The organism is Prochlorococcus marinus XMU1408, from assembly GCF_003208055.1.
GTDB classification, from domain to species: Bacteria; Cyanobacteriota; Cyanobacteriia; order PCC-6307; family Cyanobiaceae; genus Prochlorococcus_B; species Prochlorococcus_B marinus_A.
Genome location: NZ_QJUE01000001.1, coordinates 113,874 through 228,149 on the forward strand (window position 1 = coordinate 113,874; position 114,276 = coordinate 228,149).

Consider the following 114,276-nt stretch of genomic DNA (forward strand, 5'->3'; position numbering starts at 1 on the left):
GAGTATTTATTGGTAATGGTGGTTTATCTATAAGAAATCGTGACGTTATGATTGAGATTTGTAAAAATGAAGATTCAGTAGAAAATGAAAATGAAGATATCTATTTTAGTCGCTTCATATCAAAATATTCAAAAAATATTGTTCCATTTGAAATCGCAAAACGCTTTTCTTGTGAATGTTCTTATTTTGAAAGCATTGGTTGTCATGCAAGCTATTTTTATTTAAACAAAGATGAGCAAGCAGAAATTTATGAAAGACATATAAAACATGTTTTGGCACTAATTGATTTACCTATTGATGTTTTGATCTCACTGTAAACGTAAATCAAAAGTCTTGATAATAATTTTTTGGCTTGAGAAATACATTTTTATTTTTAATAATTAAAATTTCGAAGATAATTAATTTTTTTACTATTGTGTGGCTATTTATATAGATAAGTCCTTTCACTTCTTAAGTACTAATTGCCTATATATATATTAATAATTTTTTTATTTCAAGTATTTTTCTGATGAATTTTAGTCTTTTGCTCTTGTATTAATTTTGACTTCGCAATTTTTGTAAATTAGATAGAATTTTTTTATACGTTTTTAAATCAATGTTTCAAAAGATTTTCAGCTTTTTGTCTTTCATAGCTTTTTCATTGATGAGCTTTCTTCCGATTGCTGTGAATGCTGATGATAAACCTCCTGTAGATGTGCAAGAACTTTTTACAAGCACAAAGCCAATTTATGGCGAGTCCTTTAGTTACCCGGAAGGTAAAGGGGAAATGCGTCTTTATAAAGTTGATGTTCAACCAGGAGGAGTGGTTCCTCTTCATTTCCATGAGGCACCATTAACTAGTTATATTGAGCAAGGTGAATTAACCTTGAAGACTAAGAGAGGTAAAAGCACAACTTTTAGGCAGGGAGATTCTTTTGTCTTAGCAGCTGACACGCCTCCTCATACAATGTCCAATAATGGAAAAGTACAAGCAGTTATGTGGGTAACTGTTGCAGCAGCTGAAGGAGTTCCTACTCTCACTAATGTTGAATGACAATTACTTCAAGTTGATAGATCTTTCTATTGGAACCATAAGGGCTGACTTAGGTCAGTCCTTTTTTATGTTTTGGAGACGATTGAGAATTTCTTTTGAGAGAATTCCTGAGAATTGTCTTTAAAATTGTCCTTATATTTTTTTAAAAATAATTATCCTTAGAATTTGTACCTAAACGAAATTTTGAAGATTATTGAGACTCTAAGACCCATCGCGGCGCAATTAAAAAGGAGCCCTTCCAGGCTCCATGGATCAATTGGGTAATAAGGCTGATCTGACCCCATCTCCGTTAAAAGATCAAGCAGCAACAGGGGCTGTTTGACGGGAGAAACTAACGATGTTGTTAGCAGTTATGGTTTTGCTCTGACCGAGCAGGCTTCAGTCACTCGCCTGATACCCCGTCGAAGCCATTGCAGCCCCATTTTATGGAGCTGAGCGGAATCGAACCGCTGTCCGAGATACTGGTGTGAATCACCTAGTCCATTAGAAAATAGACATATATATTCTGACAGATCTTTGGGAATTAATCGATTAAGGTTTAATCATGCTTTCGATTGATTTTTAATAACTTTAAAATAATGAAATGTGTAGCTTCTATTTCTCAAGGTCTTGAAAAAGAGGGCGCTAAAGAGTTGATAGAATTTGGAGCATTTGAAGCTAAAGCCTCAAGGCGGCACATATTATTTGAAGCTGATATGGCTTGTTTATATAGATTACATTTAAGGGCTAGATTATCTTTTAGATTTTTAAGAGAAATTTGTAGATTTCCTTGTCATGGCCCTGGTGAACTGTATGACGGCATTCAAACTGCAATTGATTGGGAAACTTGGCTTTTACCCAAAAAAAGTTTTCGAGTGAGCGTCACTGGAATTGGAGAAGGTTTATCACATAGTCATTACACTGCCTTGCAAGTGAAAAATGCCATTATTGATTTTCAGAGAGAACGTTGGGGTTTTCGTTCAAACATTGATTTGAATAATCCAGATATGTGCTTTCATTTGCATCTGGCAAAGAATCAAGCAGTTTTGAGTGTTGATGGAAGTAATACTAGTCTTCATAAAAGAGGATATAGGCCTGCTGTTGGAATCGCTCCTATTAAAGAATCCTTAGCTGCAGGGTTAATGCGAATGACAGGATGGGATGGTAATCAAAATTTGGTAGATCCATTATGTGGTTCTGGAACATTTTTAATTGAAGCAGTTAGTACTTTATTTGGAATATCACCTGGTATAAATAGGAAATTTTTATTTCAAAATTGGCCAGATTTTGATATTAATTTGTGGAATAGTGAATTAAAAAGTGCACAGAAAGTTACTACTCTTGATAAACAATTACCAAAAGTAATTGGATGTGAATTTGACCAAAGTATTGCTACTTCTGCTATGGAGAATGTTAGGAAATCAGGCTTGGAAAATTATATAGAAATAATTAACTGCCCTTTTCAAGAATTACAATTACCACCTGGAATAGGATTTTTAGTTTGTAATCCTCCTTATGGGAAAAGAATAGGAGATGAAAATTTCTTACCTACACTTTATAAAGAATTAGGTGATTATTGTAAAACACAAGCCTCTGGTTGGGATCTTTGGCTTCTTAACGGTAATCCAAAATTAAGTCAATATTTAGGCATGAAAGCTAGTCGTCGTTTTCAGGTAAATAATGGTTCAATTGATTGTAGATGGATAAATTACAAAATTAACTAAATTAATTTTTCCCTAAAACAGCTTTTGTAGTCTTTGATATTCCCTCTAAAGTTTCAGGAAGATAAGGCCCTTTTGCCAGATATCCCCCAATTCTCAAACTCATTCCAGCTAAGACAAGATTGATAACAACCAAAATTAAAATAGTAGATTTCGTATCTAGTTCAAGCAAGTCGTGAATCCAAAATCCAAGAATTAATTCAGATCCAAGTAAAGAAAATAACATCAGGACTCCCCCAGTAGCCAGGAAAATCCCACCACTGATTAAGCGGCGTTTTTCTCTGTCCATTTCTTGTAGCGCAATGCGCACATGAAGATCCATTACTGAACTTGCAAGTGCTGTCACTCTTGCGGCAGCTCCTAATCCTTTCTTTCGTTCTGAATTGGACATTAATTTCTTTTGCCTCCACTAAGAAGTATCCCAAATAAAACTCCAATTCCAGCAGCAATGCCAATCGCGAAAAGGGGCCTTTTTCTGATTGGTCTCTCAATGCGAGGTCTTAAAGTGCTATTTAACTCGTCTAGAAGGTCTTCAAGCTGTTTTTCAAGAGGCTCTAGAGATTCTGCTAGATCTCTTGTTTTGTCCGATGCAGAATGAAAAATTTCTTCTAATTGTTCTTTAACTCCAAAATCGTTATTACCTGAATGTAAGGATATGACATTTATTAATTCGTCAAGACTACCCTTTGTGGCTTCTAATGTCTGTCTAGCTAAATCTGGCCAACGTTCTTGAATCTTTGGCAATAAATTATCAAATTGTTCATTGAACCATTGCTCTGACGATTTTTCAGCAATAGCTTCTTCAGTTTCAACTGAATTTGAGGATTGAGAGGATGAGGAATTCACTGATTCCATAAACCAAAAGGTTTATTCAAGAATAGAGAGATATTGTCCTAATCGAAACCCCTTAATAGTATTCAATTTTGAAAATTCACTTCTAAAGAAAGCTTGTTTCTACGTTTTAAATGTTTTAGGTCCAAAATTTCATGAAAAATTTTCGTCGTCTTTGCTTACAAATATTGCTATTCGAATACTTATAGTGCTAAACGTCTCTGGTATCTTCTAAACAACCCATGGGCGTCGGAATTTCATCAATGGTTTTTGCTTCTAATACAATCCCTACAGATTTTGGCCTAGTATTAGCTTCAATAGCAGGTGCAGGAAGCCTTCTCTTAATTGCTTTAAGGTTTGTACCTGAGGCTAAAAGCTAAAAGATTTGTCGATAAGTAATCTGTATTTAGGAGACTTGTCTCCTGAAAGATTTTTATGGAAATTTCTTCTCAATTTTAGTTATTGATTTTTAGTTGAAAACTACTGATAAAAAAAATCATCACAGGTGGGTTTTATTAAGACATATTGGAGCACCTGATGATTTAAGAGGTATTCATTTTGATTTACTTATAGAAGATAAAGAATATTGCCGAACTTGGCGCTTAAATGAGATACCCATAATGGATGGACCATATGTTCAAGCTGTCTATATTGCTCCTCATAACCTGGATTGGCTTTTTATTACAGAAAAGGCTGTTTCTGGGAATAGAGGAGTTGCAACTAGAGTTAAAAAAGGAATTTTTTTTAACTCTCTCCCCAATATTGAAAATAATTTTATAAATTTATCTCTTCAATGGGAAAATGAGCCAGGGGATTTATTAATAGATAAAAATGGTTGCAGAATCCTCAGGAAAAACAGTAAATATTGTTTGTGATATAGAAAGACTTGAGTTTCTCTAATATTTCGCTAACGTCATTCATATCGTGAATACATTCTGTTGGTTCATATCAACCATGTAGATTTGTCTCATTTCAAGTCCTTTGGTGGATCGATGTCGATTCCACTTGAAGAGGGCTTTACTGTCGTAACAGGTCCTAATGGTTCAGGTAAAAGCAATATTCTTGATGGTGTTTTGTTTTGTTTAGGCCTTGCAAATAGTCGAGGAATGCGAGCAGATAGATTGCCTGATTTGGTTAATAGTGGAGTATTGAAAGCTGGAAAATCTTCGGAAACCAAAGTAACTGTAAAATTCGATCTCACTGATTGGCAGCCTGATGAAGCAGAAGAAGGAATAGACCCTACAGAACAAGGACCTTGGATTAAGCCTGGGCAAAAAGAATGGACAGTCTCAAGAAGATTAAAGGTTATGCCAGGTGGCTCATATGCTTCCACTTACAGCGCAGATGGTGAGATTTGTAATTTACAGCAATTACAAACACAATTAAGACGTCTCAGAATTGACCCTGAGGGTAGCAATGTTGTTATGCAGGGAGATGTTACTCGAATAGTTTCCATGAGTAATAAAGATCGTAGAGGCCTAATAGATGAGCTTGCTGGTGTTGCATTATTTGATACTCGTATAGATCAAACCCGTTCAAAGTTAGATGATGTCTATGAACGGCAAGAACGTTGTCGGATTGTTGAACAAGAATTGAATCTTTCCAAACAGCGTTTGCAAAAAGATTGTGAGAAAGCCAGTTTATATAAAGATCTAAAAAATCAATTATTGATTGGAAGAGAGCAAGAATTAGTTTTATCTTATGAAGAGGCAAAAAAGGTTTTGAGAAAATTAGATTTAGAGCATCAAGATTTGATCAAAAAAGAAAAAGTAGGTTCAGAAAATTTAGTCAATAAAGAAAATGAATTAAAAAAATCTATAGATAAATTGAATATTTTACAGAAAAACGTCAAAGAACTAGGTGAAGATCAATTGATTGCAGTCCAATCTAAAATAGCAGGAATTGAATCTCAGCATAGAGAGTTAGAAAGGCAGGGACTTAATCATAAAAATGAAGGTGACAAATTAAAAGAATATAGAAATAATCTTCTACAGAAAAAAAAAGATTTCCAAACTGAATTACAAAATAAATTTAATCAAATTAATCCTAAAGATGTTGATGAAGCTGAGTTGAATTGTAAAGAAGCTGAGGCTTGGGTTGAATCTTCTAGAAGAAAACTTTCAGATATAGCAGGCCGTTCTGGTGCTTGGATGGAAAAGCATCAGAAGGCTAGGCATTATAAAAATGAAATCCAATCAAAATTAGATCCAAAAAGAATAGAAAAACAAAATCTTGAAGAAAAATTATTACAATTAAATGTTATTTTAAAAGAATTAGATAGTGATCAAAAATCTGATGAATGTGCTAATCAAAAAGTACACTTAGAAATTAATAATTTGAATAAAGAATGGGAAAATATATTGGATTTAATTGCAATTAAAAAACAAGAGTTTATAGAATTATCTTCAGAAAAAAGTATAAAAGAGCGAACTAGGTTTAGATTAGAGAAAGAGCAAGGAAAGCTTCAAAATGATATTGCTCGTTTAGAAAGTAGGAAGGAAATTATATATGAAAGTAGAGGGACAAGTGCATTAACTTTATTATTAGAATCTGGATTAGATGGTATACATGGCCCTGTTGCTAACTTAGGCGAGGTTGAAGATCGTTATAGGATTGCGCTTGAAGTAGCTGCTGGCGCTCGGCTTGGCCAAGTTGTTGTTGATGATGATCGAATTGCTGGAAAGTCAATCGATCTTTTAAAAAGGAAACGAGCTGGAAGATTGACTTTTTTACCTCTTAACAAGATTTTAAAAAATTCTCAAAATAAATCTGAAGTATTTCTTAGATCTCTTGGTAGTGATCTTAATACTAATACCGGACTAATAGGAAAGGCAATTGATTTGATTAAATTTGATCCTATATATAAACATGTATTCAGATATGTATTTGGAGAGACGCTTGTATTTAGTGACTTATCATCAGCTCGTGATCAAATTGGTATTAAAAGAGCTGTTACTTTAGAAGGTGAATTGTTGGAAAAGAGTGGAGCAATTACTGGTGGTAGTTTAAATAATAGATCTTTAGGTTTGAGTTTTGGGAGAGTAAAAGATAATGATGATTCTGATCTATTGAAGAATAGATTATTAGAAGTAAGTGAGACTCTTGTAAATTGTCAAAATCAAGAGAAAAAACTAACTAATGATCTAGAAAAATTTAGAAATGAACTAAGTAAATTAGAGCAAAAAAAAGCAGCGCTCGACGCTGAAAGAGAAACTTCTAAAAGGTCAAATTCCCCTTTATTAGAACGCCAAAGTTATCGTCAAAAAAGAATTGAAGAACTTCTTAAGACAAAAAAAGAAAAAATTTCTCAATTAGAATTGATTAATGCGAATATCAAACCTTTAGAGGTAGATTTATTAAAAATTGAAAAGGAAGAAAAAACTATAGATAAATCAAGTGATTCATCTGTTTGGAACAAATTGCAAAAGGAACTAGAAGATGCTGATAAAAACCTTATAGATTTTAGAAATAAGAGAGATGAGATTTTAAATAAGCAATCACAAAATAAGCTTGCAATTGATCGTTTAACTGATCAAGAAAATTCTTTAATCATCGAAGAGAATCGCTTAAAGGATTCAATAGAGACTCTTGCTTCTGCTCATATTAATTGGCGTGAGCAAACCAAGCAACTGAATTCAACTCGGCAAGATTTGATTAATGAGCAGAAGAAACTAGAAACTCGATTTGGGGAACAACGGCGAGAAAGAGATTCTGTAGAAGCTGATGTAAATACAAAACGTTTAAATTTGCAAGAACTTCAATGGAGTCTTCAACGTTTAAGAGAAGATCAAAAAAATATGAAGGAAGAGATACGTATAGAAACGAATCGTTGTACTGAATTAGAAAAGAAGCTTCCTAATCCTTTACCATTGATTTCAGATGAAATAAGAGAAAAAGGTCTTGAGGTTTTACTTTCTGATTTGGAGGCTTTGCAGAAGAAAATGGAAGAATTGGAACCAGTCAATATGCTTGCATTAGAAGAATTAGCAAAGTTAGAAGACAGGCTTAATGAACTTGAAAGTAGGCTACAGGTTCTAACTGATGAAAGATCTGAACTTTTGCTTCGTATTGAGACTGTTTCAACTTTGCGTCAGGAGGCCTTTATGGAGGCTTTTCATGCAGTAGATGAACATTTTCGCGAAATTTTTGCAAGTCTGTCTGAAGGAGATGGACATTTACAACTTGAAAATCCTGATGAACCTTTAGAGGGAGGATTGACTTTGGTGGCTCATCCAAAAGGTAAGCCTGTCAGAAGGCTGGCAGCCATGTCAGGTGGAGAAAAATCCTTAACTGCCTTGAGTTTTCTCTTTGCATTGCAACGTTTTAGACCTTCCCCTTTTTATGCTCTTGACGAAGTAGACAGTTTTTTAGACGGGGTCAATGTTGAAAGGTTAGCGGCTTTAATTGCTCGACAAGCAGAACATGCACAATTTCTTGTTGTAAGTCATAGAAGACCTATGATTGGAGCGTCAATGAGGACTATTGGGGTTACCCAAGCAAGGGGGAATCATACTCAAGTTGTTGGGTTGCCAATCGCAGCTTGATTGAATTTACTAAGATGATTCAATATGGTTCTACAAATCTAATTTCTGCATATTTGAGTTGACCAACACTCAAGCCCCACAAGAATCAACATCCGCTGTCCCAAGTGACAGATTATGGCTTCGTTCTGAGTTAATGGGGACTCAGGTTATTACTCGTGATACTGGACGAAGATTGGGTCTAGTAGGGGAAGTTGTTGTTGATATTGATCGGAGAGAAGTTGTTGCTTTGGGACTTAGAGATAATCCGTTAACACGTTTTTTACCTGGACTGCCAAGATGGCTTCCTCTTGATCAGATTCGTCAAGTGGGTGATGTGATTTTGGTTGATACATTAGATTCTTTAAGCGAAAACTTTGTTCCAGAAAGATTTAATAAAGTTATCAATTGCCAGGTCATTACTGAATCAGGAGATCAGTTAGGAAGAGTTCTTGGCTTTTCTTTTGATATTGAAACTGGTGAATTATTGACTTTGGTCATGGGAGCATTAGGTGTTCCTTTGTTAGGTGAAGGGGTTTTAAGTACTTGGGAGATGCCAGTAGATGAAATTGTCAGTAGCGGTCCGGATCGAATAATTGTTTATGAGGGGGCTGAAGAAAAATTAAAACAGCTAAGTAGTGGTTTTCTTGAAAAGCTTGGGGTAGGTAACTCTGGATGGGAGGAGAGTGAAAGAGATAGGTATAGAGTTAATCTTGTTCCAGTTGAAAATCAATTGTCTTCTGGTGAGAGTAGCAATGAGGAACAGCTACTTTTAGAACAAGCACAAGAGGAAATTTTTCAAGAAGATGAGATGGAATACGTAGAATTACAGGAATCAGAAGAACAACAATATAATCAAGAACTAAGATACCTAGATGAACCAGATGAATCTTCAATTTATTCAGAAATTGAAGAAAGCCAATCAAATTATGATAAGTCGAAATTAATAAATAGGTCTGATAATTATGAGCCTAGAATTTCCACTCGAAATAGTAAAAATAGATCTCAAATTTCAAGAGATGAAGAACCTTTAGATATTGAACCTTTGGAAAAACCACCTATTGAAAAAATTGAAGATTCTACCTTTAAAGATAAAGAACTTTTAGATATTGAAGATCCATGGTGATCAATTCAAAAGGTTTTTTTCCTTCAAAAGATTAATAATTTGCTGACAAAATTTCTTTTTTGCTCCTTTGTTTCCTCTGAGCATTTGAAGATCTTTTTTTTGACCAGATAGCCTAGAAGGAGCATTAAGCCAATCCATAGCTTCTTTAGCTATTTGGTTAGGAGTTATATGACCAATCCTTTCAGGTACAATCATTCTTTTAGCAGATATATTTGGCCAAGCCATGAAGCCTCTATTCCTCATTTTGATCAAGCTAATTAATAAGCCTAAGCACCATTTTAAAATTGGTAATCTAGCAATTAAACCTATCAATCCATCCCATGCTTCCATAACTAATAGGTGTTGAGTAGGTACAACAACTATCATAGGAATACTTAATGCCCCCAGCTCAGCAGTATTGGCACCTACTGTTGTTATTGCTAAATCACATTGAATAAGATCATTATAAGCAGGATGTTTTTCTTGTATTAAAATAACTGTAGATTTTTCTGTTATTAGTATTCCTCTTTTTTCTTTATTATTAGATTTAAGAATTGATTTAATTCCTGAATTATATTGTTTTGAGATTGGATTTTTTCTGCTAGCAAAGTATTTTAGCTCATCTATATTTGTAGTAGGTGCAAGAGGCACTATGAACCTACAATTAGGCATTGATTCTGATATTTTATCAGCCACATCAAGAAAGAAAGGTATACCAATTTTCAGTTTGGAGCTTTTGGAGCCTGGCATGAGTGCAATCCACTTTCCAGGGGGTAGGGGATCATCAATTTTTGCAGCTTCACTCAAGTCAGCTGTTAAATCTCCTATTACTGAACAACGGTTTTGAATTCGCTTTGGTACTCTTTGAAGAATATTGTCTGACATCGCTAAAATACGATCATTCCAAAAAGGCCATCTTGCAATCCATTCTGCATAAGTCATATGTAAATATCCCAATCTTGCTGAGAGTAAGACGCTCCAAAATTGATCTCCTCCTAAAAAAATTACTAACCCTTTAGTTGGCCATAAACCAAATCTATTTGGTCTAAAAATCAGTTCCCAGAAATTTTTTGCTTTTATAATCTTTTCAAATTGCAACCATTTTTGGGCTGCAAGATTTTCATGACCATTTGCATTGGGGCAAGGAACTAATACTAAGTTTAGGGATATTGCAGAGCTCTGAGATGGAGGTCTCATCTCTATTTGTTTATGAAGCTCTCTTGCAAGTGGCTTCACCCATGTAGCTAATTCACCTGGTCCATTAGATACAAAGATAATTGCTAAAGGATTTTTACTCATTTATGGATGAGCATCATTTTTGAAAAATGCGGATGGCGAGACTTGAACTCGCAAGGCCGAAGCCACATGTTCCTTAGACATGCGCGTATACCAATTCCGCCACATCCGCAAATTTACTTAGTTAAACACTAAGTAATCATGATCATAATGCTTAACCTATTAAGCTTCTACCTATTTGGTTTCAGTCTTGGGCACTAATACTGATACGATCCGCCTGAGGACCTGATAATTTTGAATGCCCATAGGCAAACTGCTGATAGCTAATCGTGGCGAAATAGCTTTAAGAATTCTCCGAAGCTGTCGAGAGATGGGGATTGCTACGGTTGCTGTTTACAGCACTGTTGATAAAAATGCTCTACATGTTCAATTAGCTGATGAAGCTGTTTGTGTTGGAGATTCGCCGAGTAGTAAAAGTTATTTAAATATTCCGAATATATTAGCTGCAGCAACTTCACGAGGAGTTGATGCTATTCACCCTGGATATGGTTTTTTAGCCGAGAATGATCGATTTGCAGAGATTTGTGGAGATCACGGCCTAATTTTTGTTGGTCCTTCTCCTCATGCAATTCGTTCAATGGGTGATAAGTCGACCGCTAAATCGACTATGCAAAAGGTTGGAGTTCCTACAGTTCCTGGAAGTGAGGGTTTGCTAGAAAGTGTCTCAGATGCATCCAAGCTTGCTTCGGAAATGGGTTATCCGGTAATGATTAAAGCAACGGCAGGAGGAGGTGGAAGAGGTATGCGCTTGGTTGGCCATGCTAATGAATTAGAGAACCTTTTTAAAGCTGCTCAAGGAGAAGCAGAAGCTGCATTTGGTAATCCAGGCCTATATATGGAGAAATTTATTGATCGCCCAAGGCATGTAGAGGTTCAGATTCTTGCTGATCGATTTGGAAATGTTGTTCACCTTGGAGAGAGAGATTGCTCAATTCAAAGGCGACATCAGAAATTATTAGAGGAATCACCAAGTCCAGCTTTAGATGACCATTTAAGAATAAGGATGGGAGAGGCAGCAGTTGCAGCAGCAAAAAGCATCAATTACGAAGGGGCTGGAACAGTTGAGTTTCTATTTGATAGGCAAGGTAATTTTTATTTTATGGAGATGAATACTCGAATACAAGTTGAACATCCTGTGACTGAGTTAGTTACAGGAATGGATCTTATATCTGAGCAATTACGTATCGCTGGAGGAGAAAAATTACAATTCAGCCAGGAAGAGATTAAGCTTGAAGGACATGCTATTGAATGTAGAATTAACGCAGAAGATCCTAATCATAATTTTAGACCTTCTCCAGGAAAAATTACTGGTTGGTTACCTCCTGGTGGACCAGGGGTAAGGGTAGATAGCCATGTTTATACAGGTTACGATATACCTCCTTTTTATGATTCTTTAATAGGAAAACTAATTGTTTGGGGAAGGGATCGAGAAGCAGCACTAAAACGAATGGAAAGAGCCTTAAACGAATGCGCTGTCACAGGAATTACTACTACTATTGATTTTCATTTACAGTTATTGAAAAGAAAAGAATTTATAAATGGAGATGTTCATACAAAGTTTGTTGAACAAGAAATGTTGTAGATCATTAGTTTTTAAGTTCGCAACATGATTTGAGTTAACAAACCTTGTTGACTAAAAAATAATTCGCGAAAAAGACTTAAGAGCCCTACCCAAATTATTGGAGTTACATCTACTCCTCCAATTGGCGCAACAATTTTTCGTGTTGCCACTAGAACAGGTTCTGTTGGTATAAAAATAATTGGCCATAAGCCAGTTCTTAAATCGATTTTTGGATACCAAGTCAAAATAATTCTTAGAAGGAATACAAGGATAAGAGCGCCAATAAAAAAACTAAATAAAAAATGTAGTGTTGGCAGGCTTTTAATTAATAGAGGCATCACAAAGCTCAAAGGATTATTGAATAGATGGTATAAATCATCTCTGATTTCGTAAGATTATATTGGTGTCGCATTGGAATTAGCTGAAATGGCTTTTCATTTATTAAATTTGTTTCTTACTGCTGGAGTTTCTGGTGAAGCTGCCACAAATTCCGCTGTTGGAATGATAGGAAGTTTTCTTGCCGCTGGAGCTTTAATAGTCGCACCTGCTGCGGCTGCATTGATTTGGGTTAGTCAAAAAGATGCATTGCGATAGGGGGCGCTAGTAATTACCTAAATTTGTCATAGACTGATTGAATACAGGTTGGATTACAACCTAAAAATCTTTATTTCAGAGGGCAAATTTGGTCAATGCCAGTCTAAATTGGGCAAGCATTGTAGGCATAGTTCTTGCTGTTTGCGGGGCTGGCTTATATTTTCTTAGGTCTTTCAAACCAGCGCTGGCAAGAGATTACGATGTATTCTTTGCCGCTATTGGATTGCTATGTGGCGGAATTCTCTTTTTTCAGGGATGGCGTTTAGATCCAATTCTTCAGTTTGGACAGTTTTTACTTGCGGGAACAACTGTGTTTTTTGCTTATGAAAGTGTTCGACTAAGAGGTATTGCAACAGATCAAGCACGCAGATCTTCATATTTTGACGAAGAGCCTGAGTTACCAAGATCTTCGCGAGGAGGCCTATCAGATTCAGGGCTTGATAGGGCTTATGATCGATTCGATGAATCTCAACCTATCAATAGGCGTTTTTCAGGTAGAGATGACTATGAGGAAGAATATTCAGATGATGAAAATTATCGAAGAAGACCATCAAGAGCTGCAATCCCAGAGCAGGCTGTAAGTAGAAGGCCTAGAAATATAAGCTCTTCAGGTATAAATACACGAGGATCTGAAAGAGAAAGAGAAAGAGAAAGAGATGGAGATAGAAATAGAAGAATGGAAAGATTTAATAACTCAAAATTTTCTTCTGATAGAACCTCAAACTTTGGCGACAGGAGAACTAGTCGTCAAGAAACTAGAAGAGGGAGCCGTCCTTTAGCAAGTGGACAAACATCAAGTCGTAGAAGAAATGAGTCTTCTAACCCTTCTCAAGTATCATCTTCAAGATTAAATAATGAAAATCTAAATAGATCTTCCTCAGGGCCTACTAGTAGACCCTCTAAAAATAAAAATAATATTGAAGATGCAGCCTTCTCCAGTTCCGAAAAAGGAGTTAGTAGGGCTAATAGAAGGCCTTCAAAAGACTCCGTTCCTAATAATGCTAATAAAAGACCATCTGGAAGTTCTTATTCACCCTCATCTCGTAAGGCTAGACCTAGAGACAATAGTTCAAGGTTTGATGATTGATCTAATTTTCATCATTTAGTAATTAGTCCAGCCCATTCCAAAAAGGATATCTTGCTCAGAGCTTCTATAAGTAAAACTGAGACAAGACCAATCATTGCAAATCTTCCATTTATCCTCTCTGCATATCCACTCCAACCAAACTCAGGAATGTCATTTGTGGTTGCAGTTGTACTAGGAATTTTAATTTCTGAATCAGTATTTGCTTGTTCTTTTAACTGATCATCAAGGTTTTTGTCAGTATTTGAGTTCATAAAAATAAGTTAGTTTTCATTAAACGTGTAACTTGAAGCGGGCAACAATCGCCAGCCTTTGTTTTCTGTAATTTCCAGCACAGTTTCATGATAGTTCTTAAGTGTTGGCCTGTGACCAACGCTAATGCAAGCCATCTCACGTTGGTTAAGAAGTTCATAAAGATGTTTTTCTGTATTTACATCTAATGCGCTTGTTGCTTCATCTAAAACAACATATTTAGGTGAATTTAGCAAAAGTCTTGCGAAAGCTAACCTTTGTTGCTCTCCAAGAGATAATAGTCTTTGCCAATCTTGTTTGATATCTAGATCAGGATATCTTTGGATAATTTGAGGTAACTTAACTTCTTCTAAAACGGCCTTTAAATGATCATCACTGAATCTATTTTTATCTAATGGATAACAAAGCTGTTCTCTCAAAGAGCCAAGAGTCATATATGGCTTTTGTGGGATAAAAAGTAAATCACCATTTGAGGGTGTTTCTATCTCACCAGATTGTATTGCCCATAGGCCACTGATAGCCCTAAGTAGAGAAGTTTTCCCGCAACCAGAAGGTCCTACCACGAGAAGACTTTGACCAGTTTCAACACTTAGATTTAAATCATTAATTAGGAAATTATCTTTTCCCGGAGTTTTAATACTGACATTTTTAAGAATAATTGAATCTCTAGTCTTAATTTCTACGTTAAAATCATCATATTGATTATCTTTTACATCATTCATATTGGATTGAAAACCTTCAAGTCTGCCTATGGATGCGGAAAATCTTGCTAATTTTTCAATTTTATAGATTATGAAAAATAAAGATCCTTCAAGAAGACTATAATTCAATCTTGCTTGTGCAAATTCCCCATAGTCCATTTGGCCACTAAGAATTGGAGCAGCAAGAATTATAAATGGGATAAAAACACTCCCATATATTCCTGAACGTTGTAAAACCCTAAGAAATGCTTCCCAAATTATTAGTAAGTTGAAATTTTCTACAACAGAATTTAATCTTCTAAAAACTTCATTTTCTTCTTGATTTTCACCAGAATAGAAAGCGATAGATTCTGCATTATTTCTTACATGAACTAGCCCATATCTAAAGTCAGCTTCAAATCTTAGTTGATCATAATTTATTGTAAAAAGCTTTTTACTAGCAAATATAAGTAATGCTGAAACAATTGATGCATATAAAATTAGAGCTATAGTTAATTCTTTGCTGATACTCAATAAAATAAAAATATTTAAGGAAAATACCAAAAGAGAATCAAAAACATTGATTGATAAATCAATTATTTGTTCAGTAAAATCTCTAGCATCTTCTGTAATCCTTTGATCAGGATTATCGATATTTGTTTCGGATTCTTCATTTGGATTTAAAATATAATATGTACGATCTTCTAAGTAATCATTTATGAGATTCTTTGATAGCCATTCTCTCCATAAAAGCTGAAGTTTAGCTGTAAAATAAAATTGAAAACTTCTTATAGGCAATGCTGCAAAAAAACAAATTCCTAAAATCCATAAATTCTTATAACTTGTATTTTCATCTTTTTGTATTAAACCATTAGTGATATCTCTTACAAGAAAACTAATCCCAGCATTAATACCATTAACAGATACCAGCATTAAAATTATTAGACCTAGGAATAACCACGGTATCCATCTTCTTTGTCTCAATTGACCTCTTATTGTGATAAATGAAAAAAGACCTAAGGCAAATAAGCTCGAAATGATTATTCCCGAAGGACCATCCCAAATGACCTTTAAGGAATTTTGAACTCCTCCTAAAAACTGGTTTGTTATCTCTGGAGCTAAATTGGTTAACAGGCTCATTAAACCTGTAAGTAAAAATAGAACTGTTCCGCCAACACAAAATAATAAAGCTATTAACAAATAGAGAAATAGCCAGCCATTGTTCTTTGTATAAGGTAGAAAATATGGCTGAGTAAGCTTTCTTAATTTAATAAGTTGGCTTACTAATCCTTTTTGAGCTTTAGAAATCGATGAGGTCATTTAATTGGATTATTTCAAAATCAATAAAACTTGATTAGCAATAAGGCTAGCGTATTTTTTAGAGTTAAATTTGACACTGTTTGAGAGGAAAACTCATCAAAGTGATTTATTTATATATCTTAGCTAAAACCCAAATATGTTTTTATTACCAAAGGTATTGGAAGTGAAAAAATAAGCTGCATATTAAATGAATGAACTGCAGGAATAGTTTGATCTAATATCCAAATAACTAAAAAAGGGGCATTCAGAATTATTTGCCATTGCCATTTATAAGTTAAAATTGACCATATTTTTTTTAAAATAGATTGCTGCTTATCACTAAGATTTGACCAAAAATCTTGTAAATCTGTACTTACTTTATTAATAATGCCGTTTTTATCTGCAGCTGTTTGAGAATCCATTGAACTTAACTAATTACCTATCTTATAGCGCAAAACTGGGGTGAGATGAGTCAGACACTAAGCCAGTAAGGCAATCGTGCTGATTGATTAGGAATCAATAATAAAAAGTAAATAATCAACCTGGAGGCCAATTTAATTTTCTTCCTCCGATTATGTGAATATGTAGGTGAAATACCGTTTGACCAGCTTCTTCTCCTGTATTGATAACAGTTCTCCAACTTTCAAGACCAGCAGCATTCGCAATTTTTGTTCCTTTAAGTAGTAAGTGACCAAGTAATTCTTGATCTTCTTCTGTTATTTGTTGCAGACTTTGGATAGGTTTTCTGGGAATTAATAAAATATGGGTAGGTGCTTGGGGAGTTATGTCTTTAAAAGCTAAGCATTTTTCATCGCTAAAAACCTCATCACAAGGTAATTCACCACTAATAATTTTATCGAAAATTGTTGTCATTTAATTTGGAGAGAGATAAAGAATTGAATAGGGTTTGATTTTTGTAGTTTTAATTAAAAAGAATTTTTAATTTGTTGCTTTTATGACATCGCTTTGATTGAAATTATTTTCATTTAATTGTTTTTTGAGTTCATTTTCATCAGTGACTCTATCAACAAAGCAGACACCATTTAGGTGATCTATTTCGTGCTGAATACATCGTGCCATTAGACCATCAGCATTCATTTTTTTGGGTCTCCCCATTTCATCTCGATAACTTAATTTGATTGATGAGGGCCTTAAAACATTTAAATATACTCCAGGAATACTTAGACAGCCTTCTTCATAAGTATCTATGGTTGCACTAGATGAAATTATTTCAGGATTTATAAAAACATTTGGAGGAGCATTGGGATCTTCAAAGTTTAAATCAATAACCAAAAGCCTTTTATGTATGCCTACTTGCGGCGCAGCTAAACCAATTCCTTTGGCTGAATACATAGTTATAAGCATATCTTTAACTAACTTTCGAATTGAGTCATCAACTTTGACGATACGATTCGCAGGGGTTCTTAAAGCTTCGTTGCCAAGCTGAAATACCTTCAAAGGGGGGTTTGTGACAGGTTCTTTAGAAACTGATATTGAAGGCTTCTTTTTTTCTGCATTTTTTGCAAGTTGAGCAAAACTGCCAGCCAAAGGAGTCTCAAAACAACAACTTTTATACTGTACTTTGTTTTAAGTTAAGTGAGTGAATTAATCATTGACTCTCAACATCAAGGATGAATCAAAAAATGACAATCTTGGATGCTGAAAAAGTTTATGGCGAAGCTCCAATAGTTAAAGAGCCTCGGATAATAGGAGATTGGGTTTTATGGTTAGAACAAAGACCAAACGAAAAGGGAAGAACTACTGCTTTAATTAGACCTTGGAGAGAAAAAGATTCATTACCTCAAGAGTTAACACCTTATCCGATAGATTTAAGGACAAAAATTCATGGTTATGGTGGAGCCCCATTAACGGTTGCTTTAAATGATTCAGTTCTGATATTAACTTGGATTGATAATTACGATAATTGCTTGTGGATGAGAACTTGGCTTTGCGAAAAATACGATGAGAAATCTTCTTCTTCTTTTAAATTAATACCAAAAATAGAATCAATTTGTCTTTCGAAAAAGGACACATCTTTTCTAGCAGGTGGTGTAATTGACTTAGAAAAAAATATTTGGATTGGATTGCTGGAAGAGAAAGGAGAAGATTATATAGTTTCTTTTTCTCTAGAAAAAACTTATCAAAATCCAAAAAAACTATATTCTTCTAAAGGTTTTTTAGGTTATCTTGCACTGAATTCGAAAGATCGAAAATTGGCATGGATTGAATGGCAAAAAACTTCAATGCCCTGGGATTCAAATGAATTAAAACTAGCTAGATTACAAGAAGATGGGAATTTTATAAAAATAATAACTATTAATAGTGAATATTTGAAATTTAAGGGACAAATATCATTTTTTAATCCTGTGTGGTCGGATAAAGGTGAACTCTACGTAGCTGAAGACACCACGGGATGGTGGAATATCACGCAAATTAAAACTGACACAAATAATACAGCTATTACTATTAATCAAAAAAAATGGACTATTCGAGCTGAAATCGCTTTTCCTCAATGGGTTCTCGGTATGTCGAGTTTTTCATGTGCGGGGGATGATGTTGTTGTCTCTTTTGCTCAGGAAGGAATTTGGACTTTAGCTTTATTTCAAAAAAATAGTTCAATAGTAATTATTGATCAGCCTTTTAATGAGTTTTCAGGACTTCATTCACATCAGAATCGACTAGTTGCAATTGCAAGTAGTCCATTAATTGGTGAAGGGATTTTTGAAATAGATTTATTGGATTACAGCTGGGATCATACTCCTGCCTCTTCATTGAGCTTGGATCCAAAGCAAATAAGTATTGGTGAATCTTTTTGGTTTAGCGGAGCGAATGAAGAAGATGTCCATGCTTGGTATTATCCACCTCTTAATAGCCCAACAAAACCACCTCCATTATTGGTTAAAAGTCATAGCGGACCAACAGGTATGGCTAATTGTGGACTGGATCTGGAGGTGCAATTTTGGACTTCTAGGGGTTGGGCGGTTGTCGATGTTAATTATGGAGGCTCTTCAGGTTTTGGTAGGGAATATAGAGATCGCTTAAAAGGGAATTGGGGTGTCATTGACGTCTTTGATTGTACTAAGGCTGCTCAGGTTTTAATTACTTCTGGAAAGGCAAATAAGGATTGCATAGCAATTATCGGGAGCAGTGCATCGGGATTTACAGCTTTAGGTTGCTTGTCATCCACTAATATTTTCAAAATAGCAGCATGTAAATATCCCGTAACTGATCTTTTAAGTATGGCTAATTCGACACATAGATTTGAAGAATTTTATTTGGATTACTTAATAGGTCATATCGAATCTGATTATGAAAAATATATTAAAAGATCTCCTTGTCAAAATGTTAATAATATCAATGTTCCATTAATATTATTTCATGGATTAAAAGATAAAATTATATCATTTGATCAATCTATTTTAATCAAAGAAGAATTATCAAAAAAAGAAATTCCTGTTGAAATTAATTTATTTAAGAAGGAAGGTCATGGATTTAAAGATGGCAGAATCAAGGTTCAAGTCTTGAAAAAAACTGAAGCTTTTTTTAGAAATAATCTTAATATTTAAGAATTCTTTTTTAAAAAAGAAATTATTGATTGTAATTCTTCAGTTAAGTAGTCAATTTCTGATGTAGTAGAAATAAAACTTAAGCTAGCTCTCGCTGTGCTCTTTATCCCATAGAAGCGATGAAGTGGTTGACAGCAATGATGACCGCTCCTTATACAAATATTACTATTGTCGAGTAATTCAGCAATATCATTAGAGTGAATTTCTTTGAAATAAAATGTGGCTAATGGCCCTCTCTCAGGCTGATTTAATGGACTAGGACCAAGAATTTTTACATCATCAATTTGTTCTAATTTTTCAAAAAGATATCTAGTTAATTCTTTCTCGTAATTATGAATTTCATTTAGTCCTATTGATTGTAAATAATTAAGGGCTTTTCCCATACCTATAGCTTCTCCTATTGCGGGTGTACCTGCTTCAAATTTGTGAGGTAAGTCTGCCCATGTACTTTCATTCTTGAAAACTTCATTAATCATTTCTCCTCCACCTAGGAAAGGTGGTATTTTCTCTAATATTTCTTCTCTGCCCCATAAAAAACCTATACCGGTTGGACCACAAAGTTTATGGGAAGATCCAGCAAGAAAATCAACACCAAGTTTTTTAATATCTACAGGCTTGTGAGCAAGACTTTGGCAAGCATCTAAAAGCACTAAGCTCCCTTTTTGATGCGCAAGATGAGATATCTCTTCAATAGGATTGCAGCAACCTAGAGTATTACTTACATGTACAAGGCTTACTAGTTTAGTTTTATTACTCAATTTCTTTTTAAAATCATCAATATCTAATTCCCCATTCTCATCAATATTGATATAAATGAGCTTGCACTTTTTTTGTTTGGATATTATTTGCCAAGGAACTATATTGCTGTGATGCTCCATTAAACTGATTAATATTTCATCGTTTTCCTGAAGTTCATAATTACCCCATGAATAAGCCACAAGGTTGATAGCTTCTGTTGCATTTCTAGTGAAAATAATTTCTTTTGCATTATTACTGTTAATAAACCTTGCTGTTAACTTTCTAGCATTTTCAAACTCTTCAGTAGCAATTGCACTAAGTTGATGAGCACCCCTGTGAACATTAGCATTTTGATAGCTATAATATTTTTTTAAAGTATCTATTACTTCTTGTGGCTTTTGGCTAGTAGCAGCATGATCAAGATATATTAAATTCTTACGATCTCCATTTATTAGTGGGAAATCTTTTCTACTTTTTTCAGCAATATGATCTATTAAATGTTTCACTTTTTTATTAACTTTTCAAAAAAATTCCATTTTTTAGCACTTTTAGGAAAGTGGGAAATAATTTCATCATAATATCCTTTTAATAATAAAGAATTAGCATGTTCATTATCAATCCCTCTACTAAGTAAATAAAATAATTCTTCATCTTGAAGTTGACTTACAGTTGCTCCATGAGTGCACCTAACATCATCAGCAACTATTTCAAGCTCTGGTTTTGTATCAATTTTTGCGCGTTTAGAAAGTAGTAAATTTCTACTTAGCTGAGCAGCTTCTGTTTTTTGCGCTTTTTGAGGAACTTCTATCGAACCATTGAAGATGCAGTGGGAATTTTCAGAAGCGACAGCTTTTTGTAATTGATCAAGTCTTCCGTTTGGGCCGTCAAATCTAATTAGTGAGTGTGTAGCTATTTGCTCTTTTGATTTAGTTACTTGTAGTCCTTTAATGATTGTTGAAGCTTCACCTTCTCGTTGAATTATTCTTGGTTCGAATCGGGCGTAATCCCAACCATGGTATAAAGAATGGAGAGAATATATACTTTTTTCTGATTGTTCTACTGCTAAAGTGCAAATTGAGCAGGATTCTTTTCCTTCACCCATAGAAATCAACCCATGGGTTAACTCTACGTTAGATTCAATTTTTATTTCGGTTAAATGATTTTGTGCGGAGTTATTATTACCTAAGAAAACTTGTAAGAGATCTAATTTTGCACCTCTCTCTAAAAGTAAAAATACTCTAGTAGAGATAGATTTTTCTTCAATAGATGGTACTACTAGTTCTAACGATCCATTAAAATGATTTTTAACTTTTAAAGCTAAAATATTTGAGCTTGATGCTTGATTAAGAGATACTGAAATATCATTTTTTATATTATTGGATTTAACTATTTTTCCTACATTCTTTTCAATTTCTATATCTGTAAGTGTTTCAATACCATTAGGCAAATTAATATCATTAACTTTATTTTCAATAGAATTAATTACAATTCTTTCTCTATCTTTTTCCTTATCGGGCAAGATGGATTGATCTTTTGATGAGATATCTTTGTGATTATTAATGAGTGGTAAGGATAAAAAACTATTTAATCTCTTGAAGTTGGATAAACGCCATGCTTCATCCTTGTTAGACGGCATACCTTTTTCTAAAAGTTTTCCTCGACCTATGGTTTGTTCTTTTTTTAAATAACCTTGAGTAGGCGGAAGAGAATTAAGCCATTCTCGGCAAATAGCCGATGATTTCATTTTGCCATCTCCCTATTCTTGATATTTTTATCAATGAAGTCATATCCAGACTTTTCAAGATCAATTGCAAGCTCTTTATTGCCAGTTTTTATTATTTTTCCTTCAGCCATAATGTGTACAAAGTCAGGAGTAATTTCATTCAAGAGTCTTTGATAATGCGTGATTAAAATTGTTGCCGAATTTGGTCGCGATAGTCTATTGATCCCAGACGCAACAATTCTTAGAGCATCAATATCAAGCCCTGAGTCAGTTTCATCCAGTATTGATATTGATGGCTCCAGAAGTGCCATTTGCAGAATCTCGTTACGTTTTTTTTCTCCTCCAGAAAAACCTTCATTTACGCTTCTTTCTAGAAAGGCTGGATCCATTTCTACTATTTTCAATCTTTCTTTAACTAGATCTTCGAATTCAAAAGTATCTAATTCACTTTTAAGTAATTCTTTTCTTCTAGAATTAGTGGCAACCCTTAAGAACTCTAAATTACTAACTCCAGGAATTTCTACCGGATATTGAAAACCAAGAAAAATCCCAATTCTTGCTCTTTCTTCAGGAGCTAACTCTAGAATATTCATTCCTTTAAACTGGATGGAGCCTGATAGAACTTTGTAAGATGGATGGCCAGCTATAACTTTTGAAAGTGTACTTTTTCCACTTCCATTGCGACCCATTATTGCGTGAATTTCCCCTTCTTTTACTAATAGATTTACACCATTAAGAATATGTTGATCCTCAACACTGGCATGAAGATCTTCAATAGATAATATTGTTTCTGAAGTTGATAAAATCACTAAATTAGAGGGAAAGTTGTAGTGGGGGAAAGGTATGGTTTGTGTTGTTTTTATCCAACTGAACCCTCCAATTTTAAAGCTAGAAGTTTATCTGCTTCAGATGCAAACTCCATAGGTAATTCATTAAAAACATCACTGCAAAATCCACTAATTAACATTGAAACAGATTCTTCAAAGTCAATTCCTCTGCTTTGCAAGTAAAAAAGTTGATCCTCTGAAATCCTACAAGTACTAGCTTCATGTTCAATATTTGATTGAGGTTGTTGAGATTGAATATATGGATATGTATTCGCACTGGCTTTGTCACCGATCAACATTGAGTCACATTGACTGTAATTTCTTGATCCTTCAGCAGTTGGACTTATGGAGACAAGACCACGATAGCTATTTTTAGATTTTCCAGCACTAATACCTTTACTGACGATTTTTGATTTTGTATTCTTGCCTATGTGGATCATTTTTGTCCCAGTATCTGCTTTTTGAAAATTATTAGTTAGTGCAATTGAATAAAACTCACCAATTGAATTATCTCCTTGAAGTACACAACTTGGATATTTCCAAGTAATCGCAGATCCTGTTTCGACTTGAGACCAACTAATTTTGCTTCTTTTCCCTCTACATTCTCCTCTTTTGGTCACGAAGTTATATATTCCGCCGACGCCTTCTTCATTACCTGCATACCAATTTTGAACTGTTGAATATTTAATAGATGCATGATCAAGTGCCACAAGTTCAACGACAGCTGCATGTAGAGTGTTTGTATCAAACATCGGCGCTGTACAACCCTCTAAATAACTGACTGATGATGATTCTTCTGCAATAATTAAAGTTCGTTCAAATTGGCCGGTGTCACCAGAGTTTATTCGAAAATAAGATGATAATTCCATTGGGCATTCAACACCTTTAGGTATATATACAAATGAGCCATCACTAAAAACAGCTGAGTTCAGAGCTGCAAAAAAATTATCATTTATGGGAACAACTGTTCCCATAAATTTTTCAATTAAGCCTGGATATTCACTAATTGCCTCAGTTATAGAACAGAATATTACTCCATGCTCAGCGAGTTTTTCTTTATAGGTAGTTGCTATAGAAACACTGTCAAAAACCGCATCTACAGCTACATTTGTCAGCCTTTTTTGCTCACTTAGTGGTATGCCAAGCTTATCAAAAGTTTCTAGTAATTTAGGATCAACTTCATCTAAACTTTTCTTTTTTATATCTTGTTTAGGGGCTGCATAATAAACTAAATCTTGATAATCAACTTTGGAATAAGTTAAACCAGACCAATCAGGCTCCTTCATCTTTAACCATTGTTCATAGGCTCTTAAACGAAATTTCAATAAAAATTCAGGTTCATTCTTTTTTGCAGAAATCAACCTGATAACATCTTCATTTAATCCTTTTGGTATCTTCTCTGTTTCTATTTCAGTTATAAAACCATATTTATAAGGTTGGGAAACAATTTCTTCGACAGTATTAGTTTTGGTCATTTTATTTTGATTAAATCAAGTCGTAGGAGTGATTTTTATTTATGAAAAGTTTGGCTTTTAAGATCCAGATAAATTCCAATTATGACATTAGGTGATCATCATACGATCAGAGTGTTTGGATAGTTGGATCTCAGACTTCATTCTAAGTCAAATCAAAGGGTAAAACTCAGTGTTACGAAAGTAGTTTTAATCTTTTATTACCTTAAACCACGAAGCTTAGAAACGTTTAAGCTGGTAATTGTGCTTGAAGAAAATTTTTAAGATATTTTCATTATTTCAGTAATTAAAAAAGTATTCAAATAACTGCCTAGATCCATACTATAACTGATTCATTAATATTCTTATAATGTTTTCAGGTCAAAGAAATCAATGTCAAATGTTTTAAAAGATAAATATTCTTTTAAACTTTACTGGTAAGAGATGCTCCCACTCAAAGATGATGGAATCAACTTTTGTAGATAATTCTGATAATGGACCTTTAAGTAAAGAGGCTGTTAATTTGATTGCTTCTACAAGCCTTTCGGTTAGTGAAAAGCATCATCTCAGGATGCTGGCTCATTGCTTGCAATGTTTTAAATCAATGAGAATTGAAAATGAGGAAGGTTTGATACCTGGTAAGGAGTCTTGGCTGGAATGGTGTTTGAAAAACCCGAAAATGTTTAATGATGATGAGTTTGTGCAAGTTTTATTTGAGCAATTTTCTGGAGCAGCTGTCCAATTGGAAAGGCTTGCAAATCGCTTAAAGGTTGCTCCATTGGATTTGACATTGAACAATTTAATTGATGCGTATGAGGAATCAGATTGCTCTAAGCCATAGACGAAAAACATTGATCTGAAGAAGATGATCCCAAAGAAAAAAGTCTTGAAATTTGGATCTATTTTTTTTAATTGGCTTTGAATTAATTGGTTTGTTGGAAATCTTTTGATAGGAGATGAACTCTTATATTTTAGTTATTGCAATGGTTTTTATCTTTAGATACCATTTTTCGTTCTCGTCTTGGAGTCAGTAGATGCTGACCACATCAACGAGATGCGCACATTTCATCACATACTTATCGCACTGATCCCAAACAAAAAATGGAGGTTTATGGGCGTGACTATTGATCAAGAATCCCTGTCACGTTTAACACTTCGTCAGCTTCGTCTTAAAGCGAGTAAATTAGGTATTCCTCTTTACAGTAGAAAATCAAAGGCTGAACTGGTTAAAGGAGTTTTTCTTTACGAAGAAAAAAAGGAACTAGAAAAGCAATTGTTAAACGTTAAAGGTGAATCATCAAACGAAATTTCATATTCAAATTCTTCGCAAACTAAAGTTGTTTTTCTCCCTCGTGATCCAGAGTGGGCATATGTATTTTGGGAGATATCAGATGAAGATCGTTCGAATGCTCAAAATGTTGGCGCTAATAGGCTTTGTTTACGTTTAGCTGATGTTACTCATAAAGATGATGGAGAAGCTAATCCAGGAACTCTTCAAGAAGTCGTTGTTGATAGTCACAGTACTGAGTGGTACTTACCTATCCCACTAGGTGGTAGAGACTACAAGGTTGAACTTGGCTATAGAATTGGTCATAAATGGATGTCACTTGCATTTTCATCCTCAGCCAAAGTCCCTTCACTACATCCAAGTGATCAAATTCTTGATCAATTTGTTCCATTTAGTTTGGAAGCCCCAGTTACCACCTCTGAGCCTCAAACGGATAGCTTTACTTCAGATAAGCCAGATAGTGGTTTGCATGAACGTTTATATCAATCAGCAACTACAAAATTTAAGACTAGACGTGTAGGTTCAGAAGAATTTCAAGAGGGAGCTCCAATAGACCAAAGCTTAAATAATCAATCTGGAAGTGGAATTTGGGCTAGTGGATTGAATGAATCAGGGATAGGAGGGGCTCCTAAACCACGTTCGTTTTGGTTAGTTGCTGATGCTGAATTAATTGTGTATGGGGCAACTGATCCCTCAGCTAAATTATTTATCGAAAATGAAGAAGTTCCTTTGGCCAATGATGGAACTTTTAGATTGCAAGTTCCATTTAGAGATGGTATTCAAAACTATTCAATTCAAGCGATTGATAAAGATGGCGTAGATTCAAGAAACATAACAATGAAATTTGAACGAGTTACTCCTGTTGATAATACTAATCCAAATTTAAAAGCAGAATCAGAATGGTTTTGAATCTTTTATCACTTAATTGATGATTCGCTTCATTGTTGCTTTTACTCCTTTAGTAGGGGCCTTAGCTTTCCCTTTATTAATTCCTACTACGATTCAGCGTCTAGGATTGGGTCCTGGTGTTCTAAGTGCGTTGGTTTTAAGTACTCTTTGGTTTATAGCTATGCTTCGTACTTCGGAAATGCCACACTGAATTTATTAGTGTTGTCATTTTGATGCTCGTTTCATTTTTTAAGATCATTCACTAAGCTTTTACCAAAGTGTATTCAACAGAATTTAGCCAACTTACAGTTAAGTTAGACCAACCTTTTATTGATCAGAAGCCGGGTACCTCTGGATTAAGAAAAAGTACCGTGAAGTTCGAAGAGCCTCATTATCTTGAGAGTTTTATTGAATCAATACTGAGTTCACTGCCTGGGGTTCATGGAGGTGTTTTGGTTGTAGGTGGTGATGGTAGATATGGTAATAAAAGAGCGATTGATGTCATTCTTCGAATGGCAGCTGCACACGGAATTCAAAAAGTTATCACAACTGTAGATGGGATTTTGTCGACTCCTGCTGCTTCTAATTTAATTCGAATTAATAAAGCAATCGGTGGTATTATTTTATCTGCCAGTCATAATCCAGGTGGACTTCAAGGTGATTTCGGCGTAAAGCTAAATGGTTCGAATGGGGGTCCGGCTCCTGAGTCTTTAACTGATGAAATTTATAATTACTCTAGGAATCTTAAGGAATATAAGATTATAAAATGTCAATCTAATATTCCTTATTCAGCTGGAAAGTATGAATTGGCTTCAATGATTGTTGAGATCGTCGATGGAATTGAAGATTACTTAGATTTAATGCAAAAAATATTTGATTTTGATTTAATTGGTTCATACATCAATAATGACTTTCCGATTGTATTTGATGCATTAAATGCTGTGACAGGTCCTTATGCAAAACGTCTTTTTATTGATCATTTAGGAGCCCCCACTGAAACAGTGAGGAATGGCATACCTTTGGAAGATTTTGGAGGTCTTCACCCTGATCCAAATTTGACTTATGCAAAAGATCTTGCTGATTTACTTTTAAAAGGAAATTTATTTTCTTTTGGAGCAGCATGTGATGGAGATGGAGATAGAAATATGATTTTAGGACGTGGTTGTTTTGTCAATCCTAGTGATAGCCTTGCAATTTTAGCTGCCAATTATGATTGTGTGCCAGGTTATTCCAATGGTTTATCTGGTGTTGCTCGTTCTATGCCTACGAGTTCAGCGGTAGATGTCGTAGCAAAACATTTAGGGATCAATTGCTTTGAAACCCCTACTGGGTGGAAATTTTTTGGTAATCTTTTGGATGCAAATAAAATTACTCTTTGTGGTGAGGAGAGCTTTGGAACTGGAAGTGATCATGTAAGAGAGAAAGATGGACTATGGGCTGTTCTTTTTTGGTTGCAGATACTTGCTACAAAGAAAAAGTCTGTTTCGGAGATAATGAAAAATCATTGGCTATTTTATGGTCGTCATTATTACTCTCGTCATGATTATGAATCTATTCCTTCTGAAGTAGCAAATTCTCTTTATGTAAGATTAAGTAATTTGCTTCCCACTTTGAAAAATCAATCTTTTGCAGGAAGCAAAATTCAAAATGCTGATGACTTTAGCTATACAGATCCTGTTGATGGTTCTAATACTCTTAATCAGGGCTTGAGAATTTTATTAGATGATGGAAGTCGCGCTTTAGTAAGACTTTCTGGAACGGGTACGAAGGGGGCTACTTTAAGAGTCTACTTTGAAAGATTCGTCAAGAGTAATGGTGATATTCATCAAAATCCTCAGTTAGCATTGGATCCTTTGATTAAAGGTATTGATTCTTTAGCTGAGATTTCCAAACGTACAGGTATGTCAATCCCGTCAGTTATTACATAGATCTAAAATTTACTAATTGGAAATCATCAAAACAACTTTATTAGTTGTTGTTTGCTTTTAAACTTAAAAATATCTTGGTTAGTTTATTTTGGCTAACGATCTGTTTGCTTTTAATGGTGAACAGCTAACTCATAAAAATGCTCCTTTAGCTGATCGCTTACGGCCTCAAACACTTGAAGATTTTGTTGGTCAAGATCATATTTTGGCTGAAGGACGTTTGTTGAGACGATCAATTGTTGCAGATCAAGTAGGCAACTTATTGCTTTATGGTCCACCAGGAGTAGGTAAGACTACTTTGGCTAGAATTATCGCATACAACACACTTTCTCACTTCAGTGTGGTAAACGCCGCTTTGGCGGGGATCAAGGATTTGAGGTCTGAGATTGATTCCGCAAGAGATAGGTTAAATAAATTCAGTAAACGTTCGATTTTATTTATTGATGAGGTCCATAGATTTAATACTGCTCAACAAGATGCATTATTACCTTGGGTTGAAAATGGAACTTTGACTTTGATTGGTGCAACTACGGAAAATCCTTACTTTGAAGTGAATAAAGCTTTGGTAAGTAGATCTAGATTATTTCGTTTACATAGTCTGAATTCAAATGCATTGCACAAATTACTTCAAAAAGCATTGAAGAATAAAGAAAGAGGTTATGGGTTGAAAGTTATCAATATGTCTAGTGAAGCTGAAGATCATTTAGTTGATGTATCTAATGGAGATGCTCGTGTTTTGCTCAATGCGCTAGAACTCGCTGTTGAAAGCACTGCTGCAAAAACGGATGGTTCAATAAATATTGACCTCAAAATTGCAGAGGATTCGATTCAAGAACGCGCGATCTTATATGACAAAGAGGGCGATGCTCATTTTGATACTATTAGCGCTTTTATTAAGTCAATACGCGGTTCTGATCCCGATGCTGCTTTGTTTTGGCTTGCACGAATGTTGGAAGCTGGTGAAAATCCTAGATTTATATTTAGGCGTATGCTTATTGCCGCGGGGGAAGATATTGGCCTGGCTGATCCCAATGCAATTGTTATCGTTGAATCATGCGCAGCGGCTTTTGATCGAATAGGTTTACCAGAGGGGATTTTTCCTCTTGCCCAAGCAACTTTATATCTGGCGTCAACGGAGAAAAGTAATAGTTTGATGGGGGTTTTTAAGGCAGTACAGAAAATTAGAGATTCTCAACAACAAAATGTTCCAATTCATCTCAAAGATTCAAATCGCGACAAAGAAGCTTTTGGAGATGGCATTGGCTACCGCTATCCTCATTCATTTTCAAGAAATTGGGTTCCACAACAATATTTACCTGATAGTTTGCTAAACGAGATTTTTTGGGAGCCAACTAAAAATGGATGGGAGGGAGAGAGACGCTCTCTTTTGAACGAAAGAAGATCTGAACAGTTAGCCTCAATAGTTGAGGTTGAGCAACAAAATCCTTTAACTATTTCATCTCGAGGAATTGATCAGGATTTGGAAAAATGGTTATTTCGTCAGGAATTGAAAGAGGAAGAAAGATTGAAAAACTTGATGACTAAATTATGGTCGGACATTAATTGGAAAAAAAATCATAGGGTTTTAGTCTTAACACCTAGCTCTTTGCTCTGGTCTTTAAAGCCTTTAAGAGAGACATTGGAAGGAGGTGTTGTTCTAGCTGCTACAGAAGATAATTATCCTAGGTTGCTGGAGGAATTAGAAGTTTTGGATCCCATGAGCCGACCTATTTTAATTGATTCAAAAGTTGAATCAATTAAAGAATTAGACGTTAATCTTAAATTTGAGGTGATAGGGGGAAGACTCCCTTGGAAAGCTTTTTCAGAAAAAAATTTTTCTAAATTGTGGCCAATTATTACTGAAAAAAGTGTAGTAAATGCAGAATTAAGTTTGATTATAACTAATCCATGTTCTGGCCCTGCATTTTCATTAAAGGAAAGCCTAGAAGTTGATAGCAATAATGAGAATACTGATTTTTCACTATTGAATACTTTAATTACTAAAGAAGAAAAGTGGTTAAATAATCAAGAAAGAAAAAATAAATTTATGCTACAACTTGAAACATTAGGTTGGAATATTATATGTGAAGAATGGACTGAATTTATAACTTTAAAAGTTGATACATTAATTATTAGAAGATGGCTTGATCCAGGAAGTGATTACCGAGCAATCATTCTAAAAAATTGTCAAGAAGACTCATTAATTTACTTGAAAAATTTATTTCACAAACTTGAAGGAAAGATTATTAGACAGAAGCTTTTGCATACAAAAATTTCTGCTAAAAATAATAATTAATGAATGCAAAGTATTGGATTATTTATTTTTAAATCTGTGTTTAATGCAATTGTAAAAATCCATTTTTTGTAGCTTTGGTTGTAAACTTTTAGATGATGTCCAAGTTTTTTATGAGAAACAAATGATGAGTTATTTGTCCAAATCCATTGACTTATATTGGTAGATATTTTTGCACTTTGCCATTTAATCGCTGCTTCTTTTACTACCCATCTTCGCAGTACTTGTTCATTTGTTTCGCTGGGATTTAAGTTTTCTAATTCGTAGTTTTCAGATTTCGTGAAAAACCGTCTTGATAGTTTTTGGGCTTTAATTTTTCTATCCCTTCTTTCTAGATCTACTCCAATTTTACCTGCAGACCAACCTATTAATAAAGCATCAGAACAGTGACTTATGCTGATATGCCCCCACCCTTCAGCTAATAAAGGAGGCTTTCCTGGATCAGCTTTTAGAGGTATTTCAAGAGGATCTAATCCTGAAATTTCTGACATGACATTCCTAACGCAGCCCCTTGAGAAGTGATAAATCCATCCTCTGTTAGTCGTTAACTGGTTCACCCATTTTTTTTCATCGCTGCTTATTGGTAAAAGTTCTGATGGCATCAAAAAAAGCCAGAGACCTAGTACGCTTTTATTGTTTATTTGAGTTGCAATCATGACTCTTTGTATAGGTGATTCTGCACCAGACTTCACTATCCCAAATCAAGATGGTGTTGATACAAGTCTCTCATCTTTCAAAGGGACTAGAGTCGTAATCTATTTTTACCCCAAAGATAATACTCCTGGTTGTACTAAGGAAGCTTGTAGCTTTAGAGATTCTTGGGATATTTTCAAATCCAACAATATTCAAGTTTTGGGGATTAGTAAGGATCCATCAAAGTCACATGTCAAATTTATTGATAAATATAAATTACCTTTTACACTTCTCACCGATAGAGAGCCTTGTCCTGTCGCGACTTTATATGAAAGTTATGGGTTGAAGAAATTTATGGGCAGAGAGTATTATGGCATGATGAGACATACATTTGTGATAGATAAAGATGGAAAAATTGAATTAATATACTTAAAAGTAAAATCAGATAAGATGGCTGATCAGATTATAATCGATCTTAAATTGAATTAAATTTTTGGCGTAAATCTATCATTCCATCAAGTACAAGATTTGGAGAGTAATTTATTTGAATATTTTTATTTTTAATTTCATTTAAGATCAATGGCGCATCACCTCCACAAAGCCAAATTGGAGATTTACTTTCTTCATAAACTTGTAAGACTATTCCTAACAAAGAATTTATTGCTCCTCTAATCATCGAATTTTTAGTATCATATTGAAATGTATTTTTTGGAATTTTTTTGATTATTGGAGTCTCTAAATTCAAGGCACCATTTCCCATCGATGCTAATTGAAGCCTTAATCCAGGAATTAGTTGTCCTCCAACAAATTCACCTTTTTTTGTTATTTTTGTGACGCTTAAGATTGTACCTGCATCCATAACAATTAAGTCTTGGTCTTTGGAGTTTGAAGATGATTGCTTATTAAAAGCACTCCATGAAGCAAGAGCTCTATCAATGCCTAAATTAGATGGAAGATTAATTAGTGGAACAACATTTAAATTTATTTTTTTTGAAGAACATAATTTGATATTTTCTGGGATTGGGCCAACTGATGCCCAAGAGAATTGAGAATAATCTTTATTGTCAAATTCGACTGGATTGGGTGAGGTATGAAAATATTTCCAATGTTCTTTAATCTTGCTTGCCCAATGCCACCTTGTATTTCCAATCATTAAGTAATTTTCTTCTGAGTTCACGAGTTCAATCCTGATTACTATGTGTTGAGATGAATCCCACACTCTTCACTAAGTCCTCCAAATCTTGTTGATCTACCTTTATTATTACTATTTTCTGCTTCGCTTGAATGCCAATCACCTACGGTAGAAAAACCTTTTTCAAATAATGGATGTTGGGGTAAATTATTGTTTTCCATGTAATAGAAAATATCTTTTTTAGTCCATTTCAACAGTGGTCGAAGAGTTAAACGATTTCTTATGTAATCAATATGTGACATAGATTGTCTATTTTTAGTTTGACCTTTTCTTACTCCGCTAGCCCAGCAATCAACTTTTAGGTTGGTCAAAATTTTTTCAAGAGGTTCAACCTTACGCATCTGATGATATTTTTCAAGATCTTTTTGTACCCCTGTTTCCCAAAGACGACCATACAAGGCCTCCATTCTGGCTGGGGATATAGGACTTTGGGCAACTACTAAATCTAATTCAAATAGTTTTGTTAACTCTTCTGCATAGGTATAAGTTTCTTTTGGTAGATAGCCAGTATCAATCCAAATGACTTTTGGCTTGTTGATTGATTTCAAGAGCACTGTCATATGAAGTAAGACAGCTGATTGGATTCCAAAACTAGTTGTTAAAACAAATTTTTCATCAAATTGCTCATAACCCCATTGCAGTTGATCTTGAGCAGAAAGCTTTTCCAAATCTTTGCTCGTCTCGTCAATTGATTTCACTAGAAAAGGTTGAGTAAAGTTGTTGGCTTCTCTCAAATCATAGTTGTAGTTGTCTTGGGATTCTTTCTGCATATTTGAGTATTAAATGCCGAATCGGTAAAAGTTTGTTTAGGGTCTTTGAAATCATCTTAGATCTCGTCCCTATGGACTTGAACAATTTGAAATCTGACCCAATAGTTGTTGTAGGTGGTGGCTTTGGAGGACTTTCTACTGTCCAAGCTTTATTAGCTCACTCTGTTGGAACCCCAATCATCTTGATTGATCAAAGTCCTAGATTCCTGTTTAAGCCATTTCTGTATGAATTGTTAAGTGGTGAACTTCAATTATGGGAGGTAGCACCTTTCTATTCAGCTCTATCTACAGAACTAGGATTTATTTTTTTACAAGAATGTGTAGCTGAGGTTGATGAATTTGAACGAAAGTTAATTACTTCCTCCGGAATTGAATTGAGATACTCTCAACTGGTCATTAGCACAGGATTGACAACTGATTTTTCAGTTGTAGAAGACTTGGAAGAATATGCTTATGGTTTTTCTAATTTAAATGACTTTCAAAGAATTAAACAGTTGATAACTTCAATAAATAATTCTTCTACATGCTTAGATCCATTAGTGATTGCTGGAGCAGGCCCAACTGGTGTTGAGCTTGCATGCAAAGTTGCTGATTTAGTTAATAATCGAGTAGAAATATATTTAGTTGATAAAGGGAGCAAAATTTTATCAAAATCTAAATCTTTTAATCGAGAAAAAGCAATAGATGAAATGGCTAGGAGAAATGTAAAGATATACTTAGACCATCATATTAAGTCTGTAAATGAAAGTTATATAGAAATTTCAACTGAAAAAAATAAGTCATTAAAAGTTAATTATTCTGGCTTGATATGGACCGCAGGATTAAAGCCTTTTCCATCAAAATTATTAGATCCTTGGTTGAATGAAAATAAAAAGATCATAGTAAATAAATTCTTGCAAATGAATGAATTTCAAAATATTTTTTTTCTAGGAGATATTACATTTAATGAGCATGATCCCTTTCCTTCCTCGGCTCAAGTGGCAATGCAGCAGGGTTTTTTAACAGCTCAAAATATTATTTCTCTTAGAAAAAGAAAAAAACTTAAATCATTTGAATTTGAAGATCTTGGAGAGATGTTAAGCCTTGGCATTGGTAATGCATCTATCACAGGCTATGGAATCACTTTGGCAGGACCTCTTGCTTTTGAAATCAGACGTTTAGCGTATTTAATTAGAATACCTGGTTTTTCTCTATCTTTGAAATCCACAGGATCATGGCTATTTAGTAAAAAAATAATTAATCGTTTATTTTCTCATTATCATTAGTTCCTTTTACAGTAGTCTTTAAATTAATACTTGGACAGAGTCTGTTGAACAGGGTATTAATTAAAGAATATGAATGAGATATTAACTGTTTTAGAGAATCCTAAAGCTGTCATAACTTTGGCAGTATTGATTATTGCAGTTTTTTTATTTGTAAGTAGTGCTCTAGCTCCTGAATTAACAGGACTTTTGAGTGTTGCATTGTTGATGGCCACAGGAGTTTTGTCTCCTCAAAAAGCATTGGCTGGCTTTGGTAGCCCTGCTTTAATTACACTGATGGGTTTATTTGCTGTTTCTGCAGCACTTTTTAAAAGTGGTGCCCTTGATCGTTTAAGAGAGTTAATTGCTTCTGAAAGTATTCGTACCCCTCGGAGATTGATAGCTTTACTTGGATTAGTTGTTGCTCCCGTCTCAGGCGTGGTCCCTAATACTCCTGTTGTGGCTTCTCTTTTACCAGTAATCGAGGCTTGGTGTATTAAACGAAAATTATCCCCATCGCGTGTGTTACTACCACTATCGTTCGCGACAGTTTTGGGTGGAACCTTAACTCTTTTGGGGAGTTCAGTAAATTTGTTGGTAAGCGATATTAGTGATCAACTTGGCTACGGCTCTTTTGATTTGTTTACTTTTACGGCAATAGGAGTCCCTATATGGCTATTTGGGACAGCGTATATGTTGTTAGCCCCTCAATCTCTATTGCCTGATCGAGGGAGAATTAGCTCAGAATATGGAGGGAGTTCGGATCAGACTGTCTATTTTACTGAGGTCACAATCCCTTCTGATTCAGAACTTGTAGGACATTCATTGAGAAATAGTCGCTTACAGAGACGATTTGATGTGGATGTTTTAGAAATACAACGAGAGAATGAGAGACTTTTACCCCCTTTGGCTGATCGGATAATTCAATCAAGTGATCGCTTGTTGATAAGGATTACTCGTGCAGATCTTTTGCGTTTAAAACAAGAACATACTGTTCAGTTAAATAAAAACTTAAATATTGAGAAAAATTTTTTTCTGCCCAATATTGATGCAGGGCAAAAAACAGTAGAGGTTCTTTTACCAGCTGGCTCAACGTTGGCTGGCGCGAGTTTGCGTGAATTGCGATTTAGACAAAGACACAATGCGACTGTTTTAGCCTTAAGACGAGGGCAGCAAACTGTTCAAGAAAGGCTGGGACAAGCAATTCTAAGAGAGGGAGACGTATTACTACTTCAAGCTCCTAGAGATTCAATTAGAGGATTACAGGACAGCAATGACTTACTTGTTTTGGATCAATTTGAGAATGATCTGCCAACTGTTACTAGAAAACCAATAGCAATTGGTATCGCTATCGCTATGTTGATTATACCTTCAATCACCGACTTGCCTTTAGTCGCTTCTGTTCTAATGGCTGTAATCGGGATGGTGTGGGGTGGATGTTTGAGGCCCGCAGAGGTTCAAAGATCAATTCGACTTGATGTCATTCTTTTACTTGGATCCCTTTCTAGTTTTAGTGTCGCAATGCAAAACACTGGTCTCGCTGATGCTTTTGCTAATGCTTTAATTTTTATATTGCAAGACTTACCTACTTACACTTCTTTATTAGTAATTTTTCTTTCAACCACAATATTTACTCAATTTGTCAGTAATGCTGCCTCAGTAGCTCTTTTGGCCCCCATAGCTGTTCAATTGGCGCCTAGCATGGGGCTACCCCCATTGGCTTTATTGATAACAGTCCTTTTTGGCGCTAGTCAATCTTTTCTCACCCCTATGGGTTATCAGACAAACTTAATGGTATTTGGCCCTGGGCGTTATCAGTTTTTAGACGTCACGAGATACGGAGCTGGGTTGACAATTTTGATGACGTTTCTAGTTCCTGGGTTAATTTTACTAAAGTATAGTATCTCTTAAAAATGTGGAATATGATTATTAATTTAGGCAAGATTTTAGGGAATCCATATGATTTTGATTGTTTAAACTTTGATGAAATTATATTTTTCAATTTTCAAAGAAAGTGAGTATTAGGAAAGACTCTTACAGAAGGCTTACGGTTCCACAATTCACTGTGGCGACTGGTTTACTAGTGGTTACTTTTGGAACATTATTGTTAGCTACACCTTTTTGCTCTAATGAAAATGTAGGTTTATGGGAGGCATTATTTACTGCAACTTCTGCTGTGACAGTAACTGGGTTATCAATTATTGATGTAGGAATAGATTTAACATTTTTTGGGCAAATTATTTTAGCGATTATGTTATTGATAGGCGGTCTAGGCCTAATGGCAATCACTACATTTTTGCAGGGATTTATTGTTAGTGGAACAGAATTAAAAACACGTCTGGATAGAGGAAAAACTCTGGATGAGTTTGGAGTTGGTGGTGTAGGTAAAACTTTTCAGGGGATAGCTATAACAGCAACTATATTAATAAGTTTGGGTGCAATTACTTTATACTTTTTTGGCTTTAATAATATAACTAATTCAAGTGAAAGGATATGGGCGGCAATATTTCATAGTATTTCAGCTTATAATAACGCTGGTTTTAGTTTATGGACAAATAGCTTACAAGATTATAGAAACAATCTGGTGGTAAATATTGTCTTGATCATTTTAATAATATTGGGTGGTTTTGGATGGAGAGTGACAAATGATATCTGGATAAATCGTAGGTCTTTAAAATTAAGAAATCTAAGTCTTCATACACGCTTAGTTATTAGATCCTCTTTCATATTAGTTTCACTTGGCTTATTCGGATTAATTTTTACTGAATCATTAGCTCGGGGTAGCTTCTTTTCGTTAATTAATTTTGATGATCGTATATTAACTGCACTATTTACATCTGTTAGTGCGCGAACTGCAGGATTTACTAATTTACCTATTTCAATTGAGAGTGTTTCAGATTCTGGTCTTCTTTTGATGATGTTTCTGATGTTTATAGGAGCAAGCCCTGGTGGTACAGGAGGAGGAATAAAGACCACAACTATTGCTGCGTTAATGGCGGCTACCAGAGCAACACTACGTGGCCAAAATGAAATTATTATTCGTAATCGTCAGATATCTGACAAAGTAGTTCTTAAAGCTGTTGGAATAACAGTTGGTTCATTATTATTTGTATTAATTATGGCCCTATTATTAAGTTTGAGTAATGGATTTAATAGTGGAGTGAATTTTTCATTTTTAGAAATGCTTTTTACGTGTATTTCTGCCTTCGCAACGGTAGGGTTTGATCTTGGTGTGACATCTGAGTTAGGTCACTTTGGCCAATTAATACTTATTATTGGCATGTTTGTTGGCAGATTAGGCATCCTTTTATTCTTGAGCGCGTTATGGCAAGCTCTTTATAAAAGCAAGCTTCAACATCGGAATCGAGTTGGCTACCCGAGGGAAGATCTCTATGTTTAAGGAGGACAAATCATGAGTGATTGGTGGCAATGGTCTCCAAAAAAAGGAGATCAGAAACTAGGTTTTGCTGTAGTAGGAATAGGTCGTTTTGGGAGTGCAGTATGCAGAGAGTTATTGAGAAATGGTGCAGATGTTTTGGCTGTTGATGCATCAGAGAAGGCAATTGAAGAATTACGTCAATTAGAGCCAACAATTGAAGCGAGAGTAGTGGACTCTACTGATGAAGAATCTATGAAAGAAGCGGGTGTCCTTGAAATGGGGACTGTAGTAGTAGGTATTAGTGAGCCAATTGAGGCAAGTATTACGACAACACTTATTGCAAAAGATACGGATGGAAGTTTGGTGAAGCAGGTTATTGCACGAGCAACAAGTGATCTGCACGAAAAAATGCTAAAACGAGTTGGTGCTGATCGAGTTGTTTTCCCCTCAAGAATGCAAGGGGAAAGATTAGGTTTGGAATTGGTAAGACCGAATTTGATTGAAAGATTAGAACTCGATGATAAAACTGGCATTGATGAGATCAAAGTACCTGAGGCCTTTATTGGACGTTCTCTAAGAGATTTGAATCTTAGAAAGAATTATTTTGTTAATGTTTTAGCCGCTGGTCCAGCTCAACTACTAACGGTCAATCCTCCTGCTAAATATATTTTAGAAAAAGATCATGTTCTTGTAGTTATGGGTTCAATGGAAGATCTGCAAAAGCTTCCTCAAACTTAACCTATGCGTGTTTTGGGTTTGATGAGTGGTACTAGTGCAGATGGAATAGATGCAGTTTTAGTTGAGTTTAAAGGTGATCCTTCAAAGCCAAAATGGAAAATTTTGAATACAGGTTCTTATGAATATCCATCATCAACTAGAGACAAAATTATAAAAGTTGGTCAAGGATTAAAAATTAGCAGTAAAGATTGGCTTGAGTTGGCTGAGGAAATTACTGAATTAAATGCTTTTGCTGCAAAAGCTTGTGACCCTAATTCAACTGCAGAGGTTGTTGGATGTCATGGTCAAACAGTATTTCATAGAAGTGTAAAAAACTCTCAAAGAGGAGGAACTCTTCAAATCCTTTTAGGACCATTGCTTTCAAAAATTTTAGATAAAATTGTTATTTATGATTTTAGATCAAACGATATCGCCTCGGGTGGTCATGGTGCTCCTTTGGTAGCGATAGTGGATGAGGCTTTAGTTGGAAGATTATTTGGTTGGAGAGGAATTCTTAATCTTGGAGGAATTGCGAATCTCACCATTATTCCACCAAAAACTGGAATTGATAAAACCTCGAAGTGTTTAGGATGGGATTGTGGACCGGCTAACTCTCTAATGGATTTAGCTATTCAAGAAAGTACTAATTCATCTTCTCAATTTGATCAGAATGGGTTATTAGCATCACTTGGGACACCTAAATTAAATATCATTGAAAAATGGTTAAAGGAACCTTTTTTTCATTTAGAACCTCCTCGTTCTACTGGAAGAGAGCAATTTGGTTTTCAAGATTTACAAATAAGAAAAAAGGAAGTGGGTAATATCTCAAAAGAAGATCTACTATCAACACTCGCTACGTTCACTACTTCAATAATTGCTCAAGATTTGGATAATCTTTATAGGACAAAAAAAATACGTTTAATTGAACTTTTGATTGCTGGCGGTGGTACTAGGAATTTATTTTTAATGAAACAATTACAGAAACAATGTTGTGGTATTTATGTTCGTCACATTAATGAAATTGGAATTCCATTTCAATATAGAGAAGCTTTGGCTTTTGCAACTTTATCTTGGTGGAATTTATTAGGCAAAAGATTTAATCCTAAATACATTACAGGAGCAGATAAATCTATGCTTTTTGGAGTAAGAATTGATCCTTAATATTATTTGAGTGAATTATTAATTTCTTTTAAACTTTAATCTTTTAGGAACACCCTTTAATCTTTGTGTTTTTTGCTTTTCTAACGCATTGATAAAACTTTGAGTTGAAACTTTTTTATTTTCTATTTCACTAGATTCTGAATTCCCTCTGATTTCGTGACGCTTAACTCCTTCCTGTATTAAAACTTTCGCCATATTGCTCACAGTTCTAGATTCTTGTTTTGCTAACTCTGATAATTGATCACATAAATCTTCAGGCAGCACAACTTGAATACGTGGCGACTTTTGTTTCCCGTTAGATGAATTTTGACGAGTAGCCATGCGTACAAAGAACTACCAGATACTTAATAGTGTACACTTATACGCAAGGATACTATCCTTGTGTATGATACTTGCCATTCTGGCCTGTTTTGCCTTATCAACCTGTACCTGAATTTTTTGATTAAAAGGAGTATTTCATGTCTAATCCATCTCTTCCACAAACATCTAAACCTCTTTCTTCTGATGTTGTTAATACAAGAGCTGTAAAACGACCAAGAAGGAAGAATCGTCGTAATGGTTCGAATGGAGATGTTTTAATTTCTGCTGTTGTGAGTTCTTATTTATTGACTCATTTACATCATGTTTTACAAAGAGCAGAGTATGGCGCGAGTAAAGAAGGAAGATCCTCTCACGCGGCAAACTTTGCGCAATTACGTAAAGTACTTTGTATGGATGCTAGAAGCATGAAAGATGCTTCTGCTTTAGGTTTAAAAGAAAGTGATTTAGATCAGTGCAATGAATCTCCTAGTTTCCAGACAAAAGCTGCTTAATTGAATATTCTTTAATTAGTTAGTGATTCTCTCATGAGCGGCAATGCTGCAGAGCTTTATAAGCTTATAAAGGCAGATCCTGAAAAGAAACAAGATCTTTTTCGTCAAGCTCTTCAAAATCCCAAGGGAGCGATGCAAGCAATATGTAAATTTGGAAATGAAATGAATTTGCCAGTTACGTCAGAAGAGGTGAAAGAATATTTGTCTAACATTGATGATTCAGAAACTAAACAATGGCTTTTAAAAGCTAGAGGTGGTTTGTGATTAGTTTTTTATTGAACCATTGATTTCTAATGAATTTTGACCATTTTCTTGTACGCCTCTCCTGTCATATCCACCTCCTCCTGCCATTGTCCAAAAAAACCAATAACTAGGAATTGCAAGAGCGGCTGCGAGAACTAAAGCGGTAATTTGTTCGAGTCTTAACATGGCCTTACCTAAGTAATGTAATTTAAATCAGTTGGCATCTATTAAAGCTAATGATTGATGGTAATTCACACGAGGTTTTGCTCTAGTGTTGCGACTTGAGAAAATTAGTAAGATTTATCCCACTGGGGAAGTTTTAAAAAATATCAGTTGGGAAATAAAAAATGGTGAGAGAATTGGGCTCGTTGGAGTTAATGGAGCGGGAAAATCCACACAATTAAAAATTATTGCTGGATTGGAAGAGGCAACTGATGGATCTTTGATTACTGAAGGAGATCCATCTATTGCATATTTAAAACAGGAATTTGATGTTGATATTGCAAGAACTGTTAGAGAAGAGTTGTTTGAGGCATTTCAAGAAGCATCTGATTTGCTTCATAAGCAAAAGTTAATTCAAGAAAAAATGGAATCTGAATTAGCTTCTCAAGATTCAGATTATTTGAATTCACTTATTAAAGAATTAAGTGTTATTCAAAGTAAATTTGAATCGATAAATGGTTATGATTTAGAGTCTAAAATTGAAAAACTTTTACCAAATATTGGTTTTAATCAAAAAGATGCAGGAAGGTTAGTAGGTGACTTTTCTGGTGGTTGGCAGATGAGAATAGCTTTAGGAAAAATTCTCCTGCAAAGTCCTGATTTATTGTTATTAGATGAACCAACTAATCATTTAGATTTAGAGACTATCGAATGGCTAGAGAACTATTTACTTAATCAGAAAGTAGCAATGGTAATTGTTAGTCATGATAGATCTTTTCTAGATAAAGTCTGTACAAAAATTGTTAATACAGAGCGAGGTCAATCTAAAAGTTATTTAGGAAATTATACATCATATATTCAACAGAGAGATTTTGAAGTAGAATCAACAAGAGCTGCATATGAAAAACAGCAAAAGGATATTCAAGTTCAAAAGGCATATATAGAAAGATTTAGAGCGAGCGCTACAAGAAGTACACAAGCTAAAAGTAGAGAAAAGTTATTAGATAAAGTTGATAAAATATCAGCACCTGAGAGTAGCTTAAAAGGACCTTTATTTAAATTTATGGATGCACCTCGCTCTGGTAAGGAAGTATTAAATATTAATGATTTAACTCATAGTTATGAAGATAATATTTTATTTTTAGGAGCTGATTTAGAGGTTGAACCTGGTGAAAGAATAGCTTTTTTGGGAGAAAATGGTTCTGGTAAATCTACTTTACTTAGATTAATTATGGGTTTAGAAGAGGCGGACGAAGGATCTATCGAATTAGGTAAATATAATGTTTTCCCTAGCTATTTTGAACAAAATCAGGCGGAAGCATTAGAGTTAGAAAAAACAGTAATTGAGACAATTAATGAATGTGTTCCAAGTTGGACGCAAACTCAGGTAAGGTCTTTATTAGGTAGCTTTGGATTAATCAATGATTCTGTTTTTAAGGAGGTTAGTCAAATAAGTGGAGGAGAAAAAGCAAGACTTGCTTTAGCTTTAATGATTATTAAACCATCAAATTTGTTAATACTTGATGAACCTACTAATCATTTGGATATACCTTCAAAGCAAATGTTAGAAAAGGCCTTATCTGATTATAATGGCACTGCATTAATAGTTTCTCATGATAGATATTTTATTTCAAAAGTTGCCAATAAGATAGTTGAAATACGTGATGGTCAGTTAATAAAGTACAGAGGTGATTACAAATATTATAAAGAGAAAAAAATAGAAGAAAAAAGAGAAAAAGAAAAAGAATTAAAATTAGCAGATCTTGAAAGAAAAAGGTTAGCTAATAGAGAAAAACAAAGAAAAAGAAAAAAACTTCGAAAAAAATAATATTTATAAGAAATTATCTTTTTAATTTATAATTCAAGCTCATAGATATCAATAGGTTTAATAATTTTAAAATACTCAGCATTTTCCCTAACTATTTTAATCCTTAGAGTTGATTTCAAATCATTCTGGTTAATTTTTTCTACCACATCCGCTGGAGTCTTGATTTTCTCATTATTAATTGAAATTATTAGATCATTAATTTTTAATCCACCTTTTTCAGCAGGTCCATTGGGTGTCACATATTTAATAATTGCCCCATTTTCTCTTTGGGAAAGAAAATTACTTTTTTGTTTGATATTACTTGAAAGTGTTACACCTATCATTGGATGGTTAGCCCTGCCAGTTGTGATTAAATCTTTTGCGATTTTCCTGGCTCTATTGATTGGTATTGCAAAACCTAATCCTGCCCCTGGCCCTGTACGAACAAGAGTATTAATTCCAATTACTTCCCCAAAAGAATTTAATAGTGGACCTCCAGAATTACCTGGATTAATTGCAGCATCAGTTTGGATTAAATCGATCCTTTTGTCTGATATGCCTAATTGGGCGACATCTCTATTTAGATTACTAATTATTCCAAGCGTAACGGTATTTTCAAGTCCAAAAGGATTCCCCACTGCAATGGCCCAATCACCAACTTTTAGTTGATCTGAATCACCTAGTGGAGCTGTTGGCCATGGACCTTTTTCTTTAAGCTGAATTACTGCAAGATCAGTTAAAGAATCTTGTCCAACCACCTTTCCTATCACTCTTCGTCCGTCTGATAAACCTACTATGAGTTGATCAGTGTTTTCTATGACATGTGCATTTGTTAAGACAAGACCTTTCTTAGAAAAAATCACTCCACTTCCTTGGCCTCTTTCAATTCTTGATCTTGGAATTTGGAGTCCTTTTAGACCAAAGAATCGTTCAAAATATGGATCATTCAAGATACCTGGAGGGAATACTCCTTCTCGTGAAGATATAACTTTTCGCTCGGTTTCAATTGTGACAACAGCATTTCCACTAATAGTAAGTGCTTTTGATACAAAAGATTGTTGTTTTAAATTTTGTGCTGCTGCTAGCGAAGCTTCACCAGACTTAACCGAAGGATTAAATTGGAAGTTAAAAGCAAAAAATACAAATAAAACAAGAATTTTAAGATATTTTTTTTGGTGAATTGTTGTAGCCCTTATTAAAAGGCTTGTTATATCTAATCTATTCATGTTCCTCTAAAAGGGATTAGCTTAGATTCTGATAATTACTTTAGCCAATTTCAAAATGGAAAGATCCATTATTTGATTACCGTAGATTTTTACTAAAGAACTTTCTCATCGAAGTTTATTTCCTTTAGAATCTTGATCTGAATTATTCTATTATTGAAAATGAAATCACAGCGACTTCAAAACTTCATTTGATTAAGCCATTTCGTTATTTGATTTCTCATTTTACAAATGTTGAGCAATTTCTTACCTTTTTTATATGGTCTTTCAGTTTTTGTGTTGTTGATTTTGGCTGCAAGAATAATGCTGAATGGTTTTTTTACAGGTCAACCTTCAAAGACTAAAAATGCATTTTCAAACGAAAGAAGTGACGATCGAACAGGTTTAGTTACTATTCATCCTGAGATATTAAACAAAGATGGTGACATTACTGATGAAGATTTGCTCACAGTTCGTTTTTCAAAGGACACTGATCACCCACAATCATATGAAAAGCCTTCTGAATAATTTTCATTAGATTTTTTGGTTTGACATCAAATAGTTCTCAAAGAGATTTTAATTATGGAACAAAGAACCCGCATAGTAGCTGCAGTTTTGAAAAATATGAAGTTACCTCCACGGTTTCGTCTCAGATTATTAAAGGAAGATCCAGTGAGGCTTGAACTCAGCCTCACTCCAGCTTATGGGAAAGATCCAATTCAAGTTGGGCTAGTGGAATCTCTTGATTTAGTTGCCAGAAGAGATAGAGAAGGAAGAATTCCTAGAGATTTACAAGGCACATGGGATTGGACAGTACGACATGGGGAAGTTAGTACAGGTGGTTGGAATCCTTATTTAAAAGAAGCTCTTCAAACAATGTTCGAAACAGGATTACCAGCAATTATTTATGAGGAATTAACTGGAGAAGATTATCATCCAGTTGACGGAGCAAAACATGTTCGCTAGCTTTTTTGAGTTTTTAAAAATCAATTAATTTAAATAATAGAGATTATGAGTTTTCTCATCTAGAGCTTTTCTTTAGTATTATTAGATTGATTTAAATTTACAAATGAAAGATAACTTCGAACCTCGTTATGGATTTGTCAATTTTGCTGAAATATGGAATGGTAGGTTAGCCATGATGGGAATATTAATAGGTTTAACTACTGAGCTTTTAACTGGTCAGGGGATTTTAACTCAGATGGGAATCGGTTAAAAATTAGTTTTTAGTTTTAAATAGTTTGACTAATCTTCAAACCCCTAACCAAGTTTTACCTACATATAGTGTTAATGATTTAAATGAATCTATAGGCTTATTATTATCAAGAGGATTTGCGCCCAAATTTATACTTAAAGCGACTGTTTTGAAAGCGCAAATAAAAAAAGGTCATTTGTGGCTAACTTTTTCTGATGGAAAATCAAGTATTGATGGAGTTGCATGGTCATCAACACTAAAGTCTCTAAAATTTTTACCAAAGGAAGATGATGGAGTTGTTATTTTAGGTAAATTAAATTTTTGGGAGGCTCAAGCAAGAATATCAGTACAAGTTTTTGATATTCGAGCAAGTATTTCAACTGTTCTTAAGAAGTTCGAAATAGTTAAATCAAAACTTTTTCAAGAAGGTTTGATAGATGATTCATTAAGAAAAAAATTACCAAAATACCCTAGTTCAATTGGAATTCTTACAAGTGTTCCAAGCTCTGCTTTGGCTGACATGCTTAGAACAGCTAAAGAAAGATGGCCTTTGACGAAACTGCATATAATTCCTATTCCAGTTCAGGGTAATAATGAAAATGAAGTGAAGTTTATCTTAAAAAAATTGAAATTAAATAAGTTAGAACTAAAAGCGATAGTTTTAGCTAGAGGGGGAGGAAGCAGAGAAGACTTGATGTTGTTCGATAGTGAAACGATTGCAAGAGAAATAGCAACATACCCTATTCCTGTGATCACAGGAATAGGGCATGAAGATGATCTAACAGTGTGCGATCTTGTTGCAGATTACAGATCTTCTACCCCAACGGCTGCGATTGTTGATCTATTACCTTCAAGAGATGTAGAAAAAATTAATTTTTTGCAAAATAAAAAAATGCTCAAGGATTATTTCAAATTGTTTTTTCAAAATAAAAAAAGTTTTCTAATAACTAAAAAATCTTTTCTTCAATTATACTCACCTCGGCAATTAATAAAATCTAAAAGAATTAAAATAAAGCATATTTATCAGCTCTTGGACGTACTTTCCCCAAAAAGATTATTAAATAGAGGCTTTGCTTTAATTACCGATGGAGAAGGTAATTCAATTTATAGTGTAAAATGTGTTAAGAAAAAAGATAAGTTTTTAGTTCAATTATCTGATGGTAAAATTTCTGCAGAAGTTGATAATATTAATTATGATAAAGTATAAATTTATTAAATAAGAATTAATATTCTATGATATTAGTAGACGATTTTTCTTCAGATGATCTATCAAGGCCTAATAAAGATATTAATATGAAAAATCTAGAAATTTTGCAAAAGAATATTAAAAAATTAAGCTATGAAGAAGCTATATCGGAATTGGAAAATATTTTAATAAATGTGCAAGATGAAAATATTTCATTGGATAAAATTAAAAATAATTATATAAAAGGACATATGCTATTAAAACATTGTGAAGAACTTCTTCAAATTGTTGAACAAGAAATTAATGAAATTGATCCTAAATTTTTAGATATAGATTAACTTTATAAATCCATATCTTCGTATTTTATATCAATTGTTGCAGTACTAGCAGGAATATTTTCCAGATTATCTTTGTTTTTTCTTATGCTTGTTCCACAGATTGGACAAATACTTTCACTATTTAGGAAACTTGAGCCACAAGCTTCACAAGTTTGTAATTTTGATTGTATATTTTTCCAAGCAATCCATCCGGCTCCTCCTAAAAGTAATGGTATTAATGTAATTATTAAGAATATTCCACCTGCTAGATCAATAATAAGTTTTCCAGCTGGTGTAGGTAAAATCACAAGTAAAATAAATACCATCCAAATTAATGAAGATGGTTTATTCATGAGGATTTAAGATATTTACTTATTTATTGTAATTTAAATTTTGATGAATGTTTCATAAATGTTTAAACGTATCGATTGCGACGCATGCTTGCAATTACCACGCTCCAACATTGACCAAAATAAATAATTACTCCAACCATCCAAACCCAAAGAGTTAATACTAGGACTCCTCCAATGAATCCATAAGCTTGAAATCTTGATCCCAAAGAAAGGATACTTCTGCTAACTGCCAAATTGAGAATAGTTAGTAAAGTTCCTATCATAAAAGCTCCCGGAATTAGAGGCTTTAAAGGCACTCTTCTACTTGGTAGCAAACCTTGTAAAAGTAATGCCATAGTGGAAAAACCTATTAAAGGAAGCATGAATTGACCTACTTGAAGTACGGGTATTTTTGACATGGCATGTTCAATCCAAGGTGATGTGTTTGCTAATTCTTCCAAAACTACGCCAGGGATCATACGAATATTTGCACTGATTTGATCTATTACCATTAAAAAACCAACTAAGAGAACGACAAAAAAAGCTTCTATTCGATTTCTTATAAATCGAAATGCTTGAATTTTGAGCGGATCAGGTTTTGATTTAATTGGTAGAACGTCTTCCCATAATCTATCTGCTCCTCTTTGTAGTGTTAGATAAGCATTGCCAGCAGTGATCATCAAGAACATTGCGCCAAGAACTCCAGCTCCGAATCCTTGATTAACTAATTTTACTAGAGTTGAATCGACTAAACCCACCACTGATGGTGGTAACACTTGCGCAGCAAGAGAAATTATTTGTTGATCTAAACCTTGCTGCTTTCCTAAAAACCACGATGCAACTGATAAAGAGATAAGTAGTATTGGGAAAAAAGATTGAAGAGTGTAGTAGGCAAATGCTGCGCTCAAATCAACACAATCACATTTAGACCATCTTTCATAAGCTTTCCAGAGGCTGCTAAAAAACCATCTTGCTTTTTGACTCCAGTTCAAGCCCACTTTGGTTTGAGAGTATTTACTATTACGCTACCTCGTATTGAGAGGATTTCTTGAAGTTGAATCGGTAGATTTAAAATCAGAGTTTTTTAATGAAGCCAAATTTATGTTCTTTCACAAACCAAGATAGATAATTAATTCTCTTTAATTAGTGCATTAGCCCAAGGAAGCATCTTTTTTAATTGATCTTCAGAAGATGCTGTAAGTAATGGGAAATTTACTGAGGTTAGATCTGTACCAGTGAGAATATCTTTTGGATTAGTTTCTAGCCAGTTGATTAGACAATTTAATTCTTCAAGTATTAACCAAGCGGCTGCAATATCCCAAATTTTTGGCGTTGCTTCAAGAGCAGCAATTGTTTGACCTATTGCAACACTAGTCATATTTAGACTGGAGACCCCAAGTAATCTGATTTTTCCTGGGAAAGACTGTTCTGGCTTCATTTGTAAAACTTTAATTGATCTGCTACACAGAGAAATGCAGTCACTATTTTTCTTCAAGCGAGATTCAGGTTTCAGTGGTTTATTGTTGAGCCAAACGCCTTTCCCTCGAATGGCAAGAATTCTTTTTTTGAGTGCTGGTATGTCAAGGAAAGCTGTTTCCGGTTGTCCATTTGTGAAACGTGCTATGGATATTGCCCAGTAGGGAATACCCGCTGCGAAATTTGTTGTTCCATCAAGCGGGTCTACTACCCAATATGCACTTGAGCTAGGAATTGACTTTTTTCCTTCTTCACTCAGAACACCTTCTCCTCTAGCAATTTTTGCTAAACCTTCAACTATTGTTTTATCGCTCCATCTATCGCATTCGGTAATTAATGTTCCATCTGGTTTTATATCAGAATTAATTTGACCAAAATCTTGAAGTTGACGTCTTCCAACTTCATCAATTAAATGATGAATTGAAATCAACTGAGCGTTGTTAAGTGGTTTAGATATTTGGTTTGGATTCATTGTTGTTAGGTTAAAAGCCTATATCTGACATAAAGGAATCAAGTTTGATTCCTGGAGATTTGAAGGAATTTCATTTTGTGGATGCTGTTGATTGACTTTGATATCACAAGGCTTGATGTTTTCTAATCCAGTTTGTCTACTTAAGTCGGCTAATAAGCTGTTATAGCTAGTGACAGAAATAATATAACGAACCTCTGAATCAGTTAAATCTCTTTGGTTGTTGACAACTTCTCTTTGGGTCGTAATACCTGATTTGTATCTAAGCTGAGCAAGCCTTAGAGACTCTCTTGCAGATAAAACTTCTATATATGAAGCAGAAATATTTAATTTAGCTGATTCTAGTTTGAAGAAGACTTCTTCAACTTCTTTTCTAATTTGGGCTCTTTTTAAGGCAAAATTCAGCTTTGCTTCTTTGGATTTACTTTTATTATAATTATATAAAGATCTTGAACTACCTCCATCAAAGATAAACCATGTTGCATTAAGTCCAATAGTATTAGAAAAACTAGAAGATGTATTGCTAGTATTTGGTGAAATCTTGTTTAACTCCCCTTTAGCAAATGAAGAGGTGGCTGTATTTACTATACTGATTTTTGGTTTTCCAGCAGCAAGGGCAGCATTAGCATTGTTCTCATTAATTGATATATCTAGTAGGATATTATCAAGTTCTTCTCGTGCATTATAAGCCGCAATAATACTATCCTCTAATGATAAATCCCATATACCTATAACTTTAGTTTTTGAACCAATTAACGGAGTTACATCTTCTGGAAAATTAAGTATTTCAGCAAGAGATCTTTGACCAATTTTTTGATCTCCTAATTTAATATTTAACAACTGTTGATCTCTGGCTAATTGTGTTTTTGCTTCAAGAACTTCTAATTTCGTACCAATACCTGATTCAAATCTAATTTCTGCATCCCGTAACCCGAGAGCTGATGATTCAAGAGATTTATTAGCTACTTCTATTTCTTCATTAGCTTTTTGCAAATTAAAGTAGCGCTTTTTTGCTTCTAATTTTAAATCTCTTAAAACTATTGAGTAAGTATGCTTTGCTTTTTCCAAACTATCTCTAGCTGCAGTTATTTCTGGTACTCTTGCAGGATTAATTAAATCCCATTTGATTTGAGCACTTATAGAAGAGCTCCATTGTTTACTAGAAGTATCTTGTATTAAACTTGATTCATTGTAATTATTTGATTCAAAATATTGAGGAATACCGTTAGCGGTAAGGTTCAAAGTTGGGTACCATAAAGATAATGAATTTCTTAAGATTGATTTTGCTTGGTCAATTTTTTCTAAGTAAACCTTAATTGTTCTGTTGTTATTTATAAGTATGTTTTCTAATTGATCAATATTAACGTTTTGAAAAGTTTTTACCAAAACATCTCTTGGTCTAGTTGGTAGAGAAAGATTATTAGGTGCACTTAATTCATATAAAATACCTTGTTTATTTTGACTTCGATTTTTATTTGATTCATCTATTACTCTTGTTTTAGAATTTATTGTTTGCGAACTTGTGGCCCATAGAGGATTTAGTCCAGATATGAACAATCCTGCAACAATCAGGAACTTTCTCTTCACTCTCCCCATAGTTATAAGAAAAAATTGAGATGGATTTGGTAAGGCAATTATGCTTTACCAAGTGCTTTATTCACGATGTCTTGTGCATCATGAACGATTCTTATGGATACATTAAGTGAAGAGCATAGATCTTGAAGAGTCATGTCATCAAGAAAAATTTTTTCTCCTTGTCTAAGCATGACTGATGGGAGAAGTAACTCATCTCCTAATTCTTTATCTTTGAGTCCTTGTATCAGGTCTTGACCAGTTAGTAATCCAGTAACTATTTGTTCTTGGCCCCAATATGGACTTGGAATCCCATAAAGATGAAGTTGTAGATTATCTATTTTATTTAATCGTTTTTTAGGCTTTAGTAATTCATTCTCAACAAGTTTGCCTACGACCCAGCTGCATGTTCTTTTTTGATGGATTTTTTTTGGGAGATTTGTTGTAGCTTCATCCATTGCTTTAAGAAAACTGCGAATACTTCCCACTCCGTTTTCTTTTTGAGGAAAATCTTCATAGGAATTTAAAGTTGGTAAAGGTTGTTTCGCCAGTAAATACCATTCATCAGACAACCAAGCAAACCTGGATCCAGTTGATTCATAAAAAATTTTCTGCATTGACTCAACTTGATTGATGACTTTTTTTGCACACTTAGCATCAACGGGCCTGAGGCCATCATTACTGGGTCGAAATCTTGTTAATCCAACTGGCACAACTGCTGCTGAAAGGACAGCTGGAAAATCTCCTTGGGCAAAATTAAAAAGATCATTGAGAGTTCTTTCTAGGGCGAGACCATCATTTATTTCAGGACAAACAACAATTTGAGCATGAATTTGTATTCTCTTTTCGGAGAACCAAGCTAACTGTTGTAAAAGCTCAATAGCATTAGGATTTTTTAGTAATTGCGCCCTTAAAGAAGGGTCCGTTGCATGAACTGATACAAATAGGGGGGTGAGTCTTTGCTGATCAATTCTCAACCATTCCTCTTCAGAAAGGTTAGTAAGTGTTAGGTAAGAACCATATAAAAAACTTAGTCTGAAATCATCATCTTTTAGATAAAGGCTTTTCCTTTTGCCAGAGGGCTGTTGGTCAATAAAACAAAATGGACAATTATTATTACATTGCTTTAATCCATCAAATAAAGCTTCGGTAAAAGCAAGACCTAATTCATCATCTTGATCTTTTTCGATTTCAATCTCATGTGTCTTTCCTTTCTCATCTAATATCTTAAGTTGAAGGTTGTCTTCAGCAATCAGAAATTTATAATCAATAAGATCTCTCGGTTTAACACCGTTAATACTAATTAATTGATCACCAACTTCAAATCCAAGTTCATCGCCTATTGAACCTGCTTCAATGGATTCAACAATAGCTGGTTTTATTTTTTTTTCATTTATTTTTTTTGAGCCCATTTCTTCTCAGGAACTAAGAACATGTGTTTATATCTTTTTCGTTTGGGTTGAGAAAATTAAATTGAACTTGAATAATCTATTATTATTTTTTAAATATAGTAAATTTTCAACAAAAAGCATTTTAGAAGCTTTTTGACTCGTCTCTTTATCGAATGATGATTAAACTGAATCGATAAAAGCATTGCAATCATTGCAATGAACAAATGCTTAAGAATTTTTTTTTAAACTTTATTATTTGTATTCTCATGACATTTTGGTTTGGTATCGACTTGAATGTAAATTCATAGAAGGTTGAGCTGAAAACCAACTCAGTTTTATTAATTCTGATTTACCCAAACAATCCCAACAAGCCCATAACTAAAGAATCGTCCTATCTATCAAAGCCAAGGACATTGCAATTTTGGTCTAGCACAATGGTTGTCCTGCCGGTTTTTGTTCAGGCTCCATGGGTGCATGTGTTTCCTTTTTCAGCGTTTTTATTTAGTTTTATAATATTTTTTCTTGGTTTTTATTTACAAAATTTTAGTACCTACAAATGGACTTCTGTGGGGTCTCTATTGGTTGGCGTGAGTTGGAGTTGGTTAGGAGGATGTCTTTTCTGGGGATGGCTTAGGGCTCATCCTGTTTGGCATTTGCCTGTTGAGTCCATAGCTTTGCCAATAGCGGCAAGTCTTTTAAATACTAAATGGAAAATTGGATCAAGTTTTTATTTAGCATCTTTATTAGGAACTGCTTTTACTGACTTGATGATTGTTTTAACAGGAGTCATGAAGGCATGGCCTGAAATTGTTGAAGCGCCCTTCTCAGAAGCCTCCAAAATGTTGAGTTTGACGGCGGAACAGTTATTGTCACCATTTTCTCTCATATCAATTTCTATTGCTGCACTTTTAATTATTTGGATTGCGAATTGGATGAATCAAAAATCAAAAATCGAACCTTCTTTTTGCGATGCCTGGCTTGTGTCTAGTGCAGCTTTGACAACTACCTTATGGGTTGATGGTTTATTTTTTGCCACCACATTGCTTGAACCCCAATTAAGTGGGTTGATCTGAAAACAAATATTTATGGATTTAAATACTGGATTTCTTAAAAATGATTTTTACTCAAGCAATTGGGATGTGGTTGTTATTGGAGCAGGGGCAGCGGGTTTGATGACCTCTCTTGAACTACCATCAAAATTGAAAATATTACTGTTAAATCGAAATACAAGTAAGCGTTCTTCCAGTAGATGGGCTCAAGGTGGAATGGCTGCTGTTACTCGAGTCGAAGATAGCGAAGATATTCATGCTTTGGATACGATTAAAGCTGGTGCAGGTCTTTGTGATCCTGAAGCAGTTCAGATGTTTGTTGAGAGTGCTCCGAGATTAGTAGATAGACTTTTAAAACTGGGAATGGAGTTTGATAGAACCTCTGGAAAATTATCTACAACTCTTGAGGCTGCTCATACGCATAGAAGAGTACTTCACGTAAAAGATAGAACTGGAAAAGCATTGGTTGATGTTCTTAATGAGCAAGTTGATCGAAGAGATAATGTTCTTCATCAAAGAGGGATAAGAGTGACTCAGATATGGGTTGAAGGAGGTAGATGTCTTGGGGTGCAGGTTTTGGATGGACCAGCTTTGCGTTGGATAAATGCTAAGGCAGTTGTTTTAGCTACTGGTGGAGGAGGTCATTTGTTTGCAAACACAACAAATCCAATCCAAGCTGCTGGTGAGGGGATCGCTTTAGCATGGAGAGCTGGAGCGGTAATAGAAGATCTTGAATTTTTTCAGTTTCATCCAACTGCACTGAAATTGAATGGTGCGCCTTCTTTTTTAATTTCTGAAGCTTTAAGGGGAGAGGGTGCTGTTTTAGTGGATTCCCTAGGAGAAAGTCCGGTAGCCCAACTTGAAGGGAAAGACCTTGCATCTCGTGATCAAGTAAGCAGGGCATTATTTAAAGCAATGCAGAAGCAGAAAGTTGATCATGTAGGTCTTGATGTCAAATCTATTGGTGTTGAGAATGTAGAAGCACGTTTTCCATCAATTTTTCAAAGGTGTAGAGAGCTTGGCTTAGACCCTTTAAAAGAAGTAATCCCAGTTGCACCATCTGCCCATTATTGGATGGGTGGTGTCTATACAAACTTAAAAGCACAAACAAATATCACAGGACTTTTTGCCATAGGGGAAGTGGCATGTACTGGACTTCATGGTGCAAATAGACTCGCAAGCAATTCATTAATGGAATGCTTGGTTTTTGCTAATCAAATGAGAGATATTGAATTAAATAACTTTCAAACTTCTGATTTATCAGTAAAAAATTCAAGTTTTAAAAAGGTGAATCTTCGCTTTTCAAAGAAACAAGGAACACAGTATTTAATAAAAGAAATCGAAAAACTTCGCCAATTGTGCTGGCGTGAGGCTGGAGTTGATCGATCGCAAAGAGGTATGAGTGCTGCGCTTGCAAAAGTTAAACGAGATTATGAAAACCTCTTAAACGAGCCATTATTAAATTTAGTATTTTCTCAGTCAAAAAATGCAATTAATCAATTTGATGAAATTGCCAGGAGAGATCTTAATTTGCTACTTGATTTAACTAATAGGCAAATGGCGAGTGCTCTTATGTTAGAGGCTTGTTTATTTCGCGAAGAGAGTAGAGGAGGTCACTTTAGAGATGACTTTCCAAATTCAGTACCTTTTTGGCAGTGTCATACACGACAAGTAAAAGGGATGCACATCCACACTCGTCCTGTAAGTGATATGTTTTTCGAGTTTAAAAATCGTTAGTGTTTTTGTAATTACTTAGTTCTGCTAATTCTTTTAGACTCTTAACTCCTGAATCAATTGAACCATTAATTTCCCAAGAGGGGAATCCTGTTATACCTTTAGCTTCACAAAGCTCTCTTTTATTGTTAAATCCATCTTTTGCACATTCTACTAAATTTAATTTTTTAGAAGCTTCTTTCCCGAACATTTCTTTTTGATCATGACAATGTGGACACCAATAAGCGTTATACATTACTGCTCCTTCTTTTGTTAAATGTTCAGCGAGTTTTATTTTTTCAGGTGAACTTATAGCTATTACAGCAGGTGGCATCCCTTGAACATTGTTTGCAACTTCCTTGGTAGATGGATCAACTGATGATGACCAAATTAGGCCTGCCAAAAGGACTGCTACTGACATGATAAAACCTCTAAAAAACAATACTCCATAATCTTCCCAACCACCTCCAAATATATTTAATAATAGAATTGAAAGTGATATAAGACAAGAAAGAAGACAGAAAAAACAGAAAGCTTTTATTTTAAATATCATTACTGATATTAAAATTAAGCTAAAAATAAAATTCGATGTAGCTATGTAAAAAGATCCCCACCATGTAACTTTTGATATATTGCTTTTTTGGTTTTTGAGAATAGGTATTAATGGGAATACTGCCATTAATAATATTAATAAATAACTGATTAAACCTATTAATGATAATGGAATCGAAAAATCGTTTATGTGAAAGAAAGTACCCCAAGGACTATTTAAAACTTTATCGCAGCCTCCTAATCCACCTGGGCAATTTAAATTTCCTATTAATCCCCATTTATTCAATGTTATTGATCCTGTATCAATAACTCCAACTGTTGATAATATAGCTATTGTTACTCTCGCCCATTTAGAACCCATATCTAGGCGTCGACGACTTTTTAGTCTTGAAGATCCCATGCAAGAGAATTCTGAATAATTGAATTTATTTTTTATTCTAATGAAGAATTTATTTAATGTATGAATTATCTAAATCAATTTCAATGTTCTTTATAATTTTGAACCATTTAATTATTTTATTTGGTATTAAATATAAATTGCTTAAATAAATTTTCTACTATTAAGAGTGATTTATTTGTTCAGATTAATTTAATAGCTTTCAAGGCTTTTTGAATCACGATTGCTGCAGCAAGACCTGCGCCAACAAAAACTAAGTAAAAAAGAATTCCCATTTGATTTAAATTTCTCAATTAATAATAGAACATCATTGCGTTATCTTAGGAATTTATTAATCTTGAATGTATTCTTTACCGGACGTCAGGCATTGTTCTGCTCGTTGCAATTCACGTCCAATGTAAATGGCATGATCTAAGCAACTGATAGGGAATGGACCATGACCCTCTGAAATTTGAATTCCTACTTGCTTGGCACTTTTCCCTCTGTAAATATTACTTGGTTGATTCCTATTTTTTGTTTTGCAACTAATTGGCTCTCCTGATTCTGGATCTATAGCTCGACCTTTTTGATCAATATTGTTTAAATAATGTTCAAGTATTAACTCATTCGTAAGAGGTTCGATTTTAATTAAGAAATAACCTTTTGGATCAAGATCTATTTGTCTCTTAGATAATTTATCATCTAAAAGCTTTATTGAGGGAATCAAGTCTTTTTGAAGATCTATATTTTTCATTTCTTTAATTTACAAATTAAAAAGAAGATACACAAGCTTCTTATTTTTTTTTATTCAATTTTTAGATATTCCTTCATAAAAATTTATCCTGAAATAAAGCTTTTTAAGATTAAAAAAATAACTAAGTTCACAAAAATAAAAGATAAATAAACAATACCTGGATTTTTCAGGCCTGCTGGTGCTGTCAGCTCATATCCAAACAGAGTAATAACACCTTGAGTCCCTTTATCTTTATAGTTAAAAATCCCTTGCGCAAAGAAAGGTTTGTCTTCATTAGAATTGGCATCATCTTCCTTGGCGGTAGCCGATTTATCTGTCTCCTGAGAATCAAGTAAATTGTTGTCTGTCATTTAAATTAAGTCTTTAATTTTTCTGAAGTTACTATGTATTTGATAGTTTTGGCTCTTCAAACTTAAAAGGTACTTCATTGTTTGTAGCGTTTATTTGATCAAGCATTAACTTATTTGCTTTTGGTAGCCATTCTCTTATTAATGAATCCATTGCTAAGTTGTACCATCTATGAAGACTTGCATTGGGTTTAGCAATAAAACCTCTTCGTTTTTTGTGACTCCCCCCAGCGCCAGGATCAAAATATCTTATTTTATTTGCTATTGCCCACTCAATCGGGGAGTAATAACAAGTCTCAAAATGTAAATTATCTATATTTTTTTCTGAACCCCAATATCTTCCCCAAAGCATATTCTCGTTTTTTACACATAATGACATTCCAATAGTTTTGTCACTTCCTTCTTCTTTTGCTTCAAATAAAATAATATTTTCTTTGATTTCTGTTGATGTAAGTTCAGTGAAAAATGATTCAGTGAGGTATTTACTTCCCCATACTCCCCATCTTGAACAATGAAGTTTATAATAATAATGCATTTTTTTTAAATTAATTACATTTATTTGAGACCCACTAAGAGGTTGAACCTTTACTCCATATTTTTTTATACTTGCTCTCTCTCTTTTAATATTTCTACGTTGATTGGAATTAAAATTTTTTAAAAAATCAGAAAAATTGTTTTCTTCATTCAATCTCAATAAACTTTGTTGGTTTATCCATTTAGCGCAATCTAGAGATTCAGCTACTTTCATCCATTTAGGATCTACATATAAAAAATTACAACTTAGAATACCATTTTGTTTAGCAAAACTATCAATTTCAGAGAATAATATTTGTGTGAGCTCAATTTCATTAACTCCTTCAGCAAAAAGAAAGCGATAACCCTCTATTGGACTTAATGGACTCATGCCTATTAGTTTTGGATAATATTGAAGTCCCATATCTTGAGCTAGTTGAACAAAGGCATTATCAAAAATGAATTCTCCATAACTATGAGATTTAAGATAGAGAGGTGCACATGCAATTACATCATTTTCACTCCAAGCAGAGAGAAATAATGGTTGCCATCCATATTTTGTATTTACACTTTCTGATCTTTCTAATGCATTTAACCAATCCCACTTATAAAAAGGAGTTGAATTTTCTTTTAAGAAATTATCCCAAATAATTTTAGGAATTTCTTGGATTGATGCATGCCATTTGATTTTTATATTTTTCATTTATTTTATACTAAATCTATATTTTGGATAAATTATTTCTAAAATATCTGATAAGTAATTCATTATTACCGAGCTTTCTACTTTCTTTTAGAATCCAATTATTTTTTTTATTCATTATCGTATTTAAGTTTCTTAATTCAGATGAAACCCAGCAGTAATCTCCTCCTAGCAGATTAGGCGTAATGGTAATTTGTAATTCATCTATTAGATCCTCTAAAAGAAAATTTGAAATAAGATTTGCGCCTCCTAGTAATACAATTTTCGCAATACCTTTTTGATATAAAACATCAAGAGAATCACGCCACGTGAATTTTAAATTTATTTTTTTATCGAATCCATTATGAAGCAGACTCTCATTTTTCTTTTCTTGCTTTTGGATCAACCATCTTTGAAGAGGTTGTTTAAAAAAAGGCCAAGTGGCTGGAAAGTCTATTTGATTGCTGGCTATAAGAGCAATTGGCTGTGCATTTTTTCCTTCTAATGTTCTTTGTTTTAATAAGTTTTTATTTTTAATGACACAAATAGATTGATGATCTCTCAGCGTTTGTCCTCCCATTAAAATTCCATCTGACCAAGCAAGTGATTCTTCTAAAACCAAACGATCACCAGACTGACCTAGTTGTGTTTTTCCTCCTTCTGGATAAGCGATACGTCCATCAATACTAGAAGCTAAAACTAATCTAACCCATTTTTTTTTCAATTATCTCAGCAAGCCGACCTTATTCTTTGAGTCTTTAGTATCGATTTTTGATTCGGGTACGCTTGCATATACTTCAGCTGCATTGTTTGGACTCTCCTGTAGTTTTATCTTATATAAATTTGCCCCAATTGCATTAATTGGATTAGTTAACTTATCTGAAATATGTAATGCAATATTTTCAGCTGTAGGTACACAATTTGTAAAATAAGGAATATCTTTATTTAAAAAAGTATGATCAAAAGGCTCTACAACTAAATCATTAATTAAACTATTTAAGGCAGATAAATCACATATCATTCCTGTCCTAGGGTTTATTTTTCCTTTGACAGTTATATCTATTAAATAATTATGACCATGTCCATTAGGTCGCGCACATTTTCCAAATATTTTTTCATTTTCGGTTTGTGGTAGGTCTTCTCTGGCTAGGCGATGAGCAGCTGAAAAGTGTGTTTGAACTGTTAAATAAGCATCCATAGCATTTCCTTGATAGTCAGCCCAGAGTTTTGGGTTTTCGTAAAGTCGAAGAGATTTTAGGGGTAAGTGAGATTTAAGGCGCTTCCATATAATACGCACTAAACTTTCGGTTGTGGGAAGGCAACCTTCAGGTTTAGATAGGTCAAACTCTGGCCATGTGTCATTCAAAAAACGAAAGTCAAGCTGACTTGTTACTTCGTTTTTTATGGCATGTTTTACATCTGAAAGGTTTAAGACCATGCCATATTTATTCAGTTCTCCTTCCATGGTTACGATTAACTCGTAATTATGACCGTGGCCAGGAGCTATTGAGCATGGGCCAAACAAAGCTGAATTATCATCATCAGATAATTCAGGAAGCCTATACAGGTGACTTGCGCTGAAGCAGGCTCGCCTTGTAATTACACAGCTTCTCCCCTCTCCGTGAGGGAAATTAGATGTGATTGCTTCCATAATTTTTTCACATCAAAACACATCTTAATAACTTTTAGCTACTTCTGTCTTTATGGCCGTCCAATCAAGCCCTCAAACTCTTAAAGAAAAGTTAGGTGGTCGAAATATTTTTTTGATAGGAATGATGGGTTCTGGCAAAAGTCAAACGGGACCAGTTCTCGCGAAAATAATAAATTATGCTTTTGTTGATACTGATGATGTTATAGAAAAAGCTTCTAAACAATCTATTTCATCTATTTTTGAAAAAGATGGTGAAAAAGTCTTTAGGGATGTTGAAAAACAAGTTTTAAAAGAAATTAGCCAACATCATTCTCTTGTAATTGCTACTGGAGGTGGTTTAGTTTCACTGCCTGAAAACTGGGGAATTCTTCATCAAGGAATCGTTATTTGGATAGATCTTGATTTAAAACGTTCAATTAAACGATTAGAAAGTGATAATAAGAAACGCCCTTTACTAATTGGGGATGACTTGGCTAATAATTTTAATCAGATTTATGAAAGTAGAAAACCTATGTATTTAGAATCAGATTTGAGAATAGAAGTTGAGGATCAATCTCCATATGAAGTAGCAACTATGATTGCTGAACGTTTACCAAGTATCCTTATTGATCCGGAGACTCAAGCCGAACGGCATACCACTGAATTGTAAAACCTGTTTTGATTTCTAGGTCGCAGGCTGTATCAAGTAAATGTTGTGCAGCTTCTTCTATTGAAGACTTACATGCAAGATCTAGTGGTAATGAATCAAATTTATTTAACCAAGTTTGAAGCCATAAAAGAGTTTGGTCTTTAGTCAGGAATTGTTCACTTTCTCCAGGGACCAAAACAACATAATTATCCATTTCTCTAATTAGCGGATCAGACATGAGACAGAAATTTTTCTTATTTTTGGTTTCTATTTTAATTATTTTTACTTACACAGGTTCTGTACTTGCTGAAACTATTATTGAAACAAATAATTTTCAACCATCTAAGCTTTCTGAACGCAAATCAAATTGGCCTGATTGGCGCTTACCTTTTTCCATTAAACGTCCAGGATTGAAAGATGATTTGATTTACCCTGATTGGTTTGAAGGGGTATGGGATGTCACTAGCGTGATAGAAGGTGGTAAGAATAATAATAAGAATCAGGAACCTATTATTCACTCAGCTAAATTTATTCACAATACCTCTGGTAATTTAATTGCCGACCGTGAATACAACACTAATTCTTATGCTTTGAGCTCAAAGACTGGTGGTTTTTTATCAGTAAAGAATGATCCTAAATCTCCTAATCGTCAGGTTGCTAAATTAACTGAAGATAGGTATTTAGAGACAAAAATCATAGGAAGATTGCAAGAAAAAATAAATAATAATATTTTTATAACTGATGAATTAATCTTACAAATTTTGCATACACCAGAATTCAGCAGGGTTAGTCAGGTCGAAACATTAACTGAGTTTAAAAAATGTAGATCTAATCAAAATAATGAAATAAATCTGAGCGATTTTAATATTTGTGGCGAACAATTTCAGGCAATTTATAATCAACCTGGTCAAAATGTCATTTCTTTGCCAATTAAAACAGAGAAATCTAAATTATTACTTAGAAAGACTAATGATGGTTAGTTATTTCTAATTGATCTTCAATTAAGTCTCTCCATTTAAAAAGATTTTGAAGACTTGGATCATTTAAATATAAAGAACAACCTTTCCCAGCAAGCTTTTCTCCAGATGAACTTGGAAATTTGAGTAGTGATAAGTGTGATGCTACAGAAATATCAGCAATAGAAAGCTTGCCTCCAAAAAGAAAACTTTCTTGAACAATTAAATTTGATAGGTATTCAAGATTTGATTTTAGAGATTCTTTCTCTTTCTGGTTTATTAATCTAGAAATCTGACTAGCAAAATTTGTAGGTATATTAAAAAGAACTTTTTGCATAGAATCCGAAATTTCGTTGGCGAATAAAGAGGGAATCAATCTTGGATTCTTAGAAAGCTCCTCCAAAAAGACAATTTTTATAGATTTTGCCAAAGTTGTATCTGCCCAATTCTCAATTATTTGTGCCTGAGAAGCTTCCTTTGGACCCTCTGGTATTAATTTTGGTTCTATTTCAATTTTCTCTAAGTGTCGTATTATTAAACTTGAGTCATGGATTGTTGTTTCCTTATCAAAAAGTACGGGTAATTTTCTTTGTCCTGTTTTTTGAAAGATATCTATTTGCCCTATGGCTGGAGTTATCTCAACGGTTCGATATTCAAGCTTTTTTGCAGCCAAAGCCATTCTTACTTTCAAGCAATAAGGTGAGTGCCTAAATTGATGAAGTTCCAACATTTTATGTTCCTTCAAATGGTTAGCAGAGTAGCTATTAATTCAGTCTTTTGGTGGTGAAAAATGGGTGAGTTTTTTTCTAATGTTTCTAGATATCCCAAATATCTCATCACAATAGTTTTGGGGGTTTTCACTTCTGCCATTTCTCCATTAATTAAAAGAGGTAGTAATCCGATCACAGCGATTGCTCTAGTTGGGGCGTTGTTAAGTGGACTTCTGACAATAATTTTCTTATTAAAGGCTATGGCTTTCCCTGTCTCAATTACTTAGTTATGGCTAATTCCAGAAGGGTTGAAAAATTAGCAGCTTTACTAAAAAGAGAAGTTAGTGAACTTTTAGTTCATGGTGTTAGAGATGAAAGAATTCATCAAGCTATGATCACAATTACTGGTGTTGAAGTCTCAGGGGACTTGCAACATGCAAGAATTTTTATAAGTCTTTTTGGTGAAGAGAAAAAAAAAGCTGAAGTACTAGTTGGTTTAGAGGAAGCAAAAGGATTTATTCGTGCTGAGCTTTCTCGAAGGCTACAAATGAGACGATCCCCTGAGCTTGTGTTCAAGATTGATAAAGGTATGACCAAAGGTCCTGCAGTTTTAGACCTTCTAAATTCATTAGAACTTGAACGTAAAAGTAAAGATATAAGTAAAGACTTATAGATTGTCAAAATTATTGATGAATAAATCTGATCTTAGAAGACAAGTTGCTGAATTATTTATAGTTCGAGCAAGTGGATTTAATCTTGATTCACAACGTTTATATCCTAACTTAGAGGCATCTAATTCAAATCTAAAGAGACTTTTAGAAGAGGGTGTTGGTGGAGTTATTTTTTTCGGAGGAACTGTAAAAGAATTAGAAGTTCGTTGCAATGTCTTAAAGAAATGGTCTGGCAAACCTCTTCTCTTATGTGCTGATATTGAGGAAGGTGTTGGTCAAAGATTTTATGGAGGAACAAAGTTCATTCCTCCAATGGGTATCGCTCAGATTTATAAAAAAGATCATAATTTAGCAATTTCTTTTGCTGAGAAAATCGGTTATTTTACTGGTAAAGAAGCAAAAAATATTGGTTTAAATTGGCTGTTAGCTCCAGTCTGTGATATCAATAACAATTCAAATAACCCGGTTATAAATCTAAGAGCTTGGGGAGAAGAACCTGAAACAGTAAAAAGTTTAACTTGTGCTTTTCAGAGGGGTGTCTCTAGAGCAAAAATGCTGACTTGTGCGAAACATTTTCCTGGGCACGGAAATTCTGAAGTTGACTCTCACTTGGATTTGCCAGAAATACAGAATGACTTATCTAAATTAGAGAAATTTGAATTGATTCCATTTAAATCTTTAATCAACCAAGGAGTAAATAGTGTCATGATCGGACATTTATTTTTTCCAAAGATTGATCCTATTTACCCTGCAACACTTTCAAAAAGACTGATTACTGATTTGTTACGTATCAAATTTAAATACGATGGTTTAGTCGTCAGCGATGCGTTAGTTATGAATGCAATATCTAACAAATATAGTAGTGATAAGGCTGCAGTCTTGGCATTTGATGCAGGAATTGATTTGATTATGATGCCAAAAGATATTGATGAGGCAATTGATTCTCTTACCGATGCTTTTTATTCAGGAAAAATTTCTATAGAAAGGTTACATATATCTAGGGAAAGAAGAAAAAAACAACTTGATTTAATTAGTAATAAAAAGGATTTTAAAAAAGAAGAATTTAGGAATGACGATATAAAGAATAAATTTTTGTTAGATGTTTCTAGATTTAGTGATTCTATAATAAAAAAATCAATTTTCATCAGAGAAGAAAGTACTATTAAAGCTGAGGTGAATCATATTAATCTTATACAAATTGATAATTTTGATCAAGTATCAAATAAATTTTTTCCTGCATTAGATTTACCTAAGGCAGTAGGTTTTAAAAATTTAATTATACATCCCTTTGGTATCAGTCCATGGACAAAAACTAATAAAAAATTGTTAGAATTGAGGCAACTTGGTAATAGTAAAATTCTTGTTCAGCTTTTTGTAAGAGGTAAGCCATTCATCGGATTAGATTATCATAATGATCATTGGTTAGATGCTATAAAAAATTTAGAAATTGAGGAAAGATTATCAGGAATTGTTATATATGGATGTCCCTATTTATATGATAAAATAAAAGAAACTATCCATGAATCTATTCCTTTGGCTTATAGCCCTAGTCAAATAGAGGAAGCACAAAATCAAATTTTAAGCCGTATTTTGCAATTAAAAATAGTTCAAAAAGAAATTGATAAAAAATTAAGTAAAGAATTTACTGATTAAAAATTTTTTAATCAAGAAATTAGTATTTAAGAAAAACCTTATTATTGTCTAGATGACTGCATAGTTATTCTTTAGACTTAATAGGAATGAAGCATACAGAAATGACTTTAACCGACAAGAAGATAATTATTACCCGTGCCCAAGAGCAGACTTCAGAGGCACGTGCGATTTTTATAAAAAATGGAGCTGAGGTATTTGATCTTCCTTCATTAGTTATTGGACCTCCAGATGACTGGGCTCCTTTAGATGATGCTTTAAAGAAAATTTCTACCTTTGACTGGATCATCTTTTCGAGTGCAAATGGTGTGAGAAATGTTGAACATAGAATGCAAGAAATGGGCTTATCTTTGTCGGAAATTTCTAAGACTATTCAAATTGCCTCTGTAGGAAGAAAAACAGCTGCTTTGTTATCAGATATAGATGCAAAGATTAGCTTTGTTCCTCCTAGCTTTGTTGCAGATAGCCTGGTTGAATATTTCCCTCAGAATCCAAAAGGTTTAAAACTATTTATTCCCAGAGTGCAAACTGGTGGCAGATCAATATTATCTGACTCTTTCAAATTAAAAGGAGCAGAGGTTACTGAAGTAGCTGCTTATGAATCTTCTTGCCCTAAAGATATACCTCAAAAGACTATAGATGCTTTGAATAGTGGAAAAATAGATATTATTGCTTTTACTAGTGGTAAAACAGTAATTAATACTGTCAGCTTATTGAAAAAATATTTTGGTGAGAATTGGTTAAATTTGATTGAAAAGATTAAACTTGTTTCGATTGGACCTCAAACAACTATTAGCTGTAAAAACCTTATTAGAAAACCTGATAAAGAGGCTACTCCGCATGATCTTGAAGGATTATTACAAGCTTGTCTAGAAATAAATTTTAGTTAAATTTATGATGATTTTTCGACGAGTTCTTTAAATCCGTCAAGATTCTTTTGTAATTCTTTTGTGACCATCCCTCCAAGAATATTTGCTTTCATCAGATTTGCTAAAACTTGGGGTAATTCATAAGATATTTTTAATTTAACAACAGTCTTATAGCTCTCTTCACTATAAAAACGTACTGAACCTTTAGTAGGTAGACCACCAACTGATTTCCATTCCAATTTCTCTGCTTCTACTCTTTCTGTTATTTGAGCTTTCCATTTAAAACGAAAGCCATTAGCTGCCAGTGTCCACTCCGTTAAATCGGGAAGTGTCGAGGTCTTTTCATCGACTGTCTTAACTGACTCAATCCATGTCATCCACAAAGGCATTGAATCTAAATCACTCCAAAACTTCCAGACAAGTTCAACTGGTGCATGGATTTCATTGATTACGGTGTGATCAAGCCACTTTCCCATTTCTTAAGCAACCGAAGAATTTTTTGCTAGTGAAACAGACTTTGAGAGCATTGCTGAAGCAGCAAGATGTCCGCTCATTGTTGCTCCTTCCATAGAGTCAATGTAGTCCTGTTTTGTGTAACTGCCTGCTAAGAAGAAATTATTAAAAGAAGTTTTTTGATCTGGTCTGTATGGCTCCATTCCAGGAGCCTCCCTGTAGAGAGAATGAGAAACCTTGACCACATTGCTCCATAAAAGCTTTAAACCTCTTGAAGAGGGAAAAAGGGACCTTACCTGTAAGTCAGTATGTTTTACAATTTCATCTGAGGATTTGGTGATCCAAGGATCTCCAGGGGTTAAAACACATTGAAGTAGCGAGCCCTGATCATCTTTTTTATAGTCTTCTGGGCTTGATAAAGCTAAATCTGCAAAACAACTAAAATCCGCATCTGCTGTATATAACAAGTTGTCTAAACCAGATGGACTTTTTAGGTTTGTTTGAGCTTGCTGATTGTTGATCTCAGTTACCCAGCCATCGTATCTAAGTTGGACTGTCGCGACTGGAACAGCATCAAGTTTGAAAAGGGAGTCAAATTCGTTAAAACGTCTCCATGATCTAGGAATTATTCTTTTTATACCAGACACATCACAAGCAGCTAGATATTTATCTGCTTGAATTTTTTGTTCACCCTCTGGAGTTTGCAGGGTTATTCCGGTAACAGATGGTTGGTCTGAATCTTCTGAATGAATTTCTTTAACAATATTCTCTAGGTGAAGTCTTCCGCCTTTTCGTTCAATGTAATCGAGTATTGGCTTGGTGAGCCATTTGTGGGGTGAGCCTTTCAATAGGTTGAGCTTGGATGCCTCTGTTTTCGAAGCGAACATCATAAAGATGGTAAGCATGCATCTTGCAGAAATAGCTTCGCAATCAATGAATCCCAGTGCATATGCAATAGGATTCCACATCCTTTTGATACTATTTAGGCTGCCACCATGGTTGAGAAACCATTGTTGAAAGCTTATAGAATCTAGGGATCGTATTGTTTCCATCGCACCCTCGTAGTCAATAAGCCCTCTTACTATCGGACTTGTTCCAAGAGCAAGAGCATTCCTTAGTTTGTCAATCCAATTTAATTGAGGTGTAGTGAAGAAGGCTTTTAAACCATTAAAAGGAGCTCCTGCAAAAAATCGAAAATCAAGTGATTTAATTTCACCACCCTTGTTAACAAAAAGGTGAGTGTGGTCTTTTGGTAAAAGATTTTCAAATGCTCCAACTTTTCTCATTAATGCAAACAGATTGGCGTAGTTGAAAAAGAACACATGCAAACCCATTTCTATATGATTGCCATCGGAATCTTCCCAGCTTCCAACTTTGCCTCCCATAAATGGTTTTGCTTCATATAGATCGACCTCATGGCCTTCATCGACAAGGTCAACTGCAGCAGTCAATCCTGCTAAACCTGCACCTATTATTGCGATTTTCACTCGTTTAATTAGATGGATACACTAACTCTATGAATAAAAACTCTTTTTTGGCACTTTTAAAATCGAATATAATTAATAGAGTGTTATTAAAGTTCAGAAAACTAAATGAGTGAATCAAACGCGCCACCAAAAACTCATAAAGCTCAAGGAGGTAAAGGAGTACTTATTACCACTTCTGCATTGGATCAGTTGTCTAGACTTTGCAAAGAACAAGGCTCAGGAAAGTTATTGAGAGTAGGAGTTCGTTCGGGAGGATGCAGTGGTATGAGTTACACAATGGACTTTGTGTCTGCTGATGATATTCAAAAAGATGATGAAGTTTATGAATATTCAGTTGGTAGCAGTTCGTTTAAAGTAATTTGTGATCCAAAGAGTCTTTTGTATATATATGGTATGCAGTTAGATTTCAGTACAGATTTAATTGGTGGAGGCTTTAACTTTACTAATCCTAATGCATCACAAACTTGTGGCTGTGGCAGTTCATTTGCAGTTTAAATTTAACCAATAGAATTTTTAAATTAACAATGGATCAATCAGAGGAAAGTTTTTTTGAAAAATCACTACAACGCTATAAAGCTGGGACAGCAGCAGAGGATTTGATTGAAGATTTTCAGAAAATAGCTTCTACTACTCCTAATAATGCTGCTGCATGGACATGCTTGTCTTGGTTGCAACTTTTATGTGATTCGCCTCAGGAAGCCTTGCAATCTGCAAGGTATGCAGTGAAACTCAATGGACAAGATCCACAGTCAAGGATAAATTTGAGTCTTGCATTATTAGAAACAAATTCTAAGGGAGTTAGAGATCATATTGATTATGTTAAAAGAGCTATGTTGGTTCTTCCTGAATTAGAAAAAGAATTAAAAGAATCATTTGAAGATGGTCTTTCACGAAAACCTAATTGGAAGACGTTACTAAAAATAAAAAGATGGTTAGATCTTTAATAGATGATAAGAATTGATTAGAATATTTAGTTTAATATTGATTTTAAAGCCTCATTAATTGTAGGAAAAATAAATTTAAACCTTAGCTTTTTAAATTTTTTAGATTGTACATTTTGTCCCTCTAAAACTACACGTGCTCCATCTCCTAAAATTAATTTTAGTATTGGACCTGGCACCGCCAAAAGGCTTGGCCTTCCAAGTACTTTGCCAAGTAAACTTGCAAACTCATTCATTCTTACTGGATTTGGTGCAACTCCATTTATTACACCTGAAAAAGACGAATTTTTAATACTTTCGTTAATCAGATTACAAATATCTGTTCTATGTATCCAGCTCATCCATTGTTTTCCATCTCCAATAGGACCTCCAAGACCAGCTTTGAAAATGGGTAGCATTTTTCCAAGTGCTCCTCCATCTTTGGCCAATACAATTCCAATTCTTATAATTAAAAGTCGAGTTGCTCTTGGTTTGTTTTTTGCAATAGTTTCCCATTCTTGACATAAATTAGCTAGGTAATCATCACCAGGAATATCTTCTTCAGTAAATTCAGTTTGAGAATGTGAGCCATAAAAACCAATCGCAGAAGCGTTAATTAGGACTTTTGGGGATTTTTTTAGATTACGAAGGTTTTGAATCAGATTTTTAGTTGTTTCTAGGCGACTATTGGTAATCTCTTTGCAATGTTCGTCAGTCCATCTTTTTTCAGCAATTGGCTCGCCTGCAAGGTTTATTACTCCCTCACAGCTTTGAAGCGAGCTTTGCAATTCTTCATTATTCCAAGAAGAAGAGTCAGCGGGATTCATTTGAATAACCTTGATCTCTGAGCTATTAACTGTCATTTTTATTTTTTTTTCGGATTGTCTAGATATGATCGTGAGTTTGTGGCCTTCACTAATGAGTAAAGGAATTAATTCTCGTCCTATGAAGCCAGTGCAACCAGTAAGAAATAATTTCATGATCTCTTCAGTTATATTTGCTTAGCTTAAAGGGATTTTCATTAACTTATGGAGTTTTCATTCAAGAATATTGGGGTACTAGAATTTTCAATTTCTTAATGACATGATTTTTATTATTTTGTATTAACTGTTATTCTTCGTTTAAACCTTTGAATGAAGTCATTTAACTTTTTTTGATTATTTAACATGTCTGATCAACCTGCAAAAGTAGATGATTCACAATCACCTCCAAAAGTAATTAAGAAATTCAGAAAAGGAGATCTTATAAAAGTCGATCGTGTGAAATATTTAAATAGCTTAGAATCTAAAGCAAGTGATAATAATTTACCTGAATATATTTTTCAAGGTCCAGGAGAGGTACTACTTATTAAAGGTGATTATTGTCAAATTAGGTGGAGGAGACCTGTTCCTGATGTCTGGATAAGTTCTGATCACATAGTTTCATATTAGTAACTATGTGATCAATATTATTTATTAAAAAGCCATTCTTTTTTATTTGTTTGTAAGAATTTTCTTTTTTTCTTTGCTTCTGCAATCATTGACTTGCCATCGTGTAGATAATTATCAACATAACCCATAGTGTAGCGCTCTAATTCATTAAGACCGTCCTCAACTTGTGATAAGCAATGATAAAGATCTAAGCTAAAATCTTTAATTAGAGAAGGACTTGCAATAGAGGTATATATTATTTTTACTTTATTAATTTTGCTTTTACTTTTTTCAAGATATAAGCAGAAAGTATCCATTAATAACTCATCATAAGGGTCTGCTGACAAGTCTCTGATTTTTGCTGGTAAAGGATTAACTATTTGACCAAGTAATTTATCGATTGGGATATAAATATTCTTAAACCAAGTTTTTATATCTTCAGATTGCGAGGAATGAGTGGTCTCTTTTTTATATCTAGTTTCCCTGTTAGCATTACAATTATCAATTTTATTTACTTTATTATTCTTGTGCTTTGTCTTTAATATTTCCCATGCAGCATTTATTTCGAGCATTACTTTTATATCTCCTCCTTTATCTGGATGATGTATTTTTACAAGCTCTCTATATGCCTTTTTAATATCTTGGAGGTTTGTCTTGGGATGAACTTTTAATATTTGATATGGGTCGCTAGTCATTTAAAAAGATTATTTATTTTTTAGAGATACTCATTTCCTCTAACTGGATTTGCAGGAATAGAAGTAAACATAGTTGTCGAAAGATATCTTTCTCCAAAGCTAGGTAAAATAACAACTAAACGCTTATTGGCAAATTCAGATTTGCTACCAATCTTGAGCGCTGCCGCTACTGCCGCTCCACTGCTTACTCCACTTAGTAAACCTTCCTCTTTTGCAAGCCTCCTTCCTATTTCCATTGCTTCATCATCACTGATTTGTATTACTTCATCAAGTTGACTCATATCTAATACATTAGGTATAAAACCAGCACCAATTCCTTGTATTGCATGAGTTCCAGATTTACCTCCTGAGAGTATTGGACTAGATGATGGTTCTACAGCAAAAACCTTAATTTTAGGATTATTTCGTTTTAAAAATCTTGCACAACCAGTTATTGTTCCTCCTGTTCCTACACCAGCAATTAATCCATCCAGTTTTCCTTCGCAATCTTTCCATATCTCTTCGGCGGTAGTTTTTTCGTGAATTTCAGGATTCGATAAGTTATCGAATTGCTGAAGTAAATATGAGTTTGGAATCGATGCTACTAATTCTTTGGCTAGATGAATAGCGCCTTGTATCCCTTCTTTCCCAGGAGTTAGTTGAAGCTCTGCTCCAAATGCTCTGAGCATAGAACGTCTTTCAGTACTCATTGTGTCAGGCATTGTAAGGATTAGTCGGTATCCTTTCGCTGCCGCTACCATTGCCAAAGCAATACCAGTATTACCGCTAGTGGGCTCAATTAATACAGTCTGACCAGGTTTGATTGTGCCTTCTCTCTCGGCTGATTGCACCATTGCTCCAGCTATGCGGTCTTTTACTGAAGCTGTTGGGTTAAAACTTTCTAATTTGGCGACGATTTCCGCCTTGCAATTAAATTCATTAGGTAATCGATTTAGCTTGACCAGAGGTGTTTGGCCCACTAGAGCAGTTATGTCATTAGCAATTTTCATCATCTTATAAAAAACTGGTATCAGTTTCGAGGTAAAAAAGTTATTTAAGAATTCAACTCTTATTCAATAATGCTTGAATATTTTTTTTTCAAAAGCTTTATTGACCTTTTAGAGATATAAATAGATGGAATAATTTTTTGGTATTGACTGAGAGAGTTTCCCAAAACTATAGACCTCCAATCTTGTGGATCTTTCTTTTTTGGACAATAGCTTGTGTAATTGCATTTATTTCTCTTGGGAACTTGCCTTTGAGAGATTTTGACGAAGCAACAGTTGCTCGAGTAGCGCTGGAATTGAACCAAAAAAGTGGACTAGATAGATTGCTACCTTCGATCTGGGATGAACCATATTTGAATAAACCCCCAGGTTTGCATTGGATAATTTCTTTTGCTATCTGGATTAGGCAAAAATTTCAACATAATATTGAATTTTTACCTTCCGAGTTTTGTATAAGATTTTTTCCAGCACTTTTTTCTACTTTTGTTGTGCCTTTGGGAGGGCTGATTCAATGGAATTTACGGCCTAAAGATCGAATTTCTTGTATTACTACATCAGCTATTTTATTGACTTTATTGCCAATTGTTAGGTACGGACGAATGGCAATGTTGGATGGGACACAGCTGAGTGCGATTGCATTTTTATGGTTTTGCTTATCATCAATAGAAAATAACAGGTCAAACAAAGTTAAGTTTTTAGGAGCTGGATTTGCTTGTAGTTTCATGCTTTTACTCAAGGCCCCTGTAATTATTCCTGCACTTTTAGCGTCTTTATTACCTTTGATTTGGGAAAACAGGTCAAGAAATTATTTCAATAATCTTTCATGGGGATGGTTTTTTTATGGCCTAATCCCTGGCTTCGCTTGGCATTTATGGAATGTATTTTCCTATGGCTCTGGAGCTTTATGGATGTGGTGGGGTGATGGTGCAGGAAGAGTTTTGTTTAAAGAAGGTTCTGGTAGTGAGCTTGGCTTTCTAGTCCCAGTAATTGAAATATTTGAAGGAGGATGGCCTTGGATTCTTGTATGGCCAATTGGAGTTGTATGGGCATTTTCTCATCTGCATACTCGTTGGGGAACTTGGGCTTTTAGTACACAAATAATTATTGCTGGAAGTATTTTACCCTTGAAACTGCAATTGCCTTGGTATATACATCCTTTTTGGTTGCCTTTTGCTTTATTATGTGGTCCACCAATTGCTTGGTTAATTAACAGAAAAGATTATGATTATGTTCTTGCTAGGAAAATATTAAGCATAATCCCTTATGTAATATCTTTCATTGGATTATCTCTATTGATTCTCTCTTTACTATTGAAATTCAACTTATTAAATTGGGGAGAAGAATACTTTAATATAATTTTTTCTATAAGTTCTGGTTGGCTGATTGGGGCACGATTACTATCAAATTCAAGAAAGAATATTAGGAAAATTGGTTTTTTGGGGATAATTCTAGGAAGCGTAATTGGCTTAATCTTCTTTGTAAGTTCAAAATTTTGGTTATGGGAAATAAATGAGAATTGGGATGTAAGACCAGTAGCTGAATTGATATCTGACTTACCTAATCAAGAAATTTATATTGGTAATAGCTTTGAGCGTCCAAGTTTAAATTGGTATGCACAAAAACAAATAAAAAGTTTTGACAAGAAAACTCAGACTAAATGCAAGGTTATTAAGGAAACTAATGATTGGGATCTTTATACATGCAATGAATAAATTAAATATTATTTTTTTAACATATTTTTCACTTATTTTGATTTTTTTTGCAAGAATTAAATAGTTATTAGTTTTTTTAAAGTGTATTGTATCGAGCTTACTATTAAGTTAAGCCCTTTACCTTTGATAGTTCAGAGGAAAGAGCATGAAGATGCTAAACGAGTTTATTCTGAAGTTATAGATTCTATTCAGAAAGGTAATCAAAGGCTTTTAGAATTGACCTGTGAAAAAGTTGAGGATAAAAAAATTACTGTTCTAGTAAGTGAAATTATTGCTATACAAATTTATGAAAAAACAAGTAGTGGTGGCAGTAGTAAACGTCCTGGATTTTCACTTGAAAATTAAGAGAAAATGGGAGTTATTCAATTTTGAAACCAACTGAGTTTGGCGATTTGGAATTCGATAAAGTTTCTTTTTCTTGGCCCAATGGAGTCAATGTTATTGATCAATGCTCGTTTTCAATTAAAAAACCTGGGTTGTGGATGTTGGTAGGAGAAAATGGAAGTGGTAAAAGTACCTTGTTTCGCCTAATAACTGGAGTAATTCGACCTAAAAGTGGAAGAGTTTTCTGTTCTTTGAAGCCATCATTGGTTTTTCAAAATCCAGACCATCAATTGCTTATGCCAACTTGTAAAAGTGAGTTGATCCTTTGTGTACCGAAAACTATTCCTCAAAGTAAGTTATTTGAGTTGATTCAATCAGCCCTTGAAAAAGTCGATTTAGGAGAAATGTTAGATAGACCTATTCATACCCTTAGTGGAGGACAAAAGCAGCGATTAGCTCTTGCTTGTGCAGTGGTAAGTGATTCTAATTTACTTTTACTTGATGAGCCGACTGCTCTTTTAGATCCTCAAAGTCAAAAGTCAGTCTTAAAAGTTGTGAAGAAGTTAACAAGTTCCTCAACTGATCCAATTACTGCAATATGGGTAACTCATCGTTTAGAGGAATTGTTTTACTGTGATGGTGCGGCAATACTTAAAAATGGAGCTATTGGAAAATGGGATTCTGGTTCAAAAGTGTTCCAACAATTAAAATCACTTGCCCTTAGGTAGCTGGCAAGGTTAAGTTCTTAATGTTGTAATCCTCGGTAGCTCAGCGGTAGAGCGATCGGCTGTTAACCGATTGGTCGCAGGTTCGAATCCCGCCCGGGGAGTTTTTAAAAAAAATTGAAATCATTGATTGACTGTCATATAAATTTTTTGGAATTTTCTAGATTCAAAAACTATTTATTAATCGACAAGAGGAAATAAATATTCCAAGGAAAGCTTTTTATGTGCGTTTTCTAAGCAAGTTTTCAGAGATCCTTAACAGAAACACCTTCGAATTGGAAGACTTTCTAAAGACAGTAGAACTTTTTTTAGTTTTTTATCTTATGAAAAATCAGTGATAGCAGATGATCCTGCGGATTAAGCTATGGATAACCGGATTTTTCGAATTCTGCAATAAAAACAAAATTTTGAGAGAATCATACAAATATTTAGTAATCGCTGTTGCGAGTACTTTTTTGTTACTTTGGCAATTATTAATGAAGCCTTGCATTTTACTTATTGAAGACGACCAGGACATGAGAGACCTGGTTGCAGGGCATCTAGAACATACTGGTTTTGATGTTCAAAGAGCTGAGGATGGCATTAAGGGGCAAGCTCTAGCTTTGCAATATGCTCCTGATCTTATTCTTCTTGATTTAATGCTTCCAAAGGTTGATGGTTTAACCCTTTGCCAGCGCCTAAGAAGAGATGAAAGGACAGCGGGAATACCAATACTTATGATTACGGCTTTGGGTGGTATTAAAGATAAAGTCACGGGATTTAACTCAGGTGCTGATGATTACATAACAAAACCATTTGATTTAGAAGAATTACAAGTCAGAATAAAAGCTCTATTAAGAAGAACTAATCGTGCTCCTTTAGGAAGTAGTAATCAGCAAGAAATACTCAATTATGGACCTCTTACTCTTGTCCCTGAAAGATTTGAGGCGATTTGGTTTGAAGCTCCTGTGCGTTTAACTCACTTGGAATTTGAATTGCTGCATTGTTTAATGCAAAGGCATGGCCAGACAGTTGCACCTTCACTAATTCTCAAAGAAGTTTGGGGGTATGAACCTGATGATGATATTGAAACGATTCGTGTCCATGTAAGACATTTGAGAACAAAGCTTGAGCCTGATCCAAGAAAACCTAAATTCATAAAAACTGTTTATGGTGCTGGATATTGCTTGGAATTACCAACTGGGGATAAAATAAATGAAATTCAACCCTTAATATTGCAAGCAAGAGAAGAGAGCTCTTCAAAAAAAAATACTGATGAAAGGGTCACTGTTTAATTAATAAAGTTTATTTCCAATAAAGCTACTTCCCAAGCCAGTCTTGGTTGTACGTAACTTATTAATTGTTGCCTAAGCTGCTCGAATTTTTTGATAAGAGTTGAATTTTTTTCTCTTTCCCAAATTCTATTTTGTTGGAAATTGATTAACCATAATTGATGATCTATATCTAGTTCATCGGTAATTTCTTTTGCTAGTTTTAATACTTCAATTTGATTAGTTAATTTCATTTCTAGCTTTTCTCGCAAACCATTTGAAATACCTAACCAATATTGAATATTTGTTAGGTATCGCCCTGGGGATCCATATGAAAAGGCAATTAGTTCTTTAACTTTTTCTTTAGTTATATCATTTATTTCTTGAACGACTTTTAGGCTTTTAATGATTGTACTTACTTGATCATCATTTAAGCGTAGAAAAGGTACTATTTGACATCTTGATCGAATGGTTGATAATAATTTCTCGGGCCGTTGGGTTATTAGAATAAATAATCCTGCGTTTGGCTCTTCAAGGGTTTTTAATAATGCATTTGATGCAGATTCGTTCATCTTTTCAATATCTTCAATTATCACAATGCTTCGTTCTGATTCCAATGGCTTCTTGGCTAAGAATTCTATTATTTCTTTAATTTGATTAAGTCTTATTTGAGCTGGTGATTTTATATTTATACTTTCTAATTTTGCTTTTTCCTGAGAAATACTTTTACCTTGAACCATATAAGATGGTTCTATAAATAATAAGTCAGGATGATTATTATTTTCTATTTTCCTCTTGGTGTCTTCTTTATCAGGATTTGTATTTAGAATTGATTGAATAAAAACTTTTGCAGTTTTTTTTCTTCCTACTCCTTCTGGACCTGAGAATAAATATGCTGTTGAAATATGTTTTTTTGAAATAGAAGATTTTAAAATTTGAATTGCTAAATCTTGACCATATATTTTATTAAATTCATCCATTTTATCTATCTTTTAATAACTTATTGATCTCAGATTTCATCTCGAATATAATTTCATCTTTAGACTTCATAGCAGATATTTTTTTCCAATGATTCTCCTCAGATAATTCCTGAAAGCCTTTAGATACATTTGATAAAAAGTCTCTACCTTCTTTTTCCATTCGATCGTCTTTTCTACTTATTCTTCTTTTTATACTTTCGTCAACTGATATATCTAATAGAAATGTGATATCTGGAGAAATGCCTTGAGTGGCAATCCTTTCAAGATCTTTAATTAATTTGATATCTAATTTTCTACCATAACCCTGATAAGCAATTGTGGATCCACAAAATCTATCGCTTATTACCCAATCGCCTTTATTTAAAGATGGACGAATAATCTCATTTACATGTTGAGCTCTATCGGCGGCATAAAGTAAAAGTTCAGTAATCGAATCTGGGGTTTTTTCGATAGAAGTATCTAGTAGAAGTGATCTAATAGATTGCCCTAATTGAGTTCCTCCTGGTTCTCTAGTAATAATTAAGTGATTATTATCAGGAATGAAATTAGTGCCACTAAGCCATTTTGATAATTGATTGATTTGAGTAGTTTTTCCAGAGCCATCAATACCCTCAACAACAATAAACTTCCCTTTCATTTTGACTTCAAAGATAAAGCATTAAAGACAACGCTTATTGAGCTCAAAGCCATAAGTAAAGCCGCCAATGGAGGAGAAAGTAATAAGCCGAAGGAAGGTAAAAGTAGTCCTGCTGCGATAGGTAAAGCAATTAAGTTGTATCCAAATGCCCATGCAAGGTTTTGTCTTATTTTAAGCATTGCTTGTTTCGATAGTTGTAAAGAATTTGGTAATGCTTCCAAGTTCTCTCCTAATAAAACAAGATCAGCAGAATCTTGTGCTATTTGAGTTCCTGTCCCTATAGCGACTCCTAAGTCTGCAGCGGCGAGAGCTGGAGCATCATTAATTCCATCTCCTATCATTGCAACTAAACCCTTATTTTTTAAATCGTTTAACTTATCTAGCTTGTCTGAAGGTAACATTTGCCATTCAATTTGTTTTTTACTAAAACCTAATTTTTCTCCTAAAGATATAACTGCTGAATCTCTATCACCACTGAACAAACTTAGTGAAAAGCCTCTAGAGCGCAATTTGTTTATTGAAAGGAAAGCATCTTTCCTTATCTGGTCATCAATTAAGAAAAATCCTAATAATTTTTCCTCCATAGCAACTGCAACTATAGATTGAGATTTACTTTTTGAAAGCTTGAAATTTTCTTCAATAATTTCATTCCATTCAACTCCTTCACTCCTTATCCATTCGGGAGTTCCAACTCTTATTAATCCATCTAAATCTTGGATTTTGCCAGATAAGCCTTTCCCTGCAAATGTCATTGAGGATGAAACTTGCTCTAATATGATTTCTTTTTTATTTGCTTCTTGAATAATTGCTTGAGCAAGCGGATGTCTACTATCTTGCTCTATGCTTGCTGCCAATCTCAGCATTTCTTTTCTTGTTGTGTCTTGGTTTTCCCAGGAGCCCACAACTAAAGGTCTTCCAATTGTGAGAGTTCCTGTTTTATCAAAAATGATTTGACTTACTTTGGATGCCATTTCAATTACATCACCCCCCTTGAAAAGCCAACCTCTTTTTGCAGCTTCCCCTGAGGCAACAGTTATTACTGTTGGAGTAGCAAGACCTAAAGCACATGGACAAGCAACAACTAAAACAGCTATCGATAATTGAAATGAGAGACCAATTGGTGTTTGAGCTGCATTCATTAAATGATCATGCAAATGATGACTTTGCATAAAACCTGAATTAGAAACCTCTAAAACTTCTGGCCATATTTTTGTTCCAATCTTCCACCAAAAAAGAAAAGTAATAAATGCAAGTGATGTAACTCCATAGCAGAAAATTCCTGCAACCTTATCAGCTAATCCTTGAATCGGCGCTTTTCTGGCTTGGGCTTCTTCTACTAAACTAATTATTTTAGCTATTGCTGTTTCCGAACCTATTTTTTGTACTTCTAGAGTAATTGTTGATTCTAAATTCAAGCTACCTGAAGGGAGTTTGGTGCCTGGGGATGCGTCTAATGGTAAAGATTCTCCAGTTAAACTTGAGATATCTATCGCTGAATTTCCTTTTATAACTAATCCATCAACTGGGATTCTATCTCCGGCTAATAATTGGATCTTTTCTCCTGGTCTTAACGCCCCTATTCTGATTTCACGAGTTTCATTATTTTCTAAAACTAAATTTGCTGTTTCAGGTTGTAATTTTGCTAATTCTTTTAATGCAGTGCCTGTTTTGATTCGAGCACGTTCTTCTAAAAAACGACCTAACAAGACAAATCCAAGCAGCATCACTGGTTCATTGAAAAAACATGGCCAACCAACTCTTGGCCAAATCAAAGCAATTATGCTTGCGATGTAAGCACTCAACACACCAAGACTGACTAAAGTATCCATTGTCGGTGTGAAAATCATTGCTGAATTTATACCTGCTTTTAAAATTGATCTTCCTGGTCCAAGTAAAGAAAATGTTGCTAGTGCAGCATGAAATGGTAATGATCCAATAATTGGGACAGATATTTGTTGTCCCTCAACTAAGTGTCCCATTCCAGAGAGAATTAGTAATGAAGTGGCAATTATTAATTGTCGCCATTTATTCCATAAATTTAGATTTTCGTTTGTCTCTAATTCGATATTCTTAGAAACTGTTTGATAGTCTCTTTCTTTTGAAGGAAAACCTTTAGATGTAAGAGTTTGTATTAGGTCAGTAAGCGATTGATTAGGCTCTTCAATTTCTATAAAAGCAGTTTTTGTCACTAAATTAACGCTTGCATTATTTACCTTGGGGTAACTTTTAATTATTTTTTCAACTGCCTGAACGCAACTTCCGCACTTCATCCCATCTATATCAAGCAGAATTGAATTTTTGCTTTGGGCAATCTTTTTGTTGCTCAAGGGAATATGAATTTCTAGTACTTATTCTAAATTTAATAAATAAAAAACATCTTGCATTTATTTAATAATTTATTAATACATGAAAATTAGTTTTATTAATTCTATCCTTTTTTCTTATTTTCAGGCAGGATAGAATGATATGTATTGATGTTGGTTCAATTGTGCCTCGAAGTCAAAACAAAGACAATTTTCTTGATAAGGCTTTCACGAAAATGGCTGAAGGAATAGTGAAAGTGATGCCAATCGCCTCTAAAGAAAAGGAAGCCTATCTTTATTATAGAAAAGGTTTAGCAGCTCAAAATGATGGAGATTACTCAGAGGCTCTTGAGTATTATGAGGAGAGCTTAAAACTTGAAGACAATCAAGTTGATAGAGGTGAGACATTAAAAAATATGGCAATAATTTATATGAGTAATGGAGATGAAGAGAGGGCCCTAAATACATATAAAAAAGCTTTGGGACAAAATCCCAAGCAGCCATCTTGCTTAAAAAATATGGGTTTAATTTATGAAAAAAGAGGCAGAATGGCTCAAAGAAATGGTAATCAAGATGAAGGGGATATATGGTTTGACCAAGCTGCCGAAGTATGGAGTAAAGCAGTTCGCCTGTATCCTGGAGGATATTTAGATATAGAGAATTGGCTCAAGACGACAGGTAGAGGAAATGTTGATGTTTATTTATAAATAAATTCATTGTTGATCAAATATTATTTAACGCAACAATTAAAGCTTGATTTATATTTGATACTTTTATTATTTCCAAGTTCTGATTTGTTTCAAATTCATTTGTATGTATTCCATCTGGGATAATTATTTTCTTATATCCAAGTCGAGTAACTTCATTAATTCTTTGTCGCATTTGCCTAACTAATCTTAATTGACCAGCTAGGCCTATTTCACCAATAAATACGATACCTTCTTCAAGTTCAATATTTTTAAAGCTCGAAACTATTGCGGCAGCTATCCCTAGATCAGCCCCAGGTTCTTCAACTTCTAATCCTCCAGCCACAGCAAGATAACAATCGTATCTCGACAGTGATAAATTCATATTTTTTTCTAGAACTGCCAAAATCTGATGCAGCCTATTGATTTCAATACCAGTGGTAGTTCTTCTTGGGCTGGAATAACTAGTGGGATTTAAAAGTGCTTGTATATCTATCGCTAATGGCCTTGTTCCTTCGCAAGTCACAATTGTTGAAATTCCAGGAGCTGAGGTTTTACTTAAAAACAAGTCACTTGGATTAGATACTTCCGATAATCCATTTGTTTGCATATCAAAGACTCCTAATTCAGAAGTGGCGCCAAATCGATTTTTTACACCTCTAAGTAGTCTGTGAGTAGCAAATTTATCTCCTTCAAAAGTGAGTACGGCATCAACAAGATGTTCTAGAACTTTTGGTCCCGCCAACATTCCATCTTTAGTGACGTGGCCAATTATTAAAAGAGATATGTTTTCTCTTTTGGCAATTTGCTGTAAAGCTGCTGAACATTCTCTAACTTGTGCTACTGATCCAGGAGAACTAGATAAATTTTGATCGTGTAAAGCTTGGATGCTATCAATAACTGCAACTGCAGGTTTTAAGTAATTAAGCTCTTTTATCACTAGCTCTAGATCAGTTTCTGCAAGTAAGTGAAGATTGGATTGAGAATTCTCAATTCGATTCCATCTGAGTTTTACTTGTTCAGCTGATTCTTCAGCGGCTATATAGAGCACTGATCTTTCATGAGCCATTGCAGTAGCACTTTGTAAAATCAAAGTGCTTTTCCCAATACCAGGTTCTCCACCAACTAATACAAGCGATCCAGGGACTAATCCTCCTCCAAGCACTCTGTCAAATTCTTTATATCCACTAGGAATTCGGTTAATTATTTGGTTTTTTGTATGGCTTATAGGCTCTGATCTATATGGAGATTTTTCTGTAGCAGAATTAATCTTTGTGTAAATAGATTTATCTGTTTTTTGATTGATTTTTTCTTCTATTATTGAATTCCATTCTCCACAATTGTTGCAGCGGCCAAAGAATTGTCTCGTTTGAGCACCGCAACTTTGACAGACATAAATAGAGACAGAACGAGACACTTAGTTGTAAAAAGGAAGTTGGTTGTAGTTGAATAAAGAAAGTGATCTTTAATTTTTGGTGCACCCTCATTTAAGATCTTTTAGCAGCCGCCAAATCTAAGGAAAAATGACGGCCACTAGTACCTCAAAGGAAACCATCCTCGTAGCCGATGATGAGGCAAGTATTAGGAGGATCCTAGAAACTCGCCTATCCATGATTGGCTATCAGGTCGTTACAGCTTGTGATGGCAATGAGGCGCTAGATCTTTTTAGAAATTGTGAGCCTGATTTAGTTGTGCTTGATGTCATGATGCCTAAATTAGATGGTTATGGGGTTTGCCAGGAACTAAGAAAGGAATCGGATGTCCCAATAGTTATGTTGACAGCTTTGGGGGATGTTGCAGACAGAATTACTGGTTTAGAGCTTGGTGCAGATGATTATGTTGTCAAGCCATTCAGTCCAAAAGAATTAGAAGCCAGAATTAGATGTGTTTTGAGAAGAGTTGAAAAAGAGCAAATAGCTGGACTGCCTAATTCAGGTGTTATTGCAGTTATGAATTTAAAGATTGATACAAATAAGCGTCAGGTTTATAGAAATGATGAACGTATCAGATTAACAGGCATGGAATTTAGCCTTTTAGAACTTCTTGTCAGTCGTTCTGGAGAACCTTTTAGTCGAGGCGAGATTCTGAAAGAAGTTTGGGGATATACACCTGAAAGGCATGTTGATACAAGAGTAGTGGATGTTCATATTTCTAGGCTTAGATCAAAGCTTGAGGATGATCCAGCAAATCCAGAATTAATTCTTACGGCAAGAGGAACAGGGTATCTTTTTCAGAGAATTGTCGATTCTATGATTCCTGAAGGATCATAAATTCAGTGGAAAAAAATCACCTCAATAATAAAACTAATCGTTCTAAGGCAATAAGACGATTGGTTATTTGGTATAGGCGAAACTCTGCAGTGACAAGTCTTGTAGACACTGCAACAAGCTCTGCTACTGCAGCAAGTAATGTTGCTGGAACAGTCGTTTCCAATGCTGGTTCTGTAGTTACAAGTGCAGGTTCAATTGCTAGGAGCACATTAGAACCATTTGTATTTGACCCTCTTAGAAGATTGCAGGGAGGTGAAAGTACAGAGGAGAAAATTGGAATTCAAGCTTCAGAAAGGATATGGGTCGCTGTAGATGGAATGGGAGGAGATTTTGCCCCTGGAGCAATTCTTGATGGGTGTTTGAAATCTTTGTCACTGCTTCCACTGAAAATTCAATTTGTAGGTGAAATTGAAAAAGTAAAAAAAGCAGCAATTGAATTTGGCTTAAAAGAATCTCTTGATAAAGCTATAGATGAGGGGCATTTTAAATTAATTCCCAGTGGTATCTCAGTTGGTATGGATGAGGAAGCTACTGCAGTGCGTAAAAAAAAGGATGCCAGCATAAATGTTGCTATGAAGTTGGTTAAAGATGGCAAAGCAATGGGTGTTTATTCAGCTGGAAACTCTGGAGCAATGATGGCCTCAGCCATTTTTAAGTTGGGTCGTTTAAAAGGTATTGATCGTCCAGCAATTGGGGCTTTATTCCCAACTAAAGATCCTGGACAACCAGTTTTGGTTTTAGATGTTGGTGCAAATATGGATTGCAAGCCAACTTATTTGCATCAATTTGCTCTTCTAGGCAATATTTATTGTCGAGATGTTTTGCAAGTAGATAAGCCAAGAATAGGATTATTGAATATTGGAGAAGAGTCCTGTAAAGGTAATGATCTTTCGCTAGCAACTTACAAACTGTTAGATGAAGAAGAACGTTTCTACTTCGCTGGAAATTGTGAAGGAAGAGATGTTCTTTCAGGAGATTTTGATGTTGTGGTTTGTGATGGGTTTACAGGAAATGTTTTGCTGAAATTTTTAGAGTCAGTTGGTAGTGTTCTTTTGGGAGTGTTGAGAGCAGAGTTGCCAAGAGGGCGAAGAGGCAAAGTAGGTTCTGCTTTTTTGAGAAATAATTTGAAACGAATAAAAAAACGTTTAGATCATGCCGAACACGGTGGAGCTTTGCTTTTAGGTATTAATGGGATTTGTGTTATTGGGCATGGTGGTAGTAAAGCTTTATCTGTTTTAAGTGCTTTAAGAGTGATGCATTCAGCTGCAAGCCATGGAGTAATGGATGATTTGGCTGATTTAAATCAACCAGAAGTTTTAAAGGTCTAATTGGTACTGTCCTAGCATGTGATTGACTTATGAAATGAGGGGCTTTTTTTAGATTTGATTAGTAATTCTCAATCGGAATCAGGAATATCTTTTGTGGGGTGTGGAAGTGCTACTCCTCCAAAGATAATCAATAATGACCAACTTGGTCAGAGAGTAGATACCAATGATGAATGGATTAAAAGTAGAACTGGGATTCGTGAAAGAAGGGTTATTGGAGAGAATCAATCTTTGATTGATTTGGCTTCAGATGCTGCATTGAAAGCTATAAAAATGGCTAATTGGGATGAAAAAACTATTGATTTAATAATTCTTGCAACATCTACTCCTGAAGATTTATTTGGATCGGCGCCTAAAATTCAATCAAACTTGGGAGCGTCTAATGCAGTAGCTTTTGACCTGACAGCAGCTTGTAGTGGCTTTTTATTTGCTTTGGTAACTGCTTCACAGTATTTAGCTTCTGGGTCTATGAAAAGGGCAGTTGTGATCGGAGCAGACCAATTATCAAAATGGGTTGATTGGGATGATAGAAAGACTTGTGTTTTGTTTGGAGATGGAGCAGGAGCAGTAGCTGTTGAGGCAAATAAAAATGATAATGGCTTAATAGGATATGATTTGAAATCTGATGGAAGTAGAGGAGGATGTCTAAATCTTTCTCAATCAAATATTTTTTTAGATTTAGTTCAAGGAGCCACCTATCAAAAAGGCGAATATTTGCCAATCAGAATGGAGGGAAAGGAAGTTTACAAGTTTGCTGTTAAAGAAGTTCCAATCATTCTTGGAGAACTTTTAGATAAACATCAAATTGAGTCAGAGAGTATAGATTGGCTCTTATTGCACCAAGCTAATCAAAGAATTCTTGATGCTGTTGCTTCAAGATTTCTCATACCATCCGACAAAGTGCTCTCAAATTTGGAACACTATGGAAATACTTCTGCAGCAACGATCCCATTAATGCTTGATGAGGCAGTAAGAGATGAAAGAATAAAGTCAGGCGATTTAATAGCTTGTAGTGGATTCGGTGCTGGCTTGAGTTGGGGAGCGGCTTTGTTTTATTGGCATGGTCCCTATTAGGCTGTAAAAAATTAATAAAGGAAATCATGTCTATTGCCTGGGTCTTCCCTGGACAAGGTTCTCAAAAATTAGGTATGGCAAATTCTTTACTTGAGTTGCCTGGCTCTCGAGATAGATTTGATTTGGCCTCTCAAATTCTTGGAAGAGATTTGTGGAAAATTTGTAGTGGGGAAGGTATTACTAATGAAGAAATCTTTGATTTAAACGATACGAGAAATACTCAACCTGCACTTTTTGTTGTTGAGTCACTACTAGTTGATGATTTAAAAAGACAAGAGAGGAAGACTCAAGTAATTGCGGGACATAGTCTCGGAGAAATTGTGGGTCTTTACGCATCAGAGGTTCTAGATGCGGAGTCTGCTTTGTTGTTATTAAAAAAAAGATCGGAATTGATGGCAGCGGCAGGAGGAGGCTCAATGATTGCGGTTTTGGGTTTTGATCGAAATGAACTCGATGATTTAATTAGAGAAACTGAGGGGGCGGCAATAGCTAATGACAATAGTGAATCTCAAGTTGTTTTATCTGGTTCTCCTGATGCAGTAGGTAAAGTGGCTAATAAATTAAAATGTAAAAGAGCTATACCTTTACAAGTTTCAGGTGCTTTTCATTCGATTTTCATGTCTGAAGCATCTAAAATCTTTGCTGAGGAACTTGATAAATTAACTTTTCTTGATGCTCAAGTTCCAATCTTAAGCAATGTGGATCCAACTCCAACTTTAAAAGGAGAAGTATTGAAGGATCGTTTGAAAAAACAAATGACTACTGGAGTTAGATGGAGAGAGACTATGAATGTCATGCAAAATGAAGGAGTAACTACAATGGTTGAGATTGGTCCTGGGAATGTACTTAGTGGTCTTGCTAAAAGATCTATGAAAGGGATTCTCACAAGTCAAATATCAAATGCAAGTGATTTGGGATATTGATTTTGGAACAATTAAAAGTTTTTGAGCACGATGGAACAAGTAATAAAAACACTCCTAGACAAAGTTTTGTTTATGGTTGCGTAAGTTACTTATTCGTTTTCCCGATTTTTCGATTTTTGTTTAGAGGGCGAACAATAGGAGTTTCGAATTTGCCCAAGACTGGTGGAGTTGTAGTGGTATCAAATCACGGTTCTCATTTAGATCCTCCTATTTTGGGTCATGCTTTGGGACGCCCAGTAGCTTTCATGGCCAAATCTGAACTTTTTAGAGTACCTATTTTGTCATTCATAATTTCTGCCTGTGGAGCCTATCCAGTTAAAAGGGGAGCTGGAGATCGAGAGGCTTTAAGAACAGCTTCTAATAGATTAATTGAAGGTTGGGCTACGGGTGTATTTCTGGATGGAACTAGACAAGATAATGGAAGAGTGAATGATCCAAAAGCAGGGGCTGCTCTACTGGCTGCAAGGACTGGTAGTCCTATTTTGCCTGTGGCAATTGTAAATAGTCATAGAGCTTTTCCAAAAGGTTCATTTTTTCCACGATTTGTATCTATTCATTTAAAAGTTGGCAAATTAATTCAACCTCCTTCAACACGTAAAAAAGAAGAGTTGAAATCAACTACTAAAGAAATCCAAATAGCTATAAATTCAATGCTGGATCAAGGTTTAATAAAAAACATATCAAATTAAATTACCCATATTTTGTGTTTAAAATATTAGAATTTATAGTTTTTTATGATCTATTGGTGAAGTTGGGTAAATGGGTAGTGTTTGTTGCCAGTTAGAATTAATTTTAAGAGTTTGACAGTATTGAGAAAATTCTATTAGTGAAATAATATCTTTTTCTACATTATTAGAAGAATAAATTGCAGGATTAATTTCTTTTTCATTGATTATTAATTTTGGAGCAATGAGTTCATTAAATTCATGGTAATTAGATTCTTTGTGGATTTTAATAAGTTTATATTTACCAGCAACTATTCCTCTTCTTGGCAAAGTATCTTTAATCCAAAAAGGATAATATATTTGGCTTTTATTCAGATCTTTGTAAAGTCTTGATGCCATTAAATGAAAGGAACTTATTGAATCTAAGGAACAATTAACTTGTTGTGCAATTGTTCTAGCCATTGAGATAGTTAATCTTGTGCTAGTAAAACTTCCAGGACCTTTTGCAACTGAAATTCGAATAATTTGAGTCCAAAACTCTTTGGGGAGTATTTTTTCTACACAACTAAATAATTTGTTAGATAATGATCTCCCAATATTAAATACTTCGCTTTTTATTATTTTTTCATGATTCTCTGTATCTTTAACTGCAATACCAAAAGATTCTGAACAGCTATGTAATGCTAATAAATATTTTGATTTTGAAGTATAGAAATTTTGCAATGAATTTATTATAGTTTTACTTTGGAATTTCTTCTCCAGGACGAAGCCTGCTCCATTTGCCTTGATCTAGTTGAAAACTATCACATCCTCTTACATCCCATTCAATTCCAATCTTGCTATCAGGCATATCCAAAATATTGATATGTATTTTTGGATTAGTTCCTTGAAAATCTGGATTTTGAGAAAGGTGTTTGACTCCGTGATGTTCTTCGACTGTGTAGTAAGTCTTGCATCTATCTACCCAGGCACAATCAACACAGATGCACATAACTATTTAGATAAAAACCTGGTGATATTTTGATAATTAAGGATACATTACTATCAATTGATCTTTTTGGAGATTTAAATCTAAAAGATTGGCCAATATCATTGGCTGATTTACCTCCTGGAAGTGCTTTAGTGGGAGGTTCTGTTAGAGATGGTTTGTTGAACAAATTGGGTCGAAAACCTGATTTAGATTTTGTAATACCAACAAGTGCTATTAAGTTCAGCGAAAATTTATCTAAAAAGATTAATGCAACTTTAATAAGGCTTGATGAAAAAAGAGATATTGCTCGATTAGTTGTTAATGGATGGACTCTTGATTTCGCTAGTCAGGCAGGTGGGAATCTTAAAGATGATTTATTTAGGCGTGATTTCAGGATTAATGCAATTGCTTTAAGGCTTAAAGAAAAACCAGAGATTTTTGACCCAACTGGAGGAATTGATGATTTGAAAACTCATAGGATTGTTGCAATAAGTGAGAAGAATTTAATTGATGACCCATTAAGAATTCTCAGAGGTTTTCGATTAATGTGTGAATTAAATTTCGTCTTAGATAGAAAAACAAAAAAATTTCTAAAAAATAATGTAGATAAATTAAGTAATGTTGCACCTGAAAGGATAAAAATGGAGATTTTAAAAATAGTTAATTCAGAATGGAATCCTTCAGTTTGGACAACTTATTTAGAACTAAAATTATTGAAAAATTGGTATGAAGATCAGGTTCCTCCAATTGAGCTAAAAAGCAAGTTTTTTGTATCTCAAGAGCTCAAAAATGGCAGTCCTTTAGCAAAATTAATTTGTTTACTTAGTGATGAGGGGTTATCAAGTTTGACATTTAGTAAGAATCAAATCAAAAGATGCAAGAATCTAAGGTTTTGGGTTAATAAAATTAACAACTTTGGTTTAGATAAACTTTCAGAAGATGAAAGGTTTCAACTTCACATTGATTTGGAAGAGGATTTACCATCTCTGATGCTTTTTTTGGAAGACAAATATATAAATCCTTGGCTGAAACGCTGGAAAGACCTCTCTGACCCTCTCTTTCACCCCTCTTCACCTTTGAATGGTTCATTGCTTCAGGAAGCCTTGAAGATACCTCCTGGCCCCTTTTTGGGAGAACTAATGAGACATCTTGCCAAGGGAAAAGCTTATGGACGATTCTTTACAAAAGAAGAGGCTTTAGAGGTCGCTCGTAAATGGACCCTAGAGAATTCACCCTTTTTGTGATTAACTACACACAAATCAAATTAATCTCGGCCGTATGCCGGCGTCTTCTTATCCCCTTTTTCTTACATGAGTGTCCGCCTCTACATCGGCAATTTGCCGCAAAATTTTAATGTTAAAGAACTTGAATCGCTCCTTGCATCTATAGGAGATGGAATCAAATTTAAAGCTGTTTTCGATAGAGATACCAAGGCTTGTAGGGGATTTGGTTTCGCAAATATTAAAGATGAAAATGTTGCCAATGAACTTATTGAGAAATTAAATGGTCACGAATTTAATGGTAATAAATTGAGGGTTGAACGTTCTGAGCGTAAAGATTCAAATTCAGGCAACTCAAGAAGAGGAGCCAATGGCAACAACGGAAATAAAGGCTCAAATCGTAAAGATGTTAAGAAAGTTGTACATAGTGATGCACCAATTAAAGAAGCTCCAGATCCAAGATGGGCTGGAGAATTATCAAAACTGAAGGAACTTTTAGCTAATCAAAAAACCCCTGTATAGATATTTAATTAATTAGTGTTCTAAGTTTATATTTTTCATCGTTGATAGTCATCAAATAAGAGATGGGTAAGTTTAAAGCTTTCACCCATCCTTTTACATATGCACGATTGTTGAAGACGTCATAATCTAATTTCTCAATTGAGTTTAGTATTCCGCTGTAAAGCCTCAAAGAGGTCCATATGGGCCACCGTGCATCTATTGAGAGCCATTTGATGCCTTCTTCAGATTTAATGAACCAATCTCTTGCTCTGGCTAATTGAAATGACATTAAAGCTTTCCAATTATCATTAATCGTTCCCTTTATTAGTTCTTCTTCTGAATAATTAAATTTAGCTAGATCCTCTAATGGTAAATATATTCGCCCTCTTCCTCTGTCTTCTCCAACATCTCTAAGAATATTGGTTAATTGATTTGCAATTCCTAAAGCAATTGCAGCTTGTGAAGTATCAGGAGATGGTTTATTGGGATTTGATGTATAGGCAGAATCAATTCCAATTACTCCTTGAGTCATCAAACCAACTGTTCCAGCGACGCGATAACAATAGAGTTCAAGTTCTTCAAATGTTTTGTATCTTGTTTTATCTAAATCCATTCTTTGGCCTTCAATCATATCGATATAAGGCTGAATAGATTGAGGAAATTTTTGAAGAGTATCAGCCAATACTGCATCAAGATCATCTTCGGTGTTCCCAGCAAATACTTTTTTTGTTTTGTCTTCCCATTTATTCAGTCGATCCGATAATTCATTCCTAGATTTCTTTTGAGCTTCACTGCTATCCATTAGCTCATCTGTTCTGCGACACCAAACATAAATAGCCCAAATGGCTTTGCGTTTAGCAGGGGGCAACAACATTGTGCCTAGGTAGAAAGTTTTAGCCCACAGTGCAGTTTCCTTTCTACATGCCTCGTAGGCATCCTCTAGATTCAAAGAAGACTGGGCCAAAATTAAAAATTTGTAGGTTTTTTTGTTTGCAATTTTCTATTGAATTGCAGTTCTGAAAAAGATTGTTTATACATTAAGACTTGGAAGAACTTATGTCAGTTGATGTTTGGATCTTTGATGCGCATAGCTTTCCACTTAAAACTGCACCTTCCATGGAAGCTAAATAGCGCTGCATTGTGTAATCACCGGTTAAGAAAAAGTTTCTAATGGGAGTCTTTTGATCAGGTCTTAAATCTTGGCACCCTGGTACAGCTTTATAGACCGATTGTGGAGTTTTTATTACTTTATATTTTCGTAATTTGGCTTGATTTTCTCCTGAAAAATGCATGGGAAAAAGTTTAATCAATTCTTTCATTGTGGCATCAATGATCTCTTCATCTTTTCGACTAATCCAGTCTTTGGCAGGAGCAAAAACTAATTCAAGCATCGAACGATTTGGATCTTCGTATTCTTTGCAGGTTATGCTCATGTCAGCGTAAACACTTAGTAGTGGTGATCTGCTGAACAATAAGTGGTCAATATCGGTAAGTTTTCGATCGAACCAAAGATGAATGTTAATAACTGGAACTCCCTTGAGTCCTTCAAGTTTTCGAAATATATCTTTAGAGGCCCATTTACTAGGCAAAATTGTTTTAAAAATATCTACTGGCATTGCGCTTACATATGCGTCGGCTTCAATTTCTTTCCCATTTGATTCTTTGGCACTGCCTATTAAGAAATTTTCAACACTTCCATCTTCATTTAAATTGATTTTTCTAAGTGGACTGTTCAAAAATACGTCTCCTCCTGCGGCTCTTATGTGATCAACCATTGGCTGACAAAGCCTTTCTGGTGGGGCTCCATCAAGGAATGCCATTTTTGACCCATTTTTTTCTTGTAAGAAGCGGTTTAATGCTGTGAGCAACACGGTTGAAGATATTTCATCAGGACCTATAAAATTAAGGGCTTTACTCATTGCTATAAAAACTTCATCATTTACTCTTTCTGGAATATTCTGTTTTTTTAACCATTCCGTCCAAGAGTACTTATCACAATCTTCTACATAATTCTGTCCACGTAACATAGCGGGTATAAGCCCTAGTCCAAACGAAATTTTTTCTGGCCAACTCAGCATGTCGTTATTGCTTAAAATAGCTGCCACTCCGTTTATTGGAGCAGGAAGATCAGGGAAATCAAAACGGCTATAAGTCCCTGGAATTTCTGGTTGGTTGAAAATCATTGAATGGCTTTTCCATTGGAGTCGATCTTCAATATTCAATTCTTTAAAAAGCTGAAGCATGTTTGGATATGCTCCAAAAAAGATATGCAATCCAGTTTCGTACCAATCTCCATCCTCATCTTTCCAGGCAGCAACTTTTCCACCAAGTACGTTTCTTGCCTCATAAACGAATGGTGTATGACCTGCATCGGCTAAGTATTTTGCACATGAAAGTCCAGCAAGTCCAGCTCCAGCAATTGCTACACGCATACTTAAATAAAAGAGTATTTAACAACTTTAGTGATTAACCCAACCCAACTAGGGCTAAGGTCGTTAAATTTGCAGTATAAATTTCGGTTTGTTGTTTTAAATTCATGAGCGATACCATTCTCAAATGCACAACCCGTCACGTAAGAATATTTACAGCAGTACTCAAAAATAATGATTTAATTTTGGATGATGGACATTTAACTTTAGATATCGATCCTGATAATGAATTTATTTGGAGTGATCAATCTATAAAAAAAGTGCAAGATTATTTTCGTGAATTAGTTGATTCACAGGCTGATAATGAATTGAGCGATTACAGTTTAAGAAAAATTGGATCTTTGCTTGAAGACTTTATTCGGAAGTTGCTTAAAGATGGAGAACTTAGTTATAACCCCAATAGTAGAGTAATGAATTACTCCATGGGATTACCACGGACGCAAGAATTATTATGAATCAAGACCCTTACAATCGGAGACCCTCATCTCGTAGAAGATCAGATCTTGCTAGAAGACAAGAAGGAAATAGATTTAATTCTAGAAGAGATTCAAATGTAAGAAATCAATATGAATCAAGAGGAAGTCGATTTAATTCATCAGGTCCACCAAATGGAGGTGGAGGTGGAGGTATAAAAATTAATTCTAATTCAATTGCAATTTTGGCTGGGGTTTTGGTGATTGGAGTTGGTATTGGTAGCCTGATTACAAGTACTACCTCAGGTGGACAAGGAAATATTGCAAGTCAGCAACAGTTAGATATGGCAGTTCCAGATCCAGATTTTTGTAGACAATACGGTGCAAGTGCTTTTGTTATAGATATTGAGATGTATACCACCCTAAATCCTTCTACTAGTTTTGTAACTCAACCAGCTCTTCAACCAGGATGTGTGATTAGAAGAGAAAATTGGACTGTTTTACAAAAGCAAGGAGCTATAAACAATGAAGATGTAAGAGAGTGTAAACAAAGAATGAATACTTTTGCTTACATAGGTTCAATTCGAGATCAGCCAATTGTACGTTGTGTTTATCAAGCAGATGTTAATGAAAATAAATTTATAATTAAAGGTGCTGAAGAAGATGCTGTTGGTATCAATAAAGAGGCTATACAATTTTAATTTTTTATATTAACAAGTGGTGAAACCGGACTTGCAAATAAGGGTAAAATATCTTGGATAAATGCTTCAGCAGCTCTAGATGAATACCTTCCGGGATTTGTGATTACTTTTAGCTCTCTTTTAACTACTAGATCTGCGACAGTTGGTCTGTGAATACTTCCTCCTGAAAGTTCTCTTTCAATTGATACCACTGGTAGAAAAGCTGCTCCTAGATTAGATTGAACTGCATTCTTGATGGCTTCAAAAGAATTTAATTCCATTTCAATATTTAATCTCTGTACGTCTAACCCTGAAGAAGATAGGAGTTGATCCACTACTTTTCTTGTGGTCGATTGAGGATCTAATGTTATAAAACCTAGGCTATACAAATCTTCTTTTTTGAGTTCTTTTGACTTTGCTAATTGATGATTAGTAGGTAAAACAAGAGCTAATTCGTCAGTCGCAAAAGGAATGACTTCTAATGATTCGTTTAACTCTAATGGAAGTTGGCCTCCAATAATAGCTATATCGATCTGTCCATTTGCTACGCTCCATCCTGTTCTTCTGGTGCTATGAATTTGAAGTTGAACTGAAACTTCTGGATATTTTTGTCGGAAAAGCCCAATCATCCTTGGCATCAAATAGGTTCCAGTAGTTTGGCTTGCTCCAATAATGAGAGAACCCCCTTTGAGATTATTTAAATCTTCTATGGCTTTGCAAGTTTCTTGGCACTCTCCTAAAATTTTTTCACAGTAATTTAAAAGAAGTTTTCCTGCTTCAGTTAATTGAGCTTTTCTGCCTCCTCTATCGAATATTGCAATTTCAAGTTGTTTTTCTAGGTTTTGTACTTGCAAACTCACAGCAGGTTGAGTGACAAAGAGACTATCAGCAGCCTTTTTGAAACTTCCCTCATCAACAATCGCTTTGAGGATTCTTAGTTGGTCAAGAGTGAATGGAATCTCGGCCATGGTGGCAGGTCTTCATGGCGGTTATTAAAATAAAATGTAGGGAAAAACAACTCCAACTGTTGATCCGGTATGGATCTAATAATTTTTTAAGACGCTTTTTCTTGAGCTAATGACATTTTTAGATACCCATAGTTCCAGTTTTATAATGATATTACTTTTATTTAGTTTTGCCGTTATTCATAGTGGTGGAGCAGCTTTAAGGGAAAAAGCTGAAAGTGTAATTGGTGCAAGAGCATGGAGGTTGATTTTTGCCTTTGCAAGTATCCCCTCGGCTTTTATTTTAATTGGTTTTTTTATTGCTCATCGTTACGATGGAGTTAGATTTTGGAATTTTCAAGGGGTAAGTGAACTAATTCCTTTGATTTGGATTTTGAGTGCAATCAGCTTTCTCTTTTTATATCCAGCCACCTACAACCTATTAGAAATTCCCGCAGTCCTGAAGCCCAAAGTAAGACTTTATGCCTCAGGAATTATTAGGGTCACTCGCCATCCGCAGGCAATTGGTCAAATTATTTGGTGCTTTGCACATTTACTATGGATAGGCACAAGTTTTACTCTCGTAACCTGTTTGGGATTAATTGCGCATCATTTATTTGCTATTTGGCATGGAGATAGGAGACTTAGCATCAAATTTGGAAAAGAATTTGAGGATGTTAAGAAAAAAACCTCAGTTGTTCCATTCTTGGCTGTGTTGGATGGACGACAAAAATTACAAATAAAAGAATTTCTTAGACCCTCTCAAATGGGCATTCTCATTGCAGTGTTTTTTTTCTGGTGGTCCCATAAATTTATTTCTGTTGGGGCGCAGAGATTTCTCTCTTTTGATTTAACTGAATTACTAGCAAGAATTGCCTAAACTCTTTTTAATATGTTTTAACTGGATGCATTCGGCTGCCGATTTTGCTTGGTTAATTCCACTTCTTCCTCTCTGCGGGGCAGTATTGATTGGTTTGGGATTAATTAGTTTTAACGATCTTTTTAATCGTTCAAGAAAACCCGTCGCAATAACTCTTCTATCTTCAGTAGGTGCTTCAGCATTTGTAAGCTATGCAGTTTTAGCAGAGCAGCTTTCAGGACGGCCTCCTGTAGAACACTTGTTCATATGGGCAAGTGCGGGTTCTTTTGAGTTGCCTATGGGATATGTGATTGACCCCTTAGCTGCAGTAATGCTTGCACTTGTTACTACGATTGCTTTCTTAGTAATGATTTATTCCCATGGGTATATGGAACATGACCCTGGGTATGTTCGCTTTTTTACTTATCTAGCCCTATTCAGTAGCTCAATGCTGGGGCTAATAGTTAGTCCAAATTTGTTAGAAATATATGTTTTTTGGGAATTAGTTGGTATGTGTTCATATTTATTAGTTGGTTTTTGGTACGACAGAGATGGCGCTGCTCATGCAGCTCAAAAGGCTTTTGTAGTAAATAGAGTAGGTGATTTTGGATTATTGCTAGGGATTTTGGGTCTGTTTTGGGCAACTGGTAGTTTTGATTTTCATGGAATAGCGGAGGGTTTATCAGATTCAGTTAGTTCTGGGTCAGTACCAATATGGGCGGCTTTGACTCTTTGTATTCTCGTTTTTATGGGACCAATGGCAAAGTCAGCACAATTCCCTTTGCATGTCTGGCTACCTGATGCAATGGAAGGTCCAACTCCAATATCTGCTCTAATTCATGCCGCGACAATGGTTGCAGCAGGTGTTTTTTTAGTAGCAAGACTTGATCCTTTGTTTAGCCAATTTCCTTTTGTTGGTTTATTCATTGCAATTATTGGAACAGTTACTTGTTTTTTAGGAGCTTCAATAGCACTGACACAAATGGATTTGAAAAAAGGATTGGCATACAGCACAGTCTCTCAACTTGGATACATGATGCTTGCAATGGGATGTGGAGCACCAGTCGCAGGGATGTTCCATCTTGTCACTCATGCCTGTTTTAAGGCTATGTTATTCCTTGGCTCTGGTTCAGTTATTCATGCTATGGAGGATGTTGTGGGGCATGAACCTATTCTTGCTCAAGACATGAGATTAATGGGGGGCTTACGTAAGAAAATGCCTATTACGGCTACAACTTTTTTCATTGGTTGTATTGCCATAAGTGGTATCCCACCCCTTGCAGGTTTTTGGAGTAAAGATGAAATTCTCGGTCAAGCTTTTAACAGTTTTCCAATACTTTGGTTTATTGGTTTTTTAACTGCGGGAATGACAGCCTTTTATATGTTTAGACTTTATTTTCTGACTTTTGAGGGGGATTTTCGAGGGGAAAATCAAGAGATGCAGCTTTCTTTGCTTTCATTAGCAGGCAAAGAAAGAGATGATGAGCATGAAAATCATGTAATTGGGAAAATACATGAATCCGCATGGCCAATGACATTACCCTTGGCAGTTTTGGCAATCCCTTCGGTTCTAATTGGATTTATAGGACTTCCTTGGCACAGTATCTTTGCAAACCTATTAGATCATCAGGAGGCTATTGAAGCAGCAGAAAAGTTTAGTTGGGGAGAATTTTTACCTCTTGCAATTGCATCAGTAGCCATCTCATCTGGAGGAATATTATTAGCGGTCTTGACTTACTACTTAAAAAGGCTTGATCTTGGAGTGTCTATTTCTGAGAAGTACCCTCAAATTAATTCATTCCTTCAGAATAAATGGTATCTAGATGACATAAATGAGAAAATTTTTGTAAGAGGTAGTAGAAAATTGGCTAGGGAAGTACTCGAAGTAGATGCCAAAGTGGTTGATGGGGTTGTTAATTTGACTGGTTTGTTAACTCTAGGTAGTGGAGAAGGACTAAAGTATTTTGAGACAGGAAGAGCTCAGTTTTACGCATTAATTGTTTTTGGAGGTGTAATTGCGCTTGTCGCACTTTTTGGCGTTGTGGGAGCATAATTACATAATTTTTTTAGCTGTGTGTTTCATCCCCTATCTAGAGGGTGCCAATAATCTCATAATTTCTAAACTCAAAAAGTGGTGATTAATTTCTATTCTTGGAATTCGCTCTCAATACAAGTTTGAATCTTGGCACAATGCTTACTTCTGAGACGATCTCGGCAGATTTCCCTTGGTTAAGTTTATCCATATTGTTTCCCATCGTTGGCTCATTAATTGTTCCATTTATTCCAGATAAAGGCGAAGGAAAAGAAATTAGATGGTATGCATTAATAATTTCTTTAATTACTTTTTTAATCACTGTCGCTGCATATTTCAAAGGTTTTGATCCAAGTAAAGAAGGCTTGCAGTTATATGAAAAAGTCAGTTGGCTGCCTGATCTTGGATTGACTTGGTCTGTTGGTGCAGATGGCTTATCAATGCCATTAATCTTGCTTACAAGTTTCATAACTTCTTTAGCAGTTTTAGCGGCATGGCCAGTTAGCTATAAACCAAAATTATTTTTCTTTTTGATCCTCGCTATGGACGGAGGACAGATAGCTGTATTTGCTGTTCAAGATATGATGCTTTTCTTTCTTGCTTGGGAATTGGAGTTGTTTCCGGTTTATTTGTTCCTTGCAATTTGGGGTGGGAAAAAGAGGCAATATGCAGCGACCAAATTCATTATCTACACAGCTGGCAGCTCTTTATTCATTCTTCTTGTGGCACTCGCAATGGGATTTTTTCAAGGAGGAATTCCAGATTTTGGATATACCCATTTAGCTCAGCAAAATTTCGGAAGGGGATTTCAATTACTTTGTTATTCAGGTTTGCTAATAGCTTTTGGGGTCAAACTTCCTATTGTTCCTCTTCATACTTGGTTGCCAGATGCTCATGGCGAAGCCACTGCTCCAGTTCATATGCTTTTGGCAGGAATATTGTTAAAGATGGGCGGATATGCCCTTCTTAGATTTAACGCACAATTATTGCCTGATGCGCACGCTCAATTTGCGCCATTATTAATCGTTCTTGGAGTGGTAAATATTATTTATGCAGCTTTAACTTCATTTGCCCAACGGAATCTAAAAAGAAAAATTGCTTATAGCTCCATAAGTCATATGGGTTTCGTTTTGATCGGTATTGGAAGTTTTAGCTCGTTAGGAACTAGTGGTGCAATGTTGCAAATGGTCAGTCATGGATTAATAGGGGCCAGTTTGTTTTTTCTAGTTGGAGCAACTTACGACAGGACACATACACTTCAACTAGATGAGATGGGTGGTATTGGTCAAAATATGAGGATTATGTTTGCTCTATGGACAGCATGTGCTTTTGCATCTCTTGCTTTACCTGGTATGAGTGGATTTATTTCAGAATTAATGGTCTTCGTTGGTTTTGTAACTGATGAAGTTTATACCCTTCCGTTTAGAGTGGTGATTGCATCACTAGCAGCAATTGGAGTGATTTTGACACCAATATATTTGTTGTCGATGCTAAGAGAAATTTTCTTTGGGAAAGAAAATGCGAAGTTAATATCCAAAGCTAAGTTAGTAGATGCAGAACCTAGAGAAATTTATATTATTGCTTGTCTATTAGTTCCAATTATTGGAATTGGTCTTTATCCAAAAATCATGACTGATACATATATTTCATCTATTGATGGATTGGTAAAAAGAGATTTATTAGCGGTTGAAAGGGTTCGGAAAGATCAATCAACAATTATTAGTAATCCTCATCTATCAATTGGGACTCTTGAAGCTCCTCTTTTAGATTGAAAATCATTTCACCTGGCATTACATGCTTTAAAGAGATAACTTGCTTTTAGATTCATAGTTCTCATTGCCAGTTGATCTTTTAACTCAAGCTGCAGATTCTGGCGCCAGACTTGCAATTCGTCTCTTGCAAGATGCTGCTGAAAGAGGCGATATTGATCCATGGGATGTGGATGTCATTCCTGTTGTTGATGGTTTTTTGGATCAACTGAAACAGCGCATTGAAATTCCAAAAAAAATTTCACAACATTTCAGTCAAAATGGTGGAAGTTTTGAGGTTGATCTCGCTCAGAGCAGTGAGGCTTTTTTAGCTGCTTCTGTCTTGGTTGGTTTGAAGGCTGAGGTGCTTGAGTCTGAAATTTTTACAGTTGATCTCGAAGATGAAGATGATACTAGCTTTGATTTAGGCGAGCAGGGTTGGCTAGATGATAGTTTTCAATTACCTCTTCGCCCTGAGAAACATCTATTTAGAAGACCCGTTGCTCCTCCTCCATTTAGAAGGCCAGTAACTCTTGGAGAATTAATCAACCAGCTTGAAACAATTGCAGAATCTTTGAAAAATGATGAGTTGCAAAATCGTAGAAGGTTGCGACAAAGAAAATTAAGTGATAGGGAAGTTATTGCTCAAGTTTCATCTTTAGCTCATAGAGAAAAATTACCTGAAACTACAGCTGCACTCGCAATTTTCATAAACAATTGGGAGCAGGCTTTGCACTGGGTTGATTTTGAATTATTAGTTGAAAGGTGGAAAGAAAATGCTGCCTCAGATGATTTGGATACCGATAGAGTAGGTGTTTTTTGGGCTTTATTGTTTTTATGCTCTCAGGGAAAAGTAGAGATTGATCAAAAAGGTTCTTTGTTTTCTCCGATAAGTCTTAAGAGGCTTTTAGAACCAGGAATGGTTGCACAGCTGCCTCTTGCATCTTTAGACGTGACAGATGGCTCGCCGGCTGCTGCCTAGCCCTTTGTGGAGGCAGCATTCTATGTTGGCCTTGTATAACTTCGGTTAAACCGCCTATGAAGGCGATGATACTGGCAGCTGGGAAGGGAACCCGAGTTCAGCCAATCACGCATGTGATTCCAAAGCCAATGATTCCTATCCTTCAGAAACCTGTAATGGAGTTTCTGTTGGAACTATTAAAGGAGCATGGTTTTACTGAGGTTATGGTTAATGTTTCTCATTTGGCTGAAGAAATTGAGAATTATTTTCGAGATGGACAAAGATTTGGAGTCGAAATTGCATATAGTTTTGAAGGTCGTATTGAAGATGGAGAATTAATCGGAGATGCTCTTGGTTCTGCTGGTGGACTTAAAAAAATTCAAGACTTTCAAAAGTTTTTTGATGATACGTTTGTCGTTTTGTGTGGTGATGCCTTAATTGATTTGGACTTGTCTGAAGCAGTAAAACGACATAAAGAAAAAGGCGCTCTAGCTAGTTTGATCACTAAACGTGTTTCTAAAGACCAAGTAAGTAGTTATGGAGTTGTTGTAACTGATGAAGAAGATCGTGTTAAAGCTTTTCAAGAAAAACCATCTATTGATAATGCCTTAGGAGATACGATTAATACAGGAATTTATTTATTTGAGCCTGAAATTTTTGATTACATTCCCTCTGGAAAACCTTTTGATATAGGCTCAGATTTATTTCCAAAACTTGTCGAAGAAGGGGCACCTTTTTTTGCGTTGCCAATGGATTTTGAGTGGGTTGATATTGGAAAGGTACCTGATTATTGGAGAGCAATTAGAAATGTTCTAAAAGGAGATGTTCGTCAGGTTGAAATACCAGGAAAGCAGGTAAGAGAAGGAATCTATACTGGTTTAAATGTTGCTGCAAACTGGGATAAAATAAATGTAAAAGGGCCTATATATGTTGGAGGAATGACTAGAATAGAAGATGGTGTCACCATAATTGGTCCTTCTATGATTGGTCCCAGTTGTTGTATATGTGAAGGAGCAACGATTGATAATTCAATAATTTTTGATTATTCACTAATAGGACCAGGTGTACAACTTGTTGAGAAATTAGTTTTTGGTAGATATTGTGTTGGTAAAGAAGGTGATCATTTTGATTTACAGGAAGCCGCGTTAGATTGGTTAATAACTGATGCTCGCAGACAGGATTTAGGTGAACCTTCACCTCAACAGAAAGCAATGGCTGAGTTATTAGGAACAGATCTTATTAGCTCTAATAATTGATATTTGCTTTGTCTAAAATCATAGGTATTTGTTCTTCTGCTTTAACGGCCATTAGGTGAACACCTTGAGCGATTTCTAAAAAACTTTTTACTTGCTCTCCTGCAATCGATATTCCTTCATTAATGGGATTTGATGAACTTTCAAGTCTTGAGATGATTGATGGGGGTATGCAGGCCCCAGGTACTACTCGATTGATGAATTGAGCATTTTTAGCTGATTTAAGTAGAAAAACGCCTGCTAAAACAGGTATTTTCATGGGTTCAGTGATTTCTTTGCAAAAACGCTCAAGTACTTTGGGATCCATAACCATTTGAGTTTGAAGGAAATTTGCACCTGCATTTTTTTTGAGTTCTATTCTTCTTCTTAAACCATCAAAGCCTCTGCAATTTGGATCTGCCGCTGCACCAGGAAACAAATTAGTTGGGCCATCAGGTAAAAAACCTGATACTGGATCTATACCTTTGTTAAGTGATGTTACTTGATCAATAAGTTCTATCGAGTTGAAGTCTTGAACTGATTTGGCTTGAGATTGGTCTCCTACTCGTACAGGATCTCCAGTTAAACAGAGGATATTTTTGATTCCTAAAGCATGCGCACCTAGTAATTCAGCTTGTAATGCGATTCGATTTCTATCCCTACATGATAATTGAAGTACGGGCTCAAGATTTGCCTCTAAAAGCAGCTTGCACAGGGCTAGGCTGCTCATTCTCATAATTGCTCGGCTGCCGTCTGTAACATTAAATCCATGCACAAGTTTATTTAATGTGAGGGCTTTGGAAAGAGCTAAAGCTGTATTACCTCCCCTAGGAGGCATTATTTCAGCAGTAATAGCTGATAAGCCAGATTCAAGACGATTTTGAAGTTTAGATTTCACATGTCTTTTTTACTAGATAATTACTATCGGTGATTAAAGGCCCTAATCTAAGTAGTATTAATTAATGAGTTGAGAGTGAGGGGAATGTTTACAGGAGAGATCGCTAATTCGTCCCATATGGGACTCTCTGCTAGGGAAATGGAGATTATTGGATTAGTTGCAGATGGACTCACTAACCAAGAAATTGCTGAAAAACTTACAATAAGCAAAAGAACTGTTGATAATCATGTCAGCAACATGTTTACAAAAACAGGTTCAAAAAATAGAGTCGCTTTATTGAACTGGGCAATGGATCACGGAAAGATATGTCGGGATGGATTTAATTGTTGCTCATTACCAGATGAAGCTGATTCATAGCAGATCTAATTATCATCGTCTTCACTGACTTCTGATAAGGGCATTAAAGAAAAGTCTATGGATGACAAATTAAATAACTTTGCATAGGCAATGCAAGCTTCCTTGTCAGTACAAGTGAAGCGAAGGATCCCTTCTGTGTCGTAAAGACCATACAAGTCATACCTCCTGCATAGGCTGAATAATGTCGTGGCGAAGTCCAGGACAATAATAAAGACAATCTAAAGGACGAATCGCCTTTTTGCTAAGGATCTTCAGCTTTCATTCGATCTCTTATTGAAAGTTCTGAAATGGAAGTTTTTGCTAGGGCAGCATTACTTAATGATTTAATCCCAGTTATCTCGTCACCACACCACAATGGGATGTTGATTTCTTCGGATTCAGAATTTAATTCAATTTCAGCAATTTTTAAAGAAGAATTCGAACCTTCAAAAGAGTCAACTACCCAATTTTTTCCGTTGATTTTTACTTGAGAACGAGTTTTAGTAATTTTATATTTTGATAAGTTGAATAATTCTATAGCATCTTTAATAGGAATAGAATATTCAAATTCATAGTTTACTAATCCATTTATAGAAGATTTTAAAGTTATATAAGATTTTTTTTTATCTATTATCCTGACTCTAATATTCCAATCATCTAAATTTGAATTTAAATAGGCTTGGCTAAAATCCTCAATAATTAGTACTTGAGATTTCCAATCATCATTTTTAACTAAGAATCTTCTTTCGATTTCTATGCCCATAATTAATTATTTATGTCTTTCACTAAGACTACTAGCCCAATGAAGTTTTTGAGTAATTGTTTTATAATAAGAAAGATTTTCATCTAAAATAATTATTGATGTTGAATGATTAGATTTCTTGATTAAGCATTTGTCATTAGCTTCAATTATGCATCCACTAGATCCATCCAGCCATAACTTTATTTTTTGCTTTTTTTCTTTTATTGGTTTTATAACTAATTGAGATTCAGGAGGAACAACAATTGGTCTACTTGCCAAACTCATAGGACATATAGCGCTTACTATGATGGCGTCTAATGAAGGGTGTATGATTGGACCCCCTGCGGCCATTCCATAAGCAGTAGAGCCTGTTGGAGTTGAGAAGATAAGACCATCGCCTTTATATTTGTCAACTGCTTCTCCATCTATTTCAAGTTCAAGACTGCAAGTTGGTGCTATTTCGTCTGTACAAGAGCGAAAATAAAAATCATTCAGAGCGAAAAATGAACTTTTTATTTTGCTTTCATTATTACTTTTTTCAGTAAATACTGTTGCCTCAAGCATCATTCTTTTTTGTATGTTGAACTTATTATTTGAAACTCTTTCCCAAAAATTCTCTTGCTTTAAAATATGACGATCATGTGTCAAAAATCCTAGATTCCCTCCAACATTAAAACTCAGAATAGGTATATTTATTGTAGATAAATGTCTTGCTGCTTTTAAAACAGTTCCATCCCCTCCTAATACTAAAGCTATCTCTGGTAAACCTGCGGACATTGAAATTAACTCATTAAAATTATTTGTTTCTATGCTTATTTCGAAAATTAGAACTTTTTTACCATAACCTTCAATTATTTTTTTGCAATTTAAGGCTTCATGATATGCAGAATGGCTATCTGATCGATATAAGATCCAGATCAGATTTGATGTCATTAATAATATCTACCATTTAAGTAGATTGAAACTCTCCATATCAATAGTAACTCTATTCCTATACAATGAAAGTAATATTGCTAGACCAACAGCAGCCTCGGCTGCCGCTACAGTTATAACAAAAATTGAAAATACTTGTCCTCTTATTATCGATCCATCTATATAGGATGAAAAACTCATAAGATTTATATTTACTGCATTTAACATTAATTCAATACTCATTAATACCCGAACAGCATTTCTACTATTTATTAATCCCCATACACCTGTGCAGAATAGAAAGGCAGCAACTATAAGATAAGCCTGAAGAGGTACCGGACCAACTGAATTTTCTAACATTTTAGTAAGTTAATTTTTATATTTCATATTAAATTCATTTTAAACTATTTTCAGAAAGAAGAGGAATTTTCTTATCACTTAAGGAGTTTTGATTATTTAAATCAATTTTCTCTTTTGTAGGAATTGTAATATCTCTTCTTGCTAACACAATTGCTCCAATCATAGCCATTAACAACAAAATTGAAGCAAGTTCAAAAGGTAATAAGTAATCAGTAAATAAATGCTCTCCAATTCTTTCTGTTGCTTCTTCACCAATAGAGGCTGGCCCTGGTAAGTTCCATTTGGTGGTAATGCTAACACGCAATAATAGGATTAATAATCCACCACATACCCCACCAGAAATCAATTTTCTAGTTCTAAGACCTTTAATTGGTTTTAACTTTTCTTTATTATTAACTAACATAATTGCAAATAATATCAAAACATTTACAGCTCCTACATATACAAGAATTTGAGCTGCAGCGACAAAACTAGCATTTAGCAAAAGATATAAACCTGCTACAGCCATAAATACTCCGCCTAATAAAAATGCTGAGTAAACAATATTTTCTAATAAAACAACTGCCAAACTTCCAGAAACTATGACGGCACTAAGAATTAGAAAGCAAATTAATTCTGTTGAATAAGCGATATTCATTTGTTAGTAGAATTTAATTTATTTGGAACCATATCCGACGAATTATTATTACCTTCTTCTTCTGATTTCTCTGCTTGCAGTTCTTTTATAATCTGACTTGGAAGCTTACCTGCTCTTTGTTGGTTCGCGGGTAATTCATGAGGGTCCATTATGCCCTTTGGCAAATAGGGTAATTCTCTGAGAGGACGAACTGATGGATCTGAAGTTACGCTTGTTGGTAGTCTTCCAAGAGCAACATTATCGTAGTTAAGGCTATGTCTATCAAATGCAGACAGTTCATATTCTTCTGTCATTGACAAGCAATTTGTAGGGCAATATTCAACGCAATTTCCACAAAAAATACATGCACCAAAGTCAATAGAATAATTTCTCAATTCTTTTTTCTTGGTTTCTTTATTCATTACCCAATCAACGACTGGCAGATTGATTGGGCATACCCTTACGCAAACCTCGCATGCAATGCACTTGTCAAACTCATAATGAATCCTTCCTCTGTAACGCTCAGATGGAATTAGCTTTTCGTAAGGATATTGAACCGTTACAGGTCTTCGACGCATGTGGTCGAATGTAACGCCAAGTCCATCAACTAAATATTTCGCTGCACTAACGGCTTCTTTAGTGTAGTCGGCAACTTTTTCAAGGAAACCAAGCATATTAAATTTGCTGCCGGCGGCCTCTAATTACAATACTCATTATACAGTTTTTTTCAATTAAATGTAGGTACTTTTACTTAAAAAAACCTAGCTAGTGTGTTGCTTTTCCATTATCCGCCAAATGTCATCGGAAATGCCAATTTAAGTGAAGCAGTTACAAGTAAATTGACCAATGAAATAGGTAAAAGAAACTTCCATCCTAAATCAAGTAATTGATCAATTCGAACTCTTGGAGTAGTCCATCTCAATAAAATTGCTAAAAAAACCAGTAAATAAGCCTTCAGAATTGTCATTACAATTCCAAGAGATGCAGCAATAATTTGAACTAATGGATTATCAATTGAAAGACCTATCAAAGATGAAAACCAATCAATTGAGATAGGAAATCCCCAACCTCCTAGGTAGAGAACGGAAACAAGTAATGCAGATAAAACAAGATTTATGTATCCAGCCAAGTAAAACAGAGCAAATTTCATACCCGCATACTCAGTCTGATAACCAGCTACAAGTTCTTCTTCTGCCTCAGGTAAATCAAAAGGTAGTCTCTCGCATTCAGCTAATGCACAGATCCAAAAAATTATAAAACCTACAGGTTGTCGCCATATGTTCCAGCTAAGAAAACCGGCAGTATTTTGTTGCTCAACTATATCGACAGTACTCAATGAATTGCTCATCATAACTATTGCTAACACCGCTAGCGCTAATGGAATTTCATAACTAATTGATTGAGCGGCAGCTCTAAGTCCACCTAGCAAAGAATATTTATTATTTGAAGAGTAGCCACTCATTAGTAGACCAATAGGTTGAATACTACTTAGAGCAATCCATAAAAAGATTCCTATGCCTACATTGCTTATTAAAAGATTTTGACCAAAAGGAACAATTAACCAAGATAGAATTACAGGAACTAATACTAATATTGGACCAACTGTAAAAAGAACGCTGTCTGCCCTTGCGGGAATAATGTCTTCTTTTACTAAAAGTTTCAAACCGTCAGCCATTGGCTGAAGAATTCCAAGTGCACCTGCATATTCAGGCCCAATTCTTTGTTGAGCTGCTGCAGAAATTTTTCGTTCAAGCCAAACTGTTACTAAGACCCCAATTACAGCTGAAACCAATACTAAAAGCATTGGAAGAGGGATCCATAAAAGATGTGCTAATTCATGAGATAAACCAAGGTTTTGAACACCTTGGGTAAAACTCATCTCAAGGTCTATACCTGAATTCACTTCTGATATTTGATCTAATAATAAGGTTAGTGTAATTTTGAATTAATTTAAAATTCGAAAAAAATAAATTTCAAATTATCTGCTCTCAAGAGGCTGCCAATTTCTAATTTTTGCTCCTTCATAAATTTGTGATGGTCTGAAAATTCTATTTGCTCCAAGTTGCTCTCTCCAGTGAGCCAACCAACCAGCAACTCTGGAAATCGCAAAAACAGGTGTAAACAAATCTCGAGGAATACCAAGCTTTCGGTAAACAAGTCCGGAATAAAAGTCAACATTTGGGAATATACCTTTTGGCCCCAGCTTGGAAATAGCCTCTTCTTCAAGTGCTTTGGCTACTTCATACATTTCATCTTTACCAAATTCCAAGAAAAGTTCCTCTGCGAAGGCTTGTAAAATTGTTGCTCTAGGGTCTTTGACTCGATACTCCCTGTGTCCAAAGCCCATGATTTTCCTTTTTTTTTCAATTGCATCATTGAGAAATGAAGAGGCTTCATCAGGTCTTCCAATTTCTTCTAACATTGCTATCACATCTTCATTGGCCCCTCCATGAAGAGGACCGGCTAATGTCCCAACGGCAGAAGCCACGACGGCATAAGGATCAGTTAATGTGCTTGCAGTTACTCTTGCGCTGAATGTACTTGCATTGAGACTGTGCTCGGCATGAAGAATTAAACATCTGTCGAAAACTCTTGCTGCAAGAGGACTTGGCTCCCTCTCGGTGAGCATATAAAGGAAATTGGAAGAGTAAGGTAAATCATCTTGAGGTTGAATTGGATCGTCTCCTTTTCTTATTTGCTCGAAAGCAGCAACCATAGTTGGAATTTTTGCAATCAACCTCACAACTGCGTCGTAGATATATTTTGGATCATCAATTGCTCTTCGAGAATAAAAGAGGCCCAAAGATGCAGCACTTGCTTGAAGAGCATCCATAGGATGCCCAGACTCTGGAAAACACTTGAGCATATCTCTAATTCTAAAGCTCACTCGTCTATGCATTTGAACGTCCTTTTCAAATTTCTCAAGCTCATTTTCAGTGGGAAGTTCTCCCCAGATCAAGAGAAATGCAGTTTCTAAAAAACTACTTTTTTGGGCTAGCTCAGATATTGGATAACCTCTGTAGCTAAGCCTTCCTTCTGTTCCATTTATTTCGCATATCCCTGAGTTGGTTACTGGAACCCCTTCCAAGCCTGGTTTTAGAACCAAATTAGTTGTCTTTTTTTCGTTATCTATGGCTTTAGCTCCTGCAAAACAATTTTCTGTTCAATTGAAAAATTTTCAACTTGAACTTTATTTTATAGAATTAAACTATATTTTTAATATAGCACTTTAAACTTTTTATCAACTTGTTTTTAAGTTGATTTTAACTTTAATGAAGTCTGGATAATTAATTGTAGGTACTGCAATGGCTATATCAATATCCTGAGGAGGATTTAGTGTGTTTCCTAACATAGTTTTCAATAAGATATATGGATAGAAACTATTTAAAATTTCTTTAGTTTTTTCTTTCCCTAAATGAATTTTTAGGACATCATCAAAATCATTAAATTCATTTGTATTCTGTTCATTATCTGAATAATTTTTGAGGTAGTTTGTATTATCAAAATTTGATATAGAAGATAAGTTTTGACTCCAAATGTAAGTCTTGTCATCTTCTTCGACAATTGCCTCAATGTTATCTTTTAGCTCATATGCATTATTTTCATTTGTACTTATTTTTGACCAAATCTCTAGCTGTCTGCTTTTAAAATCTAGATTTGAATTCAAAAAATTCTCTTTTTTTAGAATATCATCTATCTCTGTCTTTTTCGTATCAGATTTCCTAGTTAAAATCAACCAGTCTTTATCATTTATCCAAATCAAATTTCCTTGAGAGTTTTCAAGAATTATTTTTAAGAGCTCAGAATAATCTGAGGTTGTTGATTCTTTGATAATAGAGGCTATTAGCTTTTGATATGGATGGACAGAATCTTTCTGGAAATACTGCTTGGGATTGTCAACTAATATATAATTCTGAGGCAATTCAGATTCCTTTTTTATATCAATTAAATTAGAATTAATATCTTTAACTGGCATTTTAGTTTTAACATTGTAAGCTAATATTCCTTCTAAGTTTAATTTATTTTTATCTACATTTAAAGAAGATAGTAAATTGTCTACCTTGTTTATATTCAATAAATCTTCTTCTTGACCAATAAGATTTAAAATCTTTTTTGGAGACATTTCTAATAATAACAATCCGTCTTTAAGATTATCCTTTAATTGAATATTCTTATACATTTTTTTTGTATTTATTATATTGCTATCTAATTCTTCTATTGAAGATTGTATGATATTAGGATTGGATGATATTAAAAGATTACCTTCATCATTTGCAAAGTAGATTGAGTTGTTTGAATTAATTTGTTTTGAAATTATTTCTGTTTTTGAGGTGCTGATTTTATTGCTTTGATTAGTACTCTCATCAACAACTTTTGATCCTAAAATAGATTCTAATTCTTGTTTAATATTTACATCTTCTTTTATTGCTAAGACCATCAACCAATCATTTATAGTTTTTTTGTTTGAATCAAATACTGCAAAGCTCCCATAATCTCCTACCCATTTTGAGATGTCTTTTGCAAAATTAAAGCCAATTAATTGAAAAGAGGAATCTCTAATAAAACCTACTTTTTTGTTTATGGCGTGTTTACTAACTTTATCTTGATAATTTTCGATGTAATTTGGAAGTAAGCCTGGATTCAGCTTCCAGTGGAATACGAGATCAGTATTCTTTGGTATATATTTTGAGGAAACCGGAGCATTGAATGATTCTTCATTGAACTTAGGGATTTGCGTAAGATGCTTATTGCGCCAGATAAATATCCCAGTCAAAATTGATAAAATTACTATTGCAGATATTAAAAAATAAGATTGAAGTGATTTCATTTGTCATTATTTGAGCGTTTGTATCCTTTTTGAGCTTTGATAATAGAAAGTTTAATCTTTACTTAGAATCACAAATATGAACCAGAATAGTCCTTTAAATATATCTCCAAAAGAGTTAAATAAAATCTTAGAAGATGATTCTTCTGAAAAACCATTTATTGTAGATGTGAGGGAGGATAATGAAATTGCTATTGCCTCATTTTCATTCTCAGTATTACATCTACCTTTGAGCAAGGCTGCAAACTGGTCAGACAAAATAGGTGAACTGTTGCCGAAGGATCAGCCTGTTGTCGTTATTTGCCATGCGGGTGTGAGAAGTCTGAATTTTGGTATTTGGCTTCTAGAACAAGGAATAGCTAAAAGTGTTTGGAATCTTGTCGGAGGAATAGATGCTTGGAGCACAGATGTTGATCAATCTGTTCCAAGGTATTAATAAGCTGTTATTTTATATTTCTGATCCTAGTTTTTCAGCAACTGTATTCACGTCTTTATCCCCTCTGCCAGAGCAGTTAATGACAATTTCAGAATTCTGATTGAGAGTTGGGCAAAGTTTTTCTAGATAGGCAAATGCATGAGCAGTCTCTAGAGCAGGAATAATACCTTCCAATTTACTAACTAATTGCAGCGCTTCTATGGCTTCAGTGTCAGTAACAGCAGCATATTCAGCACGTCCAATTTCTTTGAAGTAACTATGCTCCGGCCCAACCCCTGGATAATCAAGACCTGCGCTAATGGAATGAGCCTCCTCAACTTGCCCATCTTTGTCTTGTAGTAAGAGACTCATCGCGCCGTGGAGAACTCCTATTCTTCCTTCAGTAATTGTCGCTGCATGGCGACCTGTTTCGACTCCATCTCCCGCAGCTTCAACTCCAATCATTCTCACACTTTTGTCTTCAACAAAAGAATGGAAAAGACCCATCGCATTCGATCCCCCACCAACACAAGCAAGAAGAACATCGGGAGACCGCCCAAAAGCTTGTTTACATTGTTGCTTTGTTTCTTCTCCAATAACTGCGTGAAAATCTCTGACCAACATTGGATATGGATGTGGGCCTGCAACTGAACCGAGAATATAATGAGTCGTTTCAACATTAGTAACCCAATCCCGAATAGCTTCGCTGGTTGCATCTTTGAGTGTTGCTGTTCCACTTGTTACTGGCCTCACTGAGGCTCCAAGCAATTGCATTCGGAATACGTTTAAGGCTTGTCTTCTCATATCTTCTTTGCCCATATAGATAATGCACTCCAATCCAAAACGAGCGCAGACTGTCGCAGTTGCAACTCCATGCTGACCAGCTCCAGTTTCAGCAATAATTCTTTTTTTTCCCATCCGAATCGCAAGGAGAGCTTGCCCAAGTGCATTATTTATTTTGTGTGCACCTGTGTGATTTAAATCTTCTCTTTTAAGCCAAATCCTTGGACCTTTTAATGTATTTTTTCTGTAATGTTCAGTTAGTCTTGTGGCTTCATAAAGAGGAGTTGATCTTCCTACGTATGTTTTTAGTAAATGATTTAGTTCTGAATTGAATGAAGAATCTTTCCATGCTTCTTTAGCAGCTTGCTCTAATTCAATAAGAGCAGGTATTAAAGTTTCAGGAACATATTGCCCTCCATACTTACCAAATCGACCAAGAGCATTTGGCCTTGTTAAAGGAGATAAATCCGAATCTTTAAATTGTGTTGGGAGTGTACCTGTCACCTTAGATTAAGAAAATAATTACCAGCCAAAAAGCAAAAAATGTCCAAAGGTGGCTGGAGTGAGTTTAATGATCCTCTTAAGACAATAGGGAGTAACACTCAAAATAGTGTTACTCCTAAAGGAAAGCGACAAGTTCGTTTAGAAAGAACTCGATCTGGAAAAAAAGGAAAACTTGTTACTGTCATCAAAGGACTTGAATTAGAGCAAGTAGAGGCAAAAAAAATTCTTAAGAATTTAAAAATAGCTTGCGGAACAGGTGGGGCTGTTAAAGGTGATTTTTTAGAGTTACAAGGAGATCAAATATCAAAAGCTCAGAATTTTCTTTTAAAGGAGGGTTTTAGGCCAAAACAAAGTGGAGGTTAACAATAAACTGTGTCGATCAACATGGAGAATAGTAAACAATTAGTCTGCATTCATGGAACAAAACTCTAAAAGTCCTCTATCAAAAGCCACCAATATAGTTTGGCACCAATCTTCAGTTGATAGAGAAGCTAGATCTCAGCAAAGAGGACATCGCAGCGCAATACTTTGGTTTACAGGTCTATCTGGTTCTGGAAAAAGCACACTAGCCAATGCAGTAAATGTAGCTCTACACAAAGATGGTTATTCAACTTATGTTTTAGATGGTGACAACATCAGACATGGTTTATGCAAAGACTTGGGATTTTCTGATCTTGATAGGGAAGAAAATATCAGAAGAATTGGCGAAGTCTCTAAACTATTTCTTGACGCTGGAATCATTGTTTTAACTGCATTCGTATCTCCATTTAGAGTCGATCGCGATAATGCAAGATCTTTAGTTGGAGAGAATGATTTTATAGAAATATATTGTTCAGCTGATCTAGGGGTTTGTGAAACAAGAGATACAAAAGGGCTTTACGCCAAGGCAAGAAACGGAGACATCAAAGATTTTACTGGAATCTCAAGTCCTTATGAAGAACCTCAGTCTCCAGAATTGAAAATTGATACTGGAAATCTAGAGATTGATCAATGTGTAGATATAGTTACTAATTTGCTTGTTGAAAGAAAGATTATTTCAAAAATTGCTAAGTAAATTAGTAAGTTAATGGAAAATTAATTACATTTTTTCTAGATAAGTTATAGCTCCAATCTCTTTAAGTGTGTGATCTTTTTTAACGACAAGGTCGTGCAGCTCACATCTGTAGGCGTTTAATTTATTTTTTAATTCAGTATTGTTGATGGCTAAAATTTGAGTAGCCAAAAGGCCAGCATTTAGGCCCCCTTCTATGGCAACTGTTGCTACGGGGATGCCTGAGGGCATTTGCAAGATTGAATACATAGAATCTATCCCTGAAAGTGCCTTGCTCTTGACGGGAACGCCTATGACAGGAAGGGTTGTAAGAGATGCTATCATTCCTGGTAGATGAGCAGCCCCGCCAGCCCCAGCAATTATCACTCCAAAACCATTTGATTCTGCCATTTGAGCAAAATCCATCATTTCTTTTGGAGTCCTATGAGCAGACAGAATCCTTACTTCATTAGATATGCCAAATTGATCTAGAATTGCCACCGCAGGCTTAAGAGTTTTAAGATCTGAATCACTACCCATTACTACAGCTACTTGCTTAAATGTATTAGCTTCAGTTAAAGACAATTGTCAATTCTATAAATCTCATTTTTATAATGCCAATTATTTAAGAATTCTGCATTAATTATTTTTAGTTTTTAAGAAATGAGAAAAATTACAAACATTAAAGTACCTCAACCAGAGAAAAGTGAAGATGAAAAGAATTTATTTTCACTAGTTTTAGATGAACATGGAATTATTCTTTCTATTGATAAAACTTGCAAGAGGGAATCAAGCTATGAAGAAGATTGGCATGGAGATTGGCTAAGTCCTAGAGCCATTGATCTTCAAATGAATGGAGGTTTAGGGATCTCATTTACAGATTTAAATTTTAATAAAATACCTAAATTATTAACATTGCTTGATCAACTTTGGCTAGATGGAGTTGAAGGAATTTGTCCAACTTTTGTTAGTTGTTCTCTAGATCAATTTCAATTAGGAATGGAGGTCTTAAAGGAAACGAAAAAATATACTTCAACAAATCGATGTCGACTACTTGGCGCCCATATGGAAGGACCTTTTTTATGTGAGACATATTCTGGAGCACATGACACAGGAAGTATTTGTAGACCTAGTATTTCTGCCTTAAATGAGAGAATAAAGGGATTTGAGGACGACATAGCACTAATGACATTGGCTCCAGAATTAAAAGGTTCTTTGGATGTAATTTCTCGTCTAAGAGAATTAAATATCGTTGTCTCACTGGGACATTCTTCAGCTGATTTTGATTCAGCCATAAAAGCTTTTAATAATGGTGTGAGCATGATTACGCATACTTTTAATGCAATGAAAGGTTTACATCATCGAGCTATTGGACCTATAGGAGCGGCTGCAAGCAGAGACGATATTTTCCTAGGATTGATAGGTGATGGTGTTCATGTTCATTCAGATATGATTAGGCTTTTAAAGATACTTGCACCAAAGCAAATTGTTTTAGTTAGCGATGCAATATCAGCTTATGGTTTAGGAGATGGATCGTTTAATTGGGATAAACGCTTGATAACAGTAGAAAATGGTTTATGCAGACTTCCAAATGAAACAATTGCAGGATCCACTTTGCCTTTACTAGACGCATGCAAAAAAATAGCAAATTGGATTAATGATCCCTCTGCTGCTATTTGGATGGCAACACTTGCTCCACGTATGGTATTAAGTCAGAACAAAATGACTGCAAAATCTTTTTTTATTGGAAAAAATATTAAGTCTTTACTTAGATGGAAAATGAATTCTTGTAATCATCAGTTGTCTTGGCAGTTGGCTGCGTAAGATTGGTAAGAGGTAATTATCTGATTAAATGACAACGCAAATTGAGAAAAATGAAAAGGCGGAAGTCACTGAATATTTTAATGGGACTGGGTTTGATAGATGGAATCGAATATATAGCGAAAGTGATGATGTAAATAAAGTGCAAAAAAATATAAGGATAGGTCACCAAAAGACAGTTGATGATGTCATTAGTTGGTTGAAAGAGTATGACAATATCAAGGATAAAAGTTTTTGTGATGCTGGCTGTGGTGTTGGTAGTTTAAGTATTCCATTGGCAAAATTGGGTGCTAAATCAATTCATTTAAGTGATATTTCTGAAGCCATGATAAACGAGACAAAAAGTAGGGCAAAGGAAGAAGGTTTGGACTTCAATAAGCTGAATTTTCGAACATCTGATTTAGAAAATTTAAAAGGTTCATTTAATACAGTTATTTGCTTAGATGTTTTCATTCACTACCCTCAACGGGAGGCTGAGGCAATGGTGAAACATCTATGTGAATTATCTGATGAGAGATTAATTGTTAGTTTTGCACCATATACTCCTTTACTAGCCCTTTTGAAAGGTATTGGTCAGCTATTCCCTGGACCAAGTAAAACTACTAGGGCATATACATTAAGGGAGTCCGGAATTATCGAAGCTGCAAAGCAATCTGGCTTTAAAGTTGTCAAAAGCAAGTTGAATCAAGCTCCTTTTTATTTTTCGAAATTAATAGAATTTGTGAAATCCTAGAGAACTAAAATTTTAATTTTTCAAAACATATTTAGGTAACTAAATGATTTTCAAGTGCATATCTAACTAGTTCTGTTCTACTGGAAGTACCGGTTTTAATAAATAATCGACTCACATATTTCTCTACATTGCGGATAGAAGTCTCAAGTTGTCTTGCAATTTCTTTGTTCATTAAACCTTCCGCTACTAATTGCAAAACGCTTGCCTCTCTTGGGGTGAAATTAGGAATCGAATCATCTTTGCGTGAGTGGTTTTTATCCCCATGGCTAAGCATTGATTTTATTTCTGTAATCTGTTTTGCCATTTGGCCAACATCAGCATTAGCAAATCTGGCTGCTTCAGTTAATAGTCGCTCTTGCCGCAGAACTACATTCTTAACTCTTGCAACTAGCTCATCTGGATCAAATGGTTTTGGCATGTAATCGTCTACACCCGCTTGATAACCCTGAGTCCTATCAG

Annotated in this window: 125 protein-coding genes and 2 tRNA genes (2 of these 127 running past the window's edge); 67 read left to right on the top strand and 60 right to left on the bottom strand. The window is 34.8% G+C overall.

The window, feature by feature from the left end; genetic code table 11:
• From DNJ73_RS00550 to DNJ73_RS00565, 3 genes are all read left to right on the top strand, one after another.
• Positions 1-317, top strand: partial view of a DUF5672 family protein gene (locus DNJ73_RS00550; protein WP_187152515.1) — the 3' portion only. Its footprint begins 595 nt before the window's first position; only the last 317 of its 912 coding nucleotides appear in the window; its start codon lies off the left edge, out of view; it ends in the stop codon at positions 315-317.
• A 326-nt stretch (positions 318-643) separates the two neighbouring features.
• Positions 644-1,033 (top strand): cupin domain-containing protein, encoded by a 390-nt coding sequence (locus tag DNJ73_RS00555; RefSeq protein WP_257473265.1) that lies wholly within the window; start codon positions 644-646, stop codon positions 1,031-1,033.
• 578 nt (positions 1,034-1,611) lie between these two features.
• Positions 1,612-2,736, top strand: a complete 1,125-nt coding sequence (locus tag DNJ73_RS00565; protein WP_158465787.1) for a class I SAM-dependent RNA methyltransferase — start codon at positions 1,612-1,614, stop codon at positions 2,734-2,736.
• A 1-nt stretch (position 2,737) separates the two neighbouring features.
• Here DNJ73_RS00565 and DNJ73_RS00570 read toward each other — a convergent pair whose 3' ends face one another.
• Together DNJ73_RS00570 and DNJ73_RS00575 are read right to left on the bottom strand one after the other, a co-directional pair.
• Positions 2,738-3,124: a phage holin family protein gene (locus DNJ73_RS00570; protein WP_158465788.1), complete on the bottom strand. Its 387-nt coding sequence runs from the start codon at positions 3,122-3,124 to the stop codon at positions 2,738-2,740.
• Complete coding sequence (locus DNJ73_RS00575) at positions 3,124-3,588, bottom strand: YqjD family protein (RefSeq protein ID WP_187152516.1); 465 nt, start codon at positions 3,586-3,588, stop codon at positions 3,124-3,126. Before DNJ73_RS00575 ends, DNJ73_RS00570 begins: the two co-directional genes overlap by 1 nt.
• Positions 3,589-3,806: 218 nt before the next feature.
• Here DNJ73_RS00575 and DNJ73_RS00580 point away from each other — a divergent pair, with 218 nt between their 5' ends.
• The 4 genes from DNJ73_RS00580 to DNJ73_RS00595 all read left to right on the top strand — a co-directional run bounded on the left by DNJ73_RS00580 (position 3,807) and on the right by DNJ73_RS00595 (position 9,210).
• Positions 3,807-3,944 (top strand): hypothetical protein, encoded by a 138-nt coding sequence (locus DNJ73_RS00580; RefSeq protein ID WP_110859680.1) that lies wholly within the window; start codon positions 3,807-3,809, stop codon positions 3,942-3,944.
• Between the two features lie 93 nt (positions 3,945-4,037).
• Positions 4,038-4,439, top strand: a complete 402-nt coding sequence (locus DNJ73_RS00585; RefSeq protein ID WP_158465789.1) for a hypothetical protein — start codon at positions 4,038-4,040, stop codon at positions 4,437-4,439.
• 63 nt (positions 4,440-4,502) lie between these two features.
• On the top strand, positions 4,503-8,108 hold the full coding sequence (gene smc / locus DNJ73_RS00590; RefSeq protein WP_158465790.1) for a chromosome segregation protein SMC: 3,606 nt from the start codon (positions 4,503-4,505) through the stop codon (positions 8,106-8,108).
• 58 nt (positions 8,109-8,166) lie between these two features.
• Positions 8,167-9,210 carry a PRC-barrel domain-containing protein gene (locus DNJ73_RS00595; RefSeq protein ID WP_158465791.1) on the top strand — a complete coding sequence of 348 codons (1,044 nt, stop codon included), beginning with the start codon at positions 8,167-8,169 and terminating at the stop codon, positions 9,208-9,210.
• Here DNJ73_RS00595 and DNJ73_RS00600 read toward each other — a convergent pair whose 3' ends face one another.
• Together DNJ73_RS00600 and DNJ73_RS00605 are read right to left on the bottom strand one after the other, a co-directional pair.
• On the bottom strand, positions 9,211-10,488 hold the full coding sequence (locus DNJ73_RS00600; RefSeq protein WP_158465792.1) for a glycosyl transferase: 1,278 nt from the start codon (positions 10,486-10,488) through the stop codon (positions 9,211-9,213).
• Positions 10,489-10,515: 27 nt separating this feature from the next.
• Positions 10,516-10,597: transfer RNA gene (locus tag DNJ73_RS00605), tRNA-Leu, on the bottom strand.
• Positions 10,598-10,723: 126 nt separating this feature from the next.
• On the opposite strand from DNJ73_RS00605, the gene accC reads away from it, so the two are divergent.
• Positions 10,724-12,067 (top strand): acetyl-CoA carboxylase biotin carboxylase subunit, encoded by a 1,344-nt coding sequence (gene accC / locus DNJ73_RS00610; RefSeq protein WP_158465793.1) that lies wholly within the window; start codon positions 10,724-10,726, stop codon positions 12,065-12,067.
• An 11-nt stretch (positions 12,068-12,078) separates the two neighbouring features.
• On the opposite strand, the gene DNJ73_RS00615 is transcribed toward accC, so the two are convergent.
• Positions 12,079-12,384, bottom strand: coding sequence for a YggT family protein (locus DNJ73_RS00615; protein WP_158465794.1), 306 nt, complete (start codon positions 12,382-12,384; stop codon positions 12,079-12,081).
• Between the two features lie 88 nt (positions 12,385-12,472).
• Between DNJ73_RS00615 and psbX the strand changes: the two genes are divergently transcribed.
• Together psbX and DNJ73_RS00625 are read left to right on the top strand one after the other, a co-directional pair.
• Complete coding sequence (gene psbX / locus DNJ73_RS00620) at positions 12,473-12,640, top strand: photosystem II reaction center protein PsbX (protein ID WP_158465795.1); 168 nt, start codon at positions 12,473-12,475, stop codon at positions 12,638-12,640.
• Positions 12,641-12,728: 88 nt separating this feature from the next.
• Positions 12,729-13,727, top strand: a complete 999-nt coding sequence (locus DNJ73_RS00625; RefSeq protein WP_158465796.1) for a Ycf66 family protein — start codon at positions 12,729-12,731, stop codon at positions 13,725-13,727.
• A gap of 11 nt (positions 13,728-13,738) precedes the next feature.
• Here DNJ73_RS00625 and DNJ73_RS00630 read toward each other — a convergent pair whose 3' ends face one another.
• The 5 genes from DNJ73_RS00630 to def form a co-directional block, all read right to left on the bottom strand.
• Positions 13,739-13,978: a chlorophyll a/b-binding protein gene (locus DNJ73_RS00630; protein WP_158465797.1), complete on the bottom strand. Its 240-nt coding sequence runs from the start codon at positions 13,976-13,978 to the stop codon at positions 13,739-13,741.
• A gap of 9 nt (positions 13,979-13,987) precedes the next feature.
• Complete coding sequence (locus tag DNJ73_RS00635; RefSeq protein WP_158465798.1) at positions 13,988-15,976, bottom strand: ABC transporter ATP-binding protein/permease; 1,989 nt, start codon at positions 15,974-15,976, stop codon at positions 13,988-13,990.
• 119 nt (positions 15,977-16,095) lie between these two features.
• A complete protein-coding gene (locus DNJ73_RS00640) occupies positions 16,096-16,377 on the bottom strand; it encodes a hypothetical protein (protein ID WP_158465799.1) in 282 nt (93 codons plus the stop codon).
• Positions 16,378-16,492: 115 nt separating this feature from the next.
• The gene (locus DNJ73_RS00645; protein WP_158465800.1) at positions 16,493-16,828 is read right to left on the bottom strand and encodes a histidine triad nucleotide-binding protein; all 336 of its coding nucleotides are present in this window, start codon (positions 16,826-16,828) and stop codon (positions 16,493-16,495) included.
• Positions 16,829-16,894: 66 nt separating this feature from the next.
• The gene (gene def, locus DNJ73_RS00650) at positions 16,895-17,503 is read right to left on the bottom strand and encodes a peptide deformylase (protein WP_158465801.1); all 609 of its coding nucleotides are present in this window, start codon (positions 17,501-17,503) and stop codon (positions 16,895-16,897) included.
• A gap of 95 nt (positions 17,504-17,598) precedes the next feature.
• Between def and DNJ73_RS00655 the strand changes: the two genes are divergently transcribed.
• Positions 17,599-19,521, top strand: a complete 1,923-nt coding sequence (locus DNJ73_RS00655) for an alpha/beta hydrolase family protein (RefSeq protein WP_257473266.1) — start codon at positions 17,599-17,601, stop codon at positions 19,519-19,521.
• Here DNJ73_RS00655 and DNJ73_RS00660 read toward each other — a convergent pair.
• From DNJ73_RS00660 to sufB, 4 genes are read right to left on the bottom strand one after another with little or no spacing between them, the layout of a single operon-like run.
• Positions 19,518-20,765, bottom strand: coding sequence for an aminotransferase class V-fold PLP-dependent enzyme (locus DNJ73_RS00660; RefSeq protein WP_158465803.1), 1,248 nt, complete (start codon positions 20,763-20,765; stop codon positions 19,518-19,520). The genes DNJ73_RS00655 and DNJ73_RS00660 overlap by 4 nt on opposite strands.
• Positions 20,762-22,003 (bottom strand): SufD family Fe-S cluster assembly protein, encoded by a 1,242-nt coding sequence (locus DNJ73_RS00665; protein ID WP_158465804.1) that lies wholly within the window; start codon positions 22,001-22,003, stop codon positions 20,762-20,764. Before DNJ73_RS00665 ends, DNJ73_RS00660 begins: the two co-directional genes overlap by 4 nt.
• A complete protein-coding gene (gene sufC / locus DNJ73_RS00670) occupies positions 22,000-22,791 on the bottom strand; it encodes a Fe-S cluster assembly ATPase SufC (RefSeq protein WP_158465805.1) in 792 nt (263 codons plus the stop codon). The genes DNJ73_RS00665 and sufC overlap by 4 nt, the downstream gene beginning before the upstream one ends.
• A gap of 50 nt (positions 22,792-22,841) precedes the next feature.
• Entirely contained in the window at positions 22,842-24,284 is a 1,443-nt protein-coding gene (gene sufB / locus DNJ73_RS00675; protein WP_158465806.1) for a Fe-S cluster assembly protein SufB, read from the bottom strand.
• 436 nt (positions 24,285-24,720) lie between these two features.
• On the opposite strand from sufB, the gene DNJ73_RS00680 reads away from it, so the two are divergent.
• From DNJ73_RS00680 to DNJ73_RS00695, 5 genes are all read left to right on the top strand, one after another.
• Entirely contained in the window at positions 24,721-25,101 is a 381-nt protein-coding gene (locus tag DNJ73_RS00680) for a hypothetical protein (protein ID WP_158465807.1), read from the top strand.
• A 276-nt stretch (positions 25,102-25,377) separates the two neighbouring features.
• Complete coding sequence (locus DNJ73_RS00685) at positions 25,378-26,457, top strand: DUF4912 domain-containing protein (RefSeq protein ID WP_158465953.1); 1,080 nt, start codon at positions 25,378-25,380, stop codon at positions 26,455-26,457.
• Between the two features lie 19 nt (positions 26,458-26,476).
• A complete protein-coding gene (locus DNJ73_RS09680; protein WP_187152517.1) occupies positions 26,477-26,647 on the top strand; it encodes a hypothetical protein in 171 nt (56 codons plus the stop codon).
• A 67-nt stretch (positions 26,648-26,714) separates the two neighbouring features.
• The gene (locus tag DNJ73_RS00690) at positions 26,715-28,364 is read left to right on the top strand and encodes an alpha-D-glucose phosphate-specific phosphoglucomutase (protein ID WP_158465808.1); all 1,650 of its coding nucleotides are present in this window, start codon (positions 26,715-26,717) and stop codon (positions 28,362-28,364) included.
• An 88-nt stretch (positions 28,365-28,452) separates the two neighbouring features.
• On the top strand, positions 28,453-30,657 hold the full coding sequence (locus DNJ73_RS00695; protein WP_158465809.1) for an AAA family ATPase: 2,205 nt from the start codon (positions 28,453-28,455) through the stop codon (positions 30,655-30,657).
• Here DNJ73_RS00695 and DNJ73_RS00700 read toward each other — a convergent pair.
• Positions 30,654-31,310, bottom strand: coding sequence for a 4'-phosphopantetheinyl transferase family protein (locus tag DNJ73_RS00700; RefSeq protein WP_261792579.1), 657 nt, complete (start codon positions 31,308-31,310; stop codon positions 30,654-30,656). The two genes, DNJ73_RS00695 and DNJ73_RS00700, sit on opposite strands and share 4 nt — an antisense overlap.
• On the opposite strand from DNJ73_RS00700, the gene bcp reads away from it, so the two are divergent.
• On the top strand, positions 31,309-31,776 hold the full coding sequence (gene bcp, locus DNJ73_RS00705) for a thioredoxin-dependent thiol peroxidase (RefSeq protein WP_158465810.1): 468 nt from the start codon (positions 31,309-31,311) through the stop codon (positions 31,774-31,776). The genes DNJ73_RS00700 and bcp overlap by 2 nt on opposite strands.
• Here the strand turns inward: bcp and DNJ73_RS00710 are convergent.
• Both DNJ73_RS00710 and DNJ73_RS00715 read right to left on the bottom strand, forming a co-directional pair.
• Positions 31,763-32,464 (bottom strand): type III pantothenate kinase, encoded by a 702-nt coding sequence (locus DNJ73_RS00710; protein ID WP_158465811.1) that lies wholly within the window; start codon positions 32,462-32,464, stop codon positions 31,763-31,765. The genes bcp and DNJ73_RS00710 overlap by 14 nt on opposite strands.
• A 17-nt stretch (positions 32,465-32,481) precedes the next feature.
• Positions 32,482-33,249: a phosphoadenylyl-sulfate reductase gene (locus DNJ73_RS00715; protein ID WP_158465812.1), complete on the bottom strand. Its 768-nt coding sequence runs from the start codon at positions 33,247-33,249 to the stop codon at positions 32,482-32,484.
• Between the two features lie 71 nt (positions 33,250-33,320).
• Here DNJ73_RS00715 and DNJ73_RS00720 point away from each other — a divergent pair, with 71 nt between their 5' ends.
• The 5 genes from DNJ73_RS00720 to DNJ73_RS00740 all read left to right on the top strand — a co-directional run bounded on the left by DNJ73_RS00720 (position 33,321) and on the right by DNJ73_RS00740 (position 39,747).
• The gene (locus DNJ73_RS00720; protein ID WP_158465813.1) at positions 33,321-34,514 is read left to right on the top strand and encodes an NAD(P)/FAD-dependent oxidoreductase; all 1,194 of its coding nucleotides are present in this window, start codon (positions 33,321-33,323) and stop codon (positions 34,512-34,514) included.
• A 69-nt stretch (positions 34,515-34,583) separates the two neighbouring features.
• Positions 34,584-36,401 carry an SLC13 family permease gene (locus DNJ73_RS00725; RefSeq protein ID WP_158465814.1) on the top strand — a complete coding sequence of 606 codons (1,818 nt, stop codon included), beginning with the start codon at positions 34,584-34,586 and terminating at the stop codon, positions 36,399-36,401.
• 103 nt (positions 36,402-36,504) lie between these two features.
• Positions 36,505-37,890: a TrkH family potassium uptake protein gene (locus DNJ73_RS00730; protein ID WP_158465815.1), complete on the top strand. Its 1,386-nt coding sequence runs from the start codon at positions 36,505-36,507 to the stop codon at positions 37,888-37,890.
• 12 nt (positions 37,891-37,902) lie between these two features.
• Positions 37,903-38,607, top strand: coding sequence for a potassium channel family protein (locus tag DNJ73_RS00735; protein ID WP_158465816.1), 705 nt, complete (start codon positions 37,903-37,905; stop codon positions 38,605-38,607).
• 3 nt (positions 38,608-38,610) lie between these two features.
• Positions 38,611-39,747 carry an anhydro-N-acetylmuramic acid kinase gene (locus DNJ73_RS00740; RefSeq protein WP_158465817.1) on the top strand — a complete coding sequence of 379 codons (1,137 nt, stop codon included), beginning with the start codon at positions 38,611-38,613 and terminating at the stop codon, positions 39,745-39,747.
• Positions 39,748-39,765: 18 nt separating this feature from the next.
• Here the strand turns inward: DNJ73_RS00740 and DNJ73_RS00745 are convergent, their stop codons facing one another.
• Positions 39,766-40,068 (bottom strand): ribbon-helix-helix domain-containing protein, encoded by a 303-nt coding sequence (locus tag DNJ73_RS00745; RefSeq protein ID WP_158465818.1) that lies wholly within the window; start codon positions 40,066-40,068, stop codon positions 39,766-39,768.
• A 137-nt stretch (positions 40,069-40,205) separates the two neighbouring features.
• Between DNJ73_RS00745 and DNJ73_RS00750 the strand changes: the two genes are divergently transcribed.
• Positions 40,206-40,559, top strand: a complete 354-nt coding sequence (locus tag DNJ73_RS00750) for a hypothetical protein (RefSeq protein ID WP_158465819.1) — start codon at positions 40,206-40,208, stop codon at positions 40,557-40,559.
• 33 nt (positions 40,560-40,592) lie between these two features.
• Positions 40,593-40,823 carry a hypothetical protein gene (locus tag DNJ73_RS00755; RefSeq protein ID WP_158465820.1) on the top strand — a complete coding sequence of 77 codons (231 nt, stop codon included), beginning with the start codon at positions 40,593-40,595 and terminating at the stop codon, positions 40,821-40,823.
• Here the strand turns inward: DNJ73_RS00755 and DNJ73_RS09685 are convergent, their stop codons facing one another.
• Entirely contained in the window at positions 40,824-40,988 is a 165-nt protein-coding gene (locus DNJ73_RS09685; RefSeq protein ID WP_187152518.1) for a hypothetical protein, read from the bottom strand.
• 85 nt (positions 40,989-41,073) lie between these two features.
• Between DNJ73_RS09685 and DNJ73_RS00760 the strand changes: the two genes are divergently transcribed.
• A complete protein-coding gene (locus DNJ73_RS00760; protein ID WP_158465821.1) occupies positions 41,074-42,792 on the top strand; it encodes an ABC-F family ATP-binding cassette domain-containing protein in 1,719 nt (572 codons plus the stop codon).
• Between the two features lie 26 nt (positions 42,793-42,818).
• Here DNJ73_RS00760 and DNJ73_RS00765 read toward each other — a convergent pair whose 3' ends face one another.
• Positions 42,819-43,997, bottom strand: a complete 1,179-nt coding sequence (locus DNJ73_RS00765; RefSeq protein ID WP_158465822.1) for a trypsin-like peptidase domain-containing protein — start codon at positions 43,995-43,997, stop codon at positions 42,819-42,821.
• Between the two features lie 228 nt (positions 43,998-44,225).
• Between DNJ73_RS00765 and DNJ73_RS00770 the strand changes: the two genes are divergently transcribed.
• From DNJ73_RS00770 to xseB, 5 genes are all read left to right on the top strand, one after another.
• Positions 44,226-44,501, top strand: a complete 276-nt coding sequence (locus DNJ73_RS00770) for a DUF2973 domain-containing protein (protein ID WP_158465823.1) — start codon at positions 44,226-44,228, stop codon at positions 44,499-44,501.
• Between the two features lie 54 nt (positions 44,502-44,555).
• Positions 44,556-44,939: a hypothetical protein gene (locus DNJ73_RS00775; RefSeq protein ID WP_158465824.1), complete on the top strand. Its 384-nt coding sequence runs from the start codon at positions 44,556-44,558 to the stop codon at positions 44,937-44,939.
• 103 nt (positions 44,940-45,042) lie between these two features.
• The gene (locus tag DNJ73_RS00780) at positions 45,043-45,189 is read left to right on the top strand and encodes a chlorophyll a/b-binding protein (RefSeq protein WP_011294091.1); all 147 of its coding nucleotides are present in this window, start codon (positions 45,043-45,045) and stop codon (positions 45,187-45,189) included.
• A 25-nt stretch (positions 45,190-45,214) separates the two neighbouring features.
• A complete protein-coding gene (xseA, locus tag DNJ73_RS00785) occupies positions 45,215-46,375 on the top strand; it encodes an exodeoxyribonuclease VII large subunit (RefSeq protein ID WP_158465825.1) in 1,161 nt (386 codons plus the stop codon).
• An 86-nt stretch (positions 46,376-46,461) separates the two neighbouring features.
• A complete protein-coding gene (gene xseB / locus DNJ73_RS00790) occupies positions 46,462-46,692 on the top strand; it encodes an exodeoxyribonuclease VII small subunit (protein WP_257473267.1) in 231 nt (76 codons plus the stop codon).
• Between the two features lie 2 nt (positions 46,693-46,694).
• On the opposite strand, the gene DNJ73_RS00795 is transcribed toward xseB, so the two are convergent.
• The 5 genes from DNJ73_RS00795 to DNJ73_RS00815 form a co-directional block, all read right to left on the bottom strand.
• Positions 46,695-47,024 (bottom strand): hypothetical protein, encoded by a 330-nt coding sequence (locus tag DNJ73_RS00795; protein WP_158465827.1) that lies wholly within the window; start codon positions 47,022-47,024, stop codon positions 46,695-46,697.
• A 62-nt stretch (positions 47,025-47,086) separates the two neighbouring features.
• The gene (locus tag DNJ73_RS00800; protein ID WP_158465828.1) at positions 47,087-48,001 is read right to left on the bottom strand and encodes a YihY/virulence factor BrkB family protein; all 915 of its coding nucleotides are present in this window, start codon (positions 47,999-48,001) and stop codon (positions 47,087-47,089) included.
• A gap of 131 nt (positions 48,002-48,132) precedes the next feature.
• Complete coding sequence (locus DNJ73_RS00805) at positions 48,133-48,951, bottom strand: inositol monophosphatase family protein (protein ID WP_158465829.1); 819 nt, start codon at positions 48,949-48,951, stop codon at positions 48,133-48,135.
• Between the two features lie 18 nt (positions 48,952-48,969).
• Positions 48,970-50,544, bottom strand: coding sequence for a TolC family protein (locus DNJ73_RS00810; protein WP_158465830.1), 1,575 nt, complete (start codon positions 50,542-50,544; stop codon positions 48,970-48,972).
• 38 nt (positions 50,545-50,582) lie between these two features.
• Positions 50,583-51,932, bottom strand: a complete 1,350-nt coding sequence (locus tag DNJ73_RS00815; protein ID WP_158465831.1) for a TIGR03279 family radical SAM protein — start codon at positions 51,930-51,932, stop codon at positions 50,583-50,585.
• A gap of 413 nt (positions 51,933-52,345) precedes the next feature.
• Here DNJ73_RS00815 and DNJ73_RS00825 point away from each other — a divergent pair, with 413 nt between their 5' ends.
• Positions 52,346-52,984 carry a DUF3120 domain-containing protein gene (locus tag DNJ73_RS00825; RefSeq protein ID WP_257473268.1) on the top strand — a complete coding sequence of 213 codons (639 nt, stop codon included), beginning with the start codon at positions 52,346-52,348 and terminating at the stop codon, positions 52,982-52,984.
• A gap of 12 nt (positions 52,985-52,996) precedes the next feature.
• Positions 52,997-54,697: an L-aspartate oxidase gene (nadB, locus tag DNJ73_RS00830; RefSeq protein WP_158465833.1), complete on the top strand. Its 1,701-nt coding sequence runs from the start codon at positions 52,997-52,999 to the stop codon at positions 54,695-54,697.
• On the opposite strand, the gene DNJ73_RS00835 is transcribed toward nadB, so the two are convergent.
• The 7 genes from DNJ73_RS00835 to DNJ73_RS00865 form a co-directional block, all read right to left on the bottom strand.
• Complete coding sequence (locus DNJ73_RS00835) at positions 54,684-55,625, bottom strand: vitamin K epoxide reductase family protein (protein WP_158465834.1); 942 nt, start codon at positions 55,623-55,625, stop codon at positions 54,684-54,686. The genes nadB and DNJ73_RS00835 overlap by 14 nt on opposite strands.
• A gap of 179 nt (positions 55,626-55,804) precedes the next feature.
• Positions 55,805-55,897 (bottom strand): cytochrome b6-f complex subunit PetL, encoded by a 93-nt coding sequence (petL, locus tag DNJ73_RS00840; RefSeq protein ID WP_158465835.1) that lies wholly within the window; start codon positions 55,895-55,897, stop codon positions 55,805-55,807.
• 56 nt (positions 55,898-55,953) lie between these two features.
• Positions 55,954-56,355: a DUF4346 domain-containing protein gene (locus DNJ73_RS00845; RefSeq protein WP_158465836.1), complete on the bottom strand. Its 402-nt coding sequence runs from the start codon at positions 56,353-56,355 to the stop codon at positions 55,954-55,956.
• A gap of 83 nt (positions 56,356-56,438) precedes the next feature.
• Complete coding sequence (locus tag DNJ73_RS00850; protein ID WP_158465837.1) at positions 56,439-56,705, bottom strand: hypothetical protein; 267 nt, start codon at positions 56,703-56,705, stop codon at positions 56,439-56,441.
• A 31-nt stretch (positions 56,706-56,736) separates the two neighbouring features.
• Positions 56,737-57,918, bottom strand: a complete 1,182-nt coding sequence (locus DNJ73_RS00855) for a GNAT family N-acetyltransferase (protein WP_158465838.1) — start codon at positions 57,916-57,918, stop codon at positions 56,737-56,739.
• A gap of 16 nt (positions 57,919-57,934) precedes the next feature.
• On the bottom strand, positions 57,935-58,618 hold the full coding sequence (locus DNJ73_RS00860; RefSeq protein WP_158465839.1) for a RibD family protein: 684 nt from the start codon (positions 58,616-58,618) through the stop codon (positions 57,935-57,937).
• Positions 58,619-59,545 carry a 6-pyruvoyl trahydropterin synthase family protein gene (locus DNJ73_RS00865; RefSeq protein ID WP_158465840.1) on the bottom strand — a complete coding sequence of 309 codons (927 nt, stop codon included), beginning with the start codon at positions 59,543-59,545 and terminating at the stop codon, positions 58,619-58,621.
• A gap of 52 nt (positions 59,546-59,597) precedes the next feature.
• Between DNJ73_RS00865 and DNJ73_RS00870 the strand changes: the two genes are divergently transcribed.
• Complete coding sequence (locus tag DNJ73_RS00870; protein ID WP_158465841.1) at positions 59,598-60,194, top strand: shikimate kinase; 597 nt, start codon at positions 59,598-59,600, stop codon at positions 60,192-60,194.
• Here DNJ73_RS00870 and DNJ73_RS00875 read toward each other — a convergent pair.
• Complete coding sequence (locus tag DNJ73_RS00875) at positions 60,148-60,411, bottom strand: chlororespiratory reduction protein 7 (protein ID WP_158465842.1); 264 nt, start codon at positions 60,409-60,411, stop codon at positions 60,148-60,150. The genes DNJ73_RS00870 and DNJ73_RS00875 overlap by 47 nt on opposite strands.
• On the opposite strand from DNJ73_RS00875, the gene DNJ73_RS00880 reads away from it, so the two are divergent.
• Positions 60,410-61,153 (top strand): DUF6816 family protein, encoded by a 744-nt coding sequence (locus tag DNJ73_RS00880; RefSeq protein ID WP_158465843.1) that lies wholly within the window; start codon positions 60,410-60,412, stop codon positions 61,151-61,153. The genes DNJ73_RS00875 and DNJ73_RS00880 overlap by 2 nt on opposite strands.
• On the opposite strand, the gene DNJ73_RS00885 is transcribed toward DNJ73_RS00880, so the two are convergent.
• Positions 61,140-61,859, bottom strand: coding sequence for a glutathione S-transferase family protein (locus DNJ73_RS00885; protein WP_158465844.1), 720 nt, complete (start codon positions 61,857-61,859; stop codon positions 61,140-61,142). The genes DNJ73_RS00880 and DNJ73_RS00885 overlap by 14 nt on opposite strands.
• 60 nt (positions 61,860-61,919) lie before the next feature.
• Between DNJ73_RS00885 and DNJ73_RS00890 the strand changes: the two genes are divergently transcribed.
• The 4 genes from DNJ73_RS00890 to DNJ73_RS00905 all read left to right on the top strand — a co-directional run bounded on the left by DNJ73_RS00890 (position 61,920) and on the right by DNJ73_RS00905 (position 65,050).
• Positions 61,920-62,126 (top strand): DUF751 family protein, encoded by a 207-nt coding sequence (locus DNJ73_RS00890; RefSeq protein WP_158465845.1) that lies wholly within the window; start codon positions 61,920-61,922, stop codon positions 62,124-62,126.
• Between the two features lie 2 nt (positions 62,127-62,128).
• Entirely contained in the window at positions 62,129-62,512 is a 384-nt protein-coding gene (rbfA, locus tag DNJ73_RS00895; RefSeq protein ID WP_158465846.1) for a 30S ribosome-binding factor RbfA, read from the top strand.
• A gap of 16 nt (positions 62,513-62,528) precedes the next feature.
• The gene (locus DNJ73_RS00900; RefSeq protein ID WP_158465847.1) at positions 62,529-64,163 is read left to right on the top strand and encodes a glycoside hydrolase family 3 N-terminal domain-containing protein; all 1,635 of its coding nucleotides are present in this window, start codon (positions 62,529-62,531) and stop codon (positions 64,161-64,163) included.
• A gap of 86 nt (positions 64,164-64,249) precedes the next feature.
• Positions 64,250-65,050 carry a uroporphyrinogen-III synthase gene (locus DNJ73_RS00905; protein ID WP_158465848.1) on the top strand — a complete coding sequence of 267 codons (801 nt, stop codon included), beginning with the start codon at positions 64,250-64,252 and terminating at the stop codon, positions 65,048-65,050.
• 2 nt (positions 65,051-65,052) lie between these two features.
• Here the strand turns inward: DNJ73_RS00905 and DNJ73_RS00910 are convergent, their stop codons facing one another.
• Both DNJ73_RS00910 and zds read right to left on the bottom strand, forming a co-directional pair.
• Positions 65,053-65,505 (bottom strand): SRPBCC family protein, encoded by a 453-nt coding sequence (locus tag DNJ73_RS00910; RefSeq protein ID WP_158465849.1) that lies wholly within the window; start codon positions 65,503-65,505, stop codon positions 65,053-65,055.
• A 3-nt stretch (positions 65,506-65,508) separates the two neighbouring features.
• Complete coding sequence (gene zds / locus DNJ73_RS00915) at positions 65,509-66,969, bottom strand: 9,9'-di-cis-zeta-carotene desaturase (RefSeq protein WP_158465850.1); 1,461 nt, start codon at positions 66,967-66,969, stop codon at positions 65,509-65,511.
• A gap of 105 nt (positions 66,970-67,074) precedes the next feature.
• Here zds and DNJ73_RS00920 point away from each other — a divergent pair, with 105 nt between their 5' ends.
• Both DNJ73_RS00920 and DNJ73_RS00925 read left to right on the top strand, forming a co-directional pair.
• Positions 67,075-67,464, top strand: coding sequence for a HesB/IscA family protein (locus DNJ73_RS00920; protein ID WP_158465851.1), 390 nt, complete (start codon positions 67,075-67,077; stop codon positions 67,462-67,464).
• A gap of 29 nt (positions 67,465-67,493) precedes the next feature.
• Positions 67,494-67,913 carry a hypothetical protein gene (locus DNJ73_RS00925; RefSeq protein WP_158465852.1) on the top strand — a complete coding sequence of 140 codons (420 nt, stop codon included), beginning with the start codon at positions 67,494-67,496 and terminating at the stop codon, positions 67,911-67,913.
• Positions 67,914-67,939: 26 nt separating this feature from the next.
• On the opposite strand, the gene DNJ73_RS00930 is transcribed toward DNJ73_RS00925, so the two are convergent.
• Positions 67,940-68,869, bottom strand: a complete 930-nt coding sequence (locus DNJ73_RS00930; RefSeq protein ID WP_158465853.1) for a TIGR01777 family oxidoreductase — start codon at positions 68,867-68,869, stop codon at positions 67,940-67,942.
• A 186-nt stretch (positions 68,870-69,055) separates the two neighbouring features.
• On the opposite strand from DNJ73_RS00930, the gene DNJ73_RS00935 reads away from it, so the two are divergent.
• A complete protein-coding gene (locus DNJ73_RS00935) occupies positions 69,056-69,319 on the top strand; it encodes an NAD(P)H-quinone oxidoreductase subunit O (RefSeq protein WP_158465854.1) in 264 nt (87 codons plus the stop codon).
• A gap of 17 nt (positions 69,320-69,336) precedes the next feature.
• Here DNJ73_RS00935 and DNJ73_RS00940 read toward each other — a convergent pair whose 3' ends face one another.
• Positions 69,337-69,993, bottom strand: a complete 657-nt coding sequence (locus tag DNJ73_RS00940) for a J domain-containing protein (protein WP_158465855.1) — start codon at positions 69,991-69,993, stop codon at positions 69,337-69,339.
• A 20-nt stretch (positions 69,994-70,013) separates the two neighbouring features.
• Positions 70,014-70,982 (bottom strand): cysteine synthase A, encoded by a 969-nt coding sequence (cysK, locus tag DNJ73_RS00945; protein WP_158465955.1) that lies wholly within the window; start codon positions 70,980-70,982, stop codon positions 70,014-70,016.
• A gap of 143 nt (positions 70,983-71,125) precedes the next feature.
• Here cysK and DNJ73_RS00950 point away from each other — a divergent pair, with 143 nt between their 5' ends.
• The 5 genes from DNJ73_RS00950 to DNJ73_RS00970 all read left to right on the top strand — a co-directional run bounded on the left by DNJ73_RS00950 (position 71,126) and on the right by DNJ73_RS00970 (position 75,014).
• A complete protein-coding gene (locus DNJ73_RS00950; RefSeq protein ID WP_257473269.1) occupies positions 71,126-72,691 on the top strand; it encodes an ArnT family glycosyltransferase in 1,566 nt (521 codons plus the stop codon).
• Between the two features lie 81 nt (positions 72,692-72,772).
• Positions 72,773-73,036 (top strand): hypothetical protein, encoded by a 264-nt coding sequence (locus DNJ73_RS00955; protein WP_158465857.1) that lies wholly within the window; start codon positions 72,773-72,775, stop codon positions 73,034-73,036.
• Positions 73,037-73,059: 23 nt separating this feature from the next.
• Positions 73,060-73,743, top strand: a complete 684-nt coding sequence (locus tag DNJ73_RS00960; RefSeq protein ID WP_158465858.1) for an ABC transporter ATP-binding protein — start codon at positions 73,060-73,062, stop codon at positions 73,741-73,743.
• A 29-nt stretch (positions 73,744-73,772) separates the two neighbouring features.
• Positions 73,773-73,844 (top strand) — tRNA-Asn (locus tag DNJ73_RS00965).
• A gap of 372 nt (positions 73,845-74,216) precedes the next feature.
• Positions 74,217-75,014: a response regulator transcription factor gene (locus DNJ73_RS00970; protein ID WP_158465956.1), complete on the top strand. Its 798-nt coding sequence runs from the start codon at positions 74,217-74,219 to the stop codon at positions 75,012-75,014.
• On the opposite strand, the gene DNJ73_RS00975 is transcribed toward DNJ73_RS00970, so the two are convergent.
• The 3 genes from DNJ73_RS00975 to DNJ73_RS00985 are packed head-to-tail and all read right to left on the bottom strand — an operon-like array spanning position 75,011 to position 78,934.
• Complete coding sequence (locus tag DNJ73_RS00975; RefSeq protein ID WP_158465859.1) at positions 75,011-75,970, bottom strand: DNA polymerase III subunit delta'; 960 nt, start codon at positions 75,968-75,970, stop codon at positions 75,011-75,013. The genes DNJ73_RS00970 and DNJ73_RS00975 overlap by 4 nt on opposite strands.
• Position 75,971: 1 nt before the next feature.
• Positions 75,972-76,607 carry a dTMP kinase gene (gene tmk / locus DNJ73_RS00980; protein ID WP_158465860.1) on the bottom strand — a complete coding sequence of 212 codons (636 nt, stop codon included), beginning with the start codon at positions 76,605-76,607 and terminating at the stop codon, positions 75,972-75,974.
• On the bottom strand, positions 76,604-78,934 hold the full coding sequence (locus DNJ73_RS00985) for a heavy metal translocating P-type ATPase (protein WP_158465861.1): 2,331 nt from the start codon (positions 78,932-78,934) through the stop codon (positions 76,604-76,606). Before DNJ73_RS00985 ends, tmk begins: the two co-directional genes overlap by 4 nt.
• Positions 78,935-79,095: 161 nt before the next feature.
• Here DNJ73_RS00985 and DNJ73_RS00990 point away from each other — a divergent pair, with 161 nt between their 5' ends.
• A complete protein-coding gene (locus tag DNJ73_RS00990; RefSeq protein WP_158465957.1) occupies positions 79,096-79,617 on the top strand; it encodes a photosystem I assembly protein Ycf3 in 522 nt (173 codons plus the stop codon).
• A gap of 16 nt (positions 79,618-79,633) precedes the next feature.
• Here the strand turns inward: DNJ73_RS00990 and radA are convergent, their stop codons facing one another.
• A complete protein-coding gene (gene radA, locus DNJ73_RS00995; protein ID WP_158465862.1) occupies positions 79,634-81,013 on the bottom strand; it encodes a DNA repair protein RadA in 1,380 nt (459 codons plus the stop codon).
• A gap of 106 nt (positions 81,014-81,119) precedes the next feature.
• Here radA and rpaB point away from each other — a divergent pair, with 106 nt between their 5' ends.
• The 5 genes from rpaB to DNJ73_RS01020 are packed head-to-tail and all read left to right on the top strand — an operon-like array spanning position 81,120 to position 85,877.
• Complete coding sequence (gene rpaB, locus DNJ73_RS01000) at positions 81,120-81,866, top strand: response regulator transcription factor RpaB (RefSeq protein ID WP_158465863.1); 747 nt, start codon at positions 81,120-81,122, stop codon at positions 81,864-81,866.
• A gap of 5 nt (positions 81,867-81,871) precedes the next feature.
• Positions 81,872-83,194 (top strand): phosphate acyltransferase PlsX, encoded by a 1,323-nt coding sequence (gene plsX, locus DNJ73_RS01005; protein WP_158465864.1) that lies wholly within the window; start codon positions 81,872-81,874, stop codon positions 83,192-83,194.
• Positions 83,195-83,248: 54 nt separating this feature from the next.
• Positions 83,249-84,265 carry a beta-ketoacyl-ACP synthase III gene (locus tag DNJ73_RS01010; RefSeq protein WP_158465865.1) on the top strand — a complete coding sequence of 339 codons (1,017 nt, stop codon included), beginning with the start codon at positions 83,249-83,251 and terminating at the stop codon, positions 84,263-84,265.
• A 26-nt stretch (positions 84,266-84,291) separates the two neighbouring features.
• The gene (gene fabD, locus DNJ73_RS01015) at positions 84,292-85,188 is read left to right on the top strand and encodes an ACP S-malonyltransferase (RefSeq protein WP_158465866.1); all 897 of its coding nucleotides are present in this window, start codon (positions 84,292-84,294) and stop codon (positions 85,186-85,188) included.
• 2 nt (positions 85,189-85,190) lie between these two features.
• On the top strand, positions 85,191-85,877 hold the full coding sequence (locus tag DNJ73_RS01020; protein WP_158465867.1) for a lysophospholipid acyltransferase family protein: 687 nt from the start codon (positions 85,191-85,193) through the stop codon (positions 85,875-85,877).
• Between the two features lie 33 nt (positions 85,878-85,910).
• Here the strand turns inward: DNJ73_RS01020 and tsaB are convergent, their stop codons facing one another.
• Both tsaB and DNJ73_RS01030 read right to left on the bottom strand, forming a co-directional pair.
• The gene (gene tsaB / locus DNJ73_RS01025) at positions 85,911-86,576 is read right to left on the bottom strand and encodes a tRNA (adenosine(37)-N6)-threonylcarbamoyltransferase complex dimerization subunit type 1 TsaB (RefSeq protein ID WP_158465868.1); all 666 of its coding nucleotides are present in this window, start codon (positions 86,574-86,576) and stop codon (positions 85,911-85,913) included.
• A 16-nt stretch (positions 86,577-86,592) separates the two neighbouring features.
• Positions 86,593-86,844, bottom strand: coding sequence for a Ycf34 family protein (locus DNJ73_RS01030; RefSeq protein WP_158465869.1), 252 nt, complete (start codon positions 86,842-86,844; stop codon positions 86,593-86,595).
• A gap of 29 nt (positions 86,845-86,873) precedes the next feature.
• Between DNJ73_RS01030 and DNJ73_RS01035 the strand changes: the two genes are divergently transcribed.
• Together DNJ73_RS01035 and DNJ73_RS01040 are read left to right on the top strand one after the other, a co-directional pair.
• Positions 86,874-88,067: a CCA tRNA nucleotidyltransferase gene (locus tag DNJ73_RS01035; protein ID WP_158465870.1), complete on the top strand. Its 1,194-nt coding sequence runs from the start codon at positions 86,874-86,876 to the stop codon at positions 88,065-88,067.
• Between the two features lie 66 nt (positions 88,068-88,133).
• A complete protein-coding gene (locus DNJ73_RS01040) occupies positions 88,134-88,565 on the top strand; it encodes an RNA recognition motif domain-containing protein (protein WP_158465871.1) in 432 nt (143 codons plus the stop codon).
• A 4-nt stretch (positions 88,566-88,569) separates the two neighbouring features.
• Here DNJ73_RS01040 and DNJ73_RS01045 read toward each other — a convergent pair whose 3' ends face one another.
• Both DNJ73_RS01045 and pds read right to left on the bottom strand, forming a co-directional pair.
• On the bottom strand, positions 88,570-89,508 hold the full coding sequence (locus DNJ73_RS01045; protein WP_187152519.1) for a phytoene synthase: 939 nt from the start codon (positions 89,506-89,508) through the stop codon (positions 88,570-88,572).
• A gap of 73 nt (positions 89,509-89,581) precedes the next feature.
• Positions 89,582-90,976 (bottom strand): 15-cis-phytoene desaturase, encoded by a 1,395-nt coding sequence (pds, locus tag DNJ73_RS01050; RefSeq protein ID WP_158465873.1) that lies wholly within the window; start codon positions 90,974-90,976, stop codon positions 89,582-89,584.
• Positions 90,977-91,080: 104 nt separating this feature from the next.
• Between pds and DNJ73_RS01055 the strand changes: the two genes are divergently transcribed.
• A complete protein-coding gene (locus tag DNJ73_RS01055; protein WP_158465874.1) occupies positions 91,081-91,428 on the top strand; it encodes an NAD(P)H-quinone oxidoreductase subunit M in 348 nt (115 codons plus the stop codon).
• Positions 91,425-92,087 carry a DUF3172 domain-containing protein gene (locus DNJ73_RS01060; RefSeq protein ID WP_158465875.1) on the top strand — a complete coding sequence of 221 codons (663 nt, stop codon included), beginning with the start codon at positions 91,425-91,427 and terminating at the stop codon, positions 92,085-92,087. Before DNJ73_RS01055 ends, DNJ73_RS01060 begins: the two co-directional genes overlap by 4 nt.
• On the opposite strand, the gene DNJ73_RS01065 is transcribed toward DNJ73_RS01060, so the two are convergent.
• A complete protein-coding gene (locus tag DNJ73_RS01065) occupies positions 92,084-93,034 on the bottom strand; it encodes a LysR family transcriptional regulator (protein WP_158465876.1) in 951 nt (316 codons plus the stop codon). The genes DNJ73_RS01060 and DNJ73_RS01065 overlap by 4 nt on opposite strands.
• 109 nt (positions 93,035-93,143) lie before the next feature.
• Here DNJ73_RS01065 and DNJ73_RS01070 point away from each other — a divergent pair, with 109 nt between their 5' ends.
• From DNJ73_RS01070 to DNJ73_RS01090, 5 genes are all read left to right on the top strand, one after another.
• A complete protein-coding gene (locus DNJ73_RS01070) occupies positions 93,144-93,890 on the top strand; it encodes an NnrU family protein (protein ID WP_158465877.1) in 747 nt (248 codons plus the stop codon).
• A gap of 25 nt (positions 93,891-93,915) precedes the next feature.
• Positions 93,916-95,922, top strand: coding sequence for an NAD(P)H-quinone oxidoreductase subunit 5 (locus tag DNJ73_RS01075; RefSeq protein ID WP_158465878.1), 2,007 nt, complete (start codon positions 93,916-93,918; stop codon positions 95,920-95,922).
• Positions 95,923-96,059: 137 nt separating this feature from the next.
• On the top strand, positions 96,060-97,673 hold the full coding sequence (locus tag DNJ73_RS01080; RefSeq protein WP_158465958.1) for an NAD(P)H-quinone oxidoreductase subunit 4: 1,614 nt from the start codon (positions 96,060-96,062) through the stop codon (positions 97,671-97,673).
• A 64-nt stretch (positions 97,674-97,737) separates the two neighbouring features.
• On the top strand, positions 97,738-98,631 hold the full coding sequence (locus DNJ73_RS01085; RefSeq protein WP_158465879.1) for a segregation/condensation protein A: 894 nt from the start codon (positions 97,738-97,740) through the stop codon (positions 98,629-98,631).
• Between the two features lie 56 nt (positions 98,632-98,687).
• Positions 98,688-99,866 (top strand): NDP-sugar synthase, encoded by a 1,179-nt coding sequence (locus tag DNJ73_RS01090; protein ID WP_187152520.1) that lies wholly within the window; start codon positions 98,688-98,690, stop codon positions 99,864-99,866.
• On the opposite strand, the gene DNJ73_RS01095 is transcribed toward DNJ73_RS01090, so the two are convergent.
• Positions 99,856-100,740 (bottom strand): methylenetetrahydrofolate reductase, encoded by an 885-nt coding sequence (locus DNJ73_RS01095; RefSeq protein ID WP_158465881.1) that lies wholly within the window; start codon positions 100,738-100,740, stop codon positions 99,856-99,858. The genes DNJ73_RS01090 and DNJ73_RS01095 overlap by 11 nt on opposite strands.
• Positions 100,741-100,824: 84 nt before the next feature.
• Between DNJ73_RS01095 and DNJ73_RS01100 the strand changes: the two genes are divergently transcribed.
• A complete protein-coding gene (locus tag DNJ73_RS01100; RefSeq protein ID WP_158465882.1) occupies positions 100,825-101,097 on the top strand; it encodes a helix-turn-helix domain-containing protein in 273 nt (90 codons plus the stop codon).
• Positions 101,098-101,338: 241 nt separating this feature from the next.
• Here the strand turns inward: DNJ73_RS01100 and DNJ73_RS01105 are convergent, their stop codons facing one another.
• The 8 genes from DNJ73_RS01105 to DNJ73_RS01140 form a co-directional block, all read right to left on the bottom strand.
• Entirely contained in the window at positions 101,339-101,839 is a 501-nt protein-coding gene (locus DNJ73_RS01105) for a CYTH domain-containing protein (RefSeq protein WP_158465883.1), read from the bottom strand.
• Between the two features lie 6 nt (positions 101,840-101,845).
• Positions 101,846-102,751 carry an NAD(+) kinase gene (locus DNJ73_RS01110; RefSeq protein ID WP_158465884.1) on the bottom strand — a complete coding sequence of 302 codons (906 nt, stop codon included), beginning with the start codon at positions 102,749-102,751 and terminating at the stop codon, positions 101,846-101,848.
• 9 nt (positions 102,752-102,760) lie between these two features.
• Positions 102,761-103,090: an NADH-quinone oxidoreductase subunit NuoK gene (gene nuoK, locus DNJ73_RS01115; protein WP_158465885.1), complete on the bottom strand. Its 330-nt coding sequence runs from the start codon at positions 103,088-103,090 to the stop codon at positions 102,761-102,763.
• Positions 103,091-103,124: 34 nt separating this feature from the next.
• A complete protein-coding gene (locus DNJ73_RS01120) occupies positions 103,125-103,727 on the bottom strand; it encodes an NADH-quinone oxidoreductase subunit J (RefSeq protein ID WP_158465886.1) in 603 nt (200 codons plus the stop codon).
• Positions 103,724-104,380, bottom strand: a complete 657-nt coding sequence (ndhI, locus tag DNJ73_RS01125) for an NAD(P)H-quinone oxidoreductase subunit I (RefSeq protein WP_110859763.1) — start codon at positions 104,378-104,380, stop codon at positions 103,724-103,726. The genes DNJ73_RS01120 and ndhI overlap by 4 nt, the downstream gene beginning before the upstream one ends.
• Positions 104,381-104,490: 110 nt before the next feature.
• A complete protein-coding gene (nuoH, locus tag DNJ73_RS01130) occupies positions 104,491-105,609 on the bottom strand; it encodes an NADH-quinone oxidoreductase subunit NuoH (protein WP_072013361.1) in 1,119 nt (372 codons plus the stop codon).
• 75 nt (positions 105,610-105,684) lie between these two features.
• A complete protein-coding gene (locus DNJ73_RS01135; protein WP_158465887.1) occupies positions 105,685-106,812 on the bottom strand; it encodes a citrate synthase in 1,128 nt (375 codons plus the stop codon).
• A gap of 135 nt (positions 106,813-106,947) precedes the next feature.
• Complete coding sequence (locus tag DNJ73_RS01140; protein ID WP_158465888.1) at positions 106,948-108,534, bottom strand: DUF3352 domain-containing protein; 1,587 nt, start codon at positions 108,532-108,534, stop codon at positions 106,948-106,950.
• Positions 108,535-108,610: 76 nt separating this feature from the next.
• Here DNJ73_RS01140 and DNJ73_RS01145 point away from each other — a divergent pair, with 76 nt between their 5' ends.
• Complete coding sequence (locus DNJ73_RS01145; RefSeq protein WP_158465889.1) at positions 108,611-108,967, top strand: rhodanese-like domain-containing protein; 357 nt, start codon at positions 108,611-108,613, stop codon at positions 108,965-108,967.
• 12 nt (positions 108,968-108,979) lie between these two features.
• Here the strand turns inward: DNJ73_RS01145 and trpB are convergent, their stop codons facing one another.
• Positions 108,980-110,233 (bottom strand): tryptophan synthase subunit beta, encoded by a 1,254-nt coding sequence (gene trpB / locus DNJ73_RS01150; protein WP_158465890.1) that lies wholly within the window; start codon positions 110,231-110,233, stop codon positions 108,980-108,982.
• Between the two features lie 39 nt (positions 110,234-110,272).
• Between trpB and DNJ73_RS01155 the strand changes: the two genes are divergently transcribed.
• Both DNJ73_RS01155 and cysC read left to right on the top strand, forming a co-directional pair.
• Complete coding sequence (locus DNJ73_RS01155) at positions 110,273-110,596, top strand: translation initiation factor (RefSeq protein WP_011294165.1); 324 nt, start codon at positions 110,273-110,275, stop codon at positions 110,594-110,596.
• Positions 110,597-110,648: 52 nt separating this feature from the next.
• A complete protein-coding gene (cysC, locus tag DNJ73_RS01160) occupies positions 110,649-111,287 on the top strand; it encodes an adenylyl-sulfate kinase (protein ID WP_158465891.1) in 639 nt (212 codons plus the stop codon).
• A gap of 24 nt (positions 111,288-111,311) precedes the next feature.
• On the opposite strand, the gene purE is transcribed toward cysC, so the two are convergent.
• Positions 111,312-111,848 carry a 5-(carboxyamino)imidazole ribonucleotide mutase gene (gene purE / locus DNJ73_RS01165; protein WP_011294167.1) on the bottom strand — a complete coding sequence of 179 codons (537 nt, stop codon included), beginning with the start codon at positions 111,846-111,848 and terminating at the stop codon, positions 111,312-111,314.
• A gap of 78 nt (positions 111,849-111,926) precedes the next feature.
• On the opposite strand from purE, the gene DNJ73_RS01170 reads away from it, so the two are divergent.
• Positions 111,927-113,087 (top strand): N-acetylglucosamine-6-phosphate deacetylase, encoded by a 1,161-nt coding sequence (locus DNJ73_RS01170; protein WP_158465892.1) that lies wholly within the window; start codon positions 111,927-111,929, stop codon positions 113,085-113,087.
• 28 nt (positions 113,088-113,115) lie between these two features.
• Positions 113,116-113,817, top strand: coding sequence for a magnesium protoporphyrin IX methyltransferase (bchM, locus tag DNJ73_RS01175; RefSeq protein WP_158465893.1), 702 nt, complete (start codon positions 113,116-113,118; stop codon positions 113,815-113,817).
• A 31-nt stretch (positions 113,818-113,848) separates the two neighbouring features.
• Here bchM and DNJ73_RS01180 read toward each other — a convergent pair whose 3' ends face one another.
• A protein-coding gene (locus DNJ73_RS01180; RefSeq protein WP_158465894.1) for a response regulator transcription factor crosses the window boundary here: on the bottom strand, positions 113,849-114,276 show its 3' portion. The gene runs 301 nt beyond the window's last position; only the last 428 of its 729 coding nucleotides appear in the window; its start codon lies beyond the right edge, outside the window; its stop codon occupies positions 113,849-113,851.

What these genes read in the sequence shown, in the direction of transcription:
- DNJ73_RS00925 (WP_158465852.1), top strand. Translation starts at nt 67,494, where the DNA reads ATGGATCAATCAGAGGAAAGTTTTTTTGAAAAATCACTACAACGCTAT.
- DNJ73_RS00565 (WP_158465787.1), top strand. Translation starts at nt 1,612, where the DNA reads ATGAAATGTGTAGCTTCTATTTCTCAAGGTCTTGAAAAAGAGGGCGCT.
- psbX (WP_158465795.1), top strand. Translation starts at nt 12,473, where the DNA reads ATGGCTTTTCATTTATTAAATTTGTTTCTTACTGCTGGAGTTTCTGGT.
- DNJ73_RS09685 (WP_187152518.1), bottom strand. Translation starts at nt 40,988, where the DNA reads ATGTTAAGACTCGAACAAATTACCGCTTTAGTTCTCGCAGCCGCTCTT.
- DNJ73_RS01145 (WP_158465889.1), top strand. Translation starts at nt 108,611, where the DNA reads ATGAACCAGAATAGTCCTTTAAATATATCTCCAAAAGAGTTAAATAAA.
- DNJ73_RS00750 (WP_158465819.1), top strand. Translation starts at nt 40,206, where the DNA reads ATGTCTAATCCATCTCTTCCACAAACATCTAAACCTCTTTCTTCTGAT.
- DNJ73_RS01155 (WP_011294165.1), top strand. Translation starts at nt 110,273, where the DNA reads ATGTCCAAAGGTGGCTGGAGTGAGTTTAATGATCCTCTTAAGACAATA.
- DNJ73_RS00920 (WP_158465851.1), top strand. Translation starts at nt 67,075, where the DNA reads ATGAGTGAATCAAACGCGCCACCAAAAACTCATAAAGCTCAAGGAGGT.
- DNJ73_RS00645 (WP_158465800.1), bottom strand. Translation starts at nt 16,828, where the DNA reads ATGACAACAATTTTCGATAAAATTATTAGTGGTGAATTACCTTGTGAT.
- nuoK (WP_158465885.1), bottom strand. Translation starts at nt 103,090, where the DNA reads ATGTTAGAAAATTCAGTTGGTCCGGTACCTCTTCAGGCTTATCTTATA.
- DNJ73_RS01030 (WP_158465869.1), bottom strand. Translation starts at nt 86,844, where the DNA reads ATGTGCATCTGTGTTGATTGTGCCTGGGTAGATAGATGCAAGACTTAC.
- DNJ73_RS01075 (WP_158465878.1), top strand. Translation starts at nt 93,916, where the DNA reads ATGCATTCGGCTGCCGATTTTGCTTGGTTAATTCCACTTCTTCCTCTC.
- DNJ73_RS00745 (WP_158465818.1), bottom strand. Translation starts at nt 40,068, where the DNA reads ATGGCTACTCGTCAAAATTCATCTAACGGGAAACAAAAGTCGCCACGT.
- DNJ73_RS01060 (WP_158465875.1), top strand. Translation starts at nt 91,425, where the DNA reads ATGAATCAAGACCCTTACAATCGGAGACCCTCATCTCGTAGAAGATCA.
- DNJ73_RS00715 (WP_158465812.1), bottom strand. Translation starts at nt 33,249, where the DNA reads ATGCAGAAAGAATCCCAAGACAACTACAACTATGATTTGAGAGAAGCC.
- DNJ73_RS00815 (WP_158465831.1), bottom strand. Translation starts at nt 51,932, where the DNA reads ATGGGCTCAAAAAAAATAAATGAAAAAAAAATAAAACCAGCTATTGTT.
- DNJ73_RS00810 (WP_158465830.1), bottom strand. Translation starts at nt 50,544, where the DNA reads ATGGGGAGAGTGAAGAGAAAGTTCCTGATTGTTGCAGGATTGTTCATA.
- DNJ73_RS00975 (WP_158465859.1), bottom strand. Translation starts at nt 75,970, where the DNA reads ATGGATGAATTTAATAAAATATATGGTCAAGATTTAGCAATTCAAATT.
- bcp (WP_158465810.1), top strand. Translation starts at nt 31,309, where the DNA reads ATGACTCTTTGTATAGGTGATTCTGCACCAGACTTCACTATCCCAAAT.
- DNJ73_RS01140 (WP_158465888.1), bottom strand. Translation starts at nt 108,534, where the DNA reads ATGAAATCACTTCAATCTTATTTTTTAATATCTGCAATAGTAATTTTA.
- DNJ73_RS00880 (WP_158465843.1), top strand. Translation starts at nt 60,410, where the DNA reads ATGAGACAGAAATTTTTCTTATTTTTGGTTTCTATTTTAATTATTTTT.
- sufB (WP_158465806.1), bottom strand. Translation starts at nt 24,284, where the DNA reads ATGACCAAAACTAATACTGTCGAAGAAATTGTTTCCCAACCTTATAAA.
- DNJ73_RS01105 (WP_158465883.1), bottom strand. Translation starts at nt 101,839, where the DNA reads ATGGGCATAGAAATCGAAAGAAGATTCTTAGTTAAAAATGATGATTGG.
- DNJ73_RS01070 (WP_158465877.1), top strand. Translation starts at nt 93,144, where the DNA reads ATGACATTTTTAGATACCCATAGTTCCAGTTTTATAATGATATTACTT.
- DNJ73_RS00890 (WP_158465845.1), top strand. Translation starts at nt 61,920, where the DNA reads ATGGGTGAGTTTTTTTCTAATGTTTCTAGATATCCCAAATATCTCATC.
- DNJ73_RS00970 (WP_158465956.1), top strand. Translation starts at nt 74,217, where the DNA reads ATGAAGCCTTGCATTTTACTTATTGAAGACGACCAGGACATGAGAGAC.
- rbfA (WP_158465846.1), top strand. Translation starts at nt 62,129, where the DNA reads ATGGCTAATTCCAGAAGGGTTGAAAAATTAGCAGCTTTACTAAAAAGA.
- DNJ73_RS00680 (WP_158465807.1), top strand. Translation starts at nt 24,721, where the DNA reads ATGATGGAATCAACTTTTGTAGATAATTCTGATAATGGACCTTTAAGT.
- tmk (WP_158465860.1), bottom strand. Translation starts at nt 76,607, where the DNA reads ATGAAAGGGAAGTTTATTGTTGTTGAGGGTATTGATGGCTCTGGAAAA.
- DNJ73_RS00870 (WP_158465841.1), top strand. Translation starts at nt 59,598, where the DNA reads ATGGCCGTCCAATCAAGCCCTCAAACTCTTAAAGAAAAGTTAGGTGGT.
- DNJ73_RS00665 (WP_158465804.1), bottom strand. Translation starts at nt 22,003, where the DNA reads ATGAAATCATCGGCTATTTGCCGAGAATGGCTTAATTCTCTTCCGCCT.
- pds (WP_158465873.1), bottom strand. Translation starts at nt 90,976, where the DNA reads ATGCGTGTAGCAATTGCTGGAGCTGGACTTGCTGGACTTTCATGTGCA.
- DNJ73_RS00905 (WP_158465848.1), top strand. Translation starts at nt 64,250, where the DNA reads ATGAAGCATACAGAAATGACTTTAACCGACAAGAAGATAATTATTACC.
- DNJ73_RS00795 (WP_158465827.1), bottom strand. Translation starts at nt 47,024, where the DNA reads ATGAATAAACCATCTTCATTAATTTGGATGGTATTTATTTTACTTGTG.
- DNJ73_RS00770 (WP_158465823.1), top strand. Translation starts at nt 44,226, where the DNA reads ATGTTGAGCAATTTCTTACCTTTTTTATATGGTCTTTCAGTTTTTGTG.
- DNJ73_RS00865 (WP_158465840.1), bottom strand. Translation starts at nt 59,545, where the DNA reads ATGGAAGCAATCACATCTAATTTCCCTCACGGAGAGGGGAGAAGCTGT.
- DNJ73_RS01100 (WP_158465882.1), top strand. Translation starts at nt 100,825, where the DNA reads ATGTTTACAGGAGAGATCGCTAATTCGTCCCATATGGGACTCTCTGCT.
- xseB (WP_257473267.1), top strand. Translation starts at nt 46,462, where the DNA reads ATGAAAAATCTAGAAATTTTGCAAAAGAATATTAAAAAATTAAGCTAT.
- DNJ73_RS00850 (WP_158465837.1), bottom strand. Translation starts at nt 56,705, where the DNA reads ATGACAGACAACAATTTACTTGATTCTCAGGAGACAGATAAATCGGCT.
- cysK (WP_158465955.1), bottom strand. Translation starts at nt 70,982, where the DNA reads ATGAAAATTGCTAATGACATAACTGCTCTAGTGGGCCAAACACCTCTG.
- DNJ73_RS01110 (WP_158465884.1), bottom strand. Translation starts at nt 102,751, where the DNA reads ATGACATCAAATCTGATCTGGATCTTATATCGATCAGATAGCCATTCT.
- DNJ73_RS01040 (WP_158465871.1), top strand. Translation starts at nt 88,134, where the DNA reads ATGAGTGTCCGCCTCTACATCGGCAATTTGCCGCAAAATTTTAATGTT.
- DNJ73_RS00735 (WP_158465816.1), top strand. Translation starts at nt 37,903, where the DNA reads ATGAGTGATTGGTGGCAATGGTCTCCAAAAAAAGGAGATCAGAAACTA.
- fabD (WP_158465866.1), top strand. Translation starts at nt 84,292, where the DNA reads ATGTCTATTGCCTGGGTCTTCCCTGGACAAGGTTCTCAAAAATTAGGT.
- DNJ73_RS00835 (WP_158465834.1), bottom strand. Translation starts at nt 55,625, where the DNA reads ATGGGATCTTCAAGACTAAAAAGTCGTCGACGCCTAGATATGGGTTCT.
- DNJ73_RS00570 (WP_158465788.1), bottom strand. Translation starts at nt 3,124, where the DNA reads ATGTCCAATTCAGAACGAAAGAAAGGATTAGGAGCTGCCGCAAGAGTG.
- DNJ73_RS00775 (WP_158465824.1), top strand. Translation starts at nt 44,556, where the DNA reads ATGGAACAAAGAACCCGCATAGTAGCTGCAGTTTTGAAAAATATGAAG.
- rpaB (WP_158465863.1), top strand. Translation starts at nt 81,120, where the DNA reads ATGACGGCCACTAGTACCTCAAAGGAAACCATCCTCGTAGCCGATGAT.
- DNJ73_RS00615 (WP_158465794.1), bottom strand. Translation starts at nt 12,384, where the DNA reads ATGCCTCTATTAATTAAAAGCCTGCCAACACTACATTTTTTATTTAGT.
- bchM (WP_158465893.1), top strand. Translation starts at nt 113,116, where the DNA reads ATGACAACGCAAATTGAGAAAAATGAAAAGGCGGAAGTCACTGAATAT.
- petL (WP_158465835.1), bottom strand. Translation starts at nt 55,897, where the DNA reads ATGGGAATTCTTTTTTACTTAGTTTTTGTTGGCGCAGGTCTTGCTGCA.
- DNJ73_RS00580 (WP_110859680.1), top strand. Translation starts at nt 3,807, where the DNA reads ATGGGCGTCGGAATTTCATCAATGGTTTTTGCTTCTAATACAATCCCT.
- DNJ73_RS00875 (WP_158465842.1), bottom strand. Translation starts at nt 60,411, where the DNA reads ATGTCTGATCCGCTAATTAGAGAAATGGATAATTATGTTGTTTTGGTC.
- DNJ73_RS01170 (WP_158465892.1), top strand. Translation starts at nt 111,927, where the DNA reads ATGAGAAAAATTACAAACATTAAAGTACCTCAACCAGAGAAAAGTGAA.
- DNJ73_RS00600 (WP_158465792.1), bottom strand. Translation starts at nt 10,488, where the DNA reads ATGAGTAAAAATCCTTTAGCAATTATCTTTGTATCTAATGGACCAGGT.
- DNJ73_RS00940 (WP_158465855.1), bottom strand. Translation starts at nt 69,993, where the DNA reads ATGACTAGCGACCCATATCAAATATTAAAAGTTCATCCCAAGACAAAC.
- DNJ73_RS01090 (WP_187152520.1), top strand. Translation starts at nt 98,688, where the DNA reads ATGAAGGCGATGATACTGGCAGCTGGGAAGGGAACCCGAGTTCAGCCA.
- accC (WP_158465793.1), top strand. Translation starts at nt 10,724, where the DNA reads ATGCCCATAGGCAAACTGCTGATAGCTAATCGTGGCGAAATAGCTTTA.
- DNJ73_RS00755 (WP_158465820.1), top strand. Translation starts at nt 40,593, where the DNA reads ATGAGCGGCAATGCTGCAGAGCTTTATAAGCTTATAAAGGCAGATCCT.
- DNJ73_RS00635 (WP_158465798.1), bottom strand. Translation starts at nt 15,976, where the DNA reads ATGACCTCATCGATTTCTAAAGCTCAAAAAGGATTAGTAAGCCAACTT.
- DNJ73_RS00805 (WP_158465829.1), bottom strand. Translation starts at nt 48,951, where the DNA reads ATGAATCCAAACCAAATATCTAAACCACTTAACAACGCTCAGTTGATT.
- DNJ73_RS00930 (WP_158465853.1), bottom strand. Translation starts at nt 68,869, where the DNA reads ATGAAATTATTTCTTACTGGTTGCACTGGCTTCATAGGACGAGAATTA.
- DNJ73_RS01080 (WP_158465958.1), top strand. Translation starts at nt 96,060, where the DNA reads ATGCTTACTTCTGAGACGATCTCGGCAGATTTCCCTTGGTTAAGTTTA.
- DNJ73_RS00725 (WP_158465814.1), top strand. Translation starts at nt 34,584, where the DNA reads ATGAATGAGATATTAACTGTTTTAGAGAATCCTAAAGCTGTCATAACT.
- DNJ73_RS00655 (WP_257473266.1), top strand. Translation starts at nt 17,599, where the DNA reads ATGACAATCTTGGATGCTGAAAAAGTTTATGGCGAAGCTCCAATAGTT.
- DNJ73_RS00555 (WP_257473265.1), top strand. Translation starts at nt 644, where the DNA reads ATGAGCTTTCTTCCGATTGCTGTGAATGCTGATGATAAACCTCCTGTA.
- DNJ73_RS00780 (WP_011294091.1), top strand. Translation starts at nt 45,043, where the DNA reads ATGAAAGATAACTTCGAACCTCGTTATGGATTTGTCAATTTTGCTGAA.
- DNJ73_RS00740 (WP_158465817.1), top strand. Translation starts at nt 38,611, where the DNA reads ATGCGTGTTTTGGGTTTGATGAGTGGTACTAGTGCAGATGGAATAGAT.
- DNJ73_RS00640 (WP_158465799.1), bottom strand. Translation starts at nt 16,377, where the DNA reads ATGGATTCTCAAACAGCTGCAGATAAAAACGGCATTATTAATAAAGTA.
- DNJ73_RS00855 (WP_158465838.1), bottom strand. Translation starts at nt 57,918, where the DNA reads ATGAAAAATATAAAAATCAAATGGCATGCATCAATCCAAGAAATTCCT.
- DNJ73_RS00720 (WP_158465813.1), top strand. Translation starts at nt 33,321, where the DNA reads ATGGACTTGAACAATTTGAAATCTGACCCAATAGTTGTTGTAGGTGGT.
- nadB (WP_158465833.1), top strand. Translation starts at nt 52,997, where the DNA reads ATGGATTTAAATACTGGATTTCTTAAAAATGATTTTTACTCAAGCAAT.
- DNJ73_RS00910 (WP_158465849.1), bottom strand. Translation starts at nt 65,505, where the DNA reads ATGGGAAAGTGGCTTGATCACACCGTAATCAATGAAATCCATGCACCA.
- DNJ73_RS00575 (WP_187152516.1), bottom strand. Translation starts at nt 3,588, where the DNA reads ATGGAATCAGTGAATTCCTCATCCTCTCAATCCTCAAATTCAGTTGAA.
- DNJ73_RS00825 (WP_257473268.1), top strand. Translation starts at nt 52,346, where the DNA reads ATGGTTGTCCTGCCGGTTTTTGTTCAGGCTCCATGGGTGCATGTGTTT.
- DNJ73_RS01120 (WP_158465886.1), bottom strand. Translation starts at nt 103,727, where the DNA reads ATGAATATCGCTTATTCAACAGAATTAATTTGCTTTCTAATTCTTAGT.
- DNJ73_RS01065 (WP_158465876.1), bottom strand. Translation starts at nt 93,034, where the DNA reads ATGGCCGAGATTCCATTCACTCTTGACCAACTAAGAATCCTCAAAGCG.
- DNJ73_RS00630 (WP_158465797.1), bottom strand. Translation starts at nt 13,978, where the DNA reads ATGAACTCAAATACTGACAAAAACCTTGATGATCAGTTAAAAGAACAA.
- DNJ73_RS01055 (WP_158465874.1), top strand. Translation starts at nt 91,081, where the DNA reads ATGAGCGATACCATTCTCAAATGCACAACCCGTCACGTAAGAATATTT.
- DNJ73_RS00700 (WP_261792579.1), bottom strand. Translation starts at nt 31,310, where the DNA reads ATGATTGCAACTCAAATAAACAATAAAAGCGTACTAGGTCTCTGGCTT.
- DNJ73_RS00900 (WP_158465847.1), top strand. Translation starts at nt 62,529, where the DNA reads ATGAATAAATCTGATCTTAGAAGACAAGTTGCTGAATTATTTATAGTT.
- DNJ73_RS00845 (WP_158465836.1), bottom strand. Translation starts at nt 56,355, where the DNA reads ATGAAAAATATAGATCTTCAAAAAGACTTGATTCCCTCAATAAAGCTT.
- DNJ73_RS00885 (WP_158465844.1), bottom strand. Translation starts at nt 61,859, where the DNA reads ATGTTGGAACTTCATCAATTTAGGCACTCACCTTATTGCTTGAAAGTA.
- DNJ73_RS00935 (WP_158465854.1), top strand. Translation starts at nt 69,056, where the DNA reads ATGTCTGATCAACCTGCAAAAGTAGATGATTCACAATCACCTCCAAAA.
- cysC (WP_158465891.1), top strand. Translation starts at nt 110,649, where the DNA reads ATGGAACAAAACTCTAAAAGTCCTCTATCAAAAGCCACCAATATAGTT.
- DNJ73_RS00765 (WP_158465822.1), bottom strand. Translation starts at nt 43,997, where the DNA reads ATGAATAGATTAGATATAACAAGCCTTTTAATAAGGGCTACAACAATT.
- ndhI (WP_110859763.1), bottom strand. Translation starts at nt 104,380, where the DNA reads ATGCTTGGTTTCCTTGAAAAAGTTGCCGACTACACTAAAGAAGCCGTT.
- DNJ73_RS09680 (WP_187152517.1), top strand. Translation starts at nt 26,477, where the DNA reads ATGATTCGCTTCATTGTTGCTTTTACTCCTTTAGTAGGGGCCTTAGCT.